This is a genomic window from Planktothrix tepida PCC 9214 (genome assembly GCF_900009145.1).
Classification (GTDB): Bacteria; Cyanobacteriota; Cyanobacteriia; order Cyanobacteriales; family Microcoleaceae; genus Planktothrix; species Planktothrix tepida.
Map to the genome: position 1 here is coordinate 230,686 of NZ_LN889764.1, position 95,284 is coordinate 325,969.

Genomic DNA, 95,284 nt, shown 5'->3' on the forward strand with positions numbered 1-95,284 from the left:
GGGGATGTTCCCAAGTCGGACTGGTAATCATTTGAATCACTTGATATTGACCGACTGGGGTTTCCCAACCTTCTCGACCGACGGCGATGGGATAGCTGGTTTGTAACTTTTGATTTCGATAGACATAAACACGACGTTGATTTAATTTAATCACCAGTTGCAAATTAGCTTCAATGGAATCAGAACTGGGTTGTTTGGATGGGGGGAATAAGGTAGAAGTTGCAAATTTAGGGGTTCTGGGGGTTAAAAGTTTAACCGGGGATGGTGCTAGAGGGATGGGGTTTTGAGGGTGAACGGATACCGCTAATACCCGCTTGGGAACTTGCTCTAAAAGTACCGTTGTTCCCAGAATAACTGCTATGAAATGTTTCAGAAAACCTTTTCTTCTAACCATTGTACTATTTGTCTTGACCCCAAAAGTTGGTTTAAGGCTATGCTCAGTTGAACGCTCAGTAACCCTGATTGTTTCCCGTATTTTTCTCACTGTCCTTCCCAAAGTTTAATATTCATAAAATTAGGAAGGGATTTGAATATTGTCCTTTAAAATAAAGAGAAAATTAGTGTATTGATCCTATCACGTTACGATTATGACTAAAAATCAAACCATTGGCCCTCTAAGTGTCGGTAATGTCGTCAGTGCCGGGTTACGGATTTATCGAGATCATTTTAACGCTTATTTTAATATTGCCCTGCAAGCCTATTTGTGGTCAATTATTCCGATTTATGGGTGGGCCAAACTTTTAGCCCTTTCTGCATTAATTGGCCGTTTAGCTTATCACGAAACCTTAGAACAACCCGAAGTAATTTCCGAAGCTCGCCCCCTCGTCGAGCGAAAAATGTGGAGTTTTCTAGGACAAGGACTTCTAGTTGGCTTAATTTTAATGGGTGGAATTTTGGGATTAATTTTAGTCGGGGCAATTTCTGTGAGTATCTTATGGGCTATTTTAGGAAAAAATAACCTGATGATATACTTAGTCGGTTTGGTCGTTTTTATTGCTGTTTTCTTTGCCTATATTTGGCTGGCTTCTCGAATCTTTATTGCCGCTTTACCCTTAGCCATTGAAGATAATATGACCGCAACAGCAGCAATTAGTCGCAGTTGGAAATTAACCAAAGGATCAGTATTACGGATTCAAGGGGTTCTGTTTCTGGGATTTTTGATTGTCCTCCCTTTTGTCATTTTATTTCTATTGATTATGGGCTTTTTGCAATTGGCTTTAGCCAGTATATTTGGCTCTGACTCCTCCAGTTATCCTCTAATTGTGAATCTACTTTCTATAGCGATGAATATCATAATCGGGGCTTTAACTCTTCCTTTTTGGCAATCAATTGCAGGGGTAATTTATTATGATCTTTTAGCAAGACGGGAAGCAAGTAGGGTTAAACATTAAGTCGATTTAAAGATAGAAAATCAGACACTTCAAGTTTTCCGATTTGCGATCAGAAATTAAAAGGGGCAATATTGTTGAGCTTGGCTTTTATTGCACATTACTATTAATATTTTAACTGCCTTGGGTACTATAACCCGACTCTTGCAAGCAATCTATATGCTGTGGTAAACCCAAAAAACCTTCATCAGAGTCATCAATGACTCAGGTGGGTAATTTTGTCATAATCACAATCATTTCCCCATAGGTAATTTCCTGAAAGGCTGTTAAACTGAAGTTATAAAGATAACCGTTACCTATCCACTCGTCTTCACTTTCCGGGGTTGGAGATGGGGAATTTGAGTTGGAGTGCCTTTTTCATGAAAGCTAATTCAGGCTGAATTAGCTCAAAACCTGGGAATATTAGACTAAGACACTATTAATAGAAAATGTTAGCTAAATCTCAAGCCACTGGAACAATTCCGTTGGACGCGCAGCAAATTTTCGGTTTAATTGACAGTATCTTACCGTTAGAAGTTTGCTTGCATTACCAAATTCTACCCCTCTGTCTCAAAGATAATCATTTATATTTGGGCGTTGTTGATTCAGAAGATGAATCAGCTTTAGAATACGTTCAAAAGATTGTATCTTATATGAATTGCTCAATTGTAACTCAGATTATTTCCTCCTCGGAGGAAAGATCTTTGTTGTCTTCGTATTTATATTATACACAACAGGCTCAAAAAGCTGAACCAATTTCAACAAGTGTTGAAAAAACGTTATCTTCTGAACCTAAAATTTCCTCTGAAACTTTTATACAAAATTCAGCAGTTCATTCTTCTGTTAAGTCTAAAAATATTACCCCATCAGAACCTCTGGAATCTTTACCGTCATTGGTTGCTAATTTTTCTTCTGAGGTCGAAAAGTTTTCCCTGGAACCGATAGAATTAGCATCTCCAGGTTCCTTAAATTTACCCTCAGTTTTAGAGATTAAAACAACTGATTTAGAAAACCCGATGGAGGATTTAGCAACATTATCCCCCCATGATTTGTTACAAGAATTGTTAGGAAGAGTATTAAAGGGGGGGATTGGGCGACTTTATTTTGAACGCCAAGAAGCCAATTCATCTCGAATATTATGGAGTCAGGATGGCGTTTTACAATCCGTTGTTGCGGGGTTAGAAGATCAACAATTTCAGGGGGTAATTAATGAGTTGAAATTATTAGTCGAATTTCCTTTAATTCCCGTTGATACGCCTCAACAAGTTGAGATTGAACGAGTTTATCAAAATACCCATCTATTATTGCGGTTAAGAGTTACTCCCGGAAGCTTAGGAGAAGAAGCTAACTTACAGGTTTTACGAGGGGCTGCTTTAAAGTTTTATCAAAAACAACAGTTATCTAAATTGAGTTTAGATGCTTTACGGCTAACGCAGCAACTTCAAAATAAACTCAGTGAACTTAGCACTCGACTTGCTGTAACGCCTTTATCCTCAGAAAATTTACGGTTATTAAATCAACTTTTGAAAACAATGGTTCAACAATCAGAAGCGTTAATTCAAAAAGGTCAAGATTCGGATACCACTTCTTAGAAGGTTAAGGGTTGACGGTTAACAACCAACAGTCAACCGTCAGCTATCTGAAGATTAATCAAAAATTAAACCCAGTAGTCCTTTCGTGTAAATATAACTGAAACCAATTTGAATCCCAAAATCTGTTTCATCTCGAATATATCCCACACTGGCACGTCCTGTAATTAAAAAACTGTAAGAAATGGGAATATCAATTCCGGCTATGGCTGAGGGGCCAATGCTAAAGTCATTATTAAAGATATCTTTGTAGATAATTCCTGCTCCTACAAAGGGTGAAAAACGAACCGCGTTTGTTTCACTTCTGACCGGAAAATCAGCCGTCAGATGAACTAAACTGGCGCTATCGCTTCCGATAATAATTCCACCCGAATGTAGGGAAAAGTTTTCAGAAAATCCGGTTTTGGAAAGGCTCATTAAACCTCCTCCTCCTAAACCTGAACCATCTCCTGTAATTCCAATATTTCCCCCCAGTCCCACATAATTATAGTTATTACTTAAACGACGACCATTTGCATCAGCGGCTTTCCGGGGATCTTCGGGTTTCTCTTCTCTTGCTTCAGGTTGTTGAGTAACGGGTAAGGATTGATCTGAATTTTGAGCAATATTCCACTCAACTCGATCCATCCAATTGTCACTTAAATCGGTGGCTTGTGTGGAGGGAAATGTAGTTTTAGCTTCTGATAAAGTTTGCGGTTGCTGTTGAATAACTTCCTCGGAGTTATTATTAAGTTCTGTACTTTCAACTGCTAACAGTTCGGGATTTGAATCTGTTGTTTCTGAGAGCGTTTTAGACGCAATTTCTACTGAAGATCCAACAATATTTTGTAAGGAGGATGGAGAGGAAAGTTCTTGAGCTAAAAGTTCACCCCCATTTAGGGTGAGTGCTATCGCAGTTCCTATAAAAGCCGTTGTATGGAGATTGGGCATCGGTAATTGCACTCCTCAACCAATAATTATTTCAGGAAATTTAACATTATTATTATATATAGTTTTCAGAGATTATTCCAGATGAGAAACTATCACAAGCTGCTTAAAAATCTATCTTTAGACAGATGCAAAAAATAAAAACGGTTATTGTGATTACCAATAAAATAGTATTAGTTTTAAATTTTGAAAATTAAAGACTTTCTCTTTAAAAGCAAATGAATCGATTATAGGGTAACAACAGCCTCAACATTCAACCCGGATGGTCAACCTGAGCATCTGATCATCCGGGTCAAGGAATTAACCGACAACAGCCAGTTCTTTCGGCCAACGGCCTACCGCTTTACCAATCACAGACAGTTCTTGCATTAAGTGGTCAAACCGATCTGGGGTTAGAGATTGAGGGCCATCGGACAAGGCTTTTGCTGGGTTGGGATGGACTTCAATCATTAAAGAATCGGTTCCGGCGGCAATGGAAGCCATCGCCATAGAGGGAACGTATTCTGCGACACCAATCCCATGACTGGGATCGATCATAATTGGTAAGTGAGTCAGCGATCGCAATACGGGAATCACGGATAAATCCAGAGTATTCCGGGTATATTGACGGTCAAAACCCCGAACGCCCCGTTCGCATAAAATCACGTTTTGGTTTCCGCCTGCGAGAATATATTCTGCGGCCATTAACCATTCTTCAATGGTGGCAGACATTCCCCGTTTTAGCAGAACAGGTTTATCTTGAGCTCCCACTTTTTTCAACAAAGAGAAGTTCTGCATATTGCGAGCGCCAATTTGAATAATATCGGCGACTTCTCCTAATTTTTCCAAATCTTCAGCATCCATTAACTCCGTAATAATACCGAGTCCGGTGGCTTCCCGTGCCGCTGCTAATAACCCTAGGGCGCTTTCCCCGTGTCCTTGAAACGCATAAGGAGAGGTACGAGGCTTAAAGGCTCCACCCCGCAGGAATTTAGCACCAGCGGCTTTCACTCGTTTAGCGGTTTCAATAATCATCTCTTCGTTTTCCACTGAGCAAGGCCCAGCAACGACCACGAGGGGATGGTGTTCGCTAAAGGTAACATCTCCAGCCGGAGTTGGAACGGTAACTTCGCTGGCTTCTCCTTGACGATAGGTGCGACTGACCCGTTTATAGGGTTTTTCGACCCGTAAGACATCCTCAATGAAAGGACTCATTTCCCGCAGTTGCAAGGGGTCAAGGTCTGCCGTTTCACCGACTAACCCAATCACCACTTTGTGTTTACCAACAATTTTTTCCGGTGATAATCCCCAACTGGTGTTGAGATCTGCATTTAAACGTTCAATTTCGGCTTCCGGTGTGCCGACTTTCATTACTATAATCATTTATCCTGGAATGATCGGTTGATCAAACTTAAAAAACTGGAATTGTTTCAGAAAATACAGGGACGTTAAACTAAATTTAGCGTATTACAATTCAACTTTGGACGTAAAGTTTTGAATTCTTAATTTTTCTGATTTTTTTGCCGTGCAGCTTTCCATCCGTCCTGCATTCGCCCTAAATTCAGTTTAAATTCTTGCCAGCCTAAAACACTTCCTGAGATGTCTTCATCCCAGGATGCTGACAGAACGCCATAGCTTAAACCCACGACACTTAACCCAAAAAAACCCATACTAATCATCACAACAATGCTATGGGGAAAGAGAAACAAGTCTTGGGTAATTACAAAATAACTCCCAATGAATGTTCCTAAGCCCATCAGCAAAGGTAGTCCCGCTAAAACGACCATTCGAGAGAGCATCCGTTGACTGACTTGCTCTGGAATTGCCGTTTCTTCACGGGTATAACGACGCTTAGTGTCTTTCGTTTTTTGGGGTTGAGGTTGGGAAGAGGAAGCAGTCGCCTTGACCTTTTGATCAGGTTTTGTCGATTTAGGATCTGAAGCCGCCTTAACAGGAGGTTTTGATGTCGCTTTATTATTTTTTTTGCGATTTTTCCTCGGTTCAAAGGCGGGACGTGCGGGAGGACGTTCAGAGGACATAGGTTTAAAAGATGGGTCTGGAAATGCAGGAGGAAAGCTAAGGTCACAGATTAAGGCTTCGGTTGTTACGCCAGTCGCAGAATTCTAACCCCGAATACCCAGACGTGCAATTAAGGCTTTATAGCGTTCTCTATCTTGACCTTGTAAGAAGCTTAACAGACGTTTGCGACGGCCAATCATGAGTAAAAGTCCACGCCGAGAGGAGTGATCTTTTTTATTGATTTTTAAGTGTTCGCTGAGTTTATTAATTCGTTCTGTCAGCATTGCCACTTGCACTTCACAGGAACCGGTATCGGTTTCATGGGTTTGGTGCTCGGACATGATTTCTTGTTTACGCTGCTGTGTGAGAGCCATAGTTGTTGAATCTCAAGTTAATCCGTAATTTGCCACAATCATTTAGAATACCATACTTTTGATCAGTTTTGATGACGGTTGACGGTTAACACGGTTGACGGTTGACGGTTGGCTGTGTAGAGACGTGCCATGGCACGTCTCTACTGACGGTTGGTGGTTTACTGTCCTTCTATTCCCTATTGCCTATAATTAAATAAACCTAGCTCAGGGGTAGAGAGCGTGCCGATTCATGATTTAGTTAGTAAACGCAATCTGCGTCTGTTAACGTTTGGGGCGATTTTTGCTGGGGGTGTCGCTTGTCCCCTGATTCCCGCTTTGCAAGGAATTGGCTTCCTACAAGCCGTTAGCAGCATTAGTTCAGGGGTTGCTGGAAATATATTTGCAGGTGATCTCGGAGCTATTGTCAGCAGTCTGGGACAACAGGATATTCTCTCTAACAACGATCTCACCAAAGCCGTCGGATTAGCTGTTGGGTTATTATTAGAATCCATCGCTACCTCAGAACAATATCGCAGTTCCCGGAAAGATTTAAAAAAATTAGCGAAAGCTGCGCCGAAAAAGTGGCTGGAATTGGCAGAAGCCAACCGCAACGGCGAAATTAATATTATTGATCCGATCCAAGAGGAAGAATTAGTTAATCTTTTTTCTCAAACAAATACTGACTTTTTTAACCAACAACCTTTAACTCCCGCAGACTGGAAAAGTCTATTAAAAGATTGGTTATGCCCTGAAGTGGGAATCACCTTACCAGAAGAGGTAATTACCGGAGTTGCCCAAATTTTAGCCGAGAAATTCCCAAAAGCTCTACGCGAAGTGTTAAAACAAGATGCTGAACAGGGGGGGAAAGCCTTTGCGGGGTTAATGTTATCCCTATTGGGGCAAATTTTAGCCACCTTGCGAGATCATCCCCAACAAACGGCTAATTTAGAACCGATTCAAGCAGGTTTAGCAGAGATTGAAAGGTTACAAAACGATCATACAGAACAGTTTAAACAGTTGGGAACTGAGATGGAATCGGGGTTTGATGCCGTCTTACAACAGTTGGGCATCACTCAGGCACAAATTCAAGAATTGCGGGGTTGGTTATCAGAGGAATTACAAATTTTACAAGAAATGCTCATCGCCATAGCACAAGTTAGTCAACAGAATCAAGAGTTAAAACAAATAGCAGAACAGGGCTTTGAGACTATTATCGGCTTCTTGGAGCAAGGCCAATCGAAAATTCAACCCATTTCCTTTAGTCTAAATACCACACCCCCGGCTGTGAACTATTGGCAAGGGCGAGAACAAGATTTAGCCATTGTTAACGGTTGGTTAGACGATGAAAATAATAAACTGGGTGTGATTGTGGCGATCGCAGGGATGGGAAAATCAACCCTGGCGGCAAAAGTCTTTAACGATAGAACCGATTTTGTTGATAAATTGTGGCTAGATTTAAGCCAACGTCCCCTATTCTCGATTGTCGCCCAGGGAATTTTAACCCAGTTTGGAAAACTGTCTCCAGACCAGTTAAAAGAAATTGAAGAAACTCGTTTAATCGAGGTTTTAATCCACTGTCTGCAACAACAACGGTTTTTACTGGTATTAGATAATCTGGAATCCGTGCTCCAAGATGAAGGCTATCAGAATTTCTTGCAACACTGGCTAGGGAAATGTCATCAGACAGAAATTCTGGTGACGACCCAAGTTGTGCCGAATTTGGTACAGGATAAACCCACAGAATTAGCCCTAGAGGGACTTTCAGCAACGGAAGGAAGACAATTACTTCAAAATTTAGACATTGGAGGGACAGAGGCGGAATTAGGGGCTTTTGTGGCTGGGGTGAATGGCCATCCTCTGACCTTGCGACTGGTGGCGGGGTTACTGAATGGGGAAATCGGCGAAGGGGCGACTATTGGGGATTTAGCTTCATTAGGAATAGCCGATGTCGGGGAGTTGATGGGGCGGTTACAGGGATTCCACCGTCAGGAGGCGGTGCAGTTGGTAGCCGTGTTGGATGCCAGTTTTAACCATTTATCGGAGAAGTTACAACGGGTGTTGTTGTCCTTGGTGGTGTTGCGTGGGGGGTTTGATGGGGTGACGGCGACGGCTATTTCTGGGGAAACGGTGACGGATAAGGAATTGCGGGAGTTAGGGAAACGGGGATTTTTGGCGTCGGAAACCAAGGGAGTTTATACGTTTTTGCCCTTGATTTTGGAGTATCTCAAGTATCGGGTGGGGGATTTAAGGGGAGCGCATTTGAAGGCAATTCAATTTTATCTGAGTCGGTTTAAATCCCGTGACCAGTGGCAGACGGTGGAGGATGTGCGGGAATATTTGGAGGTGTTTTATCATTGGTGCGAGTTGGGGGAATATAAAGCAGCGTTTGATGTGATTCAGGATGGGGATAATGTTAATAACTTCCTCAACTTACGCGGTAACAACCAACTCCTGGCTGAACTCTATCAGGAATTGGTCGAACATCTCACCGATAAGCAAGACTGGCTATATACTGCCTCTTTAACTTCGTTAGGCAATATTTACAATTCCCTAGGACGCTACAAAGAAGCGATATCCTATTGTCAGCAATCTCTGGAAATTTACCGAGAGATTGGGGATAGAGGGGGGGAAGCTAGTTCTTTATGCAATTTAGGCATTGCTTACAATTGCTTAGGACGTTACGAAGATGCTATATCCTATCACCAGCAATCTCTGGAAATTCGACGAGAGATTGGGAATAGAAGAGGGGAAGCTGATTCTTTATACAATTTAGGTAATGATTACAATTCCCTAGGACGCTACGAAGAAGCGATATCCTGTTACCAGCNGATAGAGACGGGATAGCTGGTTCTTTATGCAATTTAGGCAATGTTTACAATTTCCTAGGACGTTACGAAGAAGCGATATCCTATTACCAGCAATCTCTGGATATTCAACCAGAGATTAGGAATAGACTGTGGGAAGCTAATTCTTTAAACAATTTAGGCAATGCTTACAATTGCTTAGGACGTTACGAAGATGCTATATCCTATCACCAGCAATCTCTGGAAATTGACCGAGAGATTGGGAATAGNCAGCGCTTACAATTACCTAGGATGCTACGAAGAAGCGATATCCTGTTACCAGCAATCTCTGGAAATTCGACGAGAGATTGGTAATAGAGGAGGGGAAGCTGATTCTTTATACAATTTAGGTAATGATTACAATTCCCTAGGACGCTACGAAGAAGCGATATCCTGTTACCAGCAATCTCTGGAAATTTACCGAGAGATTGAGGATAGACAGGCGATAGCTATTTCTTTATTCTATTTAGGTAATGCTTACAATTCCCTAGGACGCTACGAAGATGCTATATCCTATCTCCAGCAATCTCTGGAAATTCAACGAGAGATAGGGGATAGACGGGAGGTAGCTGATTCTCTACTCGTTTTAGGTAATTTATATCACAAAACAGGCAGAATCAAAGAAGGATTTGCTGCTTCTCAGCAAGCACAATTAATTTACCAAGAATTAGATTTATCTCTTGATGCTAACCCTTCTTATCCTAATTGGATGAAAAAAATTGCTAAATTCGCCCAACGCAACAAATTTAATCTGATTTTGTGTTTTATTATTGGTGTTTTTGCCTTCCCCTTTGCCCTCATTTGGATTATTTTGCTTATGCTCTACGGTATTATTCGCAGTCGATTCCCCCATCGTTAATCTAAAATGGGTATATAGTTTTGTGCCTCTATTACCTTACCCCATTGAAAACTAAAATCATGAAACAAGAACTGATTCAAGAACTCGAAACTACACCCGACTTTGTAATTGAGGAAGTTTATCACTTCTTGATTTTCCTGAAAACCAGACTCAAAACCAGAAACACAACGGATTTAACCCTACCCAAACTTGATAATTCTATCCTAAATATGATCGATGAAATTATATCAGAAGTCCCTCCCGAAGAATGGGAAAAACTTCCTAAAGATTTTGCCAAAAATATTGATTATTATTTGTATGGTGTGCGCTAGGCTTTATTTTATCCCTCACAGACCTGGAAAATTTACAGGATCAATATTTAATCTATATTTTAAGGAAAATAAAATGGACTCACCGACTCAACGAAACATGATCATAACTTACACTAAAGTTAATCAAAAACAACAAAAAAACGACTTCACCTATTGGCAAAAACAACCCTATTTAGAACGCCTTGCAGCCCTAGAACAAATTCGTCAAGACTATCATCAATGGAAATATCATGCTGAACCAAGACTTCAAAGAATTTATAGAATTATTAAACAAAAATAATGTGCGATATCTAGTAATTGGAGGTTATGCCGTTGCTATTCATGGTCATCCTCGTTATACTAAAGACATTGATATCTGGATTGAAATGAAACCAGATAATGCAGAAAATTTGGTAAAAGCTTTAGATGAATTTGGGTTTGGTACATTAAACTTAAAACCAGAAGACTTTCTTGAAGCCGATCAAATTATCCAATTAGGCTACCCACCAAGCCGGATTGATTTATTAACAACTCCCGATGGTGTTGATTTCCAAACCTGCTATCAAACACGCATTGAAATTACAGTTAATGATGTAATTGTAAAATTCATAGATTTGGAAAATCTCAGAAAAAACAAACTCGCATCAGGAAGAAATCAAGACCTTGCAGATCTCGAAAATTTACAAGATTAATGAAACAGCAATATTTAACTTCCCCCCAAAAACACAAAGACGCAAAGATTTTCAAGTTCCTTGACTTAGCCAAGCGATCGCACTCCTGATCCATTCGTCAGAATTTGTTTGTTTAACTAAGCTAGAATCTTGACTGATGGCTTGTAACGCTTGCATGACTTCAGCACCTGTGTAACCGAGGGCGAGTAAGGTCATTTCGACTTCTTCCTGAATGTGGGGGGCTATTCCAGAGGGAGAGGAAAGGAGTCCCGCTTGATTTCGCCATTCCGAGAGTTTGGTTTTGAGTTCCAGGGCGATGCGTTCTGCGGTTTTGTTTCCGACGCCTGGGGTTTTAGCTAAAACACGAGTATTACCCCCGACGATGGCTTGAATGAGATCTTGAAGTCCCAGAGTATCCAGAAGGGCGATGGCCAGTTGAGTCCCAATACCACTAACGCTAATTAATTGGCGAAATAAATCCCGTTCAGCCATACTAGAAAAACCATACAAAACCATTTGATCTTCTCGAACTTGTAGGTGAGTGAAGATTTGTGTGGTCTCGCCCAAGGGGGGTAATTCCATTCTCATGCGAGGTAAAATTTGCAGTTCGTATCCGACGTTATTAACATTCAGTAATAACGTAACTCGATTTGCATTTCCTTTCTGAATATCTGCGATGATCCCTGTGAGAGAGCCAATCATATAAAATAATAAAATAATGCCGATGAACTAAACATTTTTAGCTGAAAATTCAGTTAAAATTAGAGGCAGATTCAAGATCTGGATGTTGATTGGGTTCAAGCTTGACTCCGTAATAGGAATTAGAAGTTGAGCCGTTGTCCAAATCAAGTATTCTCTATTCTAAGGGCATTGACCCGATGAATTCAGTGTAAGGGTGTATTATACATTATTCTCACTCATTATGCTGTTTTCAGATGTCAAAAAGATTACTGAAAAGATGGGTAAATCAAATTGCTAGAGCCGTTCCTCTGCGATCAATTCTTGTTGTTCCTTTTGTTCTACAAACTTTTATTGCAGTGGGTTTAACAGGATGGTTATCCCTGCGAAATGGTCAAGAAGCTGTTAATGAAGTCGCAACCCAACTTCGCCAGGAAATTAGTAATAAAATAGAACAACATCTTGATTATTATCTGAAATTTCCTGTTTTTATTAATAAAATTGATTCTGAAGCCATTTATCACCGTCATTTTAATATTAATGATTTGGCTTCCATTGAAGAGCATTTATTGAATATAATTCAATTATTTCCTAACGTTAATTCAATTTTATTCGCTTCCGAGGAAAAAGTATTTATAGAAGCTCGAAAGCTATCGGATAATCAAATTGTTCTCTTTAGTTCAAGCTCAGATACTAATTTTTCTTTATTTTACTATAACTTGGATTCCAAGTGGAATAAAATAAAGAGTTATAAAATGATAGATAATCTTGATCCGCGTCAAGAATTATGGTACAAAAATATTATTAATGGAAAAGGTAAAACAGTTTGGAGTAAAGTTTCTGAAGATTTAGAGTTTGAGGATGAATTAGCAATCATACAAGGAATTGCCCTTTATGATGAAAACCAAAATCTACTAGGGATCACAGGCGTTAAAATTTCTTTAAATCATATTAATCAGTTTTTACAAAATTTAAGAATTGGTCAATCAGGACAGACTTTTATTTTAGATCAAAGTGGGAAATTAATTGCAAGTTCTAGTCCTGAAATAAAAGCTTCATTTCAGTCTAAAAATTCTGTAAGTTATCAACAGAATTTAATTCAATCAACGATGCAATTCTTATTTAATAACTTTAGGGATTTCAAACAAATTAAAACCACTCAAAATCTGTGTTTTAAATTAAATGGAGAGCAACAATTTGTTCAGGTTGTCCCTTTTAATGATTCCTCTGGATTGCAATGGTTAATCGTTGTGGTTATTCCTGAATCAGATTTTATGGATAAAATCTATGAAAATACTCGAATTACTATTTTACTCTGTATTACAGCTTTATTTGTTGCCATTTTATTGGGTTCAATTACGTCTCGTTGGGTGACCCAATCAATTCAATCTATGAGTCAAGCCGCTTCAGCAATTTCTCAAGGAGACTGGAATAAAATTGTTATCGGAAGAACCAAGGAATTATTTGATTTAGCTCAACTTTTCAATAAAATGGCAAAGCAATTACAGCTTTCTTTTACTGCGTTAAAACAAAGAGAAGCGAATCTAACTGAAGCTCAAAAATTAGCTCATATTGGAAGTTGGGAATGGGATTTAAGAACCCACAATTTTACTTGTTCTGATGAGTTATTAAGGATTTTAGGACAAGAAGATAATGATTTAACATTTCATCACTATTATCAACTCATTCATCTTGATGATCAATACACCTATCAAGAGATGATTCATCAAGCCATTGAAGAAGGATATAGTTTTGAATTAGATTATCGGATGATTAGGATAGATGGGTCTATTCGATATGTCTATGGAAAAGGTCAACCAACCGTTAATTCCCAAGGAAAAACAATTCGATTGTTGGGAACGGTTATGGATATTAGTGAACGAAAATTAGCAGAAAAAGCACTCAAAAATTCGGAAGCGGAATTAAAACAAAAAACCCAGCAACTTGAACAAACCTTAGAAGAACTTCAAAAAACCCAAGCGCATTTGATTCAAAGTGAAAAAATGTCAAGTTTAGGTCAGTTAGTGGCTGGAATTGCCCATGAAATTAATAATCCGGTGAGTTTTATTTATGGTAATATTATTTTTGCCAAAGAATATGCCGAAAATTTAATTGAATTGATTGAAATTTATAAACACAGTTATCAACCCAACTCAGAAGTGATTGAAAAAACTGAAGCCATCGATTTAGAGTATTTATTACAGGATTTTCCTAAATTAATTGATTCTATGAAAATGGGTGCAGATCGAATTCAGTGTATTGTTAAATCCTTAAGAAATTTTTCTCGTTTAGATGAATCACCGATTAAAAATATTGATATTCATGAAGGTTTAGAAAACACGTTATTGATTTTGCAAAGTCGCCTAAAAAATTCTGTTGAGAAAGCTTCCATTGAAATTATTAAAGATTATGGTAATCTTCCCAAAGTGGAATGTTATGCTGGGTTATTAAATCAAGTTTTTATGAATATTTTAGTCAATGCCATTGATGCAACGGAAGAATATAATAGCCACCGTTCAGAATTAGAACTTCAGAAACACCCCTCATGGATTAAAATTAAAACTGAATTTATTCAAAGTCAGCCTTTAGCTTCTTCAGGATTATATTCTCGATTTAACCGCTTTCAAATCGTGGCTCAGGATAGTATTAGAATTAGAATTCAAGATAATGGCCCCGGAATTTCTGAATCCACTCAAAAACGGCTTTTTGATCCCTTCTTTACAACAAAACCGTTAGGAAAAGGAACGGGATTAGGATTATCAATTAGTTATCAAATTATTACGGAAAAACATCGAGGTCAATTACAATGTTTATCGGAAACAGGAGTGGGAACCGAATTTATTATTACAATTCCTGTGTCTCAAAGTCACGCTTAATAGCATCAAATGGAGAGCAGTTTTCTATTCCTCTTAATAGAACCCGATAGAACCTTAATCCGCTATGATGGTTAAACCAGGATTAACGGGTTTCTGCGTTAGTCCTGTAAATATTGTATCAGGACACTCGAAAAATGGGGTTCCGACGGAATCGTTTTTTAGGTTGGCTTCCTCAACTTAATCCTCAAATTTTTATTTTAGCAATCGGTCGATTACTATCCCAAACAGGGACAGGATTTACCTTGTTTTATGCTCCAATTTTCTTTGTCAATCAAGTAGGATTATCCTCTACAGCCGTTGGATTAAGTTTAGGTTTAGCTCAAATTTCAGGAATTTTGGGTCGATTTTTAGCGGGTTCGTTATGTGATTCTCCCCGTTGGGGTCGTCGGTTTACCTTGTTAATTTCAGCCGTTATTTCAGCGATTTCTTCTTTTATTTTAGCCGTCGCGAATGATTTTACCGGAGTCGTTTTAGGGAATTTATTGCTGGGTTTAGGAATTGGACTATATTGGCCAGCGACAGAAGCAGTTGTTGCTGATTTAACAACAGGAAAACAGCGCAATGAAGCTTATGCGTTGACGAGATTAGGGGATAATGTCGGTTTACAATTGGGAATCATTTTAGGGGGATTAATTATTAGTACGTCTGGTAACTATCGAGCGTTATTTATCATTGATGGAATTTCTTTTATTGTGTTTTTTGGAGTAATTTTTGCAGCGATTCAAGAAACAAATACCACTTTAAATCAATCTCAGACTGAGCAAAAAGGATGGGGGGCAAACTGGTGGGTTGCGTTACGCGATCGCACCTTGTTAATTTATGTTATTGTTAATATTATGTTTACTATTTATATTTCTCAAATAAATAGTACCCTTCCCCTTTATTTTAATAAATTTGTACAAGGAGGACTTTCTGCGGGGGTAATCAGTTGGTTATTTATTGGCTATACTGCCATTTCTGTTATCTTTTTATTACCGATTTCTCGATGGTTAAATCGGTTTAGCCATTCTCAAGCATTGAGCATTTCTGCTCTTTTGTGGGGAGTCGGATATATTGTGATTGCTTGGACGGGAATGGTAGAAAACCAGGCGTTAATTTTAGCCAGTTTAGGCTTAGGAATTTTAGCCATTGCGGTTGTTTGTTATACTCCTGCTTCTGCGTCGTTAGTCGCTGATTTAGCACCTGATTCTTTACGCGGAATTTACCTAGCCATTAATGCTCAATGTTGGGGAATCGGGTATTTAATTGGGCCACCTTTAGGCGGTTGGGCACTGGATCAAAGCCCTGAAATCGTGTATAATTTTTGGGTAAGTCTGGCGTTTAGTATTATTATTGCCCTATTCATTTTGAAAATTCTTGATCGTAAAATTAAACTTCAAAAGCAGGTTAATCTAAAGCCAGATTCATAAAAATTTTGAGGATATAAATTCATGGGAAAACAATCTAAACTCAAACAAAAACGGCAAGATTTAAAAAATAATCCTCCTGAAGTATTATCTGCTAAGGAGGATCTTGATCCGACTCATTTTGTCGAAACAATGGAAAAACAAGGTTATCAGTTAAAAACTTTCAATTCCTGTCCTAATCTTCCTGAAAAACAGGATGGAAAGCCTCAACTTTAATCTAAGATGAGCTTAACCGAGTCCTATACTTCAGTTTTGAAGGGACAGATAGAATATAGGGGTTGAAGATAGCCAAAACCCATCCTAATTGATGAGAATTAGGGGGAAACATCAAAATCAAAAGCGATCAAATCATCTAAATAATTTAAGACCATTGCTTTAACTTTCTCATGTTCAGGATGGGGTAAATAAGCATCTCGATGGTCGGCTGTTTCAAAGGTCATAATAAATCCATGAGTGAAGCCTTGATTTAATCCTTCAGGACTAGAATAGGGGCCACCATTAAACCCAATTATCCCCGGAATTAAATGTTTAAGTTCAGCTAAATGAGTAAATATCTGATCAATTTGGTCGGGAGTAACTTCGGGTTTAAACTTGAGCAAAACGAGGTGTTGAATCATAATTAAATGTCCTTTAATTTGCCTATAGATTGTCCAGCTAACCATCCGGTTGTCCAAGCACTTTGAAAGTTAAATCCTCCGGTAATTCCATCAATATCTAACACTTCTCCAGCTAAATATAACCCTGGACAACAACGACTTTCCATCGTTTTAAAGTCAACTTCTTTTAAGTTTACACCGCCACAGGTAACAAATTCTTCTTTAAACACACCTTTTCCTATAATATTATAACTGCCTTGGGTTAACTCTTGAATCAGTTGATTGAGAGATTTATTAGAAATTTCAGACCAACGTTTCTCTTCATCAATACCAATATAATTAACTAATTGTTTCCACAACCGACGGGGTAAATCAAAGGGACAATTAGCAGCAATTAATCGTTTAGGAAATTCAGATTTTAGGGCTAATAAGTGTTCTTTTAACTGTTCGGGATGTTCCTGGGGTAGCCAATTAATCTGTAGCGGGGATTTATAACCACAATCATATAAAACCCTTGCCCCCCAAGCCGATAATTTTAAGATTGCTGGCCCACTTAATCCCCAGTGGGTAATTAATAACGGCCCCGTTTGTTCTAGTTTCGCTTGAGGTAATCTAACCCGCACTGAACTAACTGAAACTCCAGCTAAATCTTGCAGCCTTTGATCTTTAATATTAAAGGTAAATAAAGAAGGAACGGGAGGAATAATTGTATGCCCTAAAGCTTTAGCAAAGCGATAACCAGAGGGATTATTTCCTGTTGCCAATAAGATGCGATCACTTTCTAAAATTTCTCCTGTTTTTAGTTGAATTTTAAAGGGATAAGTGTTAGACTGATCATAAGAAATAGCAGCAACAGGAACTTGAGTTTTAATCCTAACGCCTGCCTGTTCAGCAACCCGCATTAAACAGTTAACAATCGTCGCAGAATCATCCGTTGTCGGGAACATTCGTCCATCAAATTCTGTTTTTAATTGCACCCCATGATCAGTAAACCATTCAACAGTATTTTTAGCTTGAAATCGACTAAAAGCCCCCCGTAATGCTTTACTTCCTCTGGGGTAATTCTGAACAAATTGAGTCGGTTCAAAACAAGCATGGGTGACATTACAGCGCCCCCCTCCAGAAATTCTAACTTTGGCAAGGGGTTGCTGTCCGGCTTCTAGCAAAATGACTTGAGTATGGGGGTGGTGAGTTGCACAAGTAATGGCACCAAAAAAACCAGCCGCACCGCCACCAATTACAATCACTTTTACCGGATGTAAACTAGACAAATTAATCCTCTATTCTTCTATTACTTCAAAATCTTTTTTTTCAGCTTGGCAAAGCGGACAAATCCAATCTTCGGGGATCTCTTCAAAGGGTGTATCTGGATCAATACCGCCATCTGGATCACCGTATCCGGGATCGTAGGTATAGCCACAGACTGTACAAACGTACTTTTTCATGGTTAAATTTGTCAATAAATTGCTGATCAATATCGTACATTTTTTGTAACCCTATTCGAGTTTATTTATGCAAAGTTTTGTAAACTTTAATTACCATGAAACATCCTTTCCATTTTAAACTACAATTGGCTCCCTTTTTTCCCTATTTACATCCGCTTTTAACCCCAACTTTTCCCCGTTGTTTATGGACGGGGGATTTATCTCAACCTGAAATTTGTTTAACCTTTGATGATGGCCCCCATCCAGACTATACTTTAGCATTATTAAAAGTTTTAGATTCCTATCAGATTCCAGCCAGCTTTTTTTGGTTAGGACAATCGGTAGAACGCTATCCTGAAATTGCCCAAGCCGTCTATCAGCGAGGTCATTGGATTGGATTACATGGTTATCAACATCAATCCTTCCCTTTTTTAACAGAAATAGAATTAAAAAATAGCTTAGAAAAAACCCAAGATGCTATTTTAAAAGCCTGTGGTCTGGAGCCTAAATTTGTCTTAGATGTCCGTCCTCCCAACGGATTATTTTTACCGCAAACGTTAACGTTATTAACAAGCTGGGGATATCGTCCCGTGATGTGGAGTGTTGTACCGGAAGATTGGGTGCATCCTGGGGTTGATGTGGTGACTCATCGCGTGATCAAACAAACCCGAAATGGTTCAATTATTGTCCTCCATGATGGGGATCATGGGGGAAAAGATGTCGCAAAAACGGCTGAAAAAATTATTCCTAAATTGTTAGAACAAAACTATAGATTTGTAACAATTCCTAAATTTTGGCAGTCCGCAAAACCAGTGATATGATCAGCAATGTTAGTGTTTTAATTTCAGTTCACCCAATGACATCATGGTGCTAAAACCTGAAACCGATCCCACCACAGGTCAACTTCGCTTAGTCGGAGATAATACCCCCGAAGATGTGAGATTCTTCCCTGGAGAATTAGCAGTATTTCCATTAGGTGCTTTTTTATTAGGAGGAGATGATACGGTTCGAGGGTCATCTGATCCTGAACGAATTTATGGCAATTTAGATAATGATATCCTGTTTGGGGAAGGGGGAAATGATACCCTTTTTGGGGGGCAAGGAAACGATAAAATTTTAGGAAATCTTGGCAATGATCTCCTATTTGGAGAAGATGGAAATGATCAATTTGTTGGGTTTGTAAATCCAGATAACCCTTCTCAATTAGCAGGTGTTGAAGGAGATGATACCATTTATGCGGGGTCAGGGAATGATCAAATTCGAGAGAATGAAGGCAAGGATTTAATATTCGGAGGTCAAGGCGATGATGAATTAAGATCGGGGATAGAAAATGATATTGTTGAAGGCAATGACGGTAATGATTTTATCGGCCCAGGAGATGGGGATGATACCGTTTCTGGAGGGAATGGAAATGATCAGGTTCGAGGGGATGCGGGAAATGATTTAGTCAAAGGAAATACCGGAGATGATCAGCTATCGGGGGGAACAGAAAATGATACTTTATTTGGGGGTCAAGGGAATGATCAATTGACCGGAGATGGGGGAGATGATCGTTTATCAGGAGATGAAGGAATTGATACTTTAATGGGTGGAGATGGCAAAGATATTTTTGTTATAGATAGTAGTCAATTAGGCAGTAACCCGGAATCATCGGAAATAATTGTAGATTATAAACCCGGAGAAGATATTATTTTTTTAACGGGGGATTTGGGATTTGAAAATTTAACCCCTAAACCCGACCCTAGAACTGAAAATAGCACTATTTTAGAAGCTAAATCGGGAGGAATTGTTGCTGTATTACAAGGGATTAAACCCGATCAAATTAATCGATCTAACTTTATTATTCCTGGAGTTGTAGAATTTAGTTCAGATGAATTTGCGGTTAATGAAAATGGGACAGCGATCAATCCCGTTACTGTTGTTAGAAATAGCGGAAATGATGGGGAAATTAGCGTCACCGTTGTTCCGGTTCGTACCCCCTTAACGCCCCCTGATAATCAAATTAATACAAATCCTGTTGTTGTGAAGTTTGGGAATGGAGATAATACTCCTAAAATTGTTACTATTCCCATTGTTAATAATAATGTTCCTAATTATGCAGCCAATGTTCGTTTAACATTAGAAAATCCCACAAATTTTGCTCAACTCGGAACCCCCAATCAAGCTCTTTTAAACATTATTGATGATGAAATTCCCCCTGCTTCTGTAGGAACTTTAATCAATCCAATTCCTGAAACCTCTGCTGAATTTGGTTTTGCTTTATCCAGAGTTAGTAATAATTTTGCGGTAGTCGGTGCACCGGGTCAAACTAACAATCAAGGAATTGCTTATTTATTTGATCTGACTACTCAACAACCCACATTAACCTTTCGTAACCCTTCCCCCAGCGCTGGGAATTCATTTTTTGGTGAATCCGTTACTACAATTTTAGGTGATAATGTTATTATTGGTGCGCCTCAAGATAATAGTTTAGCACCCAATTCAGGGGCAGTTTATGCCTTTAGTACCACCACAGGAACGCCCTATTTAGTCCTCAATAATCCTACCCCAGATGTCTTTGATTTATTTGGCTATTCCGTTGCTATTATCGGTAATAATATTATAGTCGGTGCGCCCAATGATTCCACATTAGTCCCCGGAGGAGGGACAGTTTATTTATTGGATGGAAATACAGGTCAATTATTACAAACTTTTTTCAATCCCAACCCTCAACCGAATGACTTTTTTGGAGCTTCTGTTGCTGCGGTGGGTGGAGATAGAATATTAATTGGTGCACCTGCTAGTTTAACACCAGGAGGAGGTCAGCAACCCGGTGAAGCTTATATTTTTGATAGTGTTACCGGACAACTTTTACAAACCTTTAGAAATCCTAATCCAGGGTTAGATAATTTTGGTTATTCCGTCGCTTGGTCGGGAATTGGTCGAGATATTTTAATCGGTGCGCCTGGAGATGATTCAGGAGGAATCAATACCGGAACAGCGTTTTTATTGGATGGTATTACCGGAGCGATTTTACAAACCTATAAAGCTCCTAAAATCGAGGATAATAATCAATTTGGTCAAGCCTTATCCTTAATCGGAAATGATGTTTTAATCGGTTCCCCAGGTTATGGATTAGCGAATTTAGGAGGAACATTCCGCTATGAATTAAGAACCGGAAATTTACTTCAAACTTATTTAAGTCCCGTTACGGATAATTCCGATACAGACTTGAATTTTGGAGCATCTGTCACCAGTGTTGGTAATCTTATATTGGTAGGTGTTCCGGGTTTGGATACAACCTTGGCGAGTGTCGGTGCTGTTTATCAATTTGTTTAAATTAGGAGTAATATGAACAGAAAATTTTACCTTCCCCAGCTTAAATTATTTATTGTTGTTCTTTTAGGAGTCATCTTAACTCATAAATCTTTACCCTTAGTTTATCCTGTTTTAGCCCAAAATCCTAAAACCTTTGAGGATATAAAAGGTCATTGGGCGCAAAACTGTATTGAAGAATTAGCTCAAAAAAATATTGTTAAAGGCTATTATGAAGATGATACTTTTCGTCCCGATGAACCCGTAAATCGAGCCGAATTTGCAGCGATTATCAGTCAAGCTTTTCCTAAAATTCCTAAAATTGAAAAAGCTATCGATTTTGTGGATGTTCCTACGGATTATTGGGCTTATAAAGCCATCCAAGATGTTAATCAAAGAGGGTTTATGTCAGGATATTTAGGAAGTGTTTTTAATCCTTTATTAAATATCCCTAGAGTGCAAGCCTTAGTTGCTTTAGTCAATGGTTTAGATTATAAACCGAGTCAAGTTTCCTCTCAACAATTAACCAAAATATTTGAGGATGGGTCAGATATTCCTGAATATGCAAAAAAAGCGATCGCAACAGCAACAGAAAATTGGTTAGTCGTTAATTATCCCAATGTTCGACGATTAAACCCCAATAAACCTGCGACTCGTGCTGAAGTTGCGACTTTCGTTTGTCAAGCCATTTCCGCAGATCAAAAACAAGCTTTAGTTCCCACTCAATATATTGCTAGAGTAGCAATTTCTGAACCTTCCCAAGCCCAGTCAGAACCCAAACCCAAACCATCAACCCCTGCGGTTACAATGCAACCCCAAACAACCCCTCCCATTGAATCCAGACCGGAATCCTATCCCGAAATTAAGGATTTAAAGGTACAAAAAACTGCAAAATTAGGGGATATTAAAGCTGAATTATTAGCAGATTCCGATACTACAATTCAGTTAATGCAAATTAAAATTACTAGAAAAGGAGATTTAGTCTCTGAAGATGTTGTGACAATGGCAACTTTAGCAGCACCAGGGGTTAAAACCGTTAAAACCGGGAGAGTCCTTGATTTTAAAGTGTTAGATTTAGATAACGATAAAGAACCTGAAATTTTAGTAGATTTATTAATTGATGAGGATAACAATCGTAAAAGTTACTCTTCGGTTATTTATCGATATAGCCCCATAAAAAAAGAATATAGAGATGTGCAACAAAAATGGGGTTTAACGTCCTATCGACTGAATACAGAGAACCTAGAAACCCCGATTTTGATTCATTATGATCAACGATTTAGCCAACAATTTCAAGCTTATACTCCAGAACTACTCCCGTTACAGATTTTTCGATATCAGTTTGGAGAATTTCAAGATGTAACTCAACAATATAAGGAGTTTATCAAAGAACATAATGCTATTTTATTGCAAGAAATCAATAAACGTCGTCGTCTGAAACAAGATTTAAAAGCAGTGGTAGCCGCTTATTTAGCCCAACAGTATTTATTAGGCGACGTCAATGCAGGTTGGAAAACGATTGAAGAACTGTATCAAAACCCTGACAGAAATCAATTTTTTCCTCAACTTCGCCAATGGTTGAAAAAGACAGGATACACTGAAGGATCTTCATGAAACATTTTATGATAGCTTAAGACTTGCTATATATCATTCATTTTCAAACCATGATTAATGCCAAACTAAAACCAGACTGGGCAGGAGAAGATTTTCTGTCTCAAATTGTTAACATTTTAATTCAAACTAAACCGCTTTATAACTTAATGAAGCTTCAAGCGAGACAAGTGTTAATTAAAACGGCAGAAAAAAATGGAGTTCAGTGGCGAAAAACTTGCCAAGAATTAGACAAAGCAGGCGCGAAGGAACTGTTAGAAAGTGTTACTAATCCTAATATTCAATATCCCGATTATTATCAAGTTCCCTTTCATGCTTATGATGAAGGAAATCTCTGTTGGTTAGCCGCCTTTGAAGCTGAACCTGCAACAAAAGCAATGGGGTTGCGAGTTTGGCCGAAAGAGCAAATTACCTGGGAAACCGCAGAACATCGGTTACGGTCTAGCTTCCATGAAATCTTAGGACAATATTGTCCTGAAAGCGTGGAGAATGTATTAGATATTGGTTGTTCTGTGGGGATGTCAACTCTCCCATTACATCGCTATTTAGTTCAAAAATATGGTCATCCTATTAGAACAGTAGGGTTAGATTTATCACCCTATATGTTAGCGGTGGCAAAAGTTCGAGATACCCAGGGAGAAATCGCCGAATGGAGACAGGAACTCGCTGAAAATACGAGTTTTCCTGATAATAGTTTTGATGTTGTTACCCTGCAATTTTTGTTACATGAACTTCCCAATAAACCCAGTCGAGATATTTTTCAGGAAGCGTTCAGAATTGTACGTCCAGGGGGTTGTTTAGCTATTGTGGATAATAATCCGAAATCTGAAGTGATTCAAAATTTACCTCCCGCGTTATTTATTCTGATGAAAAGTACCGAACCCTGGAGTGATGAATATTACACTTTTGATGTGGAAAAAACCTTACAAGAGGTTGGGTTTGATTATAAAATAACGGTTCCTAGTGACCCCCGCCATCGCACCATTATTGCGATGAAACCTTAAGTCCGTAGAAACCGGGTTTCTAAAACTATCTTGATTTGATTGAATTAATCTTAAAAAGAAACCCGGTTTCTCTGGGATTATTTGCTACGGTTAATTAGTATTTGCAAAGAAGTTGAAGATTATGAAAACGTTAGCGCAATTGTATGATGAATATTAAGGGGATTTTATTGATTTGATTAATGAGAATACAAAAAGCTTTGTGTCTCAAGTTTTTACCCAAACCTTAGCTACAAAGTTATGGGGATTAAACGGCCACCAAAATCAGATCGCCGTCAATCTTAACATCATAGGTGTTCAGGGGTGCAGTGGCAGGGCCTCGCACCACGTCTCCACCTTGATCAAAACGAGAATTGTGGCAAGGACAAACAAAGCTAGATTGACTGGAATTCCAGTCCACAGTACAGCCTTGATGTGTACAGGTGGGATTAACTGCGATCACATTAGTGGCATTTTGAGGATTAGGAAGCACCAGCAACACAGGGGTAGGGACTCCTGACTTGATCAAGATTTTGCCACTACTTTTTAATTGGGAGACTGTAGCAAGTTGCTTATAGTCAGCCGCATTAGCAGGTTGCTGATCTTTTAGAGAAAAAGTTGCAAGTACCACAGGGAAAGAACTTGCTAGGCATCCAACCCCGACCCAATTTAAAAAAGTTCGTCTATCCATAAAGGTGAAATTTTAGCGATTTTTTAGCTTTCTCAATTATAAAATAATGGTGATGGAAAATCAAGCCGAAACCTTCAGCAAAAAAGGTACATAAAATTAAGCCCAATGGTTAAAAAACGTTGCCAACAAACTCTCAACCCAATATCAAATTTCCCCGTGACTTCCTGTCATTAATGTATCAATTTTTAACCTGATTAGAAACGGGTTTAGGAAAACGAAAAGTGTTATTAAAAGCCCAAGATCATATACGCACGATTACCATTCAAGCGTTACAACAAATTCCCCTAGGTTGTCATATTCTTGATGAGTTTATTGAGGAAAGAGTGATTCCCAAAGGGTTTATCGAAAATAACCCCAATTATCAATTATTATCCCATGCCTATTTTTGGGGTGCATCGTTTGCGATCGCTTCCTATATCATCTCAATGAGACTGTCTATTAAAGATTATATTGAAAATTGTTTAATCTTACCAAGGACTACCAATTAACGTAAAACCTGCCCAATAAAAAGGATGAGATAAATTAACATTTCCACGAGAGGCAATTTCTGGAGGAAGGGGAATTTTAGCGGTTTTTGTTCCAGTTTCATCGATTAAATAACCCTGTTGTAAACGGACTTTTCCTTGTAACATTGCGAGTTGAGATTGTCGCAATGCTTCTGCTTTAATCGGACTCGTTGATAAGGCTTCATAAAAGGTATTCATTAACCCTAATGTCCCCGCATCACTGACATACCATAAACTCGCTAAAGCTGATTTAACCCCGGCTTGAACCGCTAACCCCGCAAAGCCTAATTCTGCTTTTTCATCCCCCACAGCCGTTGTACAAGCACTCAAAACTAATAATTCAACGGGAGGTTGATGTAATTTCAACTTTCTGAGTTCAGTTAAGCGTAATTTTTGATCCCAAAATTGAATATAAGATTGATCAGACCCTCCCGTTTGAAATTCTCCGTGTGTTGCTAAGTGAACAATTGAAAATTGATGTTGATTGCGTTGGGATGTGAGATTATCAATTGTAAATTTATCATTTAAAAAGGAAAGTCCTTGCCAAATATTTTGATGAACAATTAAGTTCAATTCCAGGGGAACCGCCGGGAGAGGTTGTTGATCAGAATTGGGAAAAATAGAAGCTCCCATCGCTAAAACTTTTGAATTTTTAATATTAACATAGCGCGTATCAGTTAAACTTAAACTCGGAATAAGCCCTAAACTATAGCGTTCTACAAGAAACTGTTTACCATTATATAATGCTGCTAATGGTAGAGTTCTTAATCCTGTATCCATTGAAAAAACAAGGGTATTAATTCCTTCGGCTTCTAATTGGCTTTCCAGAGGTTCTATTAACCAATCATATAATTGTTTACCATTTTCTTTATAACGGGTATCCTCTAAATTTTCGGGAGAGCGAATTTGATTAGAAAAAGCTCTTGCGGTTTCTAATACGGTTTGTCTGGAAACAGGGATACTTTTAAAAATCGGTTGTCCTTCAGGTAAAATCAACCTTAATTCTAACTGATCAGATTGAGCCGATACATATACAATAGCAGATTTAGAGTTTGTTAATTTATAAATTTCATTTAAAGTTTTACGAATACTTTGATCTGTAACGGGAGGATTTTTTAAGTTTGAACCTAAATAATTAGAAAATTCAATCCCTCGAAACGTATCAATTTGAGCTAAAGAGGAAATCACAGAGCCTGAACTAATTTGATCCGTGGGAATGGTGGGAGTATTTAAAGGAATAATTGGGTTTTCTGAGATTTCTTGCGGTTTGGATGATGGTTCCGAGGTAGAATTTAAGGAAGAATCCGATGTAGAATTTGTTAAAACTGGGGTTGTACTTCCATCTGTTTGAGGGGTTATAGGTGGAGTTGGGTTCTCTTGATTATTAACTTGTAATTCGGAATTAATTTGATTAACAACCGCTTGTGTTGATCCGGTTGTTCCCGTAGAATTAGAGTTAGTATTAGTCTGAGGTAAAATGGTAACTAAATTACCATCGGTAATCGCTCCAGTGGTTCCATTTAAAGTTGCATTTCCGACGGTAAAGGGAATATTACTACATTCAGAAGTGCTACAATAATTGCCACCTTGTTGAATAACAATAGATCCCCCTTCTTCTCCGCCTACACTGGAAATACTGGCATTCATTTGATTGCGACTATTAAAGGTTCCTGTTACTCTAAATAAGCCATGAGTGGCAATTCCAATATCACCACCTTGGGTTTTTCCTTCCCCCCGAATAGAAATAACATCAATATCTTGGGACGCATTTAAGCCGATATTTCCACTGCTTCCTTCGGGAGAACTCGCATCAATTTTTCCGGTATTAATACGATCGCCTGCAACAACAGTAATAGTCCCCCCCCGCGTAATTCCGACGGTATTTAAGTCTCCTGACTGTACACTCCCCGTGAAACTATTAAGAGTAATATTACTACTCATTCCCGAAGGCGTTGTAGTATTAATATTATCCGTTTTAATACCCCTATATCCTGTTAAACTAATTCCTTGACTTTTTTCTATTCCTTGCAAGGTTTGTAGATTTCCCGTGATAATTTGACCTTGAGAACTGGTGAGATTAATCCCCCGATAGGCAGTAATATTTCCGGTTATAATTGCTCCGGGTGCAAACAATTCGATAGCGACTGCATCACCCTGTAAAGATGAATTATTAATCTCACTATTGACTCTAATGGTTCCATTGCGACTGATTAAATTAATATCTTGACCATTAAGGGAAAGGTTACTATTCCCTGTAATTTTTTCCACAGAATTAACCCGAATTTCTCCGGTTTCAATATTTCCGGCTGCTGATAAATTAATATCTCCAATTCCGGGATTTCCAGAAACTAATTGTAATGCGCCAGTCCGAATATTTCCTTGGGAACTACTGAGTTGAATCGTTCCTCCTTGGGTACTCATATCCCCAATTAAAATATCAGATCCGGCGGATAAAGTCAGAGAAGCGTTATCAATACCAGTGAGACGACCTGTTCCTAAAATAGATTGTGCTTGTAAATTGAGCGGATCAGAAATAGTAGAATTTCCCGCTAAAGTTAGGGTACTGATACTATCTGTACGACCGATTTTAATGGAACTAAATCCGTCGGCAAAAGTTTCTAAATCTCGGCTACTAATATCAAAGCTAGAAGACTGTTCCGACCCCGCTAACGTTATGGCTTGTGTGTTACGACTCGGTTGTAAAAGCAGTGTTCCTAAACCCTGAATAGAATTTAATCCTCCTAATAAATTAATTTCTGTTCCTGTTAATTGAATTGTAGCAGAGGCAGAATTCCCTGTGGATAACTTTTGGGTAGAAATAGTTCCCAATTGACTGGTAATTAAAATGTTCTGGCCGTTGGTGTTCAGGGTTCCCAAGGTAATATTATCTGAGGCAAATAGCTTTAAACTGGCATCATCTAATCCTGTAAGCGTATAAAACTGTTCACGCAATGGCGTTCCACTGGCAATTCCGCCTTGAGGAGATTGGATGACAACGGGATCTTGAAATGAAATATTCCCAGCAATAAAAATTGTACCCTTGCTTTGAGCTCCTCCAATAATAATTTCTGTAAACCCATTTTCTAAACTGTTTAAATCACTAGAAGATAAATTTAATGTGAGTTCTGCATTATTATTTTGACCTGCGATTTCAATATCTTGAGCATTAGTTGCAGGTTGTAACAAAATTTGACCTTTGCCTTGAATTGAGTTTTGACCCCCTGTGAAATTAATTTCATCACTGGTAATTTCGATATTACCAGTCGCATTTTCTAAACCATTAAATGTCCCGGTACGCAGTCCTTGAATTTCCGTCGCTAACTCTGCATTTAAGATAATATTTCCTCCGGTTTCCTGACCTCTAGTATCAATTAAATTCGTGGTCAAAGTCCGAGAAGTATTCACCAAAATATTCCCTCCTGAACCCTGACTAGAAGTAGCATCAATACTATAGGAATCTCCCTCTAAAATAATATCTCCTTGTAAACTGCTGAGGGTAATATCTCCAGCTTGAACTTGACCAGAGGTATTAATATTATTGGTTTGAATTCGGTTTAATGTACTTAAATTAACTGTCCCCCCGCTTCCATTTCTATTAGAAAAAGTGGAAATCTTATCGGTGACAATATCCCGATCACTTTTAATGGTTAAATTTCCACCATTTCCTAGGTTAGAAGTGGATAAATTTTCTGTCCGAATTCCCCCATTATTTGTTGCAGTTAGGTCTAAATTTCCCCCTTGAGTGATTATATCTCCGGTGACTAAATTAACACCTGTAATCGCAATAGCAGCACCGGATGTGCGGAGGGTATCCCCCGAATTCATGGTAAATCCACCACTCCCTGATTGATCTGCATCGGCGGTAAAAGTTAAGCTTCCTGTGGTGGCTGGAAACCTTAATTCATTATCGGCTAGATTCGCAATAGTAATATTATTTTTAGCTTCTATAATCACATTTGCTGTGGTGGCGAAATCTTCTAGGGTTTGATCAGATAGGGTAAGATTAGCATTGCTTTGATCCTTATTCCCAATATTAATTTCTGCTGCATTAATCACTAAATTACCTGGCTTTCCATCGCTTCCTTTGAGGTTGATATTTCCAGCTATATTAAGATTATTTTGACTAAAAATAGTAGCAGACCCTCCTAATCCTTGACTCGTTTGGGAGTTGGAAGATCCTTGGGTACTAATATTTCCCAAAAATCGAGTTAAATCATGGGAACCAATGCTTACTCGTCCCCCATTTCCATTGGTCAAGGCATCCGCTATAATTGTGGATTGATCATTAATGAAGGTACGCGAAGCCGTAGGAAAAAAACCATTTCCTTGATAGTCACTCCCAATTCTAATGGTTCCCCCTCCATTGGCAGCAGAAGCATCAATTTCTGCGTTCGATAATTGAATATCATTGCCAATAATATTGATTTGGGGAAGCGTTGAGGATGATGAATCTAAACTGGTATTTCTGGTATTCAAAAAACCTGAAATTAAAGCCATCCCTCCTTTGGGAGGTAAATTAGCACTCGAAGCAGTGAGTTTTACGGTTCCATCCGGTAAAATATTCACAATAGAAGCTTGATTATTTTCTCCTGTTCCTGTTAATAATTCGGGTAATGAAAGAGGATTAATAACAGATTGTTCGGTCTCAGAAGTGGGGGTAACGGCTGCAATTTCTAAATTGAGTAAATAGCCCTCTTGACTAATTCTAACTAAGTTATTTCCTTCAATCGCTGCAATTGTGATTTGTCCTCCCGGTGCGTTTAGGGTTCCGGTATTAATCACATTTCCTCCAACTAACCTTAAGGTTTGTCCAGAGGAAACGGTGAGTTCTCCCGCATTAATAATATTACCCGGATTGGAGGTGGAAAAAAGAAAGGTATTCGGTTCACCCGAAAGGGCGTTATAATTATTAGAATCTACAGCATTAAAAAACCCTGAATTAAATCCAATTCCTGTAGCAGTTGTAGCAGTAAATGCAGCAGGAACATCTAAACGAGCTCCCGCTCCAAAAATGATTCCGGCTGGATTTAAAATGAAGAGATTAGAATTGCCTCCGGTGACTTGAATTAACCCTTCAATTAATGAAGGTTGTCCTCCTACTACACGGCTGAGAATATTTTGAATTGAAGGATTAGAAACAAAATTGGCTGTTTGACCTTGGGGAACGTTAAATTGAGTAAAACTATGAAATAAATTTCCCCCATCTCCTGAAGCTTGACCTCCGGTAATATCAACACGATTTCCCACCGAATTGGTTAGGGTATTGGTACTATTCGCTTCAGGAATAATAGATTGTGCTAAAACTCTATTTAGGGAAAAAATAACTTTCTGATTCCCCCTGAATATTTCCCAAACTCCATTCATCCCAATCGTCCATAATCCTGTCAACGGAAGGGAGATTAAAACTAACTTGAAAAAACGTCCAGGCTGCATAGGGGTTTATGCCTTTAACGAACAATTACCAACCGGAAATCTACGACTAATATCTCGACAGAAGCTACCCAAATGGATTATTCTGATTAAAACGGCATTAATAATATTATAGATTGAAAAACCAAAGTATGCGTTTAATTGGTCTGACCGGAGGGATAGGAACTGGTAAAACGACTGTATCCAACTATCTTGCTAACACTTACCAACTCCCCATTTGGGATGCGGATTTATATGCTAGGGAAGCAGTGAAACCCGGTTCACCCATTCTCCAGTCAATTATTCAGCGTTATGGGAACGATATTTTACTTTTTGATGGTAACTTAAACCGCCAACGATTAGCCAGTCTGATTTTTTCAGACTCATCAGCAAGAACCTGGGTAGAACAACAGATTCATCCCTTTGTTCGCCATTGTTTTGTTAACAATATTCAACAATTAAACGCGAAAATTCTCCAAAATCCTGATAGGAACACCCCCCAATATGCGGATGGAGTGTTAGTCATTCCGTTATTATTTGAATCCAAAATGACGGATTTAGTGACTGAAATTTGGGTGGTTTATTCTCCTCCCGAACAACAATATTCTCGGTTGATCCAACGAGAAAAAATGATTTCTAATCGAATTTTAACTTTTGAAGAAGCTCAAGCTCGAATTCAAAGTCAAATGTCATTAGAAGAAAAGTGTCAGCAGGCGGACGTAATTTTATATAATTCTTCAACTCCAGAGGAACTTTTTAAACAAGTAGATGCAGCACTCCAAGGTTAATGAAGTAGTCAAAATCAGAAAATAGGGGGTAAAATAAACATCAGTAAGGTTAGGGATAAACAGTGAGTCTCCTCACCTTCCTTCATGCTTCTATCTCTAGGCATAAATAGCTAATGATGTATATTAATCAAATTCATACCAGTGCTTCTCAAATTCGATTGGAAAAATTAATCAAGGAACGTTTAAACCCTGATGCTGATACCGAAAAAATTGATGCTCAGATCTGGGATTTATTTGGAGAAGTTTGGGCAATCATGTTTACGGATTTATGCGGGTTTTCACGAGGGGTTGAAAAATTTGGAATCATTCACTTTTTACAACTCATTTATGAGTCTGAACGATTATTTGTTCCTTGTATTGATGAACATAATGGAATTTTAATCAAATCTGAAGGAGATAGTTTAATGATTATTTTTCGCTGGGTTAATAAAGCCATAGATTGTGCGATCACTATGCAAAAAGCAGCCCAAGCTTATAATCAAGATAAAACCGATGAAGAAAAAATTCTATTATCCATTGGATTAGGCTATGGGAGAATCTTAAAAATTGGCGATGCTGATATTTTCGGGGCTGAAGTTAATGCGGCGAGTAAATTGGGAGAAGATATCGGAAAAGCTTGGGAAATTTTAGCCACCGTAGCCGTTACTGAACAAATCAAAAAACGTTCGGATCTTCAACTCGAACTCCTCTCAACCAGTATCCCTGGTACATCACAAGCCTTTAAAATTATTTATCAATTGTAAATTAACAGGCGGAATTGCTTATCAAAATAGGTCAAATCCGCTCAAATCATGCTTGATTCAATAAGTTTTTTTTCAGTGAATTGAGCTTTTCGGAAAAACCAGATAAGCTAGAATAAAATACTAGAGGGAAAATGCTATGACAACCTCTGTACAATTTATTGATGGATTAGATGAAGAAATTAGTGGGATTAGTTTGCGGAAACTCAAACATTCCCAGACCAAAATCGTTGTCTTGGTATTTGAGCACCTTCAAGCCATAGAACGATTAAGAGCCTATCGCAAGCAAATCACGAATTTGTGGCTTCGGGATGAAGAAGGACAAATTAAAGTCACCCCCAGTGGCGTTAAATTCTTTTTTGCTGAGAATGAGGATCTATCTAAAGTTGAATGTACCTTTGAAGTAGACTCAGAGGAAGTATTTGAACGAGTCATGCGGTTTTTACACCGTTATGCAGATGAAAATGAATTTCAATTTCAGTCTACTTAAAAGAAACTGATTCATTGATATTCAATTCTTAAAAGCTGAGGTTCAAATGCGCGAATTAATCAAAATTCAACAGTTATCTGCTGAATGGATTACTCCTGAACAATTTAAACCCTATGGACAAGTCATTTCAGCCTCGGCTGATGATAAATTATATAACGAGGAGGATGCCCAACTCAATTTAAACAACGGTATCCCTCGTTTTTATATTATGCGGGTTCAACAAAAAGGTTTAAAATTTCATCACATTACTCGCCACAGTCAATGTACTCAATGTTTAGGATCATTAGAAGGAAAAGATTGGTTTATGGCTGTTTGTCCTCCCTCTAAACATGATCAACCCTCCTTAAAGGATTTAGTCGCGTTTCATATTCCAGGCAATTGTTTTATTAAATTAGAAGTCGGAACGTGGCACGCAGGGCCGTATTTTACCCATGAAACAGTTGATTTTTATAACTTAGAATTAATCGATACTAATCTTGTTGATCACTTTACCCACAGTTTTGCTAAAAGTCATTACTTAGAATTTGAAATTGTAGAGAGTAAGTAATAGGCAATAGGCAATGGGTAATAGAAAAGACAGAAAATAAAAGTTTTCTTCCCCATTCCCTATTCGTAATTCGTAATTCGTAATTCGTAATTGCCCATTGCCCATTGCCCCTGTCCTATTTCTCCAATTGTTTCAACGCTTGAAACGTCACGAAGAAAAATCCCAAAGAACCAATAACTGTAATAACTTGAGCAATTAAATTAGCTGTTGCCATTTCATCCATTGTTCATCCTCCCATCAAACTAAACTTAGGATTTCCTATTCTTAAGTTTACCGGATCAAATCAACCTATGGTTTAAGAACTTAGGACAACTTCTTTCTACACAGAACTAAACAAATTGAATCTCGTATTTCATCCCCGTGTTGAGAAATAATACAAACCCTCGTTTTCCTGACCTCAAAAGTGTTACAACAAAGGAAAAATCACCAGGAGAAATCTCACCATGCAATTTCAAACCGCAATGCACGAAGCTTGTTACAACAAAGTTGCCACCTGGATGCGAGAATTATACGGCAAATTCCCGTGCGCTAGGGAAGATGTCCCTGGATTAGCAATGGTCATGGGTTCAGCATTGGTTGAGGTATTTGTGTTTCCTTGGGAAAAAGATGATGCTGTTATTAATGCCCGGTCTTATGTTGTAACCGATGTAGAACTTTCCCCAGATTTACTACATTTTCTGCTTCGAGAAAATAACATTATGAGATTCGGGGCTTTTGGAATTGATGAACACGGAGACATTGTTTTTGAACATACCATTGTTGGCTCAACTTGTGATAAACTGGAGTTAGAAGCTTCTGTGAATGCGGTGTTAGAAATTGCCGATGAATATGATGATAAAATCGTAGAACGTTGGGGAGGAAAAAGAGCATTAGATCGCATAGCAAGTTAAAAGAAACTATCATTTTAGGGGCGGTTTTACTTCTATTTTTTCATTCTTGATTAATTTGATAAATCCGCCCATCGTCATCATATTTTAAAGCGAGAATGGTGCTGAACTTAGCATCATTAAATCATTCATTCCCCTGAGAACCTCTTCGTCGATATTGTCGAACCGAGCCTAAAAAAATTTTAATTAATCCTGAAAACTTCCGTTTAGAATATGAATGATTAATATAACATCAGATTCAATCAACCCCTTAACTTAATATTTAGATTGCACCTTCAACCATGAAAAAATATTTAGCCGGACTGATCTTACCCGTTCTTTATTTCTTATCCCCAACGGTAGCGAATGCTCAAGTTGAAACCACCCTACAACCTAACCAAATTACAATTACAGGAAATCGCCTCGAAAAACAACCCCCACGTCAAATTTTTGTGCAAACAAATAGCCCAATTCAGGATTTACGGGTGCTGGTATTAGATTTGAATCGTCAAGATGGAACTACTGTTTTTCCAGCATCGGGGATTGTTTCTAATAAGCAAAATTGGCAGACAATTAAACCCAACCAAATGTTAATTCCACTTGAATTTAACTTAAGTCAAGCCCCCAGTAGTGGCGAATATAATGGAACCATCCGTTTTAGTTATACCGGAGGAGAATTAACCCTACCGATTACCTTACAAGTTAAGGATTTTTGGTTACTTCCTGTATTGGTATTATTTCTGGGAACTGGATTAGGAATTCTGGTTTCAGTTTATCGTGCTCAAGGAAGACCCCGTGATGAAATTTTAGTGCGGGTTGGACAATTACAAACTCAGATCCAGGAAGATATAGAATTTGGAAAAATAACGGCATTTAAACAATATATTGAAGGGTGTTTAATTGAGATTAAAATGGATTTGCAAACTGAAAAGTGGGAACAAGCGATCGCCACTTTAGAACAAGCTGAAAATGTTTGGAAACGATGGGTAAAAGGACGAAATGATTGGTTACAACAATTCGATTATTGTCAACAACTCAAACATCAGTTAGAAGATAAAAATCCCAATGATTTAGAAGTAAAAGCCATATTGCGGGATTTAGAAGCAACAATTAATGATGTCCCAGAACTTGAAACCCCCGAACAATTCCGAGAACGGTTAGAAAAAATTGCTCAACAGATGAATCAGTCCATTTTGGAGAATCAAAAGCAAGATTTAAAAGCGTTAATTGCCGAAATTCCCTTAGAAAAACGGACTACTATCCTTCCTGAATTTGAACAATTAGAAGCAAAAATTGCCACTGAATCTCTGGCTAATCCCAAACAATTTAAAGCGTTAACAACAGAGTTAAATGATTTAACTGTAAAAGCCCAAGACATCGGAAATGAATCTTCAGCAAGAGGAGTAATTTCTAAAAGTCTGTTTGGGTTTACTGGGGTTATGTCTCCGCCTCCAGTAACGAATCGTTCCATAACTTCAACGCCGGAAACAACCAAAGCGGGAGTGCGATTAAAGTTATTTACTTGGACAAGTTATGCGATCGCCGTTATCTTTTTAGCCGGAACCGGATTCAGTCAATTATACATTGATAATCCCACCTTTGGCGCCAATCCCTGGAAGGATTATTTTGCATTAATGGCTTGGGGTTTCGGTGCAGAAGCCACCCGTGATGCGATTACAAAAGTTGTTCAAAGTTGGAATTTACCGGGGTTGAAGTAATTGAATCAAGCTGATAAAAAAACTAACAACCCAGTAATCTAAATATTATGAAGACAGAGCTAACGTGTTGGTTTTGGTGGTGGTGTTGGTGGTGGTGTTGTTGACGAACTGTTTCCTCTGTTCTCATCACCAGGGCTGCTGGTATCATTATGCTTCCAATCATCAAGCCCCAAACCAAAATTCTTAGTTTCAAACCACTCTGCTTTTATCAAAGACCACCAATCTGATGTTAATCCCTTAAGAATATAATCATAAGGTAACCAACCATAACCCTGTTCACCCCAATTAGTCCCCCAAGAATTTCTGATCAGCAGCGCACCGACTGAGGTTCCAATAATTTTAGTATCATCATAGCCAACTGCTACAACAGCATGACCCCCTTGCACATTATCTTTTGAGTGAGGTATGGGAATATAACCTTTTTTGTAGTTAGCCTCTTCATAAATGGAACTGTAAATCGTTAACCCAAACATAGAAGGAAGACCAGCCACTAAAGTCATTTTAATTTGAGCCAATAAATGGGTTGCAGGAAGACCCGGAGTGTCGAGCCTGAAATATTTAATTGTCTGATAAATCTGACCATAGGAGTAACAAAAACCACTCGGTTCTTCATCAATTTTACTTGGTTCATAAGGCCAATATTCTTCCGGTGGAATTCCAAATAAGACCATTGCTTTCATTGTTTCCCGAATGGATGCACCCACATCTCCTTGACGGTGCATGAGTTTTCGCGTTACTTTATACAAAAAAAGGACTGAAGCATTGGTATATTCGCCATAAATTTTGTTCTGAAAATATTCGACTAAAGCAATGGCGGAACAGGCTGTACATGAGCTTAAAGGTTCTTGATTTCTAACGGGAGAACACCAATAGCTTAAATCAACAAACTCAGGTAAACAGAAATAAACGGATGTGTAAGATTGTTCATACTTGTCGATACTGTTTTTAAATTCAGTAAGTAATGGAACTGATAATTGATGATCTTGATCTGATAATTGATTAGGCTCTCCATCAGGACATTTTTTCAGAATTGTAGTTTGATTTTTCTTGGGAAAAAAATCAAACTGATTTTCATCTTGATTTGATCTATCTCTTGAATTTTTATTTTTTCCATTTGAGAAATCAGATAGAGCTTTGGTTTTAATGTCTTTTATTTTTGCTTTTAAATTATCCCACTTATTCTTCTCTCCTTCTGAAGTTTTGGCTTCTATCTTATCAATCATCCATTCAATTTTATCAAGAGTTATGAAAATTGAATAATTTAACCTTTTTCTTTCTATTGTAGACAGAGATTTATAAATTAACATCACATCGATCTCACCCGCACGTTCTTTTCTTCCTCGCAGAAATTCAAGAAAAAATTTTGTATTCATATCATAATTATCTAAAAATTGGGGTTGTTGAGGGTGATTTTCTGGATCTTCATCTAAAAGTGGTTCAGCCAAAAAACTATTTATTAACTCTATAACGTGGGGTATCGCTTGTTCATAATTTAATTGACCATGAATGCCAATTTCCGAAATTTGTTTGATTACCAACTGGATCAATGGATCAATAATAGCAATAATATCGTTAGGAAGCGGATCATTACTCGATTGATTTTTTATTTCTAAAGTTTGAGCTTCTTGATGATTTTCAAGTTTGAGTCGAATTTTATCTTGAAAATCTTTTTTGATGTTTTTAGAAATAGGGTTTTGAATACTCAATAAAATAGGATTTTTTTTCTCTTTATTTTGGATAAAATCTTGATTCTTATATTCAAGAAAAGTAAATAATTGCTCTCGAAAACACTGTTTTTAATCTTCAGCCTTCTCAATAATCTGTCTTAAAAATTCTTGAATAGTTAAAAGTTGTGATTGTTCCTCAGATTTACTTACAGTGATTTCATCGATGACTTTTTCAGTAACCTCATCGAAGATTCCGTTGATTTTAATCTCTTCTTTTCTAAAATCATTCCTGAGTCTTTTTTGTATATAAATGATTGAAAAGGCTTTAAGATTCTTGATATCGTTTACTTGTGATATATTTATTACCTTATTATTTTTTTGGCATAACTTTCGCCAAGTAGAAGGCCCAACTATACCATCAGCTTGTAAACCATTAATCCCTTGAAAAAATTCAACAATTAAATCTGTCTTAAAGCCAAAAAAGGAGCTACATTTTTCATCTTCTGAAAAGAATATCCCATATCCTAGTTCTTCTAATTTATTTTTAATAAGATTTACTATCTTCCCATAATCTCCTATCTTGATTTCTGGAAAATCGTTAGTATCTTTTTCTTCTTGACAATTTCTACAAATTTCTTCATAATTTTCAATTTCTTTTTTATTCTTAATTCTATTATGAATTGTGTTTAAAACTTTATAAATAGTGACCTTAGAATCGTATTGATAAAATTCTTCTTCTTGGTTGGCTTTAGTCTCATCATCTACATCTAAAATGCTATCTTTGTTAGGAATCTCCCATATAGCTTTGAATTTAATTATGAGTTTATGTGTAACTTCTCCAAAATAACCATTTTCTAATTTTAACTTTTCTAAATCCTTTTTAATCTCTGTACTTGACTCTGGGTCTAAATATGAACAACACTTGTCCAAAATAGAAAACAATTTGCCTTGAATTTCTTTAACTTTTGCATTCTTAATTCCTCTGTATAAAAAATATTTATTTTCTTTTTGTACTGTTAAAAAACAAATTTCATCCCGGTTTTTTTGAATTATACTTTCCAGCCTTTCATCTAAAGATGTTTTTCCCTTTTGATCAGTGTTGGAGACTATTTTTTTAATTAATTCGGCTAATTCAAGAATTTGTGATGCTGTATATTCTGAATTCTGAGACTGATCTTTGATGATATTTTTGTTCAGATCACTTAGTTTCAGATCTCTCTGGTCAGGATAGTCGGGTAACCAGCCTAATGAATTCTGGTTTAAGGGCATAATTCAAATCCTTGTTTTCTCTAAAAATTTAAGGTGCTATTTTTAATAGTATGTTGAAATAACACCATTTATAGGAAATTAATTTTTTCTTTAGGATCTTCTAAGCCAGAGTAGTGAAAAATACATTTTATTAGCCTTTAGGAGCAGGACAAAGTTGTTTATTTTTGTTTGGATCATTAAAAGTAAAATAATTTTTAAGCCAACTGCATCCTCCTTCTAAAAGCTTATCCAAATCGGTAACTTGCTCCACATCCCAAAGAATCACTGTTTTGTCTGAACTAGCGGAAGCTAGGATACGACCACTCTTACTAAAACTAACATCATTGACTTCATCCTGATGGCCCTTGAGAGTAACAATAGGAGTCCTCCTATCCCAATCCCAAAGTCTGACGGTCTTATCATCACTAGCAGAAGCAATAATTTTATTTTTAGGATTAGGATTAAAAACCACTCCCCAAATAGGAGATTCATGTCCTTCAAATTTTTTAATAAGTTTACCCTTTATATCCCACAGATCAACCATTTTATTTTGACCGCCTATAGCGATAAGTTGATCATTAGGGCTAAAAGCGACACTATAAACTGAGCTTTCATTCTCGATGATTAACGGATTTTTATCGCTAATTTTTAAGGGCTGATGATTAGTTTTTAGAGTCCAAATTCTGACGGTTTTATCTTCACTGGCTGTTGCCATTAAAAGTGCTTTATGACTAAATCTTACATTATAAACCCGCCCATTATGTTCATTAAGTTCCTGTATTTCTTTTCCATTATCCTGATTCCAAAGTTTGATTTGTCCATCATAACTTGTTGTAGCAATCCATTGGTTATCAAAACTAAAATCAATACTTCTAACTTCTTCCGAATGACCTCGTAGAGTATGTTCTATTTTACCAGCTTTAAAATTCCAAAGTAATGCTTGTTTATCTTTACTGGCTGTTCCCAATATATTCCCATCAGCAGTAAAATTAATATCCTTAACTATACCCTTATGAGTATCTAAAGAATTTTGCAATTCCCCATCTTGGTTCCACAACTTGACTTCTACATCATCTCCATTGGAAGTTGCTAGTAGTTGTTCATCTACAGGACTAAAGCTAACATTTGCGACAAGATGATTAAACTTTTTAATTTGTTTGATCTTAGAATTGCGAAACTGCCAAATCTTAACCATGTTATCATCACTAACTGAGGCTAAAATTTGATTTTCTGATCTTGGCTTGAAATCAATAGCATTAATTCGATTTTGATGCGCTATAACACTGCTGATTTCCTGACCTTGGAGAGTCCAAGTTTTAATGATATTATCTTCACTTGCTGAAGCCAAAATTTTACCGTCAGGACTAAATGAAACACTTAAAACTCCACTCTTGTGACCCTTTAAAGCATCAAATTTTGGAGTCCCATCTAAATTCCAGAGCCTTACCGTTTTGTCAAGACTAGCACTCGCTAAGGTTTGACCATCAGGGCTAAATGAAACACTATATACTTCATGGTTATGTTTTAATTTGGTTTTGACAGACCATTGGTTAATATTTTTTCTTGTCCATAAAATGATAGTTTGATCAGCACTTCCAGACGCGAGAGTTTGACCATCAGGGCTAAAACTAAGGCTACGAACTATTCCTTGATGCCCTGTTAAAGTAGTAATTGGTTTACCGTCTTTTGTCCACAGTTTAATTTTTCCATTTTCCAAACCTGCTGCAATTAAGTCTTCCTTGCCACTAAAACTAATACTATGGCAGGGTGAATCATGTCTCAATAATAGATCTTGAGGAATTTTTTTCCAATCTTCCCCTTGTTTTTCCCAAAGTCTGACAGTTCCATCTAAACTAGCAGTTGCCATCATTTTTCCATCGGAACTAAAGCTAATATTTCTGATAGCATCCTGATGTCCTGATAATTCTTGTAAAAGACTTCCATCTTGATTCCAAAGTTTAACGATCTTGTCATAACCTCCCGTTGCCAAGATTTCACCATCAGGGCTAAAGCTAACGGTTTGAATTGCATCCGTATGTCCCTGCCAACGATTTTGTTCTTTAACCCAATTAATTCCTTGAGCTAATACAGTTAAAACATCAGCCTTCAGTTGAGGGTTATTCCGATTAAAAATCGATTTCTTGAAAAGTTCTCCCGCTTCTAATGCTGCGACTAATGAATCAAAGGTATCAGGATTTTCCGTAAACCGAGCATTAGCTGTTTCAATTTTAGCAATAATTTGACCTTTATCTGCTTCTTGCCATTGATGTTTTGCAATTCCAGCAACTCCGATAGCAACAGTAGCAACTCCTGTAATTACCGTCAAGGCAACTCTAGTAATCCATAAATTTTTTTGGCTTAGTTTTAATTCCCGTTCTTGAGCTTCTTTTTCTCTTTGTTTTTCGGCTTCTATTGCCGTTTTACTTGATTCAACTAACGCTACTAATTGATCATCACTCCCTAATTCGATTGCATCAGAACTCTCTAACCAATGTTGGGCTTCAGCGAGTTCAAACTCATCCAATAATCCTCCTTTATCTTTCCCTAATCTCCCCCATTCTTCCACTTTTGCGATCAGTCGGCGACGGGTTTGTTCAGCTTCTCGACGTTCAATAATCCAATTTTGTAACTGGGGCCAACTACTAATTAAAATTTCATGGGCAATATCAACTTTTCGAGTTTTATCCTCTTTTCCACTTAAGGTTAATAATCGACGATCGGCTAAATAACGTAAGGTTTCTTCAAAGATTTGATCATTATCTCCCCTGGCTTTTAAAGCTTCTACAGATTCTTGTCGTCGGGTATCTGCCCGCCCTTCTCCAAACTGAATTAAACGTAAAAATACCCGACGGGCGATGATTTGTTGTTCATCAGTTAAACGAGCGATCGCAGCATCCCCCTGTCGCGCGATCGCCACTTGAATTCCAGTCAATTGATTATTAGTATTAGAGACGGTATTATGATAAGATAAGACTAAGGCTTCATAGGCTCTTAACGGTAAATATCGCCGTTCTATTTTTTGCCATAATAAGACTAATGTTTCTTGTAATAACGGTAAAACTCCAGGTTCGCTCGCGGCTGTTATAATTAATCGTTCTAATAATGCCGATTCGATAAAAACACCCGCCTTTTCCGCAGGTTTAAGAATGGCTTCTTGCAGTCCCGTTTGATCTAAGGGTAAAACTTCATAGCGATGGGCTTTAATTTCTCGCCAGAAAGTAGGAGATTCCATCAGTTGAGGATAAAAATCTGCTCGAACGGTTATAACAACATAAACATTAGGCTGTTTATAGAGATTTAATAGGATTTCTTCAAAGGAATTTGCTTCTTGAGGAGATTGGGTAAAAACTTCTTCAAATTGATCAATGACTAATAGGAATTTTTGGGAAGGATGGAATTTTGTTGTGATAGCTTCATCAGAAGTTGGATCACAGCCTAATGTTGCGGTTAATGTGGTTATGGGTGTTGTACCTGGACGCATGGAATAGATTTGCCAGGGTTCTTTTCCTAATAATTGGGTTTTTTGCAGTTGCGGAATTAACCCAGCGAAAACAAGGGAAGATTTACCGCTTCCTGATGCTCCAATGACGGCTAAAAAGGGAAATAATCGTAACTGTTGAATTATATCATTAACTTCTTGTTGTCGTCCAAAAAAGCGATCGCTATCTTCTGGTTTAAAGGGAACCATCCCCGGATAGGGACAATCAGGAATAGTGGCTAAAGTCGGAACTGGTTTTTTGAAATCTTCACAAATTCGTTGAATGACTTCCTGTTGTTTTGTCGCATCCGTCGCATCCAGATACCCTAACATTTCTAGGCGCATGGGTAATTCTTGAACAGGATGCAAAATAATCACAACAGTCGGCCAAATATCCGTATGGCGTCCGTAGATTTGGGAGAGTAAATTAACAAATTCTGCAAAATTATCGTTTAAATAGGCGGGGGAAATCACTAATAAGGTTCGTTCACTATTTTTAACCGCACTTTCAAATTCAATTAATCGCGGTACACCTAACCGAAACATCGCCTCGGAATGACAGGTTAACCCGGCTTCTTCTAAAGCATTTAATAAATAACCTTCTACCCAGGCGCCATCCTCGTCTGCGTAGGAAACAAATACAGAATATTGTTTTGACATAGCAATCCCTCTGGTTTGTTTTGGGGTGAAAACGGTATTCAATGCGATCAATTCACCTGCTTTCTATTACAGTGCTATAAAAGGAAATTCCTGTACAATTGTTTGCGATCGCTTTTGAGATAGCCTTCCCTGATATTTTCCTTCTGTAGAGACGTGCCATGGCACGTCTCTACGTTATCTGGTCTTCCTTAACCCGTTTTAAAGGGTTTGTAGGGGCGAGGGAACCTCGCCCTTACGCCTGAAATTTATTTCAAGGCTTTTAGAATTAAGTTGACACCGATGGTTCTGTGTTAACCTTTCCAATCCTTACCCCCAAAATTATTAACTAACCCTGCGAGTTAGGATCGATTAATCACAAGTCTATGACAACACTATAACAGAATTATTGATTGATTTCAATCATTCGTAAAGTCCCGATTCGGTGCGATGATACAGAGGTTGTTTTAACTGTTCAATTAAATTTTGTAAATTTCGTTCACCGCGTCGAGAATCGTCAAGCTTCCGTGGTTTTTCTAATTGTAGGCGTTCGGGCAGTTTAGACAGATCAACGTCCTCTTTTTGTGTATAAATCAAACGAGCTTTCTTTTCTTTAATTCCCAAGTTTTGAACTAAAACATTTTCAAATTCCGCCATACTATTATCTAAGTATAAATTCGATAAAATGACAAGGGTTCGTTTAGAAAATTTAACACCCCGTTCTATATTAATCACCCGTGCGACCCCTAATAAATCCACATCTCCTGAAACCGCAACTTTTAGGTTTTCTGCTTCTAATTTTGGCACTAAGAAATCCCAAACCCAAGTTGAATCTGGTTCTTCATCCACATAACTAATATAAACATCATAGCGGAATTCTTCTTGAGGTTGAGGAGAAACCGGACTCACCCCTTTTTGCCCGCCTAAATAGAGGGTTAGGGGAAAATTTTCCTCAATATCAGATTTAAAAATCGGGTGTTGATTCGGTTGTTCGGCGGTAACTTTCGGTTGTAAATATTCAAAAATATCAAAGATTCTAATTAATCCATCATTGCTAGTAATTCCTCCTTTTAACCCGGCGATTAAATGTTGAGTAAAAACACTATTATTTGCGCCCCGATTCACATAGGATTGTTCTGTATTCCGAGAGGAGGCAAATATAACCCGACCTTTTCCTTGCACTAATTGATCATAATAATTATCCGGTAATCCTCCTTTGATTTCGGGTATGGTTGGATCTTTGGGTTGACCAATTCCTCCAGAGTGACAACAATCAAAAATTACAACTAATTTTCGGGCGGGAATTGCTTTTAATGCGTCTGTAAATTGGGTTCCTGAAATAGCGGTTTCTACTAAGGATGCACCGGAGGTATAAACCGTATCAACGAGTAATAAATATTCTCCCGCAGTCGGGCCAAATTCAACTTGTGCTCCATGTCCTGAAAAATAAATTAATACCGTTGAATCTGGGTTTGTTTTAGTCGATAAATCAGTTAACGCTTGAGTTAAAGCTGATTTTGTGGCTTTTTCATCTAATAATAATTCCACATTTTCAATTAAATAACCACAGAATGAAGGTTCTGTTAATAAACTATAAATATCCTTAGCATCGTTGAGAACCGTTGACGGCAAAGGTTTGATTTTTTGATAATTAGAAATTCCGATAATTAGAGCGTAACAGTTGTTTAGGGTTGTCATATTATTAGGATGGGTGGGCGGGAAGACCCCGCCCCTACGGTAATTTAGGCAGTTTGGGGTTCTAGGAGTTGGTGTTCTTGACGTAAATAGGCTTGAATGAAAGCATCTAATTCTCCATTCATCACATCTTGAATGGCTGTTGTTTCTTCAGATGTGCGTAAATCCTTCACCATTTGATAGGGATGAAAGACATAGTTTCGGATTTGATTTCCCCAAGCCGCTTCGACTAAATCCCCTCGAATTTCTGCGATCGCTTTTGCCCGTTGTTCTTGAGCAATAATTAATAATTTTGCCTTTAACAACGCTAAAGCTTTTTCTTTATTTTGTAATTGAGATCGTTCTTGGGTACAACGGACTGCAATTCCCGTTGGTAGGTGAACAATCCGCACGGCTGTTTCCACTTTGTTAACGTTTTGACCGCCTTTTCCGCCTGACCGAGTGGTGGTAATTTCTAAATCCTTATCAGGAATATCTAACTCAATAGAATCATCCAAAATCGGCATAATTTCTACCCCAGCAAAACTGGTTTGTCGCTTACCATTGGCATTAAAAGGTGAAATTCTAACTAAACGGTGAGTGCCTTTTTCTCCTTTTAAATATCCATAGGCATAACGACCTTCAATTTCCAAAGAAGCAGATTTAATTCCGGCTTCATCTCCTTCAGAAATTTCGGTTAAATGTACTTTATACCCCTGAGATTCTCCCCAACGAGTATACATTCGCAGCAGCATTTCTGCCCAGTCTTGAGCATCGGTTCCACCTGCGCCTGCATTAATCGTTAAAACTGCACCATGTTGATCATAAATTCCTGAAAGCAGTTGTTGTAATTCCCAGTGATCAAATTCTCGGTTGAGTCGAGAAACCGTAGCTGTTGCTTCTTCTAAGAGAGCATCATCGGTTTCTAACTCCAACAGTTCTAAGATGGCTTTGGTATCTTCGAGGGCTTGCTGCCAATCATCCTGTTGCTGCACAATTGATTTAAGATCATTCAACTGTTGAAGGGTTTGTTGTGCTGTTTTTTGTTCATCCCAAAAGTCGGGTTGTGCTGCAATTTGCTCTAAATCTTGAATTTTGGCTTGAAGTGCAGGCAGGTCAAAGATAGTCCTGGGTTTTACCCAGGTGCTCAGATAACAGTTCGATTTCCCGTTTAATTTCTAAAACATCCATTGCGATCGCTAACCGTTTTTCTATGAGTACACTGGCAGGATGCCAATGCTACAAGGTACACTTTTAATTTTAGCGGGAATGATTGCAAATTTGAGTGATCTATTGTTAGTTTTCCCCAGTCGGTCAACCGTCAACCGTCAACCGCCAACCGTCAACACCTAAATTATGTCGCGTCAAATTTTCACTGGGAATCGTCCTTTGCGTCAAATGCGCCCCCTTGATCGTTGGGTTGATTTATTATGGTTTTTGGGTTTATTAATAGCAGCACTAACCCTCTATGGGTTACATTTAGGGGGAGTCCCTTTGCGAGATTGGGATGAAGGATTAGTCGCTCAAGTCGCCCGTGAAATTCCAAGAGGACAACAAAATTGGCTGTATCCAACTCTGCATGGAGTTCCCTATTTTAATAAACCTCCGTTAGTGCATTGGTTAATCGCTTTTGCCTATCAAATTGGGGGTGTAAATGAATGGATGGCGCGATTTCCTTCTGCATTATTAACGGCGATTTCTGTTCCTTTATTATATGGGATAGGTTTAGAATTATTTCGCCATCGCACCTCGGCAATTTTTTCGGCTTTAGTTTATCTAACCTTATTACCCGTGATCCGTCAAGGACGGTTGGCAATGTTAGATGGAACGATTCTATTTTTATGGTTAATTTTAGTGTGGTGTGTGTTACGTTCCCGACGAGATTTACGCTTTGCATTAGGGTCGGGATTAGCCTTTGGTTTATTATGTTTAACGAAGGGTATTTTTTTGGGATTATTATTCGGAGCGATCGCGTTTTTCTTCCTGTTATGGGATACTCCTCGCTTGTTAACAGCGCCTTATCTTTGGTTGGGTTTAGGATTAGGTTTTCTTCCCGTTTCTCTGTGGTATGGGGCGCAATGGCTTCATTATGGACAAGGATTTATTCTGGGAAATTTATTCAATCAATCCTTACAACGGGTTTGGCAACCGGTTGAAAACCATTCCGGGCCGATTTGGTATTATGGGTTAGAAATTTTAAAATATGGCTGGCCGTGGCTACTATTTTGGCCCCAAGGATTACGGTTAGCTTGGCAAAATCGGAATTTAAGTTGGGCTAAATTAATATTAGTTTGGACAGGGATTTATTTTGGTGCTATTTCGGTGATGACAACCAAATTACCTTGGTATGTTTTACCCATTTATCCGGCTTTAGCCTTAGCCGTGGGACGATATTTGGCGGACGTTTGGCGGGAAGGAGATCGAGATATTGGACTGTGGAAATTAGGAAAAGTAGAACGCGGAAAGCATGAACATTTTGTTAAACCGACACCGGATCAGCTTGTCCCCATTTTTATTTTATTAGCCATTATTTCTGGCTTTGGATACTGTTATTTTGGAGGAATGTTTTATTTTATTAATTCTAATTTTATCCCCCTAAGAGATTTACAGTTCACCTTTGGGTCATTAATGTTAACTTTTTCTTTTGTAGGCGTTTTAATTAGTCAAAAAGATAGACAGTTTTTAATCGTTTTATTTTGGGGAATGTATTTATCTCTGCTGCTATTTTTTACGTCAAATTATTGGGTTTGGGAACTTAATGAAGATTTTCCCGTTAAACCAGTAGCCGTTATTATTCGAGAAGGAACTCCCCCAGGACAAGAAATTTATCTGGATCATCCCTTTGGACGGCCTTCGTTAAATTTTTATAGCGATCGCCATATTTACGCCGTTGACCATACCACCCTTAAAACGAAATGGCAAACCCTGGATCAACCTTACTTTTTAGTCAAAGCAGATAACCTGAATAAATTACAGTTAAACCCGGTTGAAAAAATTTCTCAAACAGCAGATTGGATATTAATCACGAAGAAACGTTAGCAGAAAGAGAACATCATTAACTCAAAGGCTTGTCCGCACTGGTTCCGGTCATCTTATAGTGGTGTGCATTGTTTAAACACTATTTTTAATTAATCAGTTCAGAAAATTTTAAACAATGGACAATCGACAATAGGCTCTTTATTGAGAATTTTTTCTAGGAGTAAAAAGGCGATTTTATCCTGTTTTCATCAAAAGAAAATTAAGCGATTTTATGTTAGATACTTTCCTCAAATAAAAAATTATATTAAAAATTAAATTTTTGCTAAAAAATGGGAAGTTCAGAAATATCTCTCTACAATAGTAATTTATAAAATCTGAGTCTATTAGCCAAATTAAATCACTTGTCATAAATAATAAGGTTTGGGCCGAAACCCTAAAGGAAGGGGCTATTCATGAATAGTTCCTAGGACAATTTATTGAGAGGCACTACAGACTCTGTTTTTGATTAACCAGTAAAAGGATTGTAAGTTATGGATCATCAATACGTTCTCAGTTTTGATGGTAAGGATGATTATGTCTCCATACCTACGATGAATGTTGATTACTCTCAAGGTTTAACCGTAGTGGGTACACCTTATCGTGAGGCGACAACAGGGGCGGTAGATAGCAAAAATCCCCTTCAACGTTGGATTATTACACCCGATGGCGTGATTAAAAATGAAGCGGGTTTTGTACTCGATTATCAAGACTATGGAATCACTCCCTATTATGTCGTGATGGCGAATCGCATTCAGGAAAATCACGGTTCACCATCTCAACAATGGCGAGCCGAAAATGGGGTAATTAAGAATAAACACAATGCAGATTTAGTGTTAGATATTGCTGGCTGTAATCGGGAACCCAATACGACGATTTTAGCCTCTCCTTGGCTGGGTGGATTAAATCAAGAATGGGAATTTGTGTTGGCTTAAAAATTGATTTTCTCCCCTGAATTCAGGGGAGAAAATAGAGTCTAAGTTTTTGATAAAAGAATAAGAATGTTAACTCATGGATAATCAATACGTTCTCAGTTTTGACGGTAAGGATGATGATGTGGGCGTACCCCTCAAGATGTATATAAATTTCTCTCAAGGTTTCACCGTAGAAGCCTGGGTGTTATATCACAGTTTCCCGAATCGCTCAATCATCATCTCTTTTGTCAACACCAGTGATGGCTATCAGTTTTTTCAGTTGATGAATTATCAAACAACAAGAAAGTTAGCATTGCATTTCCAATGCTTGCCATCGCACAGTCGCCTTGCCGTGGACGGCTACGTGATTTCAGATTATGAAATACTAGAGACAGGGATTTGGATGCACATAGCAGCCACGGTTAATAGCTCAAACAATGTCACCTTCTATAAAAATGGTGAGGTTGTGAAAACCGGGTCTTTACCTCTTCCACCGGTATGGTCTGGGCAATGGGAGCACTTGTCTATTAGTCATGGGAGGTCATCAAACGATAGTCTCTTTCAGGGTTGCATAACTGAGGTTCGACTCTGGAATGTTGTGCGTTCTGTGGATGAGATTCGCGCCGATAAAAATCGTCGGTTAAATGGAGATGAAAAGGGATTAGTCAGTTATTGGCCCTTAAATGAAATTAGTGGAAATAGAGTAGTGAATAAAGCCAATAATAGTCATTCTGGCGAAGTTCATGGAGGTGCTACAATTGTTGAGGCGAACCCCCCACTTGAGTTCAGACCGAAAACTTATTTAATTAAGAGCAAACTCAATGGTTTAGCTTTAGTCGGTACACCCAATAAGCCAGCAACAACAGGAGCGGTAGATAGCCAAAATCCCATTCAACGTTGGATTATTACTGCCGATGGCGTGATTAAAAATGAAGCGGGTTTTGTACTCGATTATCAAGACTATGGAAGCACTCTCTATTATGTGGTGATGGCTAATCGCATACAAGGAACTCAGGGTTCACCATCTCAACAATGGCAAATCGAAAATGGAGTGATTAAGAATAAACACAAAGCTGATTTAGTCGTAGATATTGCTGGTAGTAATCCCGCTCCCAATACGACAATTTTAGCGGCTCATGGCATGGGTGGATTAAATCAACAATGGGAAATGGTGTTGGTTTAAAAATTGATTTTCTCCCCTGAATTCAGGGGAGAAAATAGAATCTAAGTTTTTAATAAAAGAATAAGGATGTTAACTCATGGATAATCAATGCGTTCTCAGTTTTGACGGTAAGGATAATAACGAAGGTGAAAAAAATTGATCAAACTCCTGATTGGATATTAATTCCAAAACGGAAAGGACACATAACAATAGAAATATGACAACAAACTTATTTTAACAACAGGATTTGCAGAAATCCTAAACTTTATTTTTCTTCATTAACTCACTGATTTTACCAATTTTTTTCTTAGGGTTTTGGGGGGAGAAGCGTTTAGTTTCAGCAGAATAATTCCAAGGGATGGCTTCTGGGTCACGTTGATAACTCCAGTCAGGAAATTCCGGTTTCGTTTTCCACTTACTCAGAGTCGTAGGATGTACGCCTAACCGTTGGGCGAGTTCCGACTGGTTCAATGTCGAGGGTAAAATGGTACTGGATGTAGGTTTAACTGGAAATAAAACCACTGATTTCGGGTTTTCCACAGGAGGAGAAGGGAGAGGGTCATCAGGGGTTGTGGAGGGTTGGGCGGTAGGAAAATAATAAATCATTCCCCCAGTATCGGTAATTTCATACTGAGCGGCGAACTCGGTGGCGCGTTGGTCGAGATAGGCTTGGACTTTCGTACCCGACTGTTTCGAGTGCATGGCTAAATCTAACGCCGTGATGCGTCCTTGGTTTTCCCGAATGAGTCGATAAAAAACTTCATCCAAGGTCGCTAATTGATGCTGCTGACGCTGTTGATAATATTTCCACATCTGCCAAGACCCCCATCCCCCAACGGTTAAAATGGCTAAGGGGAATGCTTTCTGAAGGATAAACAAAACCACCGCAACGGGGAGGAGAAGCGTTAAATATCCGCGTTCAGGGGTCTTTAGGTTTGGGTTTGAGTCTGACATGGATAGGACGTTAGCAAAGGTAACATCTTCAAATATTGAATAAAAAGTCTATTTTTGCAAGGTGCGTGTTGATAACCGTAACCTATCCCATCAGTTATCTATATATTAGCAAAGACTATCTCGTTAAGTAACCCTCTTCAAAAATAACTTAACTTTTAGTATAACTTAAGCTGTAGTATAATAAAATTTTAAAATGACTCGTAATACTCGTCGTCATTTCCTCAAATTTGCCAGTTCAGCACTAGCAACTCTGGGAATGAATCAATTCCTATTCCAACAAAAAGCCGAACAAGCTGGCAAAGTCCTTGCCCAAAGTACACCCCGCAAATTAGCTTTATTAGTAGGGATTAATCAATATCCTTCCTCACCCTTAGAAGGATGTATCAACGATATTGATTTACAACGCTATTTGTTAATTCATCGATTCGGGTTTAATCCCAAAGATATTTATATTCTACCCCAAACAGAAGCCACCCGGACAGGAATTTTAACCGCTTTTGAAGAACATTTAATTAAACAAGCCAAACCCGGAGATATTGTGGTTTATCACTATTCCGGGCATGGTTCGCTCATTTTTGATCCCGCTCCAATTATAACCCGATTAGGAAATAGACAAGGATTAAATGGAACCTTTGTTCCTATTAATAGTAAATTACCTGCCGGATATCCTGAAGTGGGGGGAGTTGTCCAAGATATTATGGGGCATACCTTATTTTTATTAATGTCAGCCCTGAAAACCGAAAATGTGACGGTGGTTTTAGATAGTTGTTTTTCCGGTGGAGCCACGCGAGAAGTCCGAGTACGTTCCCGCGAAGGAGGTGAAAATATTTTAGTTTCTTCTGATGAAAAAAACTATCAGCAACAGTGGTTATCTCGATTAAATTTATCTCCTGAACAATTTGTTAAAGGCTATCAAACTGGAGTTGCTAAAGGGGTAGTATTAGCGGCAACGGCCCCGAATCAACTGGCGCGGGAAGAAAATCTTAATGGTTTTCCTTGTGGTTTATTCAGTTATTTACTAACTTATTATCTCTGGCAGGAAGACAACAATATTAAACAGATATTTCAAAAGATTCTCCCAGAAATTCCTGAAACATATAACCAAGTTCCCCGTTATGAAGTTAAAGTGGGGAGTGGGTATCAACAACAACTGCCCTATTTTATTAATTCTCCCAAATCTCCCGCCCAAGCAGTTGTAACGGCAGTCAGTGGTGACACAGCCCAATTATGGTTAGGGGGAATTGACTTAAGAAAGGTGACAACGGGAACAATATTTGCTGCTATTAATGGTACAGGACAAGTGAAAATGATTTCCCGTGAGGGGTTAGTAGGACAGGTAAAGATTGAGAAACCATTGACACTCCCACCCCTGCGCTACGCTAAAGGGGTGGGATTCTCGTATCTAGTCCAGTCAAGCAGAGACAGTTGAATATACTCTTGTTTGACTGTATTCACCGAGTTCAGGGGTGTGCCAAGCACCCCATCAGTTAAACCGGATGAATCCATTACAGAAGCATCTCTCTGTAGGTCTAACTGACAAGAAAAACCGTCCCATTGAGCTAGGTTTTTCGCAGCATTCAAATCAGAGTTATGGTAGTGACCATTAGGGCAATTGAAATCATGTCGATTTCTTTTACCAATAAAACCACAGGTTGAACAGGATTTGGAAGTGTATGGCGCAGGTCTTTTAATTAATTTCAATCCTTTAAGAGCCAACTTATAATTAAGTTTCTGTTCCAAAGAATAATAAGACCAATTATGTCGAGATTCACCGGAATCAGAACGAGATTTTTGGCTCTGTTTCATTGTGCTTCGACATCCTTCTAAATCCTCAATAACAACATCAGCATTATGGTATTCGGCAAAACGAACAATTCGACGGCTGATTGTATGATTGATTGCATCCATCCATCGTCGTTCTTTTTTGTCCCATTTCTTTAATGCTCGAAACTTTTTAGCTTCTTGAAGTTGTTTTCTTCGTTGTTGAAAATAACGTCTCCGATGCTTAACGCTTTGACCATTAAAGAACTTACCAAAACCCTGTTTAGGTGCAACTACCGCTAAATTATTCTGTCCTCGGTCACATCCTAATCTTTTCTCCGTCTTAACTTCTGGAACATCCTCAGTAATTGACAGATAGGCATACCACTTATTTCGATGTTTAATTAATTTAAAAGAACCCCCTTGAATTGTTCCCTCTAACAATCCGTCTAAAACAGGTTGCCAATGGGGAGATGCAACTTCAATGGGAATTCTTTTTTCACCTTTAAGGGTTGGAAAACTAATTGAATAAGTATTCCCTTTTAGGGTTAACTTCCAGTTTTGGTTGTTAACTTCCACAGGAAGAACTTTATATTGTTTGGTTTTACGACCTGTGGGTGATGTGGTATGTCGGATTACTTGGTTAACAAGGGCAGATTTTAACTCGGACATAATTTTAGCTGTTGTCATTTTACGCCGTTCTTTAATCGGCAATGACAACAGCTTGTTGGCAACCCGTGTGTTTTCTGCCGTCATTTGCTCAAACACCTGAGCTTTACAACGGTTGAGATCCACGAATTTCAATTTAATCGTCCGAGTTATTTTTGTCATGTCATCCATGATAACATAAGGTTGATGAATCGTGTGTATCGACAATGACAGAAAATCAATATAGAAGAAAAAACACATCAGTTAGTCTGATCAACTATCATTTTGTCTTTTGCCCAAAAAGGAGGAAAAGGGTGTTGGTTAACGGAGTGAGCAGAAGATTAGAGGAAATTATCTACCAAAAAGCAAAAGAGCTAGAATGTGATGTCCTAGCTCTGGAGATAATGCCTGATCATGTGCATTTATTTATTAGTTGTCACCCTTTGATTGCTCCACATCAAATTATGTTCAGAATCAAAGGGGCATCATCAAGAATATTAAGAAAAGAATTTCCTCATTTACTTAAACTACCTTCTTTGTGGAGTCGAAGCTATTATTGTGGGACGGCTGGTTCTGTTTCTAGTGAAACTATCAAAAAGTATATTGCTAACCAAAACTCTCACTAGCCTTCACTCCGCCTAAAGGCGGGTATTCTACATCCCACGCTTGAAAGACGTGGGCTTTGAATACGGTTATTGTAATAAACGCACAGCTTTCATGGCGATGTATGTTTTTCTGGGGTTAAATGGCTATTTATTAGAAGTTCCAGAAATCGAGGTTGTGCAAATCATGGAAGGGTTGGCAACTGACCCAGAAACTCAAGACTCTTTAGCCCAATGGTTAAGGAAAAATTCTGTATTAGAATTGATGTAAATGCAAATCAGGGGAAGGGGTAAAAAAATGGAAATAAAAACAAGTCAGAACCAATTAGTTTTTGCGTTCCTCAAGGGCGTTTCCGTATCAGGAATTATCAGTGTCGCGTTGCTATCAAAGTCAGGGATGGCAACACCCAAACCCTCAGAAACAGAGTTTCTTCTCACTATATCTAATCACCAACCCACTGAACTCAAGAAACCCGGTTTCTTACCCCAAACCCTCATCACCCAAAATAGCAACAACTCAGAAGCGGATAAACTGTTGCAAGAGGGAACAGAACTATTGCAGCAAGGAACAGCAGAATCATTACGGGCTGCTTTAGGAAAGTTAGAAGCCGCCCGCCAACTCTATCACGCCGCCGGGGATAAAGGAAAAAAAGCCCTCACACTGCTGGGTATGGGCAGAATAAATGACGATTTAGGAGAAAAGCAGCAAGCCCTAGACTACTACAACCAAGCTTTACCCCTATCAAGGGTAGTGGGAGATAGGGAGGGGGAAGCTGCTACTCTCTTTAATTTTGCTTACCTCAAACGTAATCAAGGCAACCTCAGCGAAGCTCTTACAGACATCGAAACTGCCATTACTATTGTTGAAGACCTCCGCACTAAAATCGGTTCCCAAGAACTTCGTCAATCCTTCTTTGCCACCGTTCAAAATTATTACCAATTCTACATTGATTTATTAATGCAACTGCATCAACAAAACCCCCAAAAAGGATATGATGCTTTAGCTTTTCACGCCAGCGAACGTTCTCGCGCCAGAAGTCTGGTAGAACTCCTGACCGAAGCCGGTGCTAATATCCGCCAAGGTGCTGACCCCAAACTATTAGAACAAGAACAGAATTTACAACAACAACTCAACACGGTCGAAAATCAACGATATCAACTCACTCAGGGTAACTATACTCAACAACAACTTGATGAAATTAAACAACAATCTCAATCTTTACTCAATCAACTCGACAAATTAGAAGCGAAAATTCGCCTTACCAGTCCCCGTTATGCTAACCTCAAATATCCCCAGCCTCTCACCCTGCAACAAATTCAAGAAAAAGTCCTTGATGATGATACCTTACTATTAGAATATTCCTTGGGAGAAGAGCGCAGTTATCTCTGGGCTGTGACTAAAAATAGTATTACCAGCTATGTTTTACCGAAACAAAGTGAAATAGAAGAAATTGCCCAACCTTGGCGAGAGATGAATGAAACAGCCCTGCGTAGAAAGCGGACTCCCCCTCAGTGAAATATTACTAAAACCCGTCGCTTCTCAACTGGGAAATAAACGTTTATTAATTGTGGGGGATGGGGTATTACAATATATTCCCTTTGCCGCTTTACCCATTCCATCTCAACCGAATACACCCCTTTTAGTAGAGCATGAAATTGTTACCGCTCCCTCAATTTCAACCATTGCTATTCAACGGGAACAACTACAAAATCGCCCCACGGTAGCCAAAACTGTCGCAGTATTAGCAGACCCCGTTTTCAGCCTTAATGACTTTCGCGTTACTAGAAATGCACCCCAACAAAACCCGCAAACCCTCAACAACTTAGCCCTGACTCGTGCGGCGCGTAATTTAGGTATTGGGGAAGGGGCGAAAACATATAGCCGTCTGGAGTATACCCGCACCGAAGCCGAGGAAATTATAGCATTAGTTCCCGAAAATCAAAGGTTACAAGCCCTAGACTTTCAAGCCTCACTTGAACAAGCAAAAAATCCTAATTTATCTGAATATCAAATCGTTCATTTTGCTACTCATGGTTTACTGGATTCTGTTAATCCTGAACTATCGGGAGTGGTGTTATCCTTATTTAATCAACAAGGACAAGCTGAGGATGGATTTTTGCGTCTTCAAGATATTTTTAACTTAAATTTACCTGCGGAATTAGTGGTATTAAGTGCTTGTCAAACGGGCTTAGGGAAAGAGACGAAAGGCGAAGGTTTAGTGGGAATAACTAGGGGATTTATGTATGCTGGTGCGCGGCGGGTTGTTGTTAGTTTATGGAGTGTTAATGATGCTTCGACTTCTGAGTTAATGAGTCGATTTTATCAGCCGATATTGAAGGAAGGTAAGAATCCAATTATCGCTTTAAGAGAGGCTCAGTTAGAGATGTGGAAATCGGGAAAATGGCAATCTCCCTATTATTGGGCAGCGTTTACAGTTCAGGGAGATTGGCGGTAGAGTATTAACCTGCACCCAGTTCTTAGAAACCGAGTTTCTGTATTAGATTCATTGTAGGAAATGAAGATATCTTGAGAAACCCGGTTTCTGTGAATTATTTACAGAATTCCGTCTTTTTTCGCCATTGAAATCATCAAATCAACAACACGACAAGAATAACCCCATTCATTGTCATACCAAGCCACAATTTTGAAGAAATTAGAATTCAGTTCAATACCTGCTTTAGCATCAAAGGTACTGGAACTGGGATCTGTGGTAAAATCTGAAGAAACCACTTCATCTTCAGTATAGCTTAAAACTCCTTTCATCGGGCCTTCGGCTGCGGCTTTCATCGCGGCACAGATTTCTGCATAGGTGGTAGCTTTTTCCGTGCGGAAGGTTAAGTCAACCACTGACACATCGGGGGTGGGAACTCGAAATGCCATTCCCGTCAATTTTCCTTTTAACTCCGGTAACACTAAGGTAACAGCTTTGGCTGCGCCTGTAGATGCCGGAATAATATTTTGGGCTGCGCCACGTCCTCCCCGCCAATCTTTCTTACTAGGGCCATCAACGGTGGGTTGAGTCGCGGTCATGGCGTGAACCGTTGTCATTAACCCTTCGGCTAACCCAAAGTTATCTTGAATGACTTTCGCAACGGGGGCTAAACAGTTGGTGGTACAACTGGCATTAGAAACAACTAAATGCGCTTTCGGGTCAAATTCTTCATGGTTGACCCCGACTAACAAGGTTTTCACTTTATCCGGGTCTTTGGTGGGGGCGGAAATAATCACCCGTTTTGCACCCGCTTCAATATGTTTGTAAGCCCCCTCGTAGTTGGTAAATAACCCTGTACATTCCACCACATAATCAACGGTATCTTCTTTCCAAGGAAGTTGGGTGGGATCTTTAATAGCGGTACAGCGAATAAAACGTCCATCTACCAGAATGCCATCTTCTTTCGCTTCTACTGTACCCGGAAACACCCCATGAGTCGAGTCATATTTGAACAAATAAGCTAAGTTATCCGGGGGAACTAAATCATTAATTCCCACAAATTCCACATCGGGGTTATTAATGGCAGACCGCATGACCAAACGACCAATGCGACCAAACCCATTAATTCCTACTCTTAACGGCATATAATTTACTCCTTTTGACCAAATGAAAAGTAACCTGATTGTTCAAGCCACAACTAGGGATAGACTGTAGCACAAGTCTTGATTGTTCAGGTTAATTCTTCCTGTTATCTTAAGAAAATGCCCCTCTGAATCCAGATTTTTTTAAGATAAAATAGAAGAAATTTCAGGAAGAGGAGATATTGTCTGGAAATCTAAAAAAACTTTTTTGACTGAACGTTAAGAAAGGATAAAAAAAACTAATTTTATCGCTTAAGGTGTTAACAAATTGGGAAAAAATCGGTAGGATTCAAGTGTAGACAATTTGGCTTCAGCCAAAAGTAAATATGAACAAACGTAAACGGATTGGCATTTTAACCAGTGGAGGAGACTGTCCCGGTCTCAATGCCGTGATTCGAGCCGTTGTCAATCATGCCACATCTGAATATAACTGGGAAGTGCGAGGCATTCCCTATGCGACTCAGGGGCTCATTGAACGGAAAAGTGTTGTATTAAATTCTTATGGTTTAGAACGGCATGGTACTGATCCTTTATTAAGTATGGGCGGAACGATTTTAGGTTCCATTAATAAAGGAGATACAGAAGGCAATACAGATGATGTTATTCAGGGATATTATGATTTAGGACTTGATGCCCTGATCGCCATTGGCGGTGATGGTAGCCTTGCTATTTTGCAGAAACTGGCTGAAAAAGGCAATTGGAATTTAGTCGGTGTTCCCAAAACTATTGATAATGATGTCGCCCATACAGAATTATCCGTTGGGTTTAACTCCGCCGTTACGACGATTTTAGATTGTTTAGATCGATTGAGTTATACCGCCGCCAGCCATGACCGGGTGATGGTGGTGGAAGTTATGGGACGAACAACGGGACATTTAGCCTTAAATTCGGGGATTGTTGGGGGGGCGGATGCGATTTTAATCCCAGAAATTCCCTATTCGATTAAAACCCTATGTAAACAGATTCGAGAACTCCGCAACCTCTATGGACGAAAATTCGCCATTGTGGTGGTTGCAGAAGGAGCAAAAACCGCCGACGGGGAAAGTCGATATTATAAAGATGCCCTCGGAGAAGTGCGACTGCGGGGAATTGGGGAATATATTGCCACGGAAATTGAAAATAATATTGGGGTAGAAGCGCGAGTGACTGTCCTGGGTCATGTTCAACGGGGTGGAGCGCCTTCAGCTTTGGATCGATTAATTGGAACAGCCTTCGGAAAAGTAGCTGTAGATTTAATTGCGGAGGAAAAATATGGCGTGATGGTGGCTTGGAAAAACAACACTGTCGCCACCGTTCCCCTGGCGCGGGTGTTTGCAGATAGCCCCCGACTGCTCAATCCTAACGGATTTTGGGTGGAAACCGCTAGATCCCTGGGAATTTATGTCGGTGAAGAAGTCGATTGTAGTGAGGATGGTTCAGGGATCTCAAATCTCAATGGTTTGAAACCCTCTGAATTAGAAGTGATGAATCAGATTAATTAAGTTTAAAGAGAACGTTTCATCCGACGTAAACGATCCGAATAACTTTTGAGAACTTCTAAGGCAAACATGGGCGTTTGCTGAACTGCAAACAAAAATCGAGATTGATCCATAATTGCTAAAAGACAATCGGTTTTAGCAATAGCAGTAGACGCTCGTGTTCTATCGGGTTGAACTAAGGCTCCTTCCCCAAATACATCTCCCGCAATCAAGGTTTCTACCACTTTCCCATTCACCCATAATTCAATTTCACCTTGGAGGATGCCAAACATGACATCCCCCAATTTGCCCTCTTCAAAAATAACTTGACCTGCAGCATAATGTTGTTCGGGTTGTTTAACAAACAGTTTGACGGTTTCGGCGGGTTGCAGCATTGAATTGAAACTCCCATTCAGTGAAAATAGAGATTCTTATTAATTTTTCCTTAATAATATCCCAATTTCATAAATGTTTTTTCGTTAAAATCAACCGCCCAGCGATCGCTGTTGATCCTAAAAAGAGCGATCGCTCTTGAATTGAACTAAAACTGGGGTTTCTTTTTTAATTAAAATTCAAAACCTCAGAAACCTTCAAGTTGAGTTTCCCAAATCCAGGCGATCGCACTAAATCATCGTTACTAAAATTACCTACCGTTGTATAAATATTATCCATCAGTTCTAATACCAAGATAGTTTGAGTTTGGGGATCAATAATCCAATATTCAGGAATACAACAATCTTGATACTGAATTCTTTTAGCAATGTAGTCCCTCTCCCTTTGTATCTCTCCAGGGCTAACTATTTCCATAACCAACAGAGGCGGGGCCATGTTCAGACGAATGGTGTTACGCTTTGATAGTTGTTGAATATGTTCTTCTCGGATAATAGTTAGATCAGGATAGCGGTTTTTGGGTTCGCCTCTGACTTCTAGTTCCAACCCGTGTCCTCTAACGCGATCGCTTCCTAACATTAAGGCAAAAACCATAAAGAGACGATTAGCAATTTGGATATTAAACCCTGATTCTGGCGGCACTTCTATCAATTCTCCATTAAATAGTTCATAGAGTTTTTCCGAATTATCGTCATATTTTAGGTATTCTTCAAAGGTTTCAAAGCGAGGTTTAATCGTTAGCATCTCATATCTATTCCCTGAACGTTTACCCCATTATAGCTTAACTCAATAGCATCCTGTTTTTCTATCACTAGGGAACAGCTTAGAAGACTATTGTGTCATTTTAAAATAGAGGTAAGTTTAAAATAAAGTCTGGTAAGACATTTTCCCCTGATAAAGTTGTGGGTAATTGGACAATTTCAAGAGGTTGATGAAGACGATAAATTTCTACTTGTTGTGCTTGAGGATTAATTAACCAACCTAAACGCAAACCACTGTTAAGATATTCCTGCATTTTTGCTTGAAGTTGGGTTAGGGAGTCAGTACGAGAACGTAATTCAATTACAAAATCAGGACATAAGGGGGGGAATTTTTCTTGTTCTTCTGCTGTTAGTAATTCCCAACGTTCCTTCGCAACCCAAGCCACATCAGGAGAGCGATCGCCACCATTAGGTAAACGAAAGATAGTAGAAGAACTAAATACTTTTCCGAGTTGAGTTTGACGATTCCAAATGACTAAATCAGCATTCAAATCTGATTCTCGATTACCACTGACTCCACCAACGGGGGGCATAATTATCAATTCTCCTTTAGCGGTTCTTTCCAACTGCCAATTTTCATTATCTTGGCAAAGTTGATAAAATTGATCATTGCTTAAGGTAACATTTTTGAAACTTAAAATAATAGGTTCTGAAGTAATCATTTTGCCCTCCCAATACTAGGGTATACATAATAATCGTTTTATTGTACTGATTTTTAATAAATATTGGCTGCAATTTATATATAGCAATCCTATTTGATTTGTGGTAGGGGTAATTCATGAATTACCCCTACGGTAAGGGTTTTAGTCATAGAGGTTATTACAACCTATTTGGGATTGCTATATTGTAACATTTTATTTAAAAAAGTGCTATTCCTTGTGACCCTAAAGAAGTAGAAGAATAGGAGAGAATATTAAAGAATTGAGATGGCACCCTGATTAACTTTAGCAATCCGCTAAAACAATAATCCGATCTTGAGGGGAAAATTTTACCAATTCATCTTTCTTTGGATTCAGTACAATTCCATAACCTCTGGCTAAATTTTGAGCATCTTTTAAACAGCGATAACCAATGGCTGATTCTCCCCGTTGTTTGGCAGCTTCAACAACAGTATAAAAATTAATCGGTTCGTTAAGATTCACATAGTTACTAACCGGTTTGAGGTAAATTTCCGACCCTTCAGGACTAAATAATTCAGCAAATACAGAATTTAAGCTTTTCTGTTCTGAAACTTGGGCTAACATCCGACTAATAATTTGTTCGGTAATCACAAAATCATCGGGACGTGCTACCTGAGCTAAGGCTTGATTGCGGGTATCTAACATTTCAGTTACAATCTGTAGGTTAGGATTTTTGCGATCAGCAATATCTCGAAGATAGATTAAGGTAATTAACGTTTGAGCGTCGGCTTCTTCGGGATCTAAATCAGGATTAGATAACACAATAACATGGTGATATTTTTCTAAACTCAGAGACTCTAAAACGTTCCGTTCTGTGATTGATCCTTGATAATAATGGAGGGTTTGTTGTTCCAAATTCAAGGTCTTTAAACAGTCGATGATGTCAGTTTCAGGGAAGGGTGAAACGAGAGTTACACTGGAGTTGCTGGCAACGTATTGATCGAGTTGAACCAAAATCCGAGGAATCCGATCATTCCATCCTAACATTAACGTATGTTCAGACGTTGCGATCGCTGTTTTTTGAGTGAGTTGAATACCCTGGTGATTAATCGCAGATTTGGAAACACCTGATAAACGAATCGTGCTATCATCTTCACTTAAAAGCACTAATTTTTCTGCGGGTTGCAAGATTCTCTCGATTGACGGATTGAGTTGAATTGTTCCATCCGTTAATTGCATTCCTATCACCGCAGAATCTTTATAAGCTAGGAGAATATCTCCATAGGATTGCCCCTGTAAAGAAGGTTCTTCGTGAATATAAATTTCAACCCCGGTAAAATCCAATAATTCCAAATAAACAATCGATAAACCCGATTGACGGCAGGTTTGAACAATAATCCGGGAAATTAAATCTTGAGTGAGTAATCCTTCAATTTCATCCTGTCCAATCAGTTGAATAATATCGAGGGTATTAATATCTTGAACTTGTGCTACAATATGATAGGGTTGAGACTCTAACCGAGGTAAATTTTTAATCGCTAAAAGAATCTTAATTAAATTAATATCTGATTTGGCGGGAGACTCATTTAAAATAATAATTGAGCGGGCTGCCTGAATATTCACCATGCCTAAATCGGCTAAATTACTGGGATTTCCCGTGCGACAAACAAGGCGAACTTGACGCAATTTCCCTAACTCATCATACAGATGATCTTCCATCTGAACTTTATCTTCAGGACTGAGAATCACAATGCAAGTATCTGAACGATTAGCATTAGCTAAAATCAGTTGATTAATTAAAGTGATAATTTGTAATGACCAACCCAGGATCACAATATGATCCGTTTCAATCACCCGTGAACGTCCCTTCCGTAGGTCTTCTAACTTGGTATCAATGCCACTACTGAGCACACCAATGAGGGTACTAATAATAAAGATGCCCCCAAAGGTAACAAAGAGCATCGCCAGACGAAATGACCACCCCTGGTCTCCTCCCATTGTTCCTGCGTCTAAGGTACGCATTAAAACAGCCCACATCGCCTCAAAAGGATTCAACCCTGTATCGCCTAGGGGTGCAATTCTGGCGAGGCTGACAAAAAATCCCATGAGCACAATAAAGGCTAAGGACACCAATGCTAAACCACTGACTAAAGCAATGGTTCCTTTTGACATGAAATTATCAAATCTGTAGCGAAACTGCTCTGCAAACGTAATCTTACTCATTCGGTTGCGATCTCCTCTGGGATATCAACTTAGCAGGTTAAACGGGGTACAAAACTTAAAATTGATAATAACCTAAACCGGATGAATATGCCAAATATTCTCAGAGTAGGTTTGGACAATTGCATCGGAAGAAAAACGACCTAAACGAGCCACATTTAAAATTGACATTCGCGTCCACTTTTCCCAATTTTGATAGGTTTGGATGACTTGATCTTGACAATCCATATAGGATTGATAATCCGCAAAAAGCATATATTCATCATGATATAATAAGGCATCAATCAAGGTTTTAAATAAATTGGGATCGCCTTGGGAAAAATAACCCGATGCAATTTGATCAATACATTGTCGGAGATTTTCATTTCCATGATAATAACTCCAAGGATTATAACCTTTTGCTTTTAACGCTTCTGTTTCGGGTAAATTTAAGCCAAAATCAAAGAAATTTTCTTCTCCCACAGCATGGCGTAATTCTGCACTTGCACCATCTACAATTCCCATTGTTAATGCGCCATTGAGAGCAGGTTTCAAAATTGCCAGTCCTCCAGCTTTTTTACCCGCCATCGCTAAATGTTCAGACACATCGGCGGCTGGATAGATACGTTGACTTAAGGTTATATTAACATTGGGAATAAATACGACTTTTAAGCGATCGCCAATGATCGAATCTGAATTCACCACTTGACCCACCGCATGAATTAATTTAATCATTAATTTCCCCATCACATAACCGGGGGCTGTTTTTCCACCAAAAATAAAGGTTTGAGGAACATAATCCCCGTTAGGATTTTTCCGAATGCGGTTATAAAGGGTAATAATCTTCAAAATATTAAGATGTTGGCGTTTATATTCTTGAATCCGTTCTATTTGAATATCAAAAATAGAATCAGGGTTAACTTTTATCCCACAATTTAGTTTAATATAACTGGCGAGTTGTTGTTTGTTTTCTTCTTTGATTTTACGCCAAGCCAATCGGAATTCGGGTTGATCTAATTCTGCTTCTAAGCGATGCAAATCTGTTAAGTTTTTAATCCAGCTATTGCCAATTTTAGAAGTAATTAAGTGGGTTAAATTGGAATTAGCTAAGACCAACCAACGCCTTGGGGTGATTCCACTGCTAATTGTTCTAAATTTTTCCGGTGATAATTCATAGAAATCAGGAATAATTGCTTGTTGCAAGCGTTCAGTTTGCCAGTTAGAAATCCCATTAATGGCATAGCTTCCCACACAAGCTAAATGAGTCATCCGCACATATCGTTCTCCCGTTTCATCAATTAAAGATAATTTAGCTAATTTACTAAAGTCTCCCGGATATTGGCTGCGAATATTAATTAAAAACCGATTATTAATTTCATAGATAATTTCTAAGTGACGGGGTAATAAACTTCCTAATAATCCAATCGGCCATTTCTCTTGAAGTTCGGGTAATAGTGTGGGGTTGACATAGGTAAAGGTTTGTCGGGTAATTGACCAAGCTTGTTCCCACTCTAAACCATATTCATCAATCAATAATCGCATTAATTCTGCAATTGCGATCGCACTGGGAGTATCATGAAGTTGAATTGTATAAGACTGATCAAAGGTGTCTAACGTCTTTCCCGTTGCTAAATGATGCCGAATCATATCTTGCAGGGAACAGGACACAAAAAAGAATTGTTGTTCTAAACGCAGTTGTTTTTCTTGAATCGGTTCATCATGGGGATATAAGACTTTTGTGAGTAATTCCACATAAGGTTTTCCCTGAACTGTTCCATAATAATCCTCAAGATTAAAATCTTGATAATTCAGGGAAACAATGGGTTCTGCTTTCCATAATCGTAAGGTATTAATTCGATGGCTTTGATAACCGGAAATCGGGGTATCATAAGGAACACCCTTAATCCGACGAAGGGATATCCAACGCACTCGATAGCGTCCTTGCTCATCATAATAAGCTTCCGTATGACCTCCTAATTTAACTTCTACCATTGCTTCTGGACGAGCAATTTCCCAAGGATTTCCATAACGTAACCATTTATCCACTTTTTCGACTTGCCAACCTTGATGAATTTCTTGATCAAAAACGCCAAATTCATAGCGAATTCCATAGGCAATAGCCGGAAGATTTAAAGTAGAAAGAGAGTCTAATTGATCTATGGGTAATTGGGAAACATTTCCATAGCCTAAACTGGGTTGAATTTCTTGATCAATTAAGTCTTGTAATTTTAAATTAAAGGCTTCTAAGCTTTGTTGTAGCGGTTCCCACAAATTGAAATTAATCAGATGATTAGCGAGATGACATCCTAATGCGTATTCTGTCGAAAAATAACAAACTCGTTTAACCTTGTTTTGAGCATCCTGTTGAATTGTTTTCACCCAATCAGGCATTAATACTTGTCGAATTGTATAGGCTAATGCTTGATATAATTCTTGAGGGGTTGCTGTTGTTGGTAATTGACCTTGAAGATAGAGAAGATTGGCTGCAAACTTTCGTTGCAAATCGTCTAAAGAAAGCGTCGTTTGAGGATCAACCGCCATGAGATCGCTCACAATCGAATCAGGACTCAATGGATTCATATTTGTAAAATAATTACCCGTAAGGGCATTCAGTATTTAACGATAGATTTGATGATAATAAAACGTTATGGCGCATCAGTCATCCGTACAATTAATAAAAAATCGGTTTAAAGCCTGATCTTTCTGGCTATATCTTGATGACCTTCCCTATTTAAGCCACAGTAAAAGATATATTTTCCAGCACTACATTAGGGAGATTTCCAGCACCTAAAACTTCCGTACCATCTAAAACTTCTATCCCTACTAATAACTCATTTTCACCAATATTTAAAGCAATTTCCTCAGTTAACTGCAAACTGCGACACTGATGCTGACCTTCTACAAGTCTAATGTAAAGAGCATCAATTTCTGAATCATAACTAATCTTCATCAACTTTTACCTCAAAAATAAAAAGTATAAACTGTGATCACGACTAACTCCGTATCAGTCTCGACAACAATCGGTACTACTTTCTTGAGAGAGTATAATTTACCCTGCCAATCATTATTATACTGAGTAGAGACGTTTCATGAAACGTCTCTACAACTTTTTGAGAGGTTTGGGTGTTTAAACTGTGGCTAAATGGAAAGATACCCCCAACCCAGCCGCCATTTCTTCAACGGTAATTTGACCATCATTATCTTGATCTAACGCATCAAAAACAGCATCGGTTCCTGACCATTCTTCACGGGTAATATAGCCATCTCCATCTAAATCATAAGCGCGAAAAATATCTTCCGCCGCATGACTAATCACGTCTTCCCCTTCTAAACGAGCTAAACGTTCAGCTAAGAATTTTTCCAAGGCTTCTAAGGCTTTAGAAAACCCTTTAATTCCTTCTTCTAATTTTTCCGAAGCCATCCGATCTTCGGCGTGCATTCGGTTAAAGGTGTCTTGATCAATGGAGATTTTTTCCATCTCAAAAGTTGTAGCAGTTTCGGGATTGAGTTTGCGAGGTAACTCACCAATAGTTGATTGTAATTCCTCTAATAAAGCTGGAGAAATCGTTAGTAAATCACAACCTGCTAACTCGGTAATTTCCCCAATATTGCGGAAACTTGCCCCCATGACTTCTGTTTGATAGCCGAATTTTTTATAATAATTATAAATTCGGGTGACAGATAACACACCGGGGTCTTCCTCTGGGGGATAGGAATCTCGTCCACTTTCTTTTTTATACCAATCTAAAATCCGCCCTACAAAGGGAGAAATTAAAGTTGCACCCGCTTCGGCACAGGCGATGGCTTGATGAATCCCAAACAATAGGGTTAAATTACAATGAATCCCTTCTTTTTCCAAAACTTCTGCGGCTTTAATTCCTTCCCAAGTGGAGGCAATTTTAATTAAAATGCGATCGCGAGAAATGCCATTGGCTTCATATTGTTCAATTAAATAACGACCTTTAGCAATGGTGGCTTCCGTATCATAGGATAACCGAGCATCCACTTCCGTTGACACCCGCCCTGGAATAATTTCTAATATTTTTAAGCCAAAGGCAACGGCTAATCGTTCAAAGGCTAAAGTGGCAACTTCTGAAGGGGAAGCACTTTTCCCTAACTCCTGACGCGCTTTTTTGAGGGTATTATCCACAATTTCCTCATATTGAGGCATTTGGGCAGCGGCGGTAATTAAGGAAGGGTTGGTGGTTGCATCTCTGGGGGTATACATTTCAATGGCTTGGATATCTCCCGTATCCGCCACTACAACGGTCATTTCGCGTAGTTGTTCGAGTAGAGTCTGTCCCATTGTTTTCCGTCCTCTATAATTAGGTCGTTAACCGTTAACGGTCGGCTATTTTAATATAAATGCTAAAGTAAAGTATATCAAATCTTGCTTTTTTGACACTCTACTAAATGCTTCAATTCTGATACAATCAGAACAATTATGATCAAAATTTATACGATTATAAACGATTATAAAAACTCTAAGGCTAATCTTTATAAAAAAATTAGAATTGTTAAAAATCGGGTGCGTCAGCTTTGTTTTACGCACCCTTAAAGCAGTTTTAGCTAATTTTACCTATGGCACAGAATGGAATTCAAACAGTGGATTAAACCGTTACGCCTCGGTTCGTGAGAACTTCCTGTAATTGGGCTTCTTCATCTTTACTCAGGGAGGTTCTTAATACTTTCCCTCCATAGGGTGCGACTTCTTCTAACACTTTATCGGGGGTAACTTTCCGCACTAAAACAAACAGCGCAGAGGTTCCGGGCTGCATTGTTTCCCCCAAAGACTTCATAAAGTTATCATCAACACCAATATCACTTAATGCGCCACTAGCAGCCCCAGCAGCAGCACCAACAGCAGCCCCTAAAACTGGACTCAGAAATAAAGTTCCAATTAATAAACCCCAAAACCCACCACTGACCGCACCAGCCGTTGTTAAGTCAACAGCCTGTTTGAGTTTAACTTTCCCTTCAGCATTCTTGACAACAACTGCTGCGTCTTCTAATTCGATTAAATGTTCTTTTTGTAATTTAATCAAGGTTAGACGCACTTCTTCGGCTTTGTATTCGTCATCGTAAGCGATCGCAATTAAGTCACTCATGGTAAAACAATAATAAAATTAGTCTTTAAGACTTTAGCACACAATCGCTTTTTTGCCCCTAACAAAATTATTAATTTAACATCCTCCTTAAGGAATATTTTATCAATTTTATATGAAATCCCATTAAGAACGCTACAGATGATCCCCCCCAACCCCAGGGGGTTTTCATTTTCTCTCAAAAACCTCTGTGACCTAACCCCCCAACCCCCTTCCCTATTAGGGAAGGGGGAGTCATTAATAATTTTTGATGTTTAATAGTAATAATTAGTCCCCCTCTCCTTGCAGGAGAGGGGGTTAGGGGGAGAGGTCATACAAATTTTGGGAGAAAATGAAACAGCCCTGGGGGGGCTTAAAAAGGGGGGAGATGTGTAGCAAACATTTAAAAATTTGATATTACCTCTCAGTTAGAAAAATGCTATAACCTCAGAAACCCAGTTTCTACCAGAAACCGGGTTTCTCTATCTCTCAATTGAGAATTAGGCTTGAATTACAAATTGAGTTGCTGTCAGTACAGGTTTAGTGGTTAAGGTTAAGAATTTAGCACCTGTGCCAAAACCTGCGGCTGTGCTATTCTGATTGTAGAATAATCCTCCGGTTGCAGTGTTATACACAATATCTGCCGCACTGGTCGCAGCTAACGCATCGGTGGTCACTTTGGCAAATTCAGTGGTGACAGAAAATCCCGTTCCTGCAATACTGCTAATACTGGTAAAGGTGGTTTTATCTAAGACAATTTGATCCGTTTGTGAGATATTAAAATCTGCAATCGTATCTACACCCACAGCAGAAGTTGCAAATACGGCATTGGTATTGTAGATAAATTTATCTGCACCGAGTCCACCTGTAAGTAGATCGTTACCTGCTCCTCCATTGAGGGTATCAATTCCATCACCGCCATTTAAACTATCATTACCACCATTACCCAAAAGTTGATCATTTCCCCCTAAACCATTAATGGTTTCTGGGTTGGCTGTTCCGGTGAGAATATCATTATTAACCGTACCATTAATGGGAGGAAATCCCTGAGTTTTGAAGTTCCAGGTACTATTTCCGGTAATACCCACATAATTGTTACCTGCAATATCTTTAATTGCACCATTAGCGATTTCAACGTAGTAACTTGTACCCGTTACTAAATTTGCTGTTGGGTTAGTGGTGAGTTGATTGCCATTGAGTATGACATTAGTGGCAGTTACGGCGATGGTTTCTACCACTGAGTTATCAGAAAGTTTCTTGATAACAATATTACCTGTGCCTTTTTTAATCGCTTCGCTGAAGTTAACGACTAGGTTAGCATCAACCGCAACGATGGTGGAATTATCACCAGGGGTGAAACTGCTGGCTTTGGGTGGGGTTGTGTCTGAAGTGGTGGTCGTATTTTTGTACAGTTTTGAGATGTAGTTGTATGAACTATCGGAACCCGTCAGCAGGAAGTCGGGTTTGCCATCTCCATTGTAGTCAGCCCAGGCTACGGAACTCCCGTAAACACCAGGAAGGGAAACACTGGTATCTTCGCTGAAACCACTGCCTGTATTTTTGTACAGTTTTGAGATGTAGTTGTATGAATTATCGTAACCCGTCAACAGGAAGTCGGGTTTGCCGTCTCCGTTGTAGTCAGCCCAGGCGACCGAACCTTGCCAAACACCAGGAAGGGAAATACTGGTATCTTCAATAAAACCACTGCCTGTGTTTTTGTACAGTTTTGAGATGTAGTTGTATGAACTATCGGAACCCGTCAGCAGGAAGTCGGATTTGCCATCTCCGTTGTAGTCAGACCAGGCGACGGAACCGTACAAAACACCAGGAAGGGAAATACTGGTATCTTCAATAAAACCACTGCCTGTGTTTTTGTACAATTTCGAGATGGGGTTCCATGAATTATCGTAACCCGTCAACAGGAAGTCCTGTTTACCATCTCCATTGTAGTCAGACCAGGCGACGGAACTAGCGGAAACACCAGGCGGAGAAACACTGGTATCTGGGGTAAAGGAACTTAGCGTCTGAGTTTTGAAATTCCAGGTGCTATTTCCGGTAATACCCGCATAATTATTTCCAGCAGTATCTTTGATTGCACCATTAGCGATGCCAATATAGTAATCTGTGTTTTGAGCTAAATTTGCTGTTGGGTTAATGGTGAGTTGAGAACCACTTACGGTGATATTAGTAGCAGTTACCGCAATGGTTTCGACTACTGAGTTATCAGACAGTTTCTTAATAACAAGATTGCCACTCCCTTTTTGAATCGCTTCGCTGAAATTGACAACTAAGTTAGCAGCAACCGCAACTCCTGTGGCATTATCAGCCGGAGTGAAACTGTTAGCTGTGGGTGGAGTTGTATCCGTAGGGAGGACGGTTTTGAAATTCCAGGTACTATTTCCGGTAATACCCGCATAATTGTTACCTGCAATATCTTTAATTGCACCATTGGCAATTCCAATGTAGTAATCTGTACCCTGTAATAAATTTGCTGTTGGGTTAATGGTGAGTTGAGAGCCACTCACGGTGATATTAGCAGCAGTTACGGCAATGGTTTCGACTACTGAGTTATCAGACAGTTTCTTAATAACAAGATTGCCACTCCCTTTTTTAATCGCTTCGTTGAAATTAACAACTAAGTTAGCGCCAACCGCAACTCCTGTGGCATTATCAGCCGGAGTGAAACTGTTAGCTATGGGTGGAGTTGTATCGCCAGACGGGACTGTGCCACTAATACTATATTGACCGACTCGTCCGTACTGACCATTACTTTTAACAGAGACAAAATAAGTCCCTGCACTGACTGAGGCATTCAGGTTAGCGAACAGGTTGCTGCTAGAATTACTCGAAGCAATGACAGTCCCACTACTATCGAGCAGTTGGGCTAGAATATCAAGATTTGGCCCGTATTGGGCGGGATTAATCGTAAAATTAACTGACCCTGCACCCGTTTGAAATGAAAATACATCAACGTCTGAGGTGCGCGTAATAATACCAGAACGTGTTAATGTTGTTGTTCCTGACAAGGGAGTGGCTGAAGCGATTGTGTTTCCATAATCGTCACTTCGATAACCGCCAAAACCATTATTTGTTGCCGAGATGACACTCATATCATCTTGGTAAGTCGTCGAGCCTAAACTACTGGTTCCATTGTGCCAAGTTGTTAGATTTTGGTAGTAGCCTTTACCCATGATGGGAGCCCAACCCGTTTCTCCAGTTCCAGAACCCGAACTGTACTCTGCCGTCTTATTACCATTGGCATCATAGGTACTCTGATGATACAACCCTAAACTATGACCGACTTCGTGAGAAATGGCTTCTGCTGTATATTTAGGATCACCATTCCCCAGGTTTTCTTCAAATACAAAAACAGGTGTATCGTTGTTGTATCGCCATGAAGTCAGGTAAGCAACTCCTCCTGCTCCTCCCGATTCCTCAAACCATTGATCCCAACTTCCCCCAATCACCGCCCGAATGTTATAGGCTGAGTTTAAGTTCCCCGGATCAATAGTCGTTACATCAACATTAAACGGTGCATAGTCTTCAGCAACTCGCTTCCAGATTTGTTCTATATTGGCAATTTCTGTTGTAGAAAAGGTTGCGGTATCCGCGTCAATGCTGTATGCAGGTGTGACAATATTTGCGCCGCCATTGCGATAAGTATTCCAATCTGTTCCCGAAGTTGTGTGACCATTAAAATCGAGGAAGATTTTTGATGTCGCATTGGGATTACTACTCAGAAGTGGAAGCGATCCGAGTGTAACTGTTGCACCTACCACAGGGGCAGGTGCTAGGGGATATTTGTTAATCAATAGGCTGCGACAACCTTCACAGATACAGCCTCCTAAGTGATTTTTTAGGGTTAATTGATTCTCCAGGCTGTTTCCTGGGAGGCTAACATTGCTTGTTTCACTTCCTATATCCGTGGGTTTCCTTTGGACAATTACACCCTCTGAGCTAAAATTCGTACCCATGATGATCCAACTCCTATACTAATTATGAACTGGTGGAAATAGACTCTGGCAGAAATAGTATTTACTCTCACTTTTGGTTTGTTCCGTTTCAGCAAACCAACCTTTAATAAAACCTCTACAAGTATTGATCTGAGTTTGATGCGCTAAATCAAATTCATGGTTTAATTGAGTTAGTCAAAATTTATTATCACTTCAGGCTTAAATACTGACTTAATTTCTATCCCTTTTTCCGGGGCGGATGGAGAACATAAACGGCTGTATTAGGCTGGACTCCCGCAAGTAACTCATCTAAATCTTGAACTTGGGAGTCAATAAACAGGACTTGTTGCGTTGTTGTTGCGGTGGAAGTATTCATAAGTTGTGCAATCCCTGAGTGAATGTTGATGTCTGGTGAGTGGGACATTGTTAAGCCTTCTATCTCAATAGAAACTATTATATCACTAAAATAAACTCATGCTTGATATTTTTTAAATACCAAAAAAAGAGGTGAGGTGATATGAAAGTGTTATTTATGAAAAATGTTAAAACCCCATCCCGGCAAGAATTAAGAGCTATTTTTAATTTTATTTGGTTAAAGGTAATTTTTAATGCTTGTAAACAAATTAAAGTTAGTGAAATTACGGAATTTTGAAAAAAATTAATACAATAATAGGGGATACGCAACGGGAATATCTGTCAAACTCCCCGGTTTTATGGTGGTTGTAGAGGGATCTTAATATATGTTAATAATGAGAAACCGAGTTTCTGGGGGACTTAGTGCGGGTCTACAGAAACCGGGTTTCTGAAGTTATCCTGATTTCTGACAACAAATTGAACAGAGAAACCCGGTTTCTAACAACTTACTGCTGACTCACAGAAACCGGGTTTCTGAAATTATCCTGATTTCTGACAACAAATTGAACAGAGAAACCCGGTTTCTAACAACTTAGTGCTGACTCACAGAAACCGGGTTTCTAAAGTTATCCTGATTTCTGACAACAAATCTACCAGAGAAACTCAGTTTCTAGGAATTGATTTAAATCCCTGCTCCATTCAGAAATTCTTCAATAATTTCGTTAGCCTGAATATTAGCGAGCGCATCTTGTTGCGAGCTATCTGGAACTTCAGTAACCGAGGTTAAAGCCTTTAAACTAGCTAATTCCTGTTCTAAAAGTTTAATTCGTTCAAACAAATTCCGAATCACTGTAGCTTCAGGATCAGGTAAATGATCGGATAATTGTAAATCATCCGTTTCTTTAGAATTGCGCGTAATCCGCCCCGGAACACCAACAACTGTACAATGACTGGGAACATCTCTTAAGACCACCGAACCCGCACCAATGCGAACCTGATCCCCAATATAAATATTACCTAATAATTTAGCACCTGCTCCCACCATTACATGATGACCTAAAGTAGGATGTCGTTTGCCTTTTTCCTTCCCCGTTCCGCCTAAAGTTGCCCCTTGATAAATTAAAGCATAATCCCCAACAATTGCAGTTTCTCCAATCACAACTCCCATGCCATGATCAATAAAAACCCCTTTACCAATCTTAGCACCGGGATGAATTTCAATTCCTGTGAACCAACGGCTCAGATGAGAGAGAAAACGGGGTAAAAATGGAATCCCCCAACGATATAAACGATGGGCAATTCGATGCCACCAAATCGCGTGTAATCCAGGGTAACAAAATAGGATCTCTAACCAATTGCGGGCAGCCGGATCACGTTTGGAAATGGTTTTTAAATCTTCCAAAAACATCTGAAAAGCATTGGCTTTATTGGGCAAGCTATCAGAATGTTGGCTGGGAATTGCAGAGGTTTTTTGAGGGGTATTGAGCAAACTGGAATTAGACATAATAGCGGTTTTTCGGTAGGTAATGTACAGAGATTTTTTTCAGAAGCCACAAAGATACAAAGACACGAAGAATGACTCAGGGGGTATTTAAGATTGATTGGGTTTTTTAGGGAAACAGGACTTACGCACTGCCTCTATCAGTAAGGTGTTTTAGTGGAAGTTTAACGCACTAATACACTATATATGGAGTAGCTGCGTAAGTCCTGAGAAAATAATCCTGTTTTTAACAAAAGGAAAAATTTCAAAATCCCCCTAAAAAAGGGGGATCTAATCCTACAAGGGTTTAACGAAATCTAAGAGTTTGTAAAACCTCTATTAAAGTGTCAATTTCTGCACAAGTGTTATAAAACGCTAGAGAGGGTCGAACTGTACCCGTTAAACCATAACGCTGCATTGTCGGTTGAGCACAATGATGACCTGCACGAACGGCAATACCTTCTTGAGCAAGGCGTTGACCCACTTGTTCTACCGGAATGTCATCGAGAATAAACGATAACACACTGACTTTATGGGGGGAAGTGCCAATTTGACGCAAACCTGGTATTTCCGCTAGGCGTTTTGTGGCATAACAGGTGAGCTTGTGTTCATACTGCTCAATATTGTGCATTCCCAGGCGAGTAATATAGTCAATGGCTGCTCCTAGTCCTACCGCATCCGCAATATTGGGAGTTCCGGCTTCAAATTTAGCTGGGGGGTCGCTGTAAACCGTCTTTTCAAAACTAACACTGCGAATCATACTCCCTCCACCTTGCCAAGGAGGAAGATCTTCTAAAATTTCCCGTTTGACATACAATGCTCCAATACCTGTAGGTGCAAACAGTTTATGACCAGACAGGGTATAAAAATCACAATTGATGTCTTGAACATTGACAGGAAAATGAGAAACCGCTTGGGCACCATCCACCAGCACCGGAACACCATGACGGTGTGCCACTTCAGTCATTTCCCGCACGGGGAGAACCGTTCCCAAGGCGTTAGAGACTTGAGTAATTCCCACTAAACGAGTTCGAGGGCTGAGGAGTTGAGCATATTCTTCAAGGAGAATCTCACCGCGATCGCTCACCGGAATCACTTTAATGATAGCCCCCGTTTGTTGGGCTAACATCTGCCAAGGAACGATATTGGCGTGATGTTCCAGGGTGGAAAGCAGAATTTCATCTCCTTCACCAATGTGTTTGCGACCGTAGGTTTGAGCCACTAAATTGATCGCTTCCGTTGTCCCCCGCACAAAGATAATCTCGGAGGCTGAACTCGCTCCTAAAAACCGTTGTACCTTCTCTCTAGCGGATTCGTAGGCATCCGTTGCCCTTGCGGCTAGGGTGTGAGCTCCTCGGTGAATATTGGAGTTGTCTCGCTGATAGAACCGCGATAAACTATCAATAACGCTTTGTGGCTTTTGAGTGGTTGCAGCGTTATCCATCCAGATCAGGGGTTTACCGTTGACGTTTTGGTGCAAGATTGGGAAGTCTTTGCGAATTGCCTGAACATCAAAGGGTTCCCCTGATTCTAACCCCAGGTTTTCTACCTTTGGGGAAGAGAGAAAATAAAAAGACGGTTGAGAGGGTTCCTGGGCTGGAAGCGGATTATCCTGAATCTCTGTAAATACCTGTTTCCAATCCAAGTCGCTAATCGGTGCAATTGCCGTTGGATTCCCAGAAGTTGGAATTCCAGGATCAGGTTGAGCGATGGGCAACAAAGAAGGAATCTCAGTTAAATACTCTTTAGGAACCGGATTGAAGGCTTCGGAAGTAACATCCGGGGCTGGTAAGGCGGTCGGTTGTGAGCCCAAGGATGGACTGATGGGTTCTGGCTGGGTCAAGGCTTGTTTGAAACTGGTTTCGAGTTGAGTCGGTAACAGCGTCGCCACAAACTGTTGCGCCATCCGGGTTAAGGCTTCTTCCGTTAACACTTGGCTGGGTGCTGCACTTCCCAGGAATACGACTCCACCAACATCTGATCCTCTGCTGTCCGGTTGGGGTAGGGGCGGGTGGGTAGGCGCTGCGGACTGAGGGGGAGTCAGGGGGGCAATATTGTTTTCAACGGGTAAGGCAGTATAAAACTGATTTGCCAGGGTTGCCACACTTAGGGGGTCAAATATCTGATTCCCCTCAGAGGGTTCGGGCAAATAATCGAGGTTTTTGCCGTTAGACTCTGGCATATTCATAGTCATGGTAGTATCCCACTTCGACGTTTTCCAGAACAGCTACCGCATCATCGGTTAAGACCGCGCAGGAGAAATATAAGGTGAGCAGGTAAGACGCTAAGGATTGGGAATCAATACCCATAAACCGCACGGATAAACTGGGGAGTTGTTCACCCGGAATCCCGACTTTATGCAAACCGACGACCCCTTGTTCTTTTTCACCCACTCGCACTAACAGAATATTAGTTTTACCGGGGCCTTGGAGGTTGCCATTGTAGCCTTTGATTTCCAATTTATCGCAGGGAACTAATGGCACACCGCGCCAAGTGATGAAGGGTGCTCCAAATATATTAATGCTCACAGGTGGCACACCCCGACGAGTGCATTCCCGCCCAAAGGCTGCGATCGCACGGGGATGAGCTAAGAAGAAGGCGGGTTTTTTCCAAACCCGGGTTAACAGTTCATCCAGGTCATCGGGAGTCGGGACATCATAGCGAGGTTGAACCCGCATTAAGGGTGAAATCGAGTTGAGTAAGCCAAAGTTAGGGTTATTAATGATTTCCCATTCTTGACGTTCTTTTAAGTTTTCGACGGTGAGGCGAATTTGTTCGCGGAGTTGATCAATGGGTTCATTATAAATGTCGGTGACATGGGTATGAACCCGCAGGATATTCTGGGCTAGGCTGAGATCATATTCTCGCGGTTCAATTTCATAGTCAATATAGGAGGCGGGAAGTTCAATTTCTCCTTGATAATCAGAGATCACCGGGATTTTTTCTTCGCCATAAACATTAACAACGGATTTTAACCGACTTTGTTCTTCAATCGCCTTTTGTAAACTTAATCGAATATCTGGAGACTGACTCAGAACTTCGTCAAAGCAGGGTTTGGAAAGCGCCAGTAAGCGGCAAGGGGTGAGGGTACGAATTGTGGAATGACTGATTACTTCTGGAGCTAAACCCACCGCCCCAAAGTAGTCTCCGCTTCCGAGCACCGCCACTCGCAGATTTTCTCCTTCATCGCCGGAGGTGGAAACTTCTAATTTTCCTTCAACAACGATGTAGAATTTTTCCCCCGGTTGACCTTGTTGGATAATGGTTTCGCCAATATTGAAGGATTCACTTTGGAAACGATTGGCGATCGCTGCTGCATCCGATGGGTCAAGGACGGATAACATCGGAATGGTGCGTAATTCTTCAGGGGAAATACTGGAATGTCCGTTATTATTATTAACCCGAACTTTAGGACTGGGTTTGAGAACAACTTTTGTACGGTTTACACGATAAGTACCCGATTGTACCTGTACCCAAGGCAGAAAATGTAATAGCCACCGAGGGGTAATTCCGGCCATTTGAGGCACGGTGTTGGTGGTGATGGCTAGATTGCGAGCGGCTTTTGTATCGATGCTTTGCCGTTGACGAGTTTCATTTCTGTTGATTGTTACCATACGAATTCACTCTTTTTTGAATAGAAAAAGTTTCCAAAGCTTTACCTATCACGTAATGTTTTTAGGCGTTTCTTCGTTTAGAAGCTTCTTCTTTATTTTTTCTGACAACTAACAGCTTATAGCAAATAATCAGAATTGATAATCACAATTATCTATTAATAAAAATCTAACCATTCAGAGCTTTTATTGACACAAATATATTAAAAAAAGTTACAATTGTATCTAGGGCTGCGAACAGCCACAGTATAGGCTTTTTAGGCCTTAAAAATCGACGATTTAACTGGGTCTAACCTCTATTTTGGGTCGCCTTTTACTTCATCCCTAGCGGATTATGATAGTTTTTAAGGGGTCAATATCCCTACTATAATTCGTCATCAAGAGCAAATTTCTCAAGGATTTCTTAAGGGTTAGAGATACAAACCCAACTCTCTCTCGTTTAAAAGTAAGGATAGAGGGTTCCCCTGAATAAATTGCACCTGCTTACTCAAATTTTAAGTGATGAAGCTCAATAAATCCGATAAATTAGAGAAAGGGTATGAGACGCATTTCAAATTTGCCTCGGCTTAGAGTTACAGAAGAGCTATAGGATAGTAACTGGGGAGTTGAGTCAAATTCAGACTAAAATTAAAATAGCTAGATATTATTTTATTCTTTATAAAAATATGATAATCAATTCTGAAGAGAAGCTCAAATCTGAGCAAAAAAATACTTTCTTAATTCGGGTTGAAAACTTACAAAAATACTTTCCCGTGATGCAAGGAATTTTGCTACAACGTCAAGTTGCCGCCATTAAAGCTGTTGATGGGGTTACGTTTGATATTCAACGGGGAGAAACCTTAAGTTTAGTCGGGGAGTCGGGGTGTGGAAAAAGTACAACCGGACGACTAATTTTACAACTCACTCGTCCGTCCGATGGAAAAATTTACTTTGAAAATACCGATTTAACTTGTTTAACCGAGAAAGAATTACATCCCTTTCGCCGACGAATGCAAATGATTTTTCAAGATCCCTATTCTTCTTTAAACCCTCGAATGACCGTCGGTAAAATTATTAGTGAACCTTTAATCATTCATCAATTAGCAAATCCAAAAACAGCACAAAATCGAGTCAAAGAATTATTGGAATTAGTCGGATTAAATTTCGATGTGATGAATCGTTATCCTCATGAATTTTCCGGCGGACAACAACAACGCATTGGCATTGCCAGAGCCTTAGCCATGAATCCTGATTTTATTGTTTGTGATGAACCTATTGCTGCCTTGGATGTTTCTATTCAAGCACAAGTCATTAATTTAATGCAAAATTTACAGAAAACTCTAGGATTAACTTATCTGTTTATTGCCCATGATTTAAGTGTAGTTCGTCATATTTCTGACCGAATTGCGGTGATGTATTTAGGGAAAATAGTAGAAATTTCAGATCGGATTTCCTTGTATGAAAATCCCTTACACCCCTATACCCAAGCTTTATTATCCGCCGTTCCCATTCCAGATCCCGAATTAGAAGCCAAACGACAACGAATTTTATTAACCGGGGAAGTTCCTAGCCCGATGAACCCTCCAACAGGATGCCGATTTTGTAGTCGTTGTCCTTATGTTATTGAACAATGTCACATTGAAGAACCTCTCTTAAAAAATATAGGTTCAAACCATTACGTTGCTTGCCATTTGGTCAACTCTAATTAAATTTAAGCTATAGCCATCCGCACCAAGATTGTAATCATTTACAACCGACATGAAACAGCCAGCAGTATTATCTACTGTTCCCTATTCCCTGTTCCCTATTCCCTGTTCCCTGTTCCCTGTTCCCTGTTCCCTGTTCCCTGTTCCCTACTCCCTAACATTTCATGAAATTTGTTCTGTGTGATGCAATCAAAAATGGACTTAAACGCTACCCTCATAGGAGTAGTGCCTTGAGGTTGGGCAGATTAGGCCCTAGGGGGGATAGTCATTATTTTTAAGAAATGTTAAACTTCTTAACATATAATTGAGTTATGTTAAGTGTGTAACTGCAAGTTTGGGTTACAGTCCTTAACATTGGAAAAAATCCCAGGTTGTAACACCTAGGCTAACCGTCCGTACTTTAGACGAAAGAATTGCATCAAAACCTGCTTGCTGTTCTTTCGCGCTTCGAGTAGGGGCTTGACGTATCAAACCTTTATAGGTTAAAGGTATCCAGCCGGAGATGAGCCATGAAAACTGCTAAAATCTCAGACACAGACTCTGTACGCGCTTATCTACGAGAAATTGGTCGTGTTCCCCTGCTAACCCATGAGCAAGAAATTCTCTACGGCAAACAAGTTCAACGCTTGAGTGTCGTTCAAGATGAATGGGAATACTTAGCGACCCGTTTAGGTCGAGCACCCAGCCCAGCAGAATGGGCAGAGGCTGTGGGGCTCTCAGAAGCCGAATTAGAACGAGTGCTAGAACAAGGTCAAAGTGCGAAACGTAAAATGGTGGAAGCCAATTTGCGTCTGGTAGTATCCGTTGCTAAAAAGTACATCAAGCGCAATGTAGACTTGTTGGACTTAATTCAAGAAGGGACTATTGGGATGCAACGCGGCGTTGAGAAATTTGATCCCACCAAAGGATATCGCTTTTCCACCTATGCGTATTGGTGGATTCGTCAAGCGATTACCCGTGCGATCGCTGAAAAAGGCCGTACCATTCGCCTCCCGATTCATATTACGGAAAAACTCAATAAAATCAAAAAAGCTCAACGTCAATTGGCTCAAAAATTAGGACGAGCCGCTACGATGGGCGAACTCGCGGCGGAACTGGAAATCACTCCCCGACAAATCCGAGAATATTTAGAACACGCTCGTCTTCCCCTGTCGCTGGATCTGCGGGTGGGGGATAACCAAGATACGGAGTTAGGGGATCTTTTAGAAGATACGGGAGCATCTCCCGAAGATTTTGCCCTGCAATCTTCCTTACGCACGGATTTAGAAGTGATGATGGCCGATCTCACCGAACAACAGCGTCAGGTGCTATCCTTGCGATTTGGTTTGGAAGATGGGCAAAGTTTAACCCTGGCTAAAATTGGCGATCGCCTAAATATTAGTCGAGAGCGAGTTCGACAAATTGAACGAGAAGCTTTAACAAAACTGCGAAAACGTAAAAAAGATATTGACGACTATATGGCAAGTTAAACAACGAGTGATCCCTCTGCGGTGACACTTATTAAAGCAGTAGAGATGTTTATCTAAAACGTCTCTACATCCTGCTAGATTAGAGTAAAGAATCACTGGAGTTGAAAATCCTCTTAATTGATCAGATTAAGAGCCGTTTCAACTTTTGCATAAGGGAGAGAAAGGCATGAGCGACGCATCCAATCGAAATTCGGAGTTTTTTCAGGAGGAAGGAGGAGAAATTGGGAACTTATTGTGGCAATATGTCCAATCTATGAGTCCTGATACGGTTTCTCAACTGTCTAAACCCAATTCTCCTGAAGTTTTTCAAGTGATGGAACGAAATATTATCGGACTATTAGGGAATTTACCCTCGGAACATTTTGGCATTACAGTCACAACCAGTCGAGAACATTTAGGTCGGCTGTTAGCTTCAGCGATGATCAGTGGCTATTTCCTTCGCAACGCCGAACAACGCATGGCATTTGAACGATCTATTCAAGTCGGTGAAAAAGCTGCTGACGAATAATGAAAACCCTTGATTTTTTTCCATTCCTTGATGCTCAAACCGACAAAAATTCGGCAGTCTGAACCATGAGTTTCCCGGAATTTGATAGTGTTCAATTAAGGCACTCGCTTCTGAGTTGGTATACTCAAACCGGGCGGAATTTACCGTGGCGAAATAGTCGTGATCCCTATCAAATTTGGATTTCTGAAATCATGCTTCAGCAAACCCAAGTTAAAACGGTAATTCCCTATTACCAACGTTGGTTAGAAACGTTCCCTACGGTTAAAGATTTAGCTGAAGCGGATTTACAAGCCGTATTAAAAGTTTGGCAAGGGTTAGGATATTATGCCAGAGCTCGAAATTTGCACGCCTGCGCTCAACAAATTGTGCAACAATATGACGGGGTTTTCCCGAATCAATTAGAAGCCGCTTTGAGTTTACCGGGTATTGGTCGCACCACCGCCGGAGGAGTTCTCAGTGCTGCTTATAATCTTCCGGTTTCTATTTTAGACGGGAATGTTAAACGAGTCTTAGCTCGGCTCAGGGCTTTATCGGTACCCCCAGCGAAATCATTAAAATCTCTATGGCAGTTGTCCGATATTTTGCTTGATCCTGACCATCCCCGTGAGTTTAATCAAGCCATTATGGACTTAGGCGCAATGGTGTGTACACCGAAAGCACCCAACTGTTCAGAATGTCCTTGGAAACGGCATTGTCAAGCTTATTTATTAAATCTTCAATCTGAAATTCCCATGCGTGAAATCTCTGCTCCTTTACCCCATAAAATGATTGGTGTTGCTGTTATTTGGAATCAACAAGGACAAATTTTAATTGATAAACGACCTGCTAAAGGATTATTAGGGGGGTTATGGGAATTTCCAGGAGGAAAATTAGAGGCGGGAGAAACCCTAGAAGAGTGTATTAAACGAGAAATTCAAGAAGAATTAGCAATAGAAATAGAAGTTAAAAATCATTTAATCACCATTGAACACGCTTATACCCATTTTAAAGTCACATTAAATGTTTATCACTGTCGTTATATGAGTGGAGAACCCCAACCTTTAGAATGTGATGAAATTCGCTGGGTGACTTTAGATGAAATTGAACAATTTCCCTTTCCTAAAGCCAATGAAAAAATTATTGCAGCTTTGAAAAATAATTCTTAAGTCATCAATAATTAGGATGATTACCCCTATGACTTCTAAAGATCAACTGATTCAAGAACTCGAAAATCTTCCCGATCAACTCATCGATCAAGTCTTAGATTACATTGCTTTTATTAAGCATCGTCATTTTTTACAATTAGAGAAGCAACCGGACTTGAGATCAAGTTTAGACGAAAACTGGTGGAATAATTTATCTCAATTTACACCTGATTTTCTCGATGATCGAGAACAACCTAATCTCCCCCAGCGAGAGGATATTTTTTTATGAAATATCTGCTTGATACGAATATTTGTATCTATATTATCAAACAAAAGCCTATATCAGTTAAGCAGCGTTTTGAAGTGATTAAATCCTCTGATATCGGTATTTCTATTATCACTCTTGGGGAACTTGAGTATGGTGCCGCAAAAAGTCAAAATCCCTCACGCAACCGTAAGACTTTAGCTATATTTTGTGCTCCCTTCGAGATCGTGGGTTTGAATCAAGAAGATGCGCGAATTTTTGGCAATATTCGGGCTGATTTAGAGAGCCGAGGACAGCCCATCGGAAGTTACGATTTGTTGATTGCTGCCCAAGCCCTCAGTCGCGGTCTGACGGTAGTAACAAATAATGTAAAAGAGTTTGGTCGCATTAACAAATTAAAGATTGAAAACTGGGTAGAATGATAGACAGCTTAATGATATACAGGTAAGGTAAAGTGAAAACAACTGCCTTTTGTAAAGCTAGAATCAACCCAAATATTGCCATAATGGGCGACAATAATTCGTTTACAAAGAGATAAACCAATACCATACCCCTCTTGAGCTTCATCCCGTGCTAAACGAAAATGTTCTTGAAAAATGCGATCGCGATTTTCTTCAGGAATTCCTGGCCCACTATCACAAATACTCACCTGCACTTTTTGACTGGTGCGGTGTAAAACACTAACTTGTAAACTTCCCCCTCTGGGGGTATATTTAATCGCATTATCTAATAAATTAACCACCACTTGTCGAATCCGTTCTTGATCTGCATAAACACAGGGCGTATCATGGGGGATATCTGTTTTGAGATTCAGAGATTTAGATTGGAACTGCGAGTCTAATTCCGTTAAAATTTGGTTTAGAAAAACCGTTAAATCTAACTGATTGGGTTGAATTTGTAAGCGAATATTAGGACTGCTTGCTGTTTGGAGAATATCCGTAATCATCCGATCAATAATATGAATTTGAGAGCGAGCCTGTTGAATTAAACGCACTTTCAAAGCCACCGTAATTTGATCAGAAGATAAAGTTTCTAAAGCCAAAGAAGCTGCGGTGAGAGGACTTCGCAGATCATGAGCCAAAATTTCAATAATCCGATCTTTAAACTGTAATTGTTGCTGTAGCAGTTCTTTCTCTTGTTTCAGGCGAAACGTCTCATCACTGAGTTTCATCAGTTCCCCCGCATAAACAACGGAATTTACCGAATTTGTCAGGGGATAAGCGGGAGCCACAGGGGAAGATAACTGTTCATCCGACTCCAATAACTCCGTCGTTTGTTGCCAACGGGGCCACCAATGTTCGAGTTGAGTCACTAAGTTACTTCCGGCCAAAACCTGCCGAGGTTCAGGGTGAATTTTGATTAACGTGGGGGTGGCAATCAGTTTAAAATGTTCAGCCAGATACGGCTGTTCACCCACATCAATAATCTGAAGCTCAAATTCATCTTGAACATTTAACTCCTCTAGGAACTGACGAACTTGCCGAATATGCTCTTGAGAGCTAGGACGTTGATCAACGAACAGGAGAAGTTGTAAGGACACTTCTGGAGACGGAGACTGTTTTTCGGGAAATGCCTGCATGAAATAGGTTTGAAGCAGGAGCGGTAAGCTGTTGTCACTATCGGTGAAAGAGGAAGGATGGTACATGGGCAACTGCTTTTTATCTTATAGTTTAATTTAAGATCTTCTTAAGATTCGATTTTTTTTTGGGATAGGGTAAGTTGGGAGGCTGAAAGAGAGTGGTAGACTATTCGGTGTTTGTTGTTTTGTCCCTCAACGGTCTTGAGTTTTTGGGGGATAAGATCACCGTTGCAAAAATTTGGGTTGATCCAGAATGTTCCTAAGCTGGCAAAACTGGCAGAAAAATTCAGCATTGAGATGGGTCGTAGGCGTTGCGATCACGTTCTTTTTCCTTTGTTTAGGCTTAACTCTACACCGTTATTTCAGTTTTTATGCCTCTTATGACCAAGGCATTTTTAATCAAGTGTTTTGGAATAGTAGTCACGGACGGTTGTTTCAAAGTTCCCTGTCTTCTGCACTATCTACTAATGTTGTCCACCAGGGAGAGTTTCCTAACGTTAGCTACCATCGTTTAGGACAGCATTTTACTCCAGCATTGTTACTGTGGTTACCCCTGTATGTATTATTCCCCTCCCCAGTCACTCTAACGGTATTACAGGTTACGTTAATCACTGTTGCTGGGTTGGTGTTGTACATTTTGGCGCGTCAGTATCTGGAACCTCCTTTAGCCGCATTCATAACGGTCAGCTTTTATGCTGCCAATGCCGTCATCGGCCCGACGTTGAGTAATTTCCATGATATCTGTCAAATTCCCTTATTTATGTTTACAGCGCTACTAGCGATGGAAAAACGCTGGTGGTGGTTATTTTGGGTGTGTGCCGTTTTAATTTTAATGGTTCGGGAGGATTCGGCTATCAATTTATTTGGGATTGGGATTTATCTAATTTTAAGTAAACGTTATCCCGTGCAAGGGGTTTTAGTTTGCTTTCTGAGTTTTGGTTATATTTTAGCTTTAACTAATTTTATCATGCCTTTGTTTTCGGCGGATATTTCTGAACGGTTTATGATGGAACGGTTTGGTCAATATGCCGATGGAGAGGAAGCTTCAACGTTAGAAATTCTTTGGGGAATTGTTAGTAATCCGGGGCGATTAATCGTTGAACTTTTTACACCGTTTTGGGGAACGTTAAAATATTTATTAGGTCAATGGTTGCCCCTAGCTTTTATTCCCGCCATTGCTCCTGCATCTTGGATGATAGCAGGTTTTCCCTTATTAAAACTCTTCATGGCGAAGGGAGAATCCGTATTATCGATTACGATTCGTTATGCCTTAACCGTAGTTCCAGGGTTATTTTATGGAACAATATTATGGTGGGCAAATCGACAAAAACAGTTACAGGATAAATTAAACTTGCAACTGAACCTGGAAGGGGGAGAAATTTCTGAATCTAAAGTTACTTTACCGTCAGTCAAATTCCGTCGATTTTGGCTATTTTGTATTGGGTTATCCTTATTCTTTAGTTTCACCTCTAACCCCAATCGTACCCTTTATTTTATTATTCCCGATTCTATTGATCCTTGGGTTTATATTCCCGTAACCACTCAATGGTCGCACGTTGCTCAATTTAGACCTTTATTAGCGGAAATTCCTCCTGATGCCAGTGTCGCCACAACCACTTATATTGTACCCCATTTATCCAGTCGCCGAGAAATATTAAGATTTCCGTTATATCAGTTAAGAAATGATGCGGGAGAGGTGATTTCTGTTGAATATATTTTAGCGGATTTATGGCAGTTACAAAAATATGGTGTAGCATTTTCAGGCGATCGCAATTCCTTCAATGAAATTACTCAACGGATTGAACAGTTAACGAATAACAAAGAATACGGCATTATTGATTTTAGAGATGGAGTCATTTTGATGAAAAAAGGTGTTCCCTCTAAACCGGAAGCTGTTAAAAACTACACCTCGTTTCTAGCTTCTAGCCATTGATTATATTACATCCTGAAATGTAGGCTACAATTTTAGTAGGAAAGCATAGAACAACAGTCCATGCAAACATTGATAGTCATCTGTTGAGATCGGGGTCTAAGGTTTGATGAATTATTACGGAATATTAAAGAGTGTCAAATTTAGTAAATTAGGGTTGGCAACCCAGAAACTTATGTTATGTTAATAGTCATAGGGCACAACTCAATAACACGAATATTGAGAACAACCCCATCGGATTAAAAGCTTGTGTCCGTCGTGCTTTAATCCAATTGCAACGCCGTCAGAGGCAATGTGAACTACCAAAACAAGTTGACGTTGTAGAGGGTCTGTGACTCGCTTGAGGCTCTAAAACGATAACGATTTAGTTTGCTTCGGGGTCAATGTCATAAAAAAGGTCTGTATCGACTTTGCTAGTACAATACTCCTGATTGGAATCGTTGCAATGTCTTGTCCACGTTAGTTGAGTATCTTGATTTTTTTATCTAACTTACCTGAAATCTGCTTGAGTCAACTTAGTTTACATTCTAAACGCTAAGGTCTGGTCATTCTGTACCAGGCCTTAAGTCTTGGGAGGAATTAATACCGGCCATCCTAAACGAGTGGGTTGTTGATAAATTCGTTTTAAAGTATTAATATCTCTAACAGAAATTGGCGGAGGTTCTCGAACTTGGGAAAAATACATCACGTCTGTTTTTTCAGGACTATGACCCCAAATTCCTAACGCATGACCAAATTCATGAAGGACGGCGGCTTCAATATATTGTCCGGTTTGGGTCGGACTTAACCAAATTGTGAAGTGATGGGATAAATAGGGAAACCCTTCAGGAGTATAGTTAACGGAAACTTGATACCGAGTTTCTGCGGAACTTGCTCGTTTTTTCTGAGGGTCTAGGGGCGGATTTTTTCTAATAATTTCAATATCCGCATCTTGCGGTTGTTCGACAAGACTTAAAGGTAAATAATTATTCCATTTTAAAATAGCAGATGAAACCGTTTCTTTCCACTGAAGATTAGAATCAGGATTCTCAATATAAACTTTAAGGGGAAATTTTGAAAACACTAAATAACCAACAGTCGTAGATTCAATTTGATCAAAATAATCCCCTTTATTACTTAAATCGTTCCAATTTGCTAAAAGTTCTGGTAATGGATGAGGTTTAAACGGAATTTTATCGTCAGTCCCAAGGGTTGATATTTGGCTAATTAAAATAATCAAGCCTATTATTATAGCAGTCGCTATTCCGCTTAGGGCATAGATTCTCCATTTCGGGGAAATGACACGCTTATATTTTGTCCTAATAGCCATGTCCGTTGCTATAACATTAGTTTAATTGACTCCAAAGTCTTGACTGATAACTGATAACTGATAACTGATAACTGATAACTGATAACTGATAACTGATTATTTAATCCAACCTGCACTTAAAATAACAGTAATTCCCATAAAAATAATGGCTAACATCCAAGTAATGCGATTTAAGGTAGTTTCAGCACTTTTAGCGCTAGTAAAGAGTTGAGCTTGTCCACCAATACCCCCAATTCCATCTCCTTTAGGACTGTGAAGTAGAACTAAAATAATAATTCCGAGAGCAGATAAAGACCAAATGGCTTGTAAGACTTGAGTAATCATGGTAAGAAGTTGATAATTTGAACGAAAAAAATTAAACCGTCAAACCCTTAAGTTTAAACTATTTTTTCAAGAATTGGGTTACAGTCGCATCCGTATTGGAGTTCGATTTTCTCGAACATCATAGGCTGCCGATTCAATCATAGAACGACCTGTCATTTCCGGGGGTTGGGGAATTCCCAAAATCTGCAAAATCGTGGGGGCGATATCCGCTAAACAGCCATCTGTCCGTAAGGGAACATCAGTTCCATAACCCGGTATTTTGCGTTTTTCCCCTTCTATTAGGATAAAGGGAACCGGGTTTGTTGTGTGGGCTGTCCAAGGATTTCCCTCAGCATCGGACATATATTCAGCGTTACCATGATCAGCAATAATAATCGCTGTTCCTCCGGCTTTACTAATACTTTCTAACAATAACCCTAAACAGTGATCAACAGTTTCAATGGCTTTTACCGTCGCATCGATCATTCCCGTATGTCCGACCATATCAGGGTTAGCATAATTAATTACAATGAGCGAGTAAATTCCCTTTTCAATTCCTTCAATCGCCACATCCGTGACTTCAGCCGCCGACATTTCCGGTTGTAAATCATAAGTAGCAACGGAGGGACTAGGAATTAATTCTCGGTCTTCCCCAGGAAAAGGTTCTTCTAAACCGCCATTAAAAAAATAGGTGACATGAGCATATTTTTCCGTTTCTGCGGTTCGCAATTGTTGTAAACCGTGTTCAGCGATAACTTGTCCGAGAATATTATTGAGATTTTGAGGTTCAAAGGCGACTAATACGGGGAAATGAGGGTCATATTGGGTAAACGTGACAAAGCTGAGGGGTTCAATATAAGAACGTTCAAATCCAGAAAAATTGGGGTCAACAAAGGCTTGAGTTAATTCTCTAGCTCGGTCAGGACGGAAATTAAAGAAAATTACCCCATCACCGGCTTCTACCGCCCCTGGTGCGATGCGAGAAGGAACCACAAACTCATCGTTAATGCCTTCAGCGTAGGACGATAACATTAGATCACCAGCCGATAATCCATTGCCTTCCCCATCAAAGGTCATAATATCATAAGCTTGTTTAACTCGATCCCAGCGTTTATCTCGATCCATTGCATAATAACGGCCACTAATCGTCACAATGCGACCCATCCCAATGGCATCAATTTGTTCTTGAAGCTGCTTAATATATTTAATCCCATCTTTAGGATTGGTATCGCGACCATCCATGATGGCATGAATGCAAACATCTCTAATATTTTTGGCTTTGGCTAAGTGTAAAAGTCCGATTAAATGGTCGATATGGGAGTGAACACCGCCATCGGAACACAAACCGATCAAGTGTAATTTACTATTTCTCTCTAAAACATCTTGACAAACTTGTAACAATGCGGGGTTATTTTGAATGGTGCCATCTTCAACCGCATCGGAAATTCTGACTAACTCTTGAGGAACAACCCGCCCCGCACCAATATTCAAATGACCGACTTCTGAATTTCCCATTTGACCCTGGGGTAAACCCACCGCCTTCCCAGAGGTGCGAATTAAGGTTCTCGGATAAGCTGTCCATAGACTATCCATCACAGGAGTATTTGCAACGGCTATGGCATTTCCGTCGGTTTGTTCACGATAACCCCATCCGTCTAAAATGATCAGTACAACGGGAGATACAGACTTTGGTGCCATGCCAAGTTACCTTTTCGTTTGTTGTGGTAATTTTCCCATCTATCATACCATCGTGAGTTAGTAGAAGAGTGGAGATGGTGAAGAAAACCGTAGAGAGACTAAGCAGGGCTTAATCTCTCTTTTAAAAAATGATTGAGAATAACTTTGAGATTTCTTAGAAAATAGAAGTCGTAAAGTTATCAAAGGTCAACAAGTTAGGATCAACGTTATTAAGAGTTGCCAGAATTTGATTATTGACCTGAATTTGAGTCGAACCATTGACCAGGGTTAGAGTCAGTTGTTCAAAGGTGAGACCATTATCAAGGACAATCATGTCCACCCCAGAAGTAAAGTCAGTAATGGTATCGGGGCCAAATCCTGAAACCAGAACAAAGCGGTCACTGCCTTCGCCTCCAGTCNACTATCTTTGCCTGTGAGCAGGATGTCGGTGTCCCCATCTTTGTCGAAGTCGGCTGTGGTGACGGAACTCAAGTCAACACCAGTGAGGGAGACGTTAGTGTTGAGGCTAAAACCGCCACTGCCGTTGTTGCTATAGATTTTGCTGATGCGGTTTCCTGAACTATCCCGGCCCGTGAGCAGGATGTCGGTGTACCCATCATTGTCAAAGTCGGCGGTGGTGACGGAACTCCCGGCAACACCCGTGAGGGAGATATTGGTGTTTTCTTTAATACTTCCAGATGGAATTATATCTTTGATAACATCCCCACTAGAATTGTTATCATCTTCGTTAATCGTGGTGAGGNTTGTCAAAGTCGGCCGTGGTGACGGAACTATATAAAACACCCGTGAGGGAGACGTTGGTGTTTTCGCTAAAACCGCCACTGCCGTTGTTACTATAGATTTTGCTGATGGGGTTATCAAAACCATCTTTGCCCGTGAGCAGGATGTCGGTGTACCCATCTTTGTCAAAGTCGGCGGTAGTGACGGAACTATAGCGAACACCGGTGNGGCACCACCGTAGATCAGATCTTGACCGGAGTTACCAGAGATTGTATCACTATCTCCGTTACCAAAGAGGGTATCGTCACCGTCGTTTCCTTCAAGTCGGTCTGTTCCTTGGTTGCCGAAGATGATATCATCTTGATTACCGCCTTTAACAAAGTCATTATTCTGACCTCCGAACAGTTCATCTTTGTCATCACCACCATCAATCAGGTCATCTCCTTCATTCCCATTAATCGAGTCATTGCCAGTATTTCCAACAATGGTATCGTTACCCAGGTTGCCAAACAAGTCATCATCATCATCGCCGCCGTCGATTTGGTCGTTGTCTTTGCCACCCAAGACGGTATCATTGCCTTTACCAGCATCAATAAAGTCCTCACCTTGATTACCNGGTGGTGAGGGTATAGGTGAAGTTGGTATTATCTAATACAGGCGCGTCGTTAACGTTATTAACCGTCAGTTGGAAGCTATTTTCAACGGTGGCATTATTACTATCGGTTGCGATAACTTTAATGTCAAGATTTCCGACATCACTATTCGTGGGTGTTCCGGTAAAAGTTCCCGTTGTGCTGTCGAAAGTTAACCAACTGGGTAAAGGTTTACCATCGGCTAAGGTGGCGCTATAGGTTAAACTATCTCCTGCATCAATATCGTTAAAGTTATTAACAATATTGAGATTGAAATTGCTATCTTCGTTAACGGTTTGGTTGCCGATAGCAGTCGCAGTTGGAGCGTCGTTAACGGCCGTAACCGTAATGGAGGCGTTGGCAGTGTTGACGCTAAAGGCCGTTGTACCGCCGTTACTGGTGGTGTCGGCTGTACCTCCGACTGTACCTGTGGACTTATCCCAGGCGCGGAAGGTGAGGGCAGTGGTAATAGTACCGTTGTAGTTGGCAGTGGGCTGGAAGCGGACTTTGTTACCTGCATCTAATAATAGGGCGTTACTGTCGCTGACGGCGGGGAAGTTTGTCCAGGTTGTGCCGTTGTCAGTGGAATATTGCCAAGTACCGTTATTGTCGGCGGCTGTAATCGCAATGGCTTCGGTGATGGTGGGGTTGGTGTCTACATCGGATATAGAAAGAAAATCATTATAGATTTTGCTGATGGGGTTTCCTGAACTATCGTAGCCCGTGAGCAGGATATCGGTGTAGCCATCAGAGTCAAAGTCAGCCGTGGTGACGGAACTATCGTAAACACCAGTGAGGGAGATGTTGGTGTTTTCGCTAAAACCGCCACTGCCGTTGTTGCTATAGATTTTACTGATGCGGTCAGAACCATCGAAGCCCGTGAGCAGGATGTCGGTGTCCCCATCATTGTCAAAGTCGGCGGTGGTCACGGAACTATGGAAAACACTGGGGAGGGAGATGTTGGTGTTTTCGCTAAAACCGCCACTGCCGTTGTTGCTATAGATTTGGCTGATGGGGTTATTAAAACTATCGTAGCCCGTGAGCAGAATGTCGGTGTCACCATCAGAGTCAAAGTCGGCTGTGGTGACGGAACTTCTGTAAACACCGGTGAGGGAGACATTGGTGTTTTCTTTAAAGTTAAAACTAGAAGTCATTTTTTTAATCCTCTTTAATGGGGTAGTGAAGTAGGGCTTGCTGAAGAAAACCGTAGAGAGACTAAGACCTGCTTAGTCTGTCTCTACTTTGTTAGAAGATAGAAGTGGTAAAGTTGGTGACAGTCAACAAGTTAGGATCAACGTTATTCAGGGTGGCGAGAATTTGATTATTGACCTGAATTTGAGTTGAACCATTGACAAGGGTTAGAGTCAGTTGTTCAAAGGTGAGACCGCCATCAAGGACGATAATATCCACCCCAGAAGTAAAGTCAGTAATGGTATCGGGGCCAAATCCTGAAACCAGAACAAAGCGGTCACTGCCTTCGCCTCCAGTCAGGGTATCAGCACCGGAGGCCCCCACCAAGATATCGTTACCTTTGCCTCCGGTGAGAATATCGTTGTCTTGGCCACCATCAAGGGTATCATCACCGTCATCGCCCCAGAGTGCATCATTGCCCTCGTTCCCGTCTAGGAGGTCGTTGTCCTCGCCTCCGTAAATCAGGTCATCCCCGGAGTTACCGGAGATTGTATCGCGCTGTTCGTTACCAAAGAGGCTATCGTCACCGTCGTTTCCTTCTATTAGGTCAGTTCCCAGGTTGCCAAAAATCAGATCAGTTTCGTTACCACCTTTAATTGAGTCATTATTCTCACCTCCAAAGAGTTGATCCTTGCCATCGCCACCATCAATTAGGTCATCTCCTTCGTTACCATTAATCGAGTCATTGCCAATATTTCCAGCAATGGTATCGTTACCCAGGTTGCCAAACAAGTCATCATCATCATCGCTGCCGTCGATTTGGTCGTTGTCTTTGCCACCCAAGACGGTATCATTGCCTTTACCAGCATCAATAAAGTCCTCACCTTGATTACCNCGCCACTGCCGTTGTTGCTATAGATTTGGCTGATGGGTTTCCATGAACTATCCTGGCCCGTGAGCAGGATGTCGGTGTCCCCATCAGAGTCAAAGTCGGCGGTGGTGACGGAACCCTTGTAAACACGGGTGAGGGAGACGTTGGTGTTTTCGCTAAAACCACCACTGCCGTTGTTGCTATAGATTTGGCTGATGGGGTTATTAAAACTATCGTAGCCCGTGAGCAGAATGTCGGTGTCACCATCAGAGTCAAAGTCGGCTGTGGTGACGGAACTACGGAAAACACCATTGAGGGAGACGTTGGTGTTTTCGCTAAAACCGCCACTGCCGTTGTTGGTATAGATTTTGCTGATGGGGTTTCCTGAACTATCGGAGCCCGTGAGCAGGATGTCGGTGTCCCCATCAGAGTCAAAGTCGGCTGTGGTGACGGAACTATAGGAAACACCGGTGAGGGAGATGTTGGTGTTTTCGCTAAAACCGCCACTGCCGTTGTTACTATAGATTTGGCTGATGCGGTNGGTTCCCGTTGTGCTATTAAACGTTAACCAACTGGGTAAGGCTTTACCATCGGCTAAGGTGGCGCTATAGGTTAAACTATCTCCTGCATCAATATCGCTAAATTTATTAACAATATTGAGACTGAAATTGCTATCTTCGTTAACGGTTTGGTTGCCGATAGGAGTTGCAGTCGGAGCATCATTAACGTTATTAACGGTGAGTTGGAAACTATTTTCAACCGTTGCATTACTACTATCGGTTGCGATAACTTTAATGTCAAGATTTCCGACATCACTGTTAGTCGGTGTTCCGGTAAAAGTTCCCGTTGTGCTGTCGAAAGTTAACCAACTGGGTAAGGCTTTACCATCGGCTAAGGTGGCGGTATAGGTTAAACTATCTCCTGCATCAATATCGCTAAATTTATTAACAATATTGAGACTGAAACTGCTATCTTCTGTTGCAGTTTGATTAGTAATAGGAGTTGCAGTCGGAGCATCATTAACGTTATTAACTGTTAGTTGGAAACTATTTTCAACCGTTGCATTACTACTATCGGTTGCGATAACTTTAATGTCAAGATTTCCGACATCACTGTTAGTCGGTGTTCCGGTAAAAGTTCCCGTTGTGCTGTCGAAAGTTAACCAACTGGGTAAAGGTTTACCATCGGCTAAGGTGGCGCTATAGGTTAAACTATCTCCTGCATCAATATCGCTAAAATTATTAACAATATTGAGATTGAAATTGCTATCTTCGTTAACGGTTTGGTTGCCAATAGCAGTCGTAGTCGGAGCATCATTAACGTTATTAACGGTGAGTTGGAAACTATTTTCAACTGTGGCATTACTGCTATCTTTAGCTGTCACTTTGATAGCAATATTCCCGACATCACTGTTAGTCGGTGTTCCGGTAAAAGTTCCCGTTTTGCTGTCGAAAGTTAACCAACTGGGTAAGGGTTTACCATCGGCTAAGGCAGCACTATAGGTTAGGATGTCTCCATCAATATCGCTAAAATTATTAACAATATTGAGACTGAAACTGCTATCTTCTGTTGCGGTTTGAGCCGTGATAGGAGTTGCAGTTGGAGCGTCGTTAACGTTATTAACGGTGAGTTGGAAACTATTTTCAACGGTGGCATTACTGCTATCTTTAGCTGTCACTTTGATAGCAATATTCCCGACATCACTGTTAGTCGGTGTTCCGGTAAAAGTTCCCGTTTTGCTGTCGAAAGTTAACCAACTGGGTAAGGGTTTACCATCGGCTAAGGCAGCACTATAGGTTAGGATGTCTCCATCAATATCGCTAAATTTATTAACAATATTGAGACTGAAACTGCTATCTTCTGTTGCGGTTTGAGCCGTGATAGGAGTTGCCGTTGGAGCGTGGTTAACGTTATTAACGGTGAGTTGGAAACTATTTTCAACGGTGGCATTACTACTATCTTTAGCTGTCACTTTGATAGCAATATTCCCGACATCACTGTTAGTCGGTGTTCCGGTAAAAGTTCCCGTTGTGCTGTCGAAAGTTAACCAACTGGGTAAAGGTTTACCATCGGCTAAGGTGGCGCTATAGGTTAAACTATCTCCTGCATCAATATCGCTGAAATTATTAACAATATTGAGATTGAAATTGCTATCTTCGTTAACGGTTTGGTTGCCAATAGCAGTCGTAGTCGGAGCGTCGTTAACGTTATTAACGGTGAGTTGGAAACTATTTTCAACGGTGGCATTACTGCTATCGGTTGCGATAACTTTAATGTCAAGATTTCCGACATCGCTGTTAGTCGGTGTTCCGGTAAAGGTTCCCGTTGTGTTGTCGAAAGTTAACCAACTGGGTAAAGGTTTATCATCGGCTAAGGTGGCGCTATAGGTTAAACTATCTCCTGCATCAATATCGCTAAATTTATTAACAATATTGAGACTGAAACTGCTATCTTCTGTTGCGGTTTGAGCCGTGATAGGAGTCGCAGTTGGAGCATCGTTAACGTTATTAACTGTCAGTTGGAAACTATCTTCAACAGTAGCATTACTGCTATCTTTAGCTGTCACTTTGATAGCAATATTCCCGACATCACTGTTAGTCGGTGTTCCGGTAAAAGTTCCCGTTNCGTTACCTTCTAAACCAAAGATTTGATCAGATTCGGCTGTACCTAAGATCTCCTCATTGCCATTAGTGGAAACCTGGGATGGGGAGGTTGTGTTAGGTTTTAAAGCAGGAAAATCAAGGGTTTTAATGAAATTACTAGGCTCATAAATATCATGAGTGGGGTTGGGTGTGGGCTCCGGTGTTGGTATCGGTGTAGGTTCCGGTGTGGGCTCCGGTGTTGGTATCGGTGTAGGTTCCGGTGTGGGCGTTACCGTTGGTGTTGGTGTAGGTTCCGGTGTTGGTGTTACCGTTGNCGTGGTGAGGGTATAGGTAAAGTTAGTATTATCTAATACAGGCGCAGCATCGTTAACGGCCGTGATCGTAACTTGGGCGGTAACTGGGGTAGCGGACTCTAAACCATCGTTATCTTTAGCTACCACTTGCAAAGCGTTGACCGTGCCGTTAACGTTAGCATCCGGTGTCCAATAAGCTTTTTTCGTGGCATCTATCGTATCATTACTTCCTGCAACCCAAGCTGTGGCGCTGGCTGCATCGTTGCCAATTTTTAACGTCCCACTACTGACGGCTTTCACAACAAAGGCATCCACCGTGCCATCACTGTCCGCTTCATTTCCTTGGGCAACAAGGTCAGCAAAGGTGAGTTCGACTTCTGTATCTTCGTTGGTGGTGTCAACCGG

The 95,284-nt window shown here is 39.7% G+C and carries 78 protein-coding genes and 2 pseudogenes (1 of these 80 cut by a window edge); 39 read left to right on the top strand and 41 right to left on the bottom strand.

Going from position 1 to position 95,284, the window contains the following annotated elements; genetic code table 11:
- A protein-coding gene (locus PL9214_RS30400) for a L,D-transpeptidase (protein WP_083579854.1) crosses the window boundary here: on the bottom strand, positions 1-394 show its 5' portion. The gene continues 221 nt to the left of window position 1, outside the view; 394 of the gene's 615 nt are visible here — the first part of the coding sequence; it begins with the start codon at positions 392-394; its stop codon lies beyond the left edge, outside the window.
- A 193-nt stretch (positions 395-587) separates the two neighbouring features.
- Here PL9214_RS30400 and PL9214_RS02275 point away from each other — a divergent pair, with 193 nt between their 5' ends.
- Complete coding sequence (locus PL9214_RS02275; protein ID WP_072717218.1) at positions 588-1,391, top strand: glycerophosphoryl diester phosphodiesterase membrane domain-containing protein; 804 nt, start codon at positions 588-590, stop codon at positions 1,389-1,391.
- 425 nt (positions 1,392-1,816) lie between these two features.
- A complete protein-coding gene (locus tag PL9214_RS02280) occupies positions 1,817-2,959 on the top strand; it encodes a GspE/PulE/PilB domain-containing protein (protein ID WP_072717219.1) in 1,143 nt (380 codons plus the stop codon).
- Between the two features lie 54 nt (positions 2,960-3,013).
- On the opposite strand, the gene PL9214_RS30405 is transcribed toward PL9214_RS02280, so the two are convergent.
- From PL9214_RS30405 to rpsO, 4 genes are all read right to left on the bottom strand, one after another.
- Positions 3,014-3,886: a hypothetical protein gene (locus PL9214_RS30405; protein ID WP_072717220.1), complete on the bottom strand. Its 873-nt coding sequence runs from the start codon at positions 3,884-3,886 to the stop codon at positions 3,014-3,016.
- Between the two features lie 297 nt (positions 3,887-4,183).
- Positions 4,184-5,245 (bottom strand): 3-deoxy-7-phosphoheptulonate synthase, encoded by a 1,062-nt coding sequence (aroF, locus tag PL9214_RS02290; RefSeq protein ID WP_072717221.1) that lies wholly within the window; start codon positions 5,243-5,245, stop codon positions 4,184-4,186.
- A gap of 119 nt (positions 5,246-5,364) precedes the next feature.
- Positions 5,365-5,901 (bottom strand): PAM68 family protein, encoded by a 537-nt coding sequence (locus PL9214_RS02295; protein WP_072717222.1) that lies wholly within the window; start codon positions 5,899-5,901, stop codon positions 5,365-5,367.
- Between the two features lie 84 nt (positions 5,902-5,985).
- Entirely contained in the window at positions 5,986-6,255 is a 270-nt protein-coding gene (gene rpsO / locus PL9214_RS02300; RefSeq protein WP_072717223.1) for a 30S ribosomal protein S15, read from the bottom strand.
- 1,113 nt (positions 6,256-7,368) lie between these two features.
- On the opposite strand from rpsO, the gene PL9214_RS31945 reads away from it, so the two are divergent.
- From PL9214_RS31945 to PL9214_RS02320, 6 genes are all read left to right on the top strand, one after another.
- Complete coding sequence (locus tag PL9214_RS31945) at positions 7,369-9,078, top strand: tetratricopeptide repeat protein (RefSeq protein WP_439331521.1); 1,710 nt, start codon at positions 7,369-7,371, stop codon at positions 9,076-9,078.
- Positions 9,075-9,392: a tetratricopeptide repeat protein gene (locus tag PL9214_RS32135; RefSeq protein ID WP_245824152.1), complete on the top strand. Its 318-nt coding sequence runs from the start codon at positions 9,075-9,077 to the stop codon at positions 9,390-9,392. The genes PL9214_RS31945 and PL9214_RS32135 overlap by 4 nt, the downstream gene beginning before the upstream one ends.
- Positions 9,298-9,936 carry a tetratricopeptide repeat protein gene (locus PL9214_RS32140; RefSeq protein ID WP_186440279.1) on the top strand — a complete coding sequence of 213 codons (639 nt, stop codon included), beginning with the start codon at positions 9,298-9,300 and terminating at the stop codon, positions 9,934-9,936. Before PL9214_RS32135 ends, PL9214_RS32140 begins: the two co-directional genes overlap by 95 nt.
- Positions 9,937-9,995: 59 nt before the next feature.
- The gene (locus tag PL9214_RS02310; protein WP_072717224.1) at positions 9,996-10,247 is read left to right on the top strand and encodes a hypothetical protein; all 252 of its coding nucleotides are present in this window, start codon (positions 9,996-9,998) and stop codon (positions 10,245-10,247) included.
- Between the two features lie 73 nt (positions 10,248-10,320).
- The gene (locus tag PL9214_RS02315) at positions 10,321-10,527 is read left to right on the top strand and encodes a hypothetical protein (RefSeq protein WP_245824148.1); all 207 of its coding nucleotides are present in this window, start codon (positions 10,321-10,323) and stop codon (positions 10,525-10,527) included.
- Position 10,528: 1 nt separating this feature from the next.
- On the top strand, positions 10,529-10,918 hold the full coding sequence (locus PL9214_RS02320) for a DUF6036 family nucleotidyltransferase (protein WP_245824149.1): 390 nt from the start codon (positions 10,529-10,531) through the stop codon (positions 10,916-10,918).
- A gap of 51 nt (positions 10,919-10,969) precedes the next feature.
- On the opposite strand, the gene ruvA is transcribed toward PL9214_RS02320, so the two are convergent.
- Positions 10,970-11,599, bottom strand: a complete 630-nt coding sequence (ruvA, locus tag PL9214_RS02325; protein ID WP_072717226.1) for a Holliday junction branch migration protein RuvA — start codon at positions 11,597-11,599, stop codon at positions 10,970-10,972.
- A 233-nt stretch (positions 11,600-11,832) separates the two neighbouring features.
- Here ruvA and PL9214_RS02330 point away from each other — a divergent pair, with 233 nt between their 5' ends.
- The 3 genes from PL9214_RS02330 (at position 11,833) to PL9214_RS02340 (ending at position 16,073) form a co-directional block, all read left to right on the top strand.
- A complete protein-coding gene (locus PL9214_RS02330) occupies positions 11,833-14,451 on the top strand; it encodes an ATP-binding protein (RefSeq protein ID WP_072717227.1) in 2,619 nt (872 codons plus the stop codon).
- Positions 14,452-14,585: 134 nt separating this feature from the next.
- Complete coding sequence (locus PL9214_RS02335; RefSeq protein ID WP_072717228.1) at positions 14,586-15,860, top strand: MFS transporter; 1,275 nt, start codon at positions 14,586-14,588, stop codon at positions 15,858-15,860.
- A gap of 21 nt (positions 15,861-15,881) precedes the next feature.
- Complete coding sequence (locus PL9214_RS02340) at positions 15,882-16,073, top strand: hypothetical protein (protein ID WP_072717229.1); 192 nt, start codon at positions 15,882-15,884, stop codon at positions 16,071-16,073.
- Positions 16,074-16,171: 98 nt separating this feature from the next.
- Here PL9214_RS02340 and PL9214_RS02345 read toward each other — a convergent pair whose 3' ends face one another.
- Genes PL9214_RS02345 through rd form a run of 3 tightly spaced genes read right to left on the bottom strand, consistent with a single transcriptional unit; the run spans position 16,172 to position 17,898 of the window.
- Positions 16,172-16,474, bottom strand: a complete 303-nt coding sequence (locus PL9214_RS02345; RefSeq protein WP_072717230.1) for a Dabb family protein — start codon at positions 16,472-16,474, stop codon at positions 16,172-16,174.
- Between the two features lie 2 nt (positions 16,475-16,476).
- Positions 16,477-17,724, bottom strand: coding sequence for a BaiN/RdsA family NAD(P)/FAD-dependent oxidoreductase (locus tag PL9214_RS02350; RefSeq protein WP_072717231.1), 1,248 nt, complete (start codon positions 17,722-17,724; stop codon positions 16,477-16,479).
- A 9-nt stretch (positions 17,725-17,733) separates the two neighbouring features.
- Entirely contained in the window at positions 17,734-17,898 is a 165-nt protein-coding gene (gene rd / locus PL9214_RS02355) for a rubredoxin (protein ID WP_072717232.1), read from the bottom strand.
- A 95-nt stretch (positions 17,899-17,993) separates the two neighbouring features.
- On the opposite strand from rd, the gene PL9214_RS02360 reads away from it, so the two are divergent.
- Genes PL9214_RS02360 through PL9214_RS02375 form a run of 4 tightly spaced genes read left to right on the top strand, consistent with a single transcriptional unit; the run spans position 17,994 to position 23,786 of the window.
- Complete coding sequence (locus tag PL9214_RS02360; protein WP_072717233.1) at positions 17,994-18,698, top strand: polysaccharide deacetylase family protein; 705 nt, start codon at positions 17,994-17,996, stop codon at positions 18,696-18,698.
- A gap of 43 nt (positions 18,699-18,741) precedes the next feature.
- Positions 18,742-21,195: a Calx-beta domain-containing protein gene (locus tag PL9214_RS02365; RefSeq protein WP_072717234.1), complete on the top strand. Its 2,454-nt coding sequence runs from the start codon at positions 18,742-18,744 to the stop codon at positions 21,193-21,195.
- A gap of 12 nt (positions 21,196-21,207) precedes the next feature.
- On the top strand, positions 21,208-22,785 hold the full coding sequence (locus PL9214_RS02370; protein WP_072717235.1) for an S-layer homology domain-containing protein: 1,578 nt from the start codon (positions 21,208-21,210) through the stop codon (positions 22,783-22,785).
- A gap of 50 nt (positions 22,786-22,835) precedes the next feature.
- Positions 22,836-23,786, top strand: a complete 951-nt coding sequence (locus tag PL9214_RS02375; protein ID WP_072717236.1) for a class I SAM-dependent methyltransferase — start codon at positions 22,836-22,838, stop codon at positions 23,784-23,786.
- Positions 23,787-24,030: 244 nt separating this feature from the next.
- On the opposite strand, the gene PL9214_RS02380 is transcribed toward PL9214_RS02375, so the two are convergent.
- Positions 24,031-24,393: a QcrA and Rieske domain-containing protein gene (locus PL9214_RS02380; RefSeq protein ID WP_222425194.1), complete on the bottom strand. Its 363-nt coding sequence runs from the start codon at positions 24,391-24,393 to the stop codon at positions 24,031-24,033.
- A 281-nt stretch (positions 24,394-24,674) separates the two neighbouring features.
- Here PL9214_RS02380 and PL9214_RS02385 point away from each other — a divergent pair, with 281 nt between their 5' ends.
- Positions 24,675-24,941 carry a hypothetical protein gene (locus tag PL9214_RS02385; protein WP_072717238.1) on the top strand — a complete coding sequence of 89 codons (267 nt, stop codon included), beginning with the start codon at positions 24,675-24,677 and terminating at the stop codon, positions 24,939-24,941.
- On the opposite strand, the gene PL9214_RS02390 is transcribed toward PL9214_RS02385, so the two are convergent.
- Positions 24,921-30,392: a CHAT domain-containing protein gene (locus tag PL9214_RS02390; protein ID WP_072717239.1), complete on the bottom strand. Its 5,472-nt coding sequence runs from the start codon at positions 30,390-30,392 to the stop codon at positions 24,921-24,923. The two genes, PL9214_RS02385 and PL9214_RS02390, sit on opposite strands and share 21 nt — an antisense overlap.
- 128 nt (positions 30,393-30,520) lie before the next feature.
- Between PL9214_RS02390 and coaE the strand changes: the two genes are divergently transcribed.
- The 6 genes from coaE to PL9214_RS02420 all read left to right on the top strand — a co-directional run bounded on the left by coaE (position 30,521) and on the right by PL9214_RS02420 (position 35,517).
- Positions 30,521-31,156, top strand: coding sequence for a dephospho-CoA kinase (gene coaE, locus PL9214_RS02395; RefSeq protein ID WP_072717240.1), 636 nt, complete (start codon positions 30,521-30,523; stop codon positions 31,154-31,156).
- 113 nt (positions 31,157-31,269) lie between these two features.
- Positions 31,270-31,899 carry an adenylate/guanylate cyclase domain-containing protein gene (locus PL9214_RS02400; RefSeq protein ID WP_072717241.1) on the top strand — a complete coding sequence of 210 codons (630 nt, stop codon included), beginning with the start codon at positions 31,270-31,272 and terminating at the stop codon, positions 31,897-31,899.
- Between the two features lie 136 nt (positions 31,900-32,035).
- A complete protein-coding gene (psb28, locus tag PL9214_RS02405) occupies positions 32,036-32,386 on the top strand; it encodes a photosystem II reaction center protein Psb28 (protein WP_072717242.1) in 351 nt (116 codons plus the stop codon).
- Between the two features lie 46 nt (positions 32,387-32,432).
- Positions 32,433-32,933, top strand: coding sequence for an ureidoglycolate lyase (locus PL9214_RS02410; protein ID WP_072717243.1), 501 nt, complete (start codon positions 32,433-32,435; stop codon positions 32,931-32,933).
- Positions 32,934-33,376: 443 nt separating this feature from the next.
- Positions 33,377-33,823 (top strand): T3SS (YopN, CesT) and YbjN peptide-binding chaperone 1, encoded by a 447-nt coding sequence (locus tag PL9214_RS02415; protein WP_072717244.1) that lies wholly within the window; start codon positions 33,377-33,379, stop codon positions 33,821-33,823.
- Between the two features lie 278 nt (positions 33,824-34,101).
- Positions 34,102-35,517: an AAA family ATPase gene (locus PL9214_RS02420; protein ID WP_072717245.1), complete on the top strand. Its 1,416-nt coding sequence runs from the start codon at positions 34,102-34,104 to the stop codon at positions 35,515-35,517.
- Between the two features lie 59 nt (positions 35,518-35,576).
- Here the strand turns inward: PL9214_RS02420 and PL9214_RS02425 are convergent, their stop codons facing one another.
- The 5 genes from PL9214_RS02425 to prfB form a co-directional block, all read right to left on the bottom strand.
- Positions 35,577-37,223: a C1 family peptidase gene (locus PL9214_RS02425; RefSeq protein ID WP_072717246.1), complete on the bottom strand. Its 1,647-nt coding sequence runs from the start codon at positions 37,221-37,223 to the stop codon at positions 35,577-35,579.
- A gap of 90 nt (positions 37,224-37,313) precedes the next feature.
- Entirely contained in the window at positions 37,314-38,453 is a 1,140-nt protein-coding gene (locus tag PL9214_RS02430; protein WP_072717247.1) for a peptidoglycan-binding domain-containing protein, read from the bottom strand.
- A gap of 130 nt (positions 38,454-38,583) precedes the next feature.
- Positions 38,584-42,570 carry an nSTAND1 domain-containing NTPase gene (locus tag PL9214_RS02435; protein WP_072717248.1) on the bottom strand — a complete coding sequence of 1,329 codons (3,987 nt, stop codon included), beginning with the start codon at positions 42,568-42,570 and terminating at the stop codon, positions 38,584-38,586.
- Between the two features lie 399 nt (positions 42,571-42,969).
- Positions 42,970-44,244, bottom strand: coding sequence for a caspase family protein (locus tag PL9214_RS02440; RefSeq protein ID WP_072717249.1), 1,275 nt, complete (start codon positions 44,242-44,244; stop codon positions 42,970-42,972).
- A 44-nt stretch (positions 44,245-44,288) separates the two neighbouring features.
- Positions 44,289-45,411, bottom strand: a protein-coding gene (gene prfB / locus PL9214_RS02445; RefSeq protein WP_139294935.1) for a peptide chain release factor 2 whose coding sequence is annotated in 2 segments (ribosomal slippage) — positions 44,289-45,338 and positions 45,340-45,411 — 1,122 coding nt in all. Because the reading frame shifts where the segments join, the coding sequence is not laid out codon by codon here.
- A gap of 39 nt (positions 45,412-45,450) precedes the next feature.
- Here prfB and PL9214_RS32625 point away from each other — a divergent pair.
- The 4 genes from PL9214_RS32625 (at position 45,451) to PL9214_RS02460 (ending at position 49,332) form a co-directional block, all read left to right on the top strand.
- A complete protein-coding gene (locus PL9214_RS32625; protein WP_255528368.1) occupies positions 45,451-45,573 on the top strand; it encodes a hypothetical protein in 123 nt (40 codons plus the stop codon).
- Between the two features lie 3 nt (positions 45,574-45,576).
- On the top strand, positions 45,577-47,259 hold the full coding sequence (locus PL9214_RS02450) for an ArnT family glycosyltransferase (RefSeq protein WP_072717251.1): 1,683 nt from the start codon (positions 45,577-45,579) through the stop codon (positions 47,257-47,259).
- Positions 47,260-47,729: 470 nt separating this feature from the next.
- Positions 47,730-48,170 (top strand): ricin-type beta-trefoil lectin domain protein, encoded by a 441-nt coding sequence (locus tag PL9214_RS02455; RefSeq protein ID WP_139294936.1) that lies wholly within the window; start codon positions 47,730-47,732, stop codon positions 48,168-48,170.
- A 76-nt stretch (positions 48,171-48,246) separates the two neighbouring features.
- Positions 48,247-49,332, top strand: a complete 1,086-nt coding sequence (locus PL9214_RS02460; RefSeq protein ID WP_072717253.1) for a LamG-like jellyroll fold domain-containing protein — start codon at positions 48,247-48,249, stop codon at positions 49,330-49,332.
- Positions 49,333-49,569: 237 nt separating this feature from the next.
- Here the strand turns inward: PL9214_RS02460 and PL9214_RS02465 are convergent, their stop codons facing one another.
- Positions 49,570-50,265: a hypothetical protein gene (locus PL9214_RS02465; RefSeq protein WP_072717254.1), complete on the bottom strand. Its 696-nt coding sequence runs from the start codon at positions 50,263-50,265 to the stop codon at positions 49,570-49,572.
- Between the two features lie 193 nt (positions 50,266-50,458).
- Between PL9214_RS02465 and PL9214_RS02470 the strand changes: the two genes are divergently transcribed.
- Positions 50,459-51,694, top strand: a complete 1,236-nt coding sequence (locus tag PL9214_RS02470; protein WP_072717255.1) for a caspase family protein — start codon at positions 50,459-50,461, stop codon at positions 51,692-51,694.
- On the opposite strand, the gene PL9214_RS02475 is transcribed toward PL9214_RS02470, so the two are convergent.
- Positions 51,640-52,866, bottom strand: a complete 1,227-nt coding sequence (locus PL9214_RS02475; protein ID WP_222425192.1) for an RNA-guided endonuclease InsQ/TnpB family protein — start codon at positions 52,864-52,866, stop codon at positions 51,640-51,642. The genes PL9214_RS02470 and PL9214_RS02475 overlap by 55 nt on opposite strands.
- 35 nt (positions 52,867-52,901) lie before the next feature.
- On the opposite strand from PL9214_RS02475, the gene tnpA reads away from it, so the two are divergent.
- From tnpA to PL9214_RS02485, 3 genes and pseudogenes are all read left to right on the top strand, one after another.
- Entirely contained in the window at positions 52,902-53,300 is a 399-nt protein-coding gene (gene tnpA / locus PL9214_RS02480; RefSeq protein WP_072717176.1) for an IS200/IS605 family transposase, read from the top strand.
- Between the two features lie 40 nt (positions 53,301-53,340).
- On the top strand, positions 53,341-53,547 hold the full coding sequence (locus PL9214_RS30415; protein WP_139294937.1) for a hypothetical protein: 207 nt from the start codon (positions 53,341-53,343) through the stop codon (positions 53,545-53,547).
- 126 nt (positions 53,548-53,673) lie between these two features.
- Positions 53,674-55,732 (top strand): annotated as a pseudogene (locus tag PL9214_RS02485) (CHAT domain-containing protein).
- A gap of 98 nt (positions 55,733-55,830) precedes the next feature.
- Here PL9214_RS02485 and gap read toward each other — a convergent pair.
- Positions 55,831-56,853: a type I glyceraldehyde-3-phosphate dehydrogenase gene (gene gap / locus PL9214_RS02490; protein WP_072717256.1), complete on the bottom strand. Its 1,023-nt coding sequence runs from the start codon at positions 56,851-56,853 to the stop codon at positions 55,831-55,833.
- 323 nt (positions 56,854-57,176) lie between these two features.
- Here gap and PL9214_RS02495 point away from each other — a divergent pair, with 323 nt between their 5' ends.
- Positions 57,177-58,331, top strand: coding sequence for an ATP-dependent 6-phosphofructokinase (locus PL9214_RS02495; RefSeq protein WP_072717257.1), 1,155 nt, complete (start codon positions 57,177-57,179; stop codon positions 58,329-58,331).
- Positions 58,332-58,333: 2 nt separating this feature from the next.
- Here the strand turns inward: PL9214_RS02495 and PL9214_RS02500 are convergent, their stop codons facing one another.
- The 10 genes from PL9214_RS02500 to PL9214_RS31075 all read right to left on the bottom strand — a co-directional run bounded on the left by PL9214_RS02500 (position 58,334) and on the right by PL9214_RS31075 (position 71,690).
- Positions 58,334-58,702, bottom strand: coding sequence for a cyclic nucleotide-binding domain-containing protein (locus PL9214_RS02500; RefSeq protein ID WP_072717258.1), 369 nt, complete (start codon positions 58,700-58,702; stop codon positions 58,334-58,336).
- Positions 58,703-58,868: 166 nt separating this feature from the next.
- Positions 58,869-59,441 (bottom strand): Uma2 family endonuclease, encoded by a 573-nt coding sequence (locus PL9214_RS02505; RefSeq protein WP_072717259.1) that lies wholly within the window; start codon positions 59,439-59,441, stop codon positions 58,869-58,871.
- A 100-nt stretch (positions 59,442-59,541) separates the two neighbouring features.
- Entirely contained in the window at positions 59,542-60,120 is a 579-nt protein-coding gene (locus tag PL9214_RS02510) for a Uma2 family endonuclease (RefSeq protein WP_072717260.1), read from the bottom strand.
- Between the two features lie 282 nt (positions 60,121-60,402).
- Positions 60,403-62,301: a CASTOR/POLLUX-related putative ion channel gene (locus PL9214_RS02515; RefSeq protein ID WP_072717261.1), complete on the bottom strand. Its 1,899-nt coding sequence runs from the start codon at positions 62,299-62,301 to the stop codon at positions 60,403-60,405.
- A 72-nt stretch (positions 62,302-62,373) separates the two neighbouring features.
- A complete protein-coding gene (gene glgP / locus PL9214_RS02520; RefSeq protein WP_072717262.1) occupies positions 62,374-64,857 on the bottom strand; it encodes a glycogen/starch/alpha-glucan family phosphorylase in 2,484 nt (827 codons plus the stop codon).
- Positions 64,858-65,008: 151 nt separating this feature from the next.
- Entirely contained in the window at positions 65,009-65,227 is a 219-nt protein-coding gene (locus PL9214_RS02525; RefSeq protein WP_072717263.1) for a DUF2283 domain-containing protein, read from the bottom strand.
- Between the two features lie 177 nt (positions 65,228-65,404).
- Positions 65,405-66,583 carry a transaldolase gene (locus tag PL9214_RS02530; protein ID WP_072717264.1) on the bottom strand — a complete coding sequence of 393 codons (1,179 nt, stop codon included), beginning with the start codon at positions 66,581-66,583 and terminating at the stop codon, positions 65,405-65,407.
- Positions 66,584-66,887: 304 nt separating this feature from the next.
- Positions 66,888-67,385: a DUF1269 domain-containing protein gene (locus PL9214_RS02535; RefSeq protein ID WP_072717265.1), complete on the bottom strand. Its 498-nt coding sequence runs from the start codon at positions 67,383-67,385 to the stop codon at positions 66,888-66,890.
- A 476-nt stretch (positions 67,386-67,861) separates the two neighbouring features.
- Positions 67,862-71,140, bottom strand: a complete 3,279-nt coding sequence (locus tag PL9214_RS02545) for an Ig-like domain-containing protein (RefSeq protein ID WP_186440280.1) — start codon at positions 71,138-71,140, stop codon at positions 67,862-67,864.
- 412 nt (positions 71,141-71,552) lie between these two features.
- The gene (locus PL9214_RS31075) at positions 71,553-71,690 is read right to left on the bottom strand and encodes a hypothetical protein (RefSeq protein ID WP_186440281.1); all 138 of its coding nucleotides are present in this window, start codon (positions 71,688-71,690) and stop codon (positions 71,553-71,555) included.
- Between the two features lie 141 nt (positions 71,691-71,831).
- Here PL9214_RS31075 and PL9214_RS32630 point away from each other — a divergent pair, with 141 nt between their 5' ends.
- Positions 71,832-71,966 carry a hypothetical protein gene (locus PL9214_RS32630; RefSeq protein WP_281250298.1) on the top strand — a complete coding sequence of 45 codons (135 nt, stop codon included), beginning with the start codon at positions 71,832-71,834 and terminating at the stop codon, positions 71,964-71,966.
- Positions 71,967-72,350: 384 nt separating this feature from the next.
- On the opposite strand, the gene cysE is transcribed toward PL9214_RS32630, so the two are convergent.
- The 3 genes from cysE to PL9214_RS02560 all read right to left on the bottom strand — a co-directional run bounded on the left by cysE (position 72,351) and on the right by PL9214_RS02560 (position 76,762).
- Entirely contained in the window at positions 72,351-73,076 is a 726-nt protein-coding gene (cysE, locus tag PL9214_RS02550; protein WP_072717308.1) for a serine O-acetyltransferase, read from the bottom strand.
- Positions 73,077-73,455: 379 nt separating this feature from the next.
- Complete coding sequence (locus PL9214_RS02555) at positions 73,456-75,342, bottom strand: cysteine desulfurase (RefSeq protein WP_083579857.1); 1,887 nt, start codon at positions 75,340-75,342, stop codon at positions 73,456-73,458.
- Positions 75,317-76,762, bottom strand: coding sequence for a family 2B encapsulin nanocompartment shell protein (locus PL9214_RS02560; RefSeq protein ID WP_072717269.1), 1,446 nt, complete (start codon positions 76,760-76,762; stop codon positions 75,317-75,319). The genes PL9214_RS02555 and PL9214_RS02560 overlap by 26 nt, the downstream gene beginning before the upstream one ends.
- Before the next feature lie 662 nt (positions 76,763-77,424).
- On the opposite strand from PL9214_RS02560, the gene PL9214_RS02565 reads away from it, so the two are divergent.
- From PL9214_RS02565 to vapC, 6 genes are all read left to right on the top strand, one after another.
- A complete protein-coding gene (locus PL9214_RS02565) occupies positions 77,425-78,447 on the top strand; it encodes an ABC transporter ATP-binding protein (protein ID WP_072717270.1) in 1,023 nt (340 codons plus the stop codon).
- Positions 78,448-78,953: 506 nt separating this feature from the next.
- Entirely contained in the window at positions 78,954-79,913 is a 960-nt protein-coding gene (locus tag PL9214_RS02570; protein WP_072717271.1) for an RNA polymerase sigma factor, RpoD/SigA family, read from the top strand.
- A gap of 166 nt (positions 79,914-80,079) precedes the next feature.
- Positions 80,080-80,421: a DUF760 domain-containing protein gene (locus tag PL9214_RS02575; RefSeq protein ID WP_072717272.1), complete on the top strand. Its 342-nt coding sequence runs from the start codon at positions 80,080-80,082 to the stop codon at positions 80,419-80,421.
- Positions 80,422-80,486: 65 nt separating this feature from the next.
- Positions 80,487-81,566, top strand: a complete 1,080-nt coding sequence (gene mutY, locus PL9214_RS02580; protein ID WP_072717273.1) for an A/G-specific adenine glycosylase — start codon at positions 80,487-80,489, stop codon at positions 81,564-81,566.
- A 28-nt stretch (positions 81,567-81,594) separates the two neighbouring features.
- Positions 81,595-81,834, top strand: coding sequence for a hypothetical protein (locus PL9214_RS02585; RefSeq protein ID WP_072717274.1), 240 nt, complete (start codon positions 81,595-81,597; stop codon positions 81,832-81,834).
- Entirely contained in the window at positions 81,831-82,232 is a 402-nt protein-coding gene (gene vapC, locus PL9214_RS02590) for a type II toxin-antitoxin system tRNA(fMet)-specific endonuclease VapC (protein WP_072717275.1), read from the top strand. The genes PL9214_RS02585 and vapC overlap by 4 nt, the downstream gene beginning before the upstream one ends.
- A gap of 8 nt (positions 82,233-82,240) precedes the next feature.
- On the opposite strand, the gene PL9214_RS02595 is transcribed toward vapC, so the two are convergent.
- Positions 82,241-83,389, bottom strand: a complete 1,149-nt coding sequence (locus PL9214_RS02595; RefSeq protein WP_072717276.1) for a histidine kinase — start codon at positions 83,387-83,389, stop codon at positions 82,241-82,243.
- Positions 83,390-83,642: 253 nt separating this feature from the next.
- Here PL9214_RS02595 and PL9214_RS02600 point away from each other — a divergent pair, with 253 nt between their 5' ends.
- On the top strand, positions 83,643-85,322 hold the full coding sequence (locus PL9214_RS02600) for a DUF2079 domain-containing protein (protein ID WP_072717277.1): 1,680 nt from the start codon (positions 83,643-83,645) through the stop codon (positions 85,320-85,322).
- Positions 85,323-85,881: 559 nt separating this feature from the next.
- Here the strand turns inward: PL9214_RS02600 and PL9214_RS02605 are convergent.
- The 8 genes and pseudogenes from PL9214_RS02605 to PL9214_RS02635 all read right to left on the bottom strand — a co-directional run.
- Positions 85,882-86,628, bottom strand: coding sequence for a matrixin family metalloprotease (locus tag PL9214_RS02605; RefSeq protein WP_072717278.1), 747 nt, complete (start codon positions 86,626-86,628; stop codon positions 85,882-85,884).
- Between the two features lie 96 nt (positions 86,629-86,724).
- The gene (gene secG, locus PL9214_RS02610; protein WP_072717279.1) at positions 86,725-86,952 is read right to left on the bottom strand and encodes a preprotein translocase subunit SecG; all 228 of its coding nucleotides are present in this window, start codon (positions 86,950-86,952) and stop codon (positions 86,725-86,727) included.
- 78 nt (positions 86,953-87,030) lie between these two features.
- Positions 87,031-88,629 carry a 2,3-bisphosphoglycerate-independent phosphoglycerate mutase gene (gene gpmI, locus PL9214_RS02615; protein ID WP_072717280.1) on the bottom strand — a complete coding sequence of 533 codons (1,599 nt, stop codon included), beginning with the start codon at positions 88,627-88,629 and terminating at the stop codon, positions 87,031-87,033.
- A 154-nt stretch (positions 88,630-88,783) separates the two neighbouring features.
- Positions 88,784-88,942, bottom strand: coding sequence for a hypothetical protein (locus PL9214_RS31080; protein WP_186440282.1), 159 nt, complete (start codon positions 88,940-88,942; stop codon positions 88,784-88,786).
- Entirely contained in the window at positions 88,939-89,997 is a 1,059-nt protein-coding gene (locus tag PL9214_RS33180; protein ID WP_439331522.1) for an FG-GAP-like repeat-containing protein, read from the bottom strand. The genes PL9214_RS31080 and PL9214_RS33180 overlap by 4 nt, the downstream gene beginning before the upstream one ends.
- A complete protein-coding gene (locus tag PL9214_RS02625) occupies positions 89,960-91,135 on the bottom strand; it encodes an FG-GAP-like repeat-containing protein (RefSeq protein ID WP_072717282.1) in 1,176 nt (391 codons plus the stop codon). The genes PL9214_RS33180 and PL9214_RS02625 overlap by 38 nt, the downstream gene beginning before the upstream one ends.
- 91 nt (positions 91,136-91,226) lie before the next feature.
- Complete coding sequence (locus PL9214_RS02630; protein ID WP_186440283.1) at positions 91,227-91,904, bottom strand: calcium-binding protein; 678 nt, start codon at positions 91,902-91,904, stop codon at positions 91,227-91,229.
- Positions 91,905-92,083: 179 nt separating this feature from the next.
- Positions 92,084-95,194 (bottom strand): annotated as a pseudogene (locus tag PL9214_RS02635) (putative Ig domain-containing protein); the annotation flags it as partial.
- Positions 95,195-95,284 lie beyond the last annotated feature (90 nt).

Bases quoted from the DNA above. Each gene is read 5' to 3' on its own strand.
- PL9214_RS02275 (WP_072717218.1), top strand. From the start codon at position 588: ATGACTAAAAATCAAACCATTGGCCCTCTAAGTGTCGGTAATGTCGTC.
- PL9214_RS02280 (WP_072717219.1), top strand. From the start codon at position 1,817: ATGTTAGCTAAATCTCAAGCCACTGGAACAATTCCGTTGGACGCGCAG.
- PL9214_RS30405 (WP_072717220.1), bottom strand. From the start codon at position 3,886: ATGCCCAATCTCCATACAACGGCTTTTATAGGAACTGCGATAGCACTC.
- aroF (WP_072717221.1), bottom strand. From the start codon at position 5,245: ATGATTATAGTAATGAAAGTCGGCACACCGGAAGCCGAAATTGAACGT.
- PL9214_RS02295 (WP_072717222.1), bottom strand. From the start codon at position 5,901: ATGTCCTCTGAACGTCCTCCCGCACGTCCCGCCTTTGAACCGAGGAAA.
- rpsO (WP_072717223.1), bottom strand. From the start codon at position 6,255: ATGGCTCTCACACAGCAGCGTAAACAAGAAATCATGTCCGAGCACCAA.
- PL9214_RS02310 (WP_072717224.1), top strand. From the start codon at position 9,996: ATGAAACAAGAACTGATTCAAGAACTCGAAACTACACCCGACTTTGTA.
- PL9214_RS02315 (WP_245824148.1), top strand. From the start codon at position 10,321: ATGGACTCACCGACTCAACGAAACATGATCATAACTTACACTAAAGTT.
- ruvA (WP_072717226.1), bottom strand. From the start codon at position 11,599: ATGATTGGCTCTCTCACAGGGATCATCGCAGATATTCAGAAAGGAAAT.
- PL9214_RS02330 (WP_072717227.1), top strand. From the start codon at position 11,833: ATGTCAAAAAGATTACTGAAAAGATGGGTAAATCAAATTGCTAGAGCC.
- PL9214_RS02335 (WP_072717228.1), top strand. From the start codon at position 14,586: ATGGGGTTCCGACGGAATCGTTTTTTAGGTTGGCTTCCTCAACTTAAT.
- PL9214_RS02340 (WP_072717229.1), top strand. From the start codon at position 15,882: ATGGGAAAACAATCTAAACTCAAACAAAAACGGCAAGATTTAAAAAAT.
- PL9214_RS02345 (WP_072717230.1), bottom strand. From the start codon at position 16,474: ATGATTCAACACCTCGTTTTGCTCAAGTTTAAACCCGAAGTTACTCCC.
- rd (WP_072717232.1), bottom strand. From the start codon at position 17,898: ATGAAAAAGTACGTTTGTACAGTCTGTGGCTATACCTACGATCCCGGA.
- PL9214_RS02360 (WP_072717233.1), top strand. From the start codon at position 17,994: ATGAAACATCCTTTCCATTTTAAACTACAATTGGCTCCCTTTTTTCCC.
- PL9214_RS02365 (WP_072717234.1), top strand. From the start codon at position 18,742: ATGGTGCTAAAACCTGAAACCGATCCCACCACAGGTCAACTTCGCTTA.
- PL9214_RS02370 (WP_072717235.1), top strand. From the start codon at position 21,208: ATGAACAGAAAATTTTACCTTCCCCAGCTTAAATTATTTATTGTTGTT.
- PL9214_RS02375 (WP_072717236.1), top strand. From the start codon at position 22,836: ATGATTAATGCCAAACTAAAACCAGACTGGGCAGGAGAAGATTTTCTG.
- PL9214_RS02390 (WP_072717239.1), bottom strand. From the start codon at position 30,392: ATGCAGCCTGGACGTTTTTTCAAGTTAGTTTTAATCTCCCTTCCGTTG.
- coaE (WP_072717240.1), top strand. From the start codon at position 30,521: ATGCGTTTAATTGGTCTGACCGGAGGGATAGGAACTGGTAAAACGACT.
- PL9214_RS02400 (WP_072717241.1), top strand. From the start codon at position 31,270: ATGATGTATATTAATCAAATTCATACCAGTGCTTCTCAAATTCGATTG.
- psb28 (WP_072717242.1), top strand. From the start codon at position 32,036: ATGACAACCTCTGTACAATTTATTGATGGATTAGATGAAGAAATTAGT.
- PL9214_RS02410 (WP_072717243.1), top strand. From the start codon at position 32,433: ATGCGCGAATTAATCAAAATTCAACAGTTATCTGCTGAATGGATTACT.
- PL9214_RS02415 (WP_072717244.1), top strand. From the start codon at position 33,377: ATGCAATTTCAAACCGCAATGCACGAAGCTTGTTACAACAAAGTTGCC.
- PL9214_RS02420 (WP_072717245.1), top strand. From the start codon at position 34,102: ATGAAAAAATATTTAGCCGGACTGATCTTACCCGTTCTTTATTTCTTA.
- PL9214_RS02430 (WP_072717247.1), bottom strand. From the start codon at position 38,453: ATGCCCTTAAACCAGAATTCATTAGGCTGGTTACCCGACTATCCTGAC.
- PL9214_RS02435 (WP_072717248.1), bottom strand. From the start codon at position 42,570: ATGTCAAAACAATATTCTGTATTTGTTTCCTACGCAGACGAGGATGGC.
- PL9214_RS02440 (WP_072717249.1), bottom strand. From the start codon at position 44,244: ATGACAACCCTAAACAACTGTTACGCTCTAATTATCGGAATTTCTAAT.
- PL9214_RS32625 (WP_255528368.1), top strand. From the start codon at position 45,451: ATGCCAATGCTACAAGGTACACTTTTAATTTTAGCGGGAATGATTGCA.
- PL9214_RS02450 (WP_072717251.1), top strand. From the start codon at position 45,577: ATGTCGCGTCAAATTTTCACTGGGAATCGTCCTTTGCGTCAAATGCGC.
- PL9214_RS02455 (WP_139294936.1), top strand. From the start codon at position 47,730: ATGGATCATCAATACGTTCTCAGTTTTGATGGTAAGGATGATTATGTC.
- PL9214_RS02460 (WP_072717253.1), top strand. From the start codon at position 48,247: ATGGATAATCAATACGTTCTCAGTTTTGACGGTAAGGATGATGATGTG.
- PL9214_RS02465 (WP_072717254.1), bottom strand. From the start codon at position 50,265: ATGTCAGACTCAAACCCAAACCTAAAGACCCCTGAACGCGGATATTTA.
- PL9214_RS02470 (WP_072717255.1), top strand. From the start codon at position 50,459: ATGACTCGTAATACTCGTCGTCATTTCCTCAAATTTGCCAGTTCAGCA.
- PL9214_RS02475 (WP_222425192.1), bottom strand. From the start codon at position 52,866: ATGGATGACATGACAAAAATAACTCGGACGATTAAATTGAAATTCGTG.
- tnpA (WP_072717176.1), top strand. From the start codon at position 52,902: ATGACAGAAAATCAATATAGAAGAAAAAACACATCAGTTAGTCTGATC.
- gap (WP_072717256.1), bottom strand. From the start codon at position 56,853: ATGCCGTTAAGAGTAGGAATTAATGGGTTTGGTCGCATTGGTCGTTTG.
- PL9214_RS02495 (WP_072717257.1), top strand. From the start codon at position 57,177: ATGAACAAACGTAAACGGATTGGCATTTTAACCAGTGGAGGAGACTGT.
- PL9214_RS02500 (WP_072717258.1), bottom strand. From the start codon at position 58,702: ATGCTGCAACCCGCCGAAACCGTCAAACTGTTTGTTAAACAACCCGAA.
- PL9214_RS02505 (WP_072717259.1), bottom strand. From the start codon at position 59,441: ATGCTAACGATTAAACCTCGCTTTGAAACCTTTGAAGAATACCTAAAA.
- PL9214_RS02510 (WP_072717260.1), bottom strand. From the start codon at position 60,120: ATGATTACTTCAGAACCTATTATTTTAAGTTTCAAAAATGTTACCTTA.
- PL9214_RS02515 (WP_072717261.1), bottom strand. From the start codon at position 62,301: ATGAGTAAGATTACGTTTGCAGAGCAGTTTCGCTACAGATTTGATAAT.
- glgP (WP_072717262.1), bottom strand. From the start codon at position 64,857: ATGAATCCATTGAGTCCTGATTCGATTGTGAGCGATCTCATGGCGGTT.
- PL9214_RS02525 (WP_072717263.1), bottom strand. From the start codon at position 65,227: ATGAAGATTAGTTATGATTCAGAAATTGATGCTCTTTACATTAGACTT.
- PL9214_RS02530 (WP_072717264.1), bottom strand. From the start codon at position 66,583: ATGGGACAGACTCTACTCGAACAACTACGCGAAATGACCGTTGTAGTG.
- PL9214_RS02535 (WP_072717265.1), bottom strand. From the start codon at position 67,385: ATGAGTGACTTAATTGCGATCGCTTACGATGACGAATACAAAGCCGAA.
- PL9214_RS31075 (WP_186440281.1), bottom strand. From the start codon at position 71,690: ATGAATACTTCCACCGCAACAACAACGCAACAAGTCCTGTTTATTGAC.
- PL9214_RS32630 (WP_281250298.1), top strand. From the start codon at position 71,832: ATGAAAGTGTTATTTATGAAAAATGTTAAAACCCCATCCCGGCAAGAA.
- cysE (WP_072717308.1), bottom strand. From the start codon at position 73,076: ATGTTTTTGGAAGATTTAAAAACCATTTCCAAACGTGATCCGGCTGCC.
- PL9214_RS02555 (WP_083579857.1), bottom strand. From the start codon at position 75,342: ATGACTATGAATATGCCAGAGTCTAACGGCAAAAACCTCGATTATTTG.
- PL9214_RS02560 (WP_072717269.1), bottom strand. From the start codon at position 76,762: ATGGTAACAATCAACAGAAATGAAACTCGTCAACGGCAAAGCATCGAT.
- PL9214_RS02565 (WP_072717270.1), top strand. From the start codon at position 77,425: ATGATAATCAATTCTGAAGAGAAGCTCAAATCTGAGCAAAAAAATACT.
- PL9214_RS02570 (WP_072717271.1), top strand. From the start codon at position 78,954: ATGAAAACTGCTAAAATCTCAGACACAGACTCTGTACGCGCTTATCTA.
- PL9214_RS02575 (WP_072717272.1), top strand. From the start codon at position 80,080: ATGAGCGACGCATCCAATCGAAATTCGGAGTTTTTTCAGGAGGAAGGA.
- mutY (WP_072717273.1), top strand. From the start codon at position 80,487: ATGAGTTTCCCGGAATTTGATAGTGTTCAATTAAGGCACTCGCTTCTG.
- PL9214_RS02585 (WP_072717274.1), top strand. From the start codon at position 81,595: ATGACTTCTAAAGATCAACTGATTCAAGAACTCGAAAATCTTCCCGAT.
- vapC (WP_072717275.1), top strand. From the start codon at position 81,831: ATGAAATATCTGCTTGATACGAATATTTGTATCTATATTATCAAACAA.
- PL9214_RS02595 (WP_072717276.1), bottom strand. From the start codon at position 83,389: ATGCAGGCATTTCCCGAAAAACAGTCTCCGTCTCCAGAAGTGTCCTTA.
- PL9214_RS02600 (WP_072717277.1), top strand. From the start codon at position 83,643: ATGTTCCTAAGCTGGCAAAACTGGCAGAAAAATTCAGCATTGAGATGG.
- PL9214_RS02605 (WP_072717278.1), bottom strand. From the start codon at position 86,628: ATGGCTATTAGGACAAAATATAAGCGTGTCATTTCCCCGAAATGGAGA.
- secG (WP_072717279.1), bottom strand. From the start codon at position 86,952: ATGATTACTCAAGTCTTACAAGCCATTTGGTCTTTATCTGCTCTCGGA.
- gpmI (WP_072717280.1), bottom strand. From the start codon at position 88,629: ATGGCACCAAAGTCTGTATCTCCCGTTGTACTGATCATTTTAGACGGA.
- PL9214_RS31080 (WP_186440282.1), bottom strand. From the start codon at position 88,942: ATGATTGTCCTTGATAATGGTCTCACCTTTGAACAACTGACTCTAACC.